Source organism: Bordetella tumbae (assembly GCF_054780995.1).
The window spans coordinates 1-115343 of sequence record NZ_BAAGVG010000004.1; the positions used below are offsets into that span (position 1 = coordinate 1).

Sequence of the window (115343 nt, forward strand, 5' to 3'; positions counted from 1 at the left end):
CGTATTTCCGGCACTGTCAGCCACCGTTGTGCCGGTAGCCGTGGTCGTCGTCACGTTGCCTGCACCGTCGTTGACCGCCAGACCGTCATTGTTCATCACGGTATTACCCGTGGTGACGCTGCCGGTATTGCCCAGGTCAATATTCTCGTTCAGGCTGACCGCCACCACACCGTTCTGATCCACACCAGTTTGCGCAACGCTGATGTTGCTGTCACCCTCGAATCGCACTTCACCGTTGGGACCGATGTTGGCGCTGTTGCCTGCCGCATCGGTCGCTTTCCAACCGGCGCTTGCAACATCATTGACCTGCTTCAGTTGGTCTTCCGTTGCAGCCTGGCCGCTGGTGTAGTTGCTCGGATCGAACGTCGTGTTGGTCAAACCACCGATCGTGCCAGTGTTGCCGCTGATCACAATCGGGTTGCTGCCACCGACCGAGATTTGATTGCCACCGATAGCCGTGCTGTTGCCAGCCGCGTCCACCACCGACACGGTACCTGCTCCCACCGTGGTCGTGGCACCGGCAGCATCGGTCACCGTCGTGCCAGCCACCGTCGTCGTCGTGCTATTTCCAGCACCATCATTGACGGCCAGACCGTCATTGTTCATCACGGTATTACCCGTGGTGACGCTGCCGGTATTGCCCAGGTCGATGTTCTGGTTCAGGCTGACCGAGATCACGCCGTTCTGATCTACACCCGTCTGAGCCACGCTCAGGTTGTCGTCGCCTTCGAATGTCACCACACCGTTCGGGCCGATGTTCGCGCTGTTACCCGCTGCATCGGTCGCCGTCCAACCGGCATTGGCCACATCACTGACCAACTTCAGTTGGTCTTCCGTCGCCGCTTGCCCGCTGGTGAAATTATCCGGATCGAATGTCGTGTTGGTCAGACCACCAATCGTGCCCGTGTTGCCATTGATCGCGATCGGATTGCTGCCGCCGACGTTGATCTGGTTGCTGCCGATCGTCGTCTGACCGCCACCGGGAGTGGCAACCGTAATCGAACCTGCGCCTACCGTGGTCACCTCGCCCACGGCGTTGACCACCGTCGTGCCCGCCGTCGAGGTCACCGTGCTATTGCCGCCATCGTTGACCACCAGACCGTCATCGTTCATGAGGGTCTTACCCGTGGTGACGCTGCCGGCTGCGCTCAGATCGATGTTGTTGGCCAGGTTGAAAGCCAGATCGGTGCCATTGCGGCTGATCACGACGTTGCCGTCGTCGTTGCTGAAGTCGACCGTCGCGCCCGGAGCAACGTTCGCACCGGTGCCTTCGCCGTTGGCCGCCACGTTCCAACCCTGTGCAGCGTAGCCAATGGCGTCATGGACAGTGTCTTCGCCAGTATTGCCAATATTGCTCGTGGTCACTTGGTGCGTAACCGGGTCATAAGCGGCATTCCCGCCCATAACCGTTGCCACGGATTGGCCAGCGGTGTCCAAATCGTTGCCGACTGCAGTCACAGCCACGTTCGTGCCGTACAACTGGCTGCCGTTGATAGCATCGGTACTGGTACTGCTGATACGACCCGCAGCAACGTTGGTGAGAGTGCGCTCTTGGCCCGCACTACCTACGCTGACAGTGGCTAACGGATTAGTACCAGCATAGTTGTATGTAACGTTGTCGATAACCGCATTGGACGTACCGACCGCGGCAGCCGTCACGGCACCGCTGCCAAGCGCGACCGCATTTGCGTTCGATGCCGCAGCACCACGGCCAAGCGCGAGCGCGCTTTCGCCAGATGCCGCAGAGCCAGTGCCAAGAGCGACCGCGTTTGCGCTCGATGACGCAGCATTGGTGCCCATCGCAATCGAATCTGTCGCGCCCGCCGCCGTAGACGCCCCTCTACCTATTGCGCTGGAGTTGGTCGCATTAGCCGTACTCTGGAAACCCATTGCAAGCGAAGCGCGTTGCAAAGCATTAGCACCGTAGCCGGCAGCCAATGAATAATCACCCGAAGACGTCGCACGACCACCCACAGTCATGCTGAATTCGCCCGAGGCCTCTGACTCTGTGCCAATACTAATAGAAGAGCCGCCCGAGGCATCAGAAACCATACCAATTGCGATACCGTTTTGGCCCGTAGAGTTCGAACTCACGCCGAGCGCGATGCCGTTATCGGACGTCGCGTTCGCCATGTAGCCAATGGCATAGCTCCCGTTGCCCGACGAGTTCGCATAAGGTCCGATTGCTCCGGCCTTCGGACCACTGGAGTGCGCGAACGACCCGATTGCGAGGCCATCGGATCCCTCTACGCCACTAGCCTCTACCGAGGGGTCAACTTGAGCCTGATAACCAATCGCGGTTGATCTCGAACCAAGCGCCTGAGCCTCTTGCCCCAGAGCGATGCTGCTATCCCGCTCGGCGATTGAAGATGTACCTATAGCTATCGAATCATGATTACTGTCTGCGAGTTCAACGTCAGGGTTAGCCTGGCCGGATCGCGCATTGGTTCCAAACGCAATACCGTTTAACGCAAAAGCATTTGCACCCGTACCACTTGCTTGCGAGTCCGATCCAGCGGCGCTTGCAGTAGTACCGAATGCCATGGCGTTCTCTGCTGTAGCAGTTGCGCCACTACCCTGGGCAATACCACGAGCCGCATTTACCACGGAATTCTTGCCGACAACAATACCCTCTACCGCTGTCGAACTGGATTCTGTGCCGATCACAATCGAGTTTTCAACGGACGGGCCGTTAGCCTGGCGATTGCTATACGAATCCCGACCGATAATGATGGAGTTCTCATCACGGCTGACAACGTTTGTACCGATGGCGATACCGCTCGCATCGCGGGCTTCCGATTGCGAATTGCCGATCGTGGTCGAATTCGAACCCAAGCCTTTGATGTTATGACCGAGCACGACCGCGGAATCACCCTCAGCACCAGCCAAGTGCCCGATCGCGATCGAGTCTTGGTTCTTGGTCGTTGCGTCCGGACCGATAGCAATCGAATCAATGGCTGTAGCACTGGCACCATTGTTGTTCTTGTTGCCCTTGTCTACCCCACCATCATTGATGCTGACATAGTGCATCATGTTCTGGTCAATCTGGGTTTGCAGATTGGCGATGACGCCACCGGCAAAATCAATATCGCTCAGATCAATGCCGGATACCGCTTGCTGCAACTGACGGACGTTCACCGCATCCGTATCATTCGCCCCGTCTTCGACATTGACGATGCGGCGCGTGAACTCGCTGCCTGCCTCGCTGCTGCCAACGGAAACTGCGCTGCCGGAGAACGCGCGGTTAGTGAACCGGCTATTACCCGAGACATCGCTCTGGACAGCGTTAGAATTCAGCCCCAATGCGACAAAACCGCTATCCGCATGAGCATTGGGCCCAATCGCCGTTCCTGTTCCCACTGCGCTGGTCTGACGGCCAATCGCCACACCCGTGTTGCCGGCGCTGGCGGCATAACCAATCGCAATGCCTTCCGTTTGCGCATCCGTATCTTCGCCAATGCTGACTGCGCGGTTCGCTGTGCCACCAGTATTCGCGTTCAAACCGATGCTGACATTAGAGTCACCCTCTAATCCACCGGAGTTACGCCCTAACGCAACGTTGTCGTCACCGTTTACGTTATTACCAACCCCTTCTCCCATCGCTACGTTGAACTGGCCTGCAACGTTCTGACCAGACGCCGTGCCGATGGCAATGTTATGTGAGCGATCGCCTGGCAGGTGCTGACCTGTGCCCTGACCAGCGCCGCTGCCTATCGAGATATTATTCTCGGCATCTGCTACCGCGCCGGTACCCAAGGCCAAACCGCTGGCGCCAGTCGCAGCAGCGCCAGTTCCCAACGCAACGGCGTTGCCACCCGAGGCGGTTGCTTCCAGGCCTATGGCCGTACTGGCTACACCACTGCTATCGCTGTCCTTGCCAATGGCGATCGCAGCAGTCGGATCACCGTTGTTCGCGGGCTTTGAAACTTGAGCGCCGTCACCCAAGGCAATTGCGCTTTCGCCATCAGCAATCGCTCCAACGCCTGCAGCGAAACTGTTGTCTTCGCGCGCCTCAGAGCTGGGACCGATCGCGATCGATTCTTGGCCAATGGCCTGCGAATCGGGTGCTGCCGAATTGGCGTGGAAATACCGAACGCCGGTCGCGCCCTGTTCAATGAAAAGGTTATGGATTTGCTTACCAGTGACAGCATCGGTACTGGTCGCATTGATCGTGCCATCAGCAAGATTAGTAATCTTGTTGCCGCCCATATCAACATCGGTCCCAATGGTGACCCCATTGCTGTCGGCAACGATAACGCCGTTGGCAACATTCAGACTATCAGTAGTGACGCTGGCGGTAGTAATGGAAGTCCCAATAGCACCAACTTGACTCTGCAGTGTTGCGATATTGCCCTCTGCGGAACTCACATCACTTTGCAGCGTGGTGATGTTGCCCTGCGCCGTGCTGACATCGCTCTGCAGCGTCGTGATGTTTCCTTGCGCCGTACTGACGTCACTTTGCAGTGTCGTGATATTGCCTTGTGCGGCAGTAATCGCTGTCTCGGCAGCACCAACGCGTTCGTTGGTTTGGAACAGCTGTCTGCCAGATACCGCCTCGGAACTGCCTGCGTTCAGACTAGCGTCGGTCAGACCCGTTACGGTACCGCCACCACTGAACTCGATACGACCGGTCCCATCGGAGAACACGATCTCATTGCCGTCCCAGCTGCTTGGCGCAGTACTGTCGTCAATCGTGACGGTCGCTTGAGCGGCTCCCATCGCACCGGCAATCGCTACTGCCAAGGCACCGCGTGCCAAAAGGCGAGCGCCAGAGCTTCGTTTGCCTCGCGCTTTCGTTGTCTCAGGGACCGCAACAAAAGTGCGGCTTTCTTCGTTCCAAATCGACCTGTAGAGATGATTCACTTCCCGCGCCCTTACGGCTTGTATGCCGTTGCTTTGTTCCGTTGATCTTTACTGGACACTACGGTCCATAACCAAGCGTAATTGTGGCAAGGGAATAGGTATAATTTTCTACAAAAGCACGTGATTCATTATCTTTTGACCGATATACATGACTAATGAAACAATCACGCAAACCAACGTAATACTTCACTTAGTTCGAGTGCTTTCATTTATCCGCGCATCATGCTTTGGCGGCCTGCATTTGCAGTACGAAAAGCTATTTCCAAGATTTCGAATACTCGCTGTCCTGAAATAGTTCAGGCAGTCCCGATACTTGTTTAAAGCGCAGTACTTCGTCTGCATCCATGCCTAGTCTTTGGGCGACTTCGCTTTCGTGCCATCCTTCTTTGAGCAATCGAACCACGATGTCAGTCATCGGCATCACGGCATGAACGCCACGTGCACGATTGTGCCGTATCGTAGCGACGATACGGTCTGCAATATTGCTTCGCTCCGATTGAATACAGACCAATGGCAGATAGCCATGCAGGCGTTGTCGGATGGGCCCATTCTTCTTTGCTATTCGCTGACGGTGAAACCCATCCACGACCACGTATTCATTTTCTTGGTGTTCGTGCGCCACGATTGGCTGCGTATAACCGTCTACACCGATAGACAACTCAAGCAGCTTCATTTCCGGCGGAGCAACAGTGTTGGGATTGTAGTCATTGCCTTCGACTTGGCTCACTGGCACCCATTGAACACAATCGACGGGTTCGTCAGCAAAAGGACTGTGATCGCGCAACGACCGGCGTATCCCGTTTATGGCCTCTATCCGTTGACGCAAAGGCAGACTATCCAGTTCATCAAACAACGCTGCAGCACGACTGATCAGCTGTTCTACTTTCAGCATATCGATTCCTCCTCAATGTGACCCACTGTCCTCTGACACTCTGGACTTCGAACCCATAGGGCTCCAGAAGAGACACGTTCGACTGCAGCGCCTGGACTCTAGCTGCAAGTCCCCGCTCGTCGATGTACGCCAGAACACGATTGCGGAGCTCACGAAACAGACCTTTGTCGCGCGCTTCAACACGTAGATATCCCTCTCGGATACGCACCTCGTCAGCTAGGTGCTCAATACTGATAAATCCGAGGACCCTCGGGTCATTCTCGTGACGGACGGTGAACCATCGATACCGCGGGCCATCGTTCAGCGGATAGCCGCCGCACTCTCGCCGTACCGTAGCGCTGGCAAAAAAGCGTCCCATCTTGGCGAAAAACGCCGTCTCATCATCAATGGAACGCCGCACTTCAAATACATACCGTCGTGACGAATTCATCCCCTCTTCCCCGTCACAGACAATTCCTTGGTGTCACGCTTGGCAAAGCCAAACGACAATGACCGCGCCATATCCTGCTTTAGCAATGACATAGCTATCCGGCGCCACGAAGGTTGAGTTCGTCTATTCTCTAGAGCTGGGGTGCCCGCGTCAGGCCAAGCCGCAAGCGGATAGTCACGAACCACCCACCAATCGATGAATGCCTTGATGCGGCGCATATATACCTGTCTCACCTCTTGCGGCAGACTGCGCAGCAAAAACTCGCTGTACTGTTTCCATGTAGAAAACGTCGGCGGCAGCCCGATTCCCCCGCGATAGCCCAAGAACTTTTGCCGCGAATAGCGTGCACCGCAATTCGCGCCGGCCACACGCGCTACGACGCGGAACCAAGTTTGCGGCTCGAGCTGATGAAACAGATCCAGCCCTTTGCGTTGATCATCTCCGTAGGGCTGGCATACCCTCATCTGTGAGAATAGAACGCCGGCACGATACATACGATCGTACAAACGGTTGTACGAATTGCCTTTATCCGCCGTATAACGCCACAGGTCGCTGAAACGCCAATCGTAGATAGGAAAAAAAGTGATTGCTTTACCATGGAGGTGATCCCGGGCGCTCCATGCGATAGGCTCTTTGCCTCCGGGAGCTGTCCAGGCGAACTTCTTGACACCGGCACGGCGCTTGATAGCCAGATACCGGTTGAGCGACTCATCGGAGCGAATGCCCACCAGAATGGCCGTGGATACGCCGTCGCGGCACATCCACTCGTTGAATGCCGGGAAAAACTCTTCGAACTCCATCCGGTAGCGATAAAAAGGGAAATAATCCTGATCCTTGATCACTCTGCAATGATCAGGCATCGGCCGGATCCAGTCCTGCTCACGTCCAGGCTCCCAGGCACACCAATAGGGCTCCTGAAGGCTGGAGGCGTTGCGCAGATTTATCGGTAAACATATCCACCAGCCGCGGACGTCGGGTCGGTCGAACATTTCCTTGACGTGCTCAATGGTCGACTCATACTGACCTTCGAGGTCGATAAACACGGCATGCACTTCTCCGCGGCCCAGTTCCCGGGAGACCTCCAGCGCCAAATGCAGCAGTACCGAGCTATCCTTGCCTCCAGAAAAGGCAACACAAACTCGTTGAAATTGCGTCAAGACCATACGTAGACGATCTTTTGCTGCTTCGTAGACATTTTGGTCTTGGTACTGCTTGGCCGTCATACGACGCCCCTCTCCTTGGTCAATAACGCCTGGCCCGAAGAGAAAAGCGATTCGATCAAGACAAACTTGGCGGGCTGCGTATGTAGTAAAAACTTACAACTAACACATTGAGTACTAATTATGCCCCAATATACATATACTTACGGTTCTACATATCAACTTTCAATGAAAATTGACAATCCTTGACTTATATCGATATCAACAGAAACTAAAGGTTGACGCCCTTCGACGACCTAGAATCCGACAGCATCACTCTTCTGTGCCAGCCACGACAGCAGCCTAGTAGCTGCGACGCACATCGCAGGGCCACCCGCCCGACAACAACACACAGCCTGGCCGTAAACCATTTGAGTTGACAACCCACGGTATTTAGCAAATACTTCACTACATGGTGAACTATTATCAAACCTTGGATCGGACGTTTGCGGCGCTGGGAGACCCGACCCGCCGCGCCATCCTGGCACGACTCGAGCAAGAAGGCAGTGCGACCGTCAGCCAGTTGGCGCAGCCTTTTTCCATCAAGCTGCCGGCCGTCATGAAGCATCTGGACGTCCTTGACGATGCCGGACTCATCGTCCGTACCAAGGCCGGACGCACCGTTACCGTTCGCCTCTCGCCTGCCCCCATGCAGGCCGCGATGGATTGGCTACGTCGCTACGAGCATTTCTGGACCCATAGCCTCAATCGCCTGGCTTCCTACGCGGAAAGCCAGGAAGCCCAACGGAGACCCGAAAAATGACCAGCCTGACTCTTGTAAGACGTATCGCGGCACAGCCCGCTACGGTATTCGACGCTTTGACCACATCTGACGGCATCGCGTGCTGGTGGGGCCCAGACGGCGGGCCAGTGCTCGTCGCCGAAACCGATGTCCGGGTCGGCGGCCGTTTCCGAGTGAGATTTCGCATGCTCGACGGCAGCGAACATGAAAGCAGCGGCGAATACCTGCGCGTCGATCCTCCACATCATCTGGCGATGAGTTGGCGCTGGTCCGATAACGAAGACGGCGGCGAGTCGCGCCTCGAGTTTGCATTGCGCGCCACTGACACCGGCACGGAACTCACGCTCACACACAGCGGCCTGCAAGACGAAGCCACGCGCACTAGTCACGAAGAAGGCTGGGGTGGCGCATTGGACAAACTTGTGCGGCATTTCGCGGGCTGAGCCCAAATCGCATCCCGTAGCTTTGCGGCTGCGCCCTTTTCCTGCTCGGCACGAACGCCGAAGTCGCTAGGAGCGACCCATGATTACTCTTTCCGCATTCCGTTGGGTGCCCCCTTTTGCGCAAGGCTTGGTGCGCGATCTACGCGTGCGCTGGGCGCTCGAAGAAGCCGGCATCCCGTACAAAGAAAAACTGATCGGTGTGAAAGACCAGGCCAGCGCGGAATACCGGACATTGCAGCCCTTTGGGCAGGTCCCCGCCATCGAAGACGGCGACCTCAAGCTATTCGAATCCGGAGCCATCTTGCTGGAGATCGCCGAACGCAGCGATACATTGCTGCCCGCCGACGCGCAAGGCCGCGCACGTGCGCGCGCATGGACACTGGCGGCGTTGAATACGGTGGAGCCCCCTATCACGCATCTTGGCGGGCTGATGATTTTCCATGTCAATGAGCCGTGGGCGGCGCCAGCCGTCCCGACTGCGGAGCAGGCCGTGTGCAAGCGCCTGGACGAATTGGCACAGTGGCTGGGCGAGCGCGACTATCTGGAAGACCGCTTTACCGTCGGGGACTTGATGATGACCACCGTATTGCGCATCTTGCGCAATACCTCGCTGGTCAGCGATCGACCCGCGCTACAGGCTTATCAGTCGCGCTGCGAAGCACGGCCAGCATTTCGCAAGGCGCTGGCCGATCACTTGCGGCCATTCGCCGAATACGAATCCGCACGCGCCAGCACTAGGCCCGCTGCTGGCTGATACGGGCCCGGAAACCAGCGGCGACGATACGGTACCGCTGTGGACGCCCGATACAGACCATGCATAGGCATCAAGCCACACACATAGTCTGCGTCGGACGACGCGGCATCACAAACCGAACATCAGCGAGCGATGTGCGGCAGCCCCCGCCATGGCACCGTCGCCCACCGCCAGCGCCACCGACCCCGCAGGACGGGCCAAGTCGCCGCAAGCAAATACGCCAGGTATCGTCGTCGCCCGTGTGAAATCGGCTTTCACATAGGGGCCTAGCGGCCCTTCTTCTAGTTCGCACCCGAGTTGAACCGCCAATGCGCCCGGACGCACGCGCGTGGCAACGAACAAGCCCGCCAACGAGAATACGCGGCCGTCTTGCATCACCACATCGACGGCCTCACCGTCCAGACGCGCCACCCTGCCCGGCTCTACTCGCACATTGCGAGCCGTCAAGTGTGCCAGCTGCTCGGCATCAGGCTCGAATACATCATTAAGGAACAAGGTCGTCTCACCCCAATCGGGCAACATCAATCCCTGATGCAGTGATATCGCCGACACGGCCAGCACACCGATATGCCCCTGCTGCAATTCATAGCCATGACAATAGGGGCAATGGAACACGTGTTTGCCCCAACGCTGTGCCAAACCGGGCAATTCCGGCAGTTCATCCTGCACCCCCGCGGCGAGGATGAGGCGGCTGGCGGTATGCGCGGAGCCCTGCTGCGCAACGATTCGAAACCCACCGTCAACAGGCTCGGCGACCTCTACCCAGTCGTCCAACCATTGCACGGTGGCATAGCGCATAAGCTGCGCTCGGCCTGCGGCGGCAATCTCCTCAGGAGGTCTGCCGTCTTGAGTGAGAAAGCCATGTGAATGGGTAGCGAAGCGATTACGACGCTGTCCAGCATCAATCACCAACACTTTACGGCGCGCACGCGCCAATTGCAGGCCGGCTGACATACCGGCATAACTGCCCCCAATGATGATCACGTCGTAGTCCATCGGAAACCTCATTCGTGCGAGTTTAATTTCACGTATCTTTTAATGATACATTAAAGCATGAACCTTGGCGATATACGTCTGTTCAATCAGGAATCGAACGAGGACTCAGGGCTGTGGCCGATGGCTCGATTTCGTTTTCGCATTCGAAGGCGCCGCACGGCACAATGCGTCGAACTGCCCCGCCAAGTCGGCTAGACTGACCGCCCCCAACCGCTGCACCAGCAGGATCTCGGCCTGATGCAAGGCGTCCGCAATTGCTGCGTTTACCACGCGCTCTACGGCACAGTCGGGATTGTCACGGTCGGCGCCAATCGCAAAGATACGCGGGCCGCCAACTGCTTGATGCACATCGAGCAGCGTAATACGGTCCAGCCCGCAAGCCAGGCGCCAGCCGCCATGGTGGCCCTTGTCAGATTGCACATAACCGGCCTTGCGCAGGCCCGCCATGGTGCGACGGACAACGGCGGCATTCGTGCCCAGCATGCGCGCGATCTGCTCTGATGTCATGGGCTCCTCGTTGGCACGTGCCATGTGCAGCAGTACGTGCAGCATGCGGGAAAGGCGGCTATCAGTTCTCATGGGTAGCGCATCTAGGCCGAAGCCAAGCTTATTGGTTACCCTGCATTATCGGCGATATCCGCGCGGCGTTTCAGTTCGCGTGTTGAAGGGCCTTTGCCAGTTCATGCCGGGACTGGTCCCAACCGGAGGCCGGGACCAGTTGACCGGCCTGCGCTTGCACCTGCGCGAGTTGTTCGCACAAAGCATCGACCGGGGTACCTGCGTCACCCAGGTGGACGCCATGCGTCATCGTGATGTGCGCGCATTCAAAGCTGCCCCCTCCCGCCAACAGAATCATGCGCGTCGGGGCGTCCTCGCCTATCAACGCAATCAGCCCCGGGCTGACCTTTTCCGGCGTAAAGATCTCTGCCGCCTGCGGATCCAGTAAACCCTCGGTCATCGCAGTCATGGCAGTAGGCGCCAGGCAGTTCACCCGTACGTTATGTTTGGCGCCTTCGAGAGCAAGCGTCTGCATCAGACCGACCAGCGCCATCTTGGCCGCGCCATAGTTTGATTGCCCGAAATTGCCATACAACCCCGACGACGAGGTCGTCATCACGATCCGTCCGTATGATTGCGCGCACATGTGGGGCCACACCGCCTTGGTGGCATTGACAGCGCCCATGACGTGCACGTCCAGCACCAGGCGAAAGTCGTCCAGATTCATCTTGGCAAAGCTGCGGTCTCGCAGGATGCCCGCATTGTTCACCAAGACGTCCACACGTCCGAAAGCCTCTATCGAGCGGGCAGCCATAGCCTCCATGTCGGCATATTGCGTCACGTCGCTCAACACCGCGATGGCCTGTCCACCAGCAGCGCAGATCTCATCAGCCACGTCTTGAGCGGCATTGCCGAGATCATTGACCACCACCTGCGCACCGTGCCGTGCCAGCTCAATGGCGTGGGCACGTCCCAGGCCGCCCCCCGCGCCAGTCACGATCGCCACCCTGCCCGTTAGTCGCTTCAACATACGTTGCTCCTGATAAACGTCATCATGTTGGTTCATGCGCCGACCGCTCAGTCCACGCGCTGAACTGGAGGGTAACGGAACTCGCCGTCCAGGTGAATCGATTGAGGCTGATATAGTCGCAGCGTGAGATAGAATCCGGCCCCCGCGGGTGCCGGAAGCCAGTTTTCCGTCGGCCCGGGGTCATCGGCCTGGATCGAGATGCTCAAACCACCGTCTTCGTCGTACCGCAGGCCCGGCGTGCGATCGCCGATGGAATGCCGCCCAATGGGATTTTCGACCAACAGACAGTCACTGCGACGATAGAGCGTGATCGACCAAAACGCGTCCACTCTGGGCCCGCCTTGCGGCGCGAAGCGAAGCACATAACGCTGTGCACCCGTCAATGGCTCACCATCGGCGTCTACCTCGGCCATGATATACATCGCCTCATCGACACCAAGCGTGCCTATCCAATTACGCGCCACACGAGCGCGCGTCAGAAAGTCGCTGCCGAAACTCGTGCGCACCGCCACCGCCGTGGTCCACCCCCCGCCCAGCGCAGAAGGCTGCGCCACATCGCGCAGCTCGCTATAGATCTCGGTCAAAGCCGTCTGCAGATCGGCGACCTCCGGCGGCCAACATGGCAGAGGCTCGGACGGCGGATTGCGTTCAAGCATGTTGTCCAACACACGCAGATATTCGTGTGCCTCGGGTATGCCGGTATCTCGGTTGTCGAGCAATACGTCCAGGCGCGATAACGCGGGCGTCCCATCGAGTCGACAAATGGCGAAACGATCTTGCAGCGCATGCACCTGCGCCAAGTCTGCCGGATCTGCATCCACCAGAATACGGCCGATGACCCACACATCGTCGCTAGGGGCACTGATCTGATGCATGCCCGCCGGTACTACGGTGCCTTGCCAGCCAGGGCCATGCACAAATAAACGTTGTGCGGCTCCACCGGTGGTGCGCCGCCCGGCATATGCCCAGGGATTTGTCCACGCATCCAAAAATCCCAGCACCCAGTAGCGTGACCCCATCTGTGGAACGTCGATGACCAATGGTCCCTCCGACAGATCCAACCACGCATTGGTGAACAGCGTGTCGTTGTTTGGCGTCACAACTTCTTTGTCGTCTGGACTGCGCAGTCTGCGAGTATGGGTGAACTGATTCACCCAACGCATCCTCGAACCAGGACTGTCGCCGGCAAAGCCGGCCACAGCATGCTTGCGTGCGGTATTTGAAGCACGCATGCGCGCCATCTCGAAGAGCGGCAAAGTGGCAATCACTGCCTGCCGGACAGCAGCCGACGCCGCGGTTGCGGCTCGCGTCAACACCACCGCATCCAACGCGCAGACTCCTTTGCCCTGCGGCAATACCACCAGCGGATTCAACTCCACCGAATCGAGCGCATCGCCCGCCGCCACGGCAAACTGCGAGAGCCGCACCATGCACTCGGCCAAGGCAGTCACATCCGCAGCGGGCGCACTGCGAAACCCGGCGAACAACGGGGCGATCTTTAGCTCGCGGATCATCTCGCGTGCCTGCTGGATGTCGATCGGCGCCAGCCGCAATGCCACGTCTCCCAACAACTCGACATTCACACCACCTGCCCCCAGCATCACGACAGGTCCCAAGACAGGGTCCCGGCGCACCCCCAGGATGCACTCAACACCGCCGCGCAACATCGGCGCGATCAGTACTCCCTGTACACGGGCGTGCGGGGCCGCACTTGCCACCGTCGACAGAATACGATCGAATGCGCCAGCAGCAGCCTGCGCATCACGGATATCCAGCACCACGCCGCCGATATCGCTCTTGTGCGTGATATCGGCAGACACGACCTTCATGACTACTGGAAATCCTAACGCGCATGCGTGGTCCACCGCACCTTCGCGAGAATGCGCATGACGTGCCGGCACGACGGGTATGCCGTTTTCGCTCAAGACTCGCATCGCGTCGGCTTCGCTATAAGCGCCAAGCCGCAGTGCGACCGATGGGATTGCAACGGCAGGCACGGGCTTGGGCCGCAACTGCTGTGCATGAAAGAACGCCATCGCGGCCAGCACACGGATCGCTCTGGCCGGATCGCCATAGCAAAGGCACCCTTGCTCTTCGAGCGCGCGCTGTTGCCCGGTATCGGCAAGTGCGCTGAACATCACCAGACGACCGGGGAATTCCCGCCGTAGATCCCGAGCCAACTGTTGTTGCCTGGCCTGCATGGCAGGAGTACTGCCGAACGCGGCTAGAAAAATCAGCAAGCTGCCGTAGTCGCCATGCTCCAGCATCGCACGAGCAGCGGTATCGAGCAGCGACGGATCTGCTGTGACCTGCCCCGTCAAATCGACCGGATTTTGCGTCGCGGCAAACGGCACGCGAACTCGGATGATCTCTTGCGCGGCTGCCGGCAGCTCGGCGACATCCAAACCCGCCTCGGCTGCGTCGTCCGCCATCATCACACCAACGCCACCCGACACTGTCAACAGGCCCACTCGGGCATTGGCCGGCAGACCAGAAACCGCGAGGCAATGCGCGATGTCGAAAAACTCCTCGATAGAACGCGCGCGCCAGGCGCCATGTTGGCGAAATAGCGCTTGATACACCGCATCGTCACCCGCCAATGCCGCGGTATGCGATGCAGCGGCTTGCGCTCCCAGTGCCGTGCGGCCGACTTTCACTACGATCACCGGCTTGCTCGCTGCGCGGGCCAAGTCCAGCGCTCGCCGCAGCTTTGCGCCGTCGCGGCAGCCTTCCAGATACGCCATGATCACTCGCGTCGCCAGATCGCGTGCCATCCACGCAATGCAATCAGCCACGTCAATGTCTGACTCATTGCCCGTGGTCACCCACGCGGAAAGTCCGACATCGCGCTCGCGCGCCATGGCGTAGGCGTATGCGCCAAACGCGCCACTCTGGCTGACCAAGCCGATATGGCCAGTCTTGACCAGACCGGTCGACACCACCGGAGAGAACGTGGCATACACAGACTGCGCTACATTCATGAACCCCAGGCAGTTGGGCCCCAGCACGCGAATTCCTGCCGCGCGCGCCCTATCGACAAACTGACGCTGCACCGCTGCACCTTGCGTTCCGAGCTCGGCAAAGCCGGCCGAGAACATGACGATGTTGCGCACCTCTGCGCCGATGGCATCGTCTAGTGCCGCGTCCGCGCCCGAGGCGGGAATGGCGAAAATCGCTAGATCGATCGGTTTGCCCACGGCGCGCAATGAGGGGTGAGTCCGACACCCTCCGATCCGCTGTGTCCCAGCATTGATCGGATACACCTCACCACGATATCCCTGTTCAAGCAGATATCGCAGCGCCACTGCGCCGACTTTGTTGGGATTGGTAGAAGCGCCCACGATAGCGATGGAACGCGGTGACAGGAAAGAATCTAGGTCGGGCAAATTCATAGGCGGCCGGATGAGAGTCTGGAAAAGCCTCTGCAAACTGCAAGCGGCATCCGCACGCTGCGAATTCCCGAGGCTGGCCGCCTAAGATACGCCCCCCGTTTTTATCGGACAAGACGAGATTTCTGAGGCTTTTATCAGATTATCTTATTTATCCCAGTCTACTCCGACTACGCGCGACCACCGGATGTCCAGTCGGCACGTGCGCCGCTTCATCGACCTGAGCAGCCTCCAACGTGTAGTCGAGAAAGCTCTCCACCGCAGGAGATAACGAGGCCCGAGCGCGGGCAAATAGGGCAATGCGCCAGCTCACAGCGGGCTGACACAATGGCACGAAAACCAGACCAAAGCCCTCGACCAACGATCGCGCCATAGACGGACAGATTACGTAGCCAGGCCTCACTCGCAGCAATGACAGCGCCGTGTTGACTCTATGCACCGGCACGATCTGCTCGGGATGCCGTCGTGACGGCACATTACTCAGCACGTTCAACGCCAGGTTGGGCATGTAGTTGATCAGTGGTCGCTCACGCAGGTCTTTCCAGCTGACCGGTTTTCCCGTCGCCAACGGATCGTCGGGACGCAGTGCGGCCCACAAGGGATCGATGCGAATCAGATGCGCTTGTATCGCATCGTCCGTCAGCACGCCCGCGGGGCCGAAACCGATATCCGAGCTGCCGTTATGCAAATTGGCGAGCACCTGTTCGATCGGCACGTCATCAAACCGAATTTCCACGCCCGGATGACGCTCGCCGTAGCCAGCCACAAGCTCCGGCAGTAACGTACACGACAGCGTCTCGGGCGCTGCCACTCGTACCAGGCCACGGCGCAGCGCTTTCAGATTACTCACGTTCTCCAGAGCCTCATCCAAGTCGGCTAACACTCGACGCACCATGGGTTCGAATGCCGTGCCGACCACCGAAGCGCTGACACTGCGCGTATTGCGATCCAGCAATCGCACGCCTAGCCGGCTTTCCAGTTCCTTGACCAGACCGCTCAAGGCCGCCTGCGATAAATGCATGGTATCGGCCGCTACAGAAAAACTGCCGCATTCTAATACCGTGATAAAGGCGCGCAACTGCCGCAACGTGACTTCGAATGTCATGGGATGCCCTTTGCTGCCGTCGAAAAGTGAAATTCGATTTATAACCTAAACCTTTAAGTAATCAATAATTTGAAAATTGTCCTGATAGAAACAGCCATCTATCATCGCCTCTCAGGGTCGCGAAGGCGCCGGCTTCTTGCGGATACCTAGGCGAACTCTCCTTCCTATTCGAATATTCAGGAGACAAACATGAAGATGAGCCGAAGGACGCTATTGAGCGCAGCGGCCGCGGCCGCCTGCACCGGCGTCATGCCACGTGCATTGGCCCAACAGGCGTGGCCCGCCCGCAGCGTGAAAATCGTGGCGCCCTACGGGGCCGGCGGTCCCAATGACCTGTCCGCACGGATGATCGGCGATTACCTGGCAAAACGCCTGAACCAGGCCGTCATCGTAGAAAACAAACCCGGCGCAGGTACTCGGGTAGGCAACGAATTTGTCGCCCACGCCGCGGCCGACGGCTATACCATTCTGTATGCCGCCGCGCCCTATTCCACCCTGCAGGCCCTGTACGGGCAACTGGGCTATGATCCCAAGAAAGACTTGCAACCCGTTGCCATGTCCGCCACGGTTCCATTATTCCTGATCGTCAACGCGCAATCCCCCGCAAAGACCGCGCAGGAACTGATCGCCTACGGAAAATCTCAGACTAATGGCCTGACATTCGGCTCACCGGGCAACGGCTCGCTGCCACATCTCGCGGCCGAGCTGTTTCTGCGCGACGCCCAGGTAAAAGGTTTAACCGTGCAGTATCGTGGCGACGTCACGGCGTACACGGACCTGCTGGCTGGGCGCTTGGACGCCACACTGACAGCCATTACCGCAGCGCTGCCGCATATCCAGAGCGGCAAGCTGCGCGTGCTGGGAGTGGCATCCGCTGAACCGAGCGAAATCTATCCGCAGGCACCTACTTTGCGTAGCCAGGGACTTCCGAATGTGGTGGCGTCGGGCTGGTATGGGTTTATGGCGCCGGCCGGAGTACCGGCCGCGATCGTCAAGCGCCTGGACACGGAAATCAACGATGCACTGGCCGATGCCGAGATCAGGAAACGCCTCCTGGCACAGGGCATGGAGCCGCGCCCAGACAATGCCGCCGCATTCGGCAAGTTCATCGACGCCGAGATGGCCAAGTGGACCGATGTGATCCAAAAGGCGGGCATCCGAGGTTCGTGATTCGAAACACGATCTGGGCTTTCGAAACAGCCGCCAGGTGCGCGTGAACTTCGGAAAGATGCCGATACGCGTGCGGTGCACATCATGTTCACCGTGCCGCTGCGCGACTCCTCGATGTGGGTTTCGTCGGCCCGCTTTTTTTCGAGGCATTTTGCTCTGCAACAGAGGCGGTAACCAGAGCATCGCTTACCCACTTGGCAATAGACTGTACTTCTTCGAGCTTACAGCCCCAAATATCCATTAGAACCACCATCGTTTCCGTACCATAAATAAGCGAAAGTGCCTTTGTCAGCCGGTCAAGCCGACGCTGGCTCAATGTGTCTTTCAGCGGGGCAACGGCCCTACCCACCAGCTTCTTTCGATTACCTCGGACATATCGGGGCTCGTCATTGCGGTCTGCTCGCGCGTCGGCCCATTGCTCCAGCGTGACCCGCAAGGCGGCGCGCAATGCTCCCTCGTGCATCACCATCTGAGGATAGGAAAAGTCAATCAACTCAGACATGCGCAACGCCGCGTCGGTCGACGAAGGTTCCCAATCGAGCACCGGTCCCAGGCTAGCATCAACCAGTTCTGAAATGAGCGAGGCCTGCGTGGGGAAATATCGATAGGCCGTGGCGCGAGAGACGTTCGCCGCAACTGCAAGCTCGGTAATAGATGGGAAAACACCTTTTTCGAGCTGTACGAGTGCCGTACTGACCAGCAGATCTTTGGTACGAGCTCGCGTCCTGGACATCGAATCACTGTCTTTTGGCGACATTACCGGCATATTCTTTTGACATTAACATTTGAGACGATAGTCTCAATATTGGGTAAAATTAAATTAGACTGCTGTCTCAATAATGTATTTTATTGGGAAGCTGCTCACAGCATACGAAAACCGATTGTCTCTTGCATGAAGCGAGCAGGAGGCTCAAAGCACCATATGAGGATTGAAACCCAGGAGACGTCATGACAACTACGGAAAAACGAGTTTATCTTGCCACAACAGTAGATACGAAGGGCGCTGAAGCCGTTTTCATGGCCAAAATCATCGAGGCTGCTGGCGTACCTGTCGTGATCGTTGATTTGTCGACGACCAGCGCGACTGACCGAGGAGCCGGGGTCAAGGCCAAAGCGGTCGCGCAATATCATCCAGAAGGCAGTGCAGCGGTATTCTGCGGCGACAGGGGAAAAGCCATTGAAGCCATGGCGGTGGCGTTCCAACGATATATCGCGGCCCAGGATGATATCGCGGCGCTCCTGGGAATCGGTGGCTCTGGCGGTACTGCTCTGATCACACCCGCAATGCAAAGCCTGCCGATAGGCACGCCCAAGCTGATGATATCGACCATGGCATCGGGAGACATCGCTCCATATATAGGCGCGAGTGATATCTCGATGATGTATTCGGTAACTGATGTAGCTGGCATCAATCGTATTTCGCGAAAAGTGCTGGCAAACGGCGCAAACATGATTGCCGGCGCGGTACGCTTTCAACGTGATATGCCCGATATCCTCAAACCCGCCATCGGACTGACGATGTTTGGCGTCACCACACCATGCATCCAGGGCGTAACCTCGGCACTGGAAAACGAATTTGATTGCCTGGTCTTTCATGCCACCGGAAGCGGCGGCAAAGCCATGGAAAAACTGGTCGACAGCCAATTGCTCGACGGTGTGCTTGACCTGACAACCACCGAGGTTTGTGATCATCTCTTTGGCGGAGTACTTGCATGTGATGAAGGCCGTCTGGATGCCATCGCACGCACCCAAATTCCCTATATCGGCTCATGCGGTGCGCTGGACATGGTGAATTTCCACCGCCCCGATACTGTGCCGGCTCACTACGCGGACCGGCTCTTCTATCACCACAACCCACAGGTCACACTGATGCGCACCACCGTCGAGGAAAACGCCGAGATGGGCCGCTGGATTGGGGAAAAACTGAATGCATGTGACGGTCCGGTGCGATTTCTCATCCCAGAAGGCGGCGTTTCCGTTCTTGACTCTCCCGATATGCCGTTCTGGGCGCCGGATGCTGATCATGCACTCTTCGAGGCCATCGAGAAAACAGTCCAACAGACGGACCGACGGAAAATCGTTCGGGTGCCATACAACATCAACGACGAGCGCTTTATTGCAATCGCAGTGAGCGAGTTCCAGGCCATCTACGCTCAAAAAAAAGCAACCGCCTGAGCCTGATCAGGATCTCACTATTGATACACACATACAGGTGAAAGATGAACAGACATACACGCGAAGACATTCTTAATCAGTTCCGCGACATGATCGCTCGTGGCGAACCCATTATTGGTGGGGGCGCAGGTACAGGGCTCTCGGCCAAATGTGAAGAAAGCGGAGGGATTGACCTCATTGTTATCTATAACTCAGGCCGTTATCGGATGGCTGGACGGGGGTCGCTGGCTGGCCTGCTCGCCTATGGCAATGCTAACGAGATTGTCGTCGATATGGCCAAGGAAGTGCTACCCGTTGTGAAATCGACGCCTGTCTTAGCCGGTGTGAATGGTACCGATCCGTTCTGCAATTTTGACGTCTTTCTGGATGACCTGAAGAGAATGGGTTTCGCAGGCGTGCAGAACTTTCCGACCGTGGGCCTCATAGACGGCAACTTCCGGGCCAATCTCGAAGAAACTGGGATGGGGTATGAGCTGGAAGTTGAGATGATTCGCTTGGCCAGCGAAAAGGGAATGCTGACGACACCGTACGTTTTCAATGACGACGATGCCATAGCGATGACAAAGGCGGGCGCAGACATCATCGTTGCGCACTTGGGCTTGACGACGGGCGGCTCGATTGGTGCCGACACGGCCGTCACGCTAGAAGCGTGCGTGCCACTCATCAACAGCTGGGCGGCCGCGGCTAGAAACGTCCGCGACGACATCATCGTGTTGTGCCACGGCGGGCCGATCGCAACGCCGGAAGACGCGGCATACATCCTCGACGCTTGCCCTGGCTGCCACGGCTTCTATGGCGCCAGCTCGATGGAGCGCCTGCCCACTGAGACAGCATTGACCGAAACGACGCAACGCTTCAAACAAATCAAGAGGCGTGGCTAAGGCCGATAAGAGTCGAAGATTCTTGCATAGATCTCCCGGATTACCCCCTGCTTTCTCAGATTGTATTCTTGCACCGTCTCGGCCCCATGTGCCGCACGGACCTTTGCATCGGCGTATAAATTCCGATCCCGTGGATGAGCAGAAAGCCAATCCCGGAACAAGATATGGCGAATATGCTCTGGGCAATTCGGCCCAAACACATGCAAGTTGACGCGGGGCGACTCGTGACGGAGCATTCGATGCTGATACCAGGATCGCTCCCGGATGATTAGCGTGTATCCGAGTTCGACCAATGCGGGAACGTACGCGTCTTCGTTCGTGGGATCATCCACGATCACGTCAATATCGATCACCGGCTTGGCTGACAAGCCAGGCACCGCGGTGGAACCCACATGCTCGATCGCCCGCGCCTTTCCGGCTAGAGCAATGTCAATCCGTTTTTTCAACGTCTCATACAGCATAGGCCAGCCAGCATCGTAAGGCCCCACTTCTATGTTCTCGACCGGTGCCTGGCCCAAAACCCAAGGATCCTCATGCGGGTCGCCTTCCTCAAAAATCGTGATCTCACTGGCACTCGTCCGGAGTGGAACCGTCTTCTCTGTGTTCATGGTCGAGCTCTATCGTTCTCCATCGACGTGCGAATTGCAACATACGTTCTGCAAATCATCATTCCGTGCATGTACATGCTATATTCTTTCGCAATTATCTCTGGATATTGACTAGACACCCATGGTTTCGTCTGCACGCCCTCTCTCACTCGCCTTGACCACGAGCATCGTGGCCGGCGGCGTGCGCGCTACGAACCCGCCGCCCTCACCTGTCGCGCCTCCGGCGAACATCGCAGTGGCTCCGCCACTCGCGATGACTCTGGGCTGATCCAGCCCGCTTCGCGGCCCCTACCCTGATGCCATTAAGGCTGCCCTGACACTGTAGTGTCGGCGGATGGCTGGGGCCTGTTCGTTGTTCGACAGGTGAATAAATAATGACTTCTAAATCTTCCACATGGACGGGTTTCGCCGCCATGTCCACGTTCGTGCTGCTGTGGGGCAGCGCGGCTATCTTCATCCGCTGGGGACTGGACCACGGTTCCGTACTTGCCATGCTGATCTTGCGCTTTAGCGTGGCGCTCGGTGCTCTCTTACTGATCGGGCTGCCGAGCCGACGGTGGCTGCCTCAGCCTGGGACACGCTGGCAGATTGCAGGAACAGGATTGCTACTGATTGGCGGCTATTCGGTCTGCTATTTTCAGGCGATGGCCAATGGCATCACGCCCGGGCTATTGGCAACGCTACTCGGTATACAGCCGATCCTGACGCTGCTGATGACGGAAAGGCGTTTCTCCACCTGGCGGCTACTCGGCCTCTCGCTCTCATTGGCAGGCCTGACGCTAGTGGTATATCAAAGTCTGGCCCTGACAAAATTGTCGGGGCTCGGCATGGGTTACGCGCTGGCTGCACTGTTATGTATGACCTTCGGTGCCATGCTGCAAAAACGCATTCAGCAAGCCCCCACCGAAGTGCTACCGTTGCAGTATGCCGTAACGTTGCTGTTGTGCCTCGGCCTCACCCCATTGCAGCCAGTTCATGTAGAACTCAACCTGGGATTTTGGATTCCCCTGTTGTGGTTGGGGCTGGGCATCTCGGTGGGAGCGCAGCTACTGCTCTACCGGATGATACGCAACGGCAACTTGGTCAACGTCACTAGTTTGTTCTATCTGGTGCCAGTGATCACGGTGCTTCTTGATTATCTGATTCTGGGTAACGCGATGCCTGCGCTGGCTATGGCGGGTATGGTGGCGATCTTGGCTGGTTTGGCCCTCGTGTTCAGAGCGCCCTCGTCGGTCGATCATTGAGAACGCAAGGTCTTCGCTACCACCGAGCAATCGACCAGGCACAGTGGCCCATTGAAGAGCCGCACCTCCTGCAAAATTATTATGGCTTGAGGTGATTGCCCTGGCCGCTGGCGGCTGACCGCTGCATGGCCGCCAGCGGCTCGCGCACTTGGTAGTCCGGCACCATGCGCAGGTTCGGCTCGCCGGGCACTTGCACATAACGGCTGAAGCCATCTGGCGCCAAATCGCCCACGTCCATCAGAGCCAGCGCATTGCCCTGCACGTCCCGCAACGCAATGCGCAGATGAGGCGGCGCCAGGCCATAGGGTTGTCCTGCAATAGGCGTCAATTGGCGTTCGCTACGCAGTTGTGAAAACAGCTTGACGAAGCCGGCCACGTCGAAATCCGTAGCCGAAGCACTGCGCCAGCCGTCTGGTTCGCGATCCATGGTGATCCGCGCTTGAGGGCTCGACAGTATTACCTGGGTTACATCGGCCACATTCCAATCGTACAGGCGCGCAGGCTTGCCGTGCTCATCATGCAGATGGGTGTGTCCGTCATGGTGCTCCGGTCCTTCGCGCAGCTCATTCCATTGCCATATCGACAGGGCCACGCCCGCCAACAGCACTGCCAGCCACGAACGCGCGGCCATCATCGGCGCCTCCACCACATCATCAAACCGATCAACAGCGCCAGCGCCGGCAAGGCCACGGTACTGGTCCAAAACACCGTTTGCATCTGGCGGTTGGTCAGTTCTACACGCCCCTGCTCATAGTGTCGAGGCCGGATATCCAGCAGTGGGTCCGCGCCGGCCAGCATCGTCACCGCATTGACGAACAGCGCTCCGTTACCCAGCGCAGCAAAGTGCTGGTTGGTGGCAAAGTCGCTGTCGCCTGCGACCAGCAGCATGGGCCGCCCGGCGCCCTCCTCTGGGCCGGCCTTGCCGGTAGCCAGGGCCATCAGCGTCAACCGTTGCGCTTCACGCCCAGGCAGCCGCGCCTCTGGCGATGTCTGCGCCAAAGGCGTAACGGCGACCCCCGGCGGCAGACTGTCTCCCGCCGGCTCGAGTGCGGCGGCACCGGGAAAAAAGCTCAAGGGCAAGCCGCGCGTCAGCTTGTGACGGGTGTAGTCGCTGACTGCGGGACTGCCTGGGTCATTGCGATAGTGACTGCCTGAATCGGTTATTCCTCCAGCGGCCTGCGCCACGCCAAAATCCGCCAGCAAATCGCCCAACCCGTGAGCGCTGTCGGGTTCCAGCAGCACCAGGCTCTTGCCGCCGCTTACGGTCCAGTCGCGCAACGCGCCCAGGTCCCCGGCGCCGAACGGTGCGCGTGGCCCTGCCACGACAACCACGGCGCAATGCGGCAGCGCTTGCGCCAAGCCGCCCGCGTTCACGCCCACGGTGGAAAAGCCCAAGGTGCGCAGGGCATTGCGCGCCAGTGCCAGACCATTGCGCTCATGCACTTCGACGCGTGCGACCAGGTTTTCGTCGTGATCGTGGTCTTCCAGGTCGTCGAGGGAACTCAAGCTGTCCAACGTGGCCTCGCCATGTCCCTGGGTAAAGCAGATCGTCTGCGACCCGCTCTGGCTGATACGGATCAAACCGTTGGTGAAGTCGGTTTCTGTTCCACCGTTTATCGTGGTGCGCCGCTCGCCGGACTCCAGCACCGCGCTGCCCGCGAACTGGATGTCGGCCGCGCGCGCTTGCGCTGGCCGCAGCGCGGGGTCCACACCAGTTACCTGGATCAATGGGTTGGCGCGCTCGTATTGGCGCAACAGATGCAGGGCATCCACCATACTCTTGTTGCGCAGATCATAGAACCACGTCACCGTTATCGGCTGACGAATGGCGCGCGCCGCCTCCAGGCTTTCCTCAGACAGGCTGTACACCCGTTGTGCGGTCAGGTCCAGCCGGCCCAGGCTGCGTGTGGCCCAGAGGTTCAGCGCCAGCAATACCGCGCCCGTCGCCATGACCGGCAGCCACAACAGCCAGCGCCGTCCAACGCGCCGCATGCCAGACGCGCTCATCGCAGCCTCCAGCGCTTCAGATTTACCGCGGCCACCATCAGGGCCAACAAGGCCAAGCTAAGCAGCATGACGGTCGCCGGTCCCGGCAATACCCCCCGGATGAAATCCACATGCTGGGCTGACAGTGACAAGGCCTGAAACAGCGGCGACAGCGCCGGCAACGCATCCAGCGCGGCGGGATAATCGATAAACCACAACAGCACCAGGATGCCCCACGTAGCGCTGGCCGCCACGATCTGGTTCGAGCAGGCGCTGGATACGGCGATGCCAATGGCCAGGAACAGCGCACCATACAGGAACACGCCGATATAGCCGCCCACGATAGGGCCATAGTCCGGTTGCCCGTACCAGGCCAGCGGCAATACGGCCACCATGGTGCCGGCCAGCATCAGCGCCAGCATCGTCAGCCCCGCTGCGAATTTGGCGGCAACCAGCGTCGCATCCGATAACGGCAAGGTCAGCAGCAATTCCAGCGTACCCTGGCGGGCTTCCTCGGCGAACGCCCGCATGCTGACCAGCGGCATGACCAGGATCAACAAGATCGTCATGTTGTGAAACGAGGTCACCATCTGACCCGTGCTCACAAAAAACAGATTGAAGCTGAACAGATAGCCCGCCAGCGCCCAGAACACCGCCACCACCGCCAGGGCAACCGGCGATCCGAAATCCGTGCGCAGTTCTTTCCAGTACAACGCGCCAAACCCGCTCATGCACGCCTCCGCATCTCGGTGTCGTTGGGCGCCAAAGCCGCCAGCAATCGCGTCTCCACCGCATCATGCGCGCCGAGCACTGCCCGCACCCGGGCCATGCCCAGCACCGTCCGCAGTACCGCGTCGCAGGCTCGCTCCCCGTCGGTTTCGTCCCAGGCGATCTGCCAATCGCTCAGCCCTTCGGCAAGCATGGTGACTTGCGCCCGCGGCGATCCGGGGCAGGCGGCCAAGGCCTGATGCAGCTCGGCGTGCCGGGCCTGCGGCAGATCCAGTCTCAGTTTGAGCAGCGGCTGCGTGCCGCCCAGCGGCGCATCCTCTACCAAGTGGCCATTGCGCAGAATCACCATGCGAGTGCACAGCGCCTCGACTTCCTGCATCAAGTGACTGCTGAACACCACTGCCCGCCCCTCGGCACAACGCCGGATCATGGCGCGCGCCTCGACGATCTGCAGCGGATCCAGGCCATTGGTGGCCTCGTCCAGCAACAGCACCGGCGGATCGTTCAACACAGCCTGCGCCAGGCCTACCCGCTGGCGCTGGCCCTTGGACAGGCGACCGATGGGCGTGCCCGCCAATCCCTGCAAATCGAAACCGTCAAGCGATCGTTCGATTGCCTGGCGGCGCCCGGTGCGGTCGCGAGGCATCTTTACGCCCGCCACGAACGACAGGTACTGGTTCACCGTCAGCGTGTCGTACAGCGGGACACGCTCAGGCAGATAGCCGATATCGGCATTGCCTCGCCCCGCAGCCGGCGTGCGGCCACAGACCGTCACGCGGCCGTTGTCGGGCGCATAATAGCCCGCCATCAGCCGCAATGTCGTGGTCTTGCCGCTGCCGTTCGGTCCCAGCAACCCGACGATCTCGCCCTTGCCTACGGCAAGCGAAATACCGTGCAGGACCTGCCGGGAGCCGAACGACTTGGTAACGCCCTCCAGCGCAACCGCCGCTGACATGCGCGCCTCAGTCAAAGACTTTGGTCTTGGCGTTCTGCGCATGCTGCTGCGCGTCGTGGCTATACCAAAGCTGGCCCTGATTGGCGTCGCGTATCTGTTTGAGCCGGTCGATGGCCCGCATCGAGTCGTTGGTATTCCAGGTAATTCCCGGAATCACACCCGCCTCGTTTTCACCGGTGTAGATGGCATCGGCAGCCAGCAGAACCATGCCGGTGTTCTTCAGTTTGACCTGCAGCGACTGGTGTCCCTGCGTATGCCCCTTGGTATCCAGCAACACGATGGAACCATCGCCAAACAAATCGAAATCGCCTTCAACCTGGATGAAGTCGTAGTCGCGCGTGGTGTCGAAGTCTTTCATGACATAGGCGGCGCGCTGGAATTTTTCGGGCCACCAGGCCGCTCGCAGCTCGGCCTTTTGAACCACGTGTTTGGCGTTGGGGAACATTTTGATATTGCCGGCGTGGTCCAGGTGGAAGTGTGAATACACCACGTATTTCACATCGCCCACATCAAAACCGGCAGCCTTGAGCTGGCGGTCGACGACTTCGTCGCGCCCCTGGATCGAATTGAACGCGCCGCACAGCCCCTGGCCCCAGTAATTGGCGCAATTGCCATCGGCGGTCGCCTGGTTCATGCCGGTATCGAACAACACCAAGCCGCGGGGATGCTGAATCACGTATGCCGGCACGGGAATCTTGATCTTGGTGCCGACATCGACCATGGCGGTCATGAAACCCTTGTCCAACTCGATCTTGCCGACGGACAACTGCATCAGCTTGATATCCGGAGCCTCTGCTGCATGCACAGCAGCGCCTGCCGAGATGGCCATCGCAGCCATCAGCTCTTTCCAACCCTTCCTCATCATCGTCTCCTCGTTGGTACTGCAAGAACGTTGGTTCTACTAGAGGCCAGGGTCCGAGTTCCGCGGCCATCAAAAACACTCCCGGTGTATCCCGGGTGAATCGGTAGGAACAAGCGTCGCAGACTTGTGATGAATGCAAGGGTTTCCCCTAGCGAGCGCTGCGGACAACGAACAAGCTAAAGATGAATCGCACTCTGCCCCAGCAGCAATCGAGCTGTCAAATTATGTTTGATTAAGTGCGACTTCGGCGGCGTGAAAGACCAACGTCGGTTTGCGGATCGAACTATCACTCTATTGCTCAATCGGGTCGTAGCAGGTGACGTCGATCTGTACCGAGGGGCATCAGTTCTCATGTCGTCGATTCGGCAAAACGCAATCCGATAATCCCGATGAACGCCAATCCCAGGAAGAAAGCTCGGGGCCAGTTCATCTCGTCCTGAAATGCCAACACGCCCACAAGAACGAGTCCAATAGTTCCGATACCTGTCCAGATAGCGTAAGCCATCCCGACAGGTAACGAACGCAAGGCCAATGCCAGCAAATAGATGCTGCCCAGCCCAGCTATGACCGCGATGGCGCTCGGCCCCAGCTTGGTCCAACCTGCATTCAATTTGAGACAGAGGCCCATCACAATCTCCAACGCTGCGGCAAGAAACAAATAAGTCCACGCCATGGCGTCAGCCCCCGGTAGCACACAGCCGATCGGTGGTGACTCGGGAAACAGCGTTAGTGGCCAATAGTCCCGCCTGCACCGCGGGCCGCGCGGCAATCTTATCGAGCCACTTCCGGACATGCGGGTACGGCGTGATGTCCAGCTTCAACTCCTGCCAGGTTCTCAACCAGGAGAACGCAGCAATATCGGCAATGCTGTAGCTATTTGAAGCGATGAAGGCAGACTCACTGAGACGTGTATCCGTAACTTGGTAAAGACGAAGCGATTGCTTCTGATACCGCTGTATTGCCTCAGCGTTGCCCGTTTTTGACGCATGCAAGAACCACCACAGCTGCCCGAGCATCGGCCCGATACCGCCAACCTGGAAATGCAGCCATTGCTGCACGGCAATACTCTCTGCCTCTGTCGTGGGCAGCAAGCAACCAGTCTTCGATGAAAGATAAGAAAGTATGGCGCCTGATTCAAAAACCGACAGACCAGCCTTTCGGTCAACGATGGCCGGAATTTTGCCGTTCGGGTTGATTTTCAGAAAATCAGGTTGATGTTGATCGCCGCGCTCAAGATCCAGGTCAAATTGCTCATAAGGAAGTCCGGCTTCCTTGAGAAAGATGCTGATCTTCTGCCCATTTGGGGTGTCGGCCGTATAGAACGCCAGATCGCAGGGATATGTCATGTCTGTCCTTTTTTGCGATTGCAATTACAATAATTGTATTTGCAATCGTAAAGCACGATATCTGGCCGCGCAAGAAGTCCCTCAACAAAGGCCTGCCCTCCCCGTCACCAGATATGAACGACACATTGCCAGTGAAATCGGCGGCTTTGTCTGCGCTCGCGGCACATTGAATTACTGACCGCGGGCCATGGCGGCAGCTCGGTCCAGACCTTTGGAGAACGTCGATTGCTCATCCGCGCTGAACTGATTCAGAAAAAGCTCTGCAACGGTGCTTTCGTACACCTTCCACATTTTCTTACGCAGCGCCCGCCCTTCCTTTGTGATGCTGGCATACGCGGCTCGGCCGTCCTCTGGCGAGCGCGTACGCGTGACCAATCCCTCTTGTTCCAGGCGATCTACTAGCCGTGTCAGGTTGTAGCGCTCTATCGCCAGTGCGTCGGCCAGCTCGTGCATCCGCCTCGTTCCTTGCGGCCCGCTTTCCAATCCCCACAGCACGTCGTACCAGGCATAAGCCGGCAGCTTGGACGCCGCCAGGCGGCTCTCTACCTCGCGGATCATCAAGCGATGGGTACGCACAAACGAAAACCACAGATCCGTTCCGTCCTTCGTCATAGCAGGTTCCTTTTTTTCAGTTGCATTTGCAATTGTAGCTGACTTAGAATCTCTCAAAATACGATTGCATTTGCAACTCATAGGTCATCAATCGATGTCTGCGCCACACCAGGCTGGCCAGCGCCGGCACCGCTTTAACACGTTGTTTTTTCTGGAGCCCCAATATGAATCCCGCCCCCGCCTTGGTCGACGTCGACCCGCTGGAAACTCAAGAATGGCTGCAAGCGCTGGAGGCTGTAGAGGCAGTCGAGGGCCGCTCCCGCACCCACTATCTGATCGACCAGCTCACTGAATTCGATGCATCCAGACATGGCGACCTGCATGAGCGTGTCACCAGCGCCTACGTCAATAGCATCCCGAAAGACCGGCAACTTGCCTATCCTGGCGATCTCGACATCGAACGCCAATTGAACGCCTACATCCGCTGGAACGCAATGGTCATGGTGCTGCGCGCCGGCAAGCATTCCAATGTCGGCGGACACATCGCCACGTACCAGTCAGCCGCCGTGCTCTATGACGTAGGCTTCAATCATTTTTTCCGGGGCCGCACCGAGACTTTCGGCGGCGATATGGTTTACATACAGGGACACTCCGCACCCGGCATTTATGCACGCGCCTATCTGGAAGGACGCATCACCGAAGAGCAACTGGATAATTTCCGTCGGGAGGCCGGGCGCGACGGCCTATCCTCGTATCCCCACCCGCGCCTGATGCCAGATTTCTGGCAATTCCCCACTGTGTCGATGGGATTGGGGCCGATGACGGCTGCCTACCAGGCGCGATTCATGCGGTATCTCGAATACCGCGGGCTGCTGGAGCATCAAGGCCGCAAAGTGTGGGCCTTTCTTGGCGACGGCGAGATGGATCAGCCCGAGTCGCTGGCAGCTATCTCGGTCGCCGGACGGGAGCGACTCGACAATCTGATCTTTGTCGTCAACTGCAATCTGCAACGTTTGGACGGCCCAGTACGAGGCAACAGCAAGATCGTTCAAGAACTCGAGGGCACCTTCCGGGCAGCGGGCTGGAACATCGTCAAGGTGTTGTGGGGCAGCGGTTGGGACGATCTGCTCAAGCGCGATACCAGCGGGTTGCTGCGTCAACGCATGATGGAATGCGTCGACGGTGAGTACCAGACGTTCAAATCGCAGAACGGCGCCTATGTGCGCGAGCATTTCTTCGGCAAGTACCCGCAGCTGCTGGAGTTGGTCGCGCATCTGTCGGACGATGAAATCTGGGCGTTGACACGTGGGGGCCATGATCCGGAGAAAGTACATGCCGCCTACGCACAGGCGGTCAGCACGAAAGGCCGTCCAACGGTCGTTCTGGCCAAAACGGTCAAGGGCTTCGGCATGGGCGAGGCCGGCGAAGGCCAGAACGTCAACCATCAGCTCAAGAAGATGAGCGCTGACGCCGTGCGCGCGTTCCGTGATCGATTCTCGCTGCCGGTGCCCGACGACCGGCTCGAGGATATGCCCTATCTGAAGCCTGCGCCCGACAGCGAGGAAGCACGCTATTTCGCGCGGCGCCGAGCCGCACTCGGCGGTCATGTGCCAGCCCGTATCAGCCGGATTACCCCGCTGCAGGTTCCGCCGCTCAGCGCTTTTGCCACACAATTGAAAGATAGCGGTGAACGCGGTGTTTCGACCACCATGTCGTTCGTCCGCATCCTGACCACGCTGCTCAAAGACCCTCATCTGGGCAAGCTCGTCGTTCCCATCGTGCCCGACGAATCGCGCACTTTCGGCATGGAAGGCCTGTTTCGCCAGATCGGCATCCATTCGTACGTAGGACAACTCTATACCCCACAGGACGCCGGCCAGCTAAGCTACTACAAAGAAGCCAAAGACGGTCAAATCCTGCAAGAAGGCATTAATGAATCCGGTGCGATTGCGTCATGGATCGCTGCGGGAACGGCCTATAGCAATCATGGCTTGGCGGCCATCCCGTTTTATATCTTCTATTCCATGTTCGGCCTGCAACGCGTGGGGGATTTGGCGTGGGCGGCGGGCGACGCACGCACGCGAGGGTTCCTGCTGGGCGCCACATCGGGCCGTACTACGCTCATGGGAGAAGGCTTGCAGCACGATGATGGCCATAGCCACGTACTCTCGTCGGTGATACCGAATTGCGTTTCCTATGACCCTACCTTTGCCTACGAACTGGCAGTCATCATCCAGGACGGCTTGCGCCGCATGTATGCAGAACAGGAGGATATCTACTACTACATCACCTTGCTCAACGAGAACTATCCGAACCCCGCCCTGCCACCGGAAAGCGAGGCCGGCATTCTCAGAGGGCTTTACCTATTGCGCGACGGCAAAAAGCAGGCCCCCGCGTCAGAGCCATCTGGCAAGCCGCATGTACAACTGATAGGTAGCGGCGCGATTCTGCGCGAAGTCATTGCTGCGGGTGAACTGCTGGAACAGGACTTCGGCATTTCCAGCGATGTCTGGAGCGCGACAAGCCTGACTGAGCTGCGCCGTGATGGCATGGCCGCTGAGCGTTGGAATATGCTGCATCCGGAAGACGAGCCGCGCATTCCGTATGTTCAGCAGTGTCTGCAAGGCCGTATCGGTCCTGTCGTGGTCGCAACCGACTATATGAAGATCGTCGGCGACCAGATCCGCCCCTTCGTCAAGGATCGCGGCTTTATCAGTCTCGGCACGGACGGTTTCGGCCGCTCGGATACCCGCGAGTCACTGCGTGCTTTCTTCGAGGTGGATCGAACGTTCATCGTCCTGGCCGCGATCAAGGCGTGCGTTGACGAGGGATGGCTGCCTCGTGCAAAGATCCGTGAGGCCATGCTACGGTATGCTATTGACTCTGAGAAAATTGCCCCCGCGGCCGTCTGATACCGAACGTTGATGGCCCATCTGCTGGCAACCATAGAGCCGTCGCCTGATCTGCGACGCCTCGATTGCCAGCGGCCTGATGCTTTGCCTCTTTGCTTGTCTCATTATGCGAGGCCACTATGTCAGATAGCAGCTATCCATCGCCTTCTGCGCGGCCGGTATCCCGACCCATCGCAGCGACCATCGCGGCCGTATTCCACGATGAAAAAATCCTGCTGGTGCGCCGGGCCAATCCACCCGACGCCGGTTGCTGGGGTTTCCCCGGCGGAAAAATTAAAATCGGCGAAACCATCAAAGCCGCCGCCGTTCGCGAACTGTTGGAAGAGACCGGTGTACGCGCCGAAGCGCACCGTGTCTTTACGGCTGTCGATGTCTTCGGCCGTGACGACAAAGGCGAGCTCCATCAGCATTTCGTGCTAATTGCAGTGCTCTGCAAGTGGCAATCCGGGGTACCGGTAGGCGGCGATGACGCGCTCGAGGCAAAGTGGTTCGCCTTGGAAGAGTTGAATGAATGCAAGCTGGCGATGAGCCTGAATGTGGCAGAAGTGGCGCAACAGGCAGCCGCTGTCTTTGCTCAGGAGATCGCGCAGGGGTAATTGCCGATGTTCTCACGATCCCGCTGGGCGGATCAGAAAGCCCCGCGCCAGCGTTCGGCCAACCAAGGTACGACGATAAGCAGTCCGGCGTTTTATCACCTGGATAACAATCGCGAGCGTGGCCGTGCTTATCCAGCCGGTCATGAGCGGGACAAGCGAGCCCGCCAGGATGAGGTGTAGCGTGATCCCCCACCCTATCAGGAATACCCATGCGCGATAGTGCAAACCGCCCCGTCCGAAGAGCGCATGTACCACCCATGCCGTCAGCGGCACGAACAGCAAAATCGCCATGGTGCATGTAGCTCAATCCGCCGTGAGCTACCAGATTGCGAGGCTCGAAGAAGAAGTCGACTTCGCCATTTAATAGCGTGACGGCCCGTCTGATATTGCGTTGATGTATTGCTGAATCCGAGCCGCCAACGCATCGAAATCTGGCTCATCAGCAACGAGCGCGAGCAACTGATCGAAGTCCTTCTGCGCATCGCATCATGAGCATGACTAATACTGAAATGAAATCATTTCATTTTTATTAGCTCAATGCACAGCATAAAATACGCGCTGCTCTTGATTGCAGAAAATATACAAACTGCTGAGTGATAAAGCCAGTAAATAAAACCGAAACGGTCTGGCAAAGAAATAAAGCCGAGGTCTCACCTCAGGATTCAGGACGCCAGATTGCGATGAATAAAGATTTTAAATTTACCATTAAGAGCATTTGTTTCGACGAAGATTATCATCCAGCAGATAACACACGCATCACGACCAACTTTGCCAATCTGGCCAGAGGGGATAGTCGCCAAGAGAACCTGCGCAACACCTTGAGGATGATTGACAATCGGTTCAATGCTTTGGCGCATTGGGATAATCCAAAAGGCGATCGCTATACAGTCGAGCTTGACATCATTTCCGTTGAAATGAGCATTGATGCGGCAAGCACTGACAGCGCCCTTCCCCTGATCGAGCTATTGAAAGCAAGCGTTGTTGATCGAAAGACCAACGAACGTATCGAGGGCATGGTAGGAAATAATTTTTCCTCTTACGTGCGAGATTATGACTTTAGCGTGCTGCTCCTGCAGCACAATGAGAATCAGCCGAAATTCAGCACGCCAGATAACTTTGGCGAGCTGCATGGCAAACTGTTCAAGGCCTTTGTCAATTCGAACACTTATAAAGAGAATTTCAATAAGCCGCCTGTCATATGCCTGAGTGTTTCGAGCAGCAAGACCTATATTCGGACTGAAAACCAGCATCCTGTGCTGGGCGTTGAATATCAGCAGGATGCGTATTCCCTGACGGATGACTATTTCAACAAGATGGGGCTGAAGGTTCGCTATTTCATGCCCCCAAATAGTGCTGCGCCTTTGGCTTTTTATTTTTCAGGCGATTTACTCAGTGATTACACCAATCTTGAGCTCATCAGCACCATCAGCACGATGGACACTTTCCAAAAGATTTATCGCCCTGAAATTTACAACGCGAATTCAGCCGCAGGAAAATCCTACCAGCCAAGCTTGAAGCATCAGGATTATTCACTGACTCGCATTGTTTACGATCGAGAAGAGCGCAGCCGGCTGGCTGTTGAGCAGGGGAAATTCGTTGATGAGCATTTCATCAAACCCTACGGAACCATTCTCGAGCAATGGTCCGCGGCTAATTACGCGCTTTGATTTGCCCTAATAAAAGGCTACCTATCATGAAAAAATTGCTCCCCACCTCCACTGCTGGCAGCTTGCCCAAACCGTCCTGGCTGGCTCAACCTGAGACACTCTGGTCACCGTGGAAACTGCACGACGAAGCGTTGATTGAGGGCAAGCAAGATGCTTTGCGTTTGTCATTGCACGAGCAAGAACACGCAGGGATCGATATCGTCAGCGATGGTGAGCAATCGCGCCAGCACTTCGTCACCACATTCATTGAGCACCTGAGCGGCGTTGATTTTGAGAAACGCGAGACCGTCAGAATTCGCGATCGCTATGATGCCAGCGTACCGACTGTTGTTGGCGCGGTTTCTCGTCAAAAGCCAGTCTTTGTCGAAGACGCCAAGTTTTTACGTCAGCAGACCAAGCAACCCATCAAGTGGGCGCTGCCAGGTCCTATGACCATGATTGATACGCTCTACGATAGCCACTACAAGAGCCGCGAAAAACTAGCTTGGGAATTCGCCAAGATTCTCAATCAAGAAGCCAAAGAGCTCGAAGCAGCCGGCGTCGACATCATCCAATTCGATGAGCCCGCATTCAATGTTTTCTTTGATGAGGTGAATGATTGGGGCGTTGCCACGTTAGAAAAAGCAATTGAAGGGCTTAAATGCGAAACGGCCGTACATATCTGCTACGGTTACGGGATCAAAGCCAATACCGATTGGAAAAAGACGCTGGGGTCAGAGTGGCTGCAGTATGAAGAGTCTTTCCCCAAGCTGCAAAAATCCGGTATCGATATCGTCTCGCTGGAATGCCAGAACTCGCATGTGCCCATGGATCTGATTGAGCTCATTCGAGGTAAAAAAGTGATGGTCGGAGCGATTGACGTCGCAACCAACACCATTGAAACCCCCGAGGAAGTCGCCAACACCCTGCGCAAAGCGCTTCAGTTTGTCGATGCCGACAAACTCTATCCTTCGACCAACTGCGGCATGGCCCCCTTGCCTCGTGGCGTCGCGAGAGGCAAGCTGCAGGCGTTAAGCGCAGGCGCGGAAATCGTCCGGAAAGAACTCTCGGCCTGAAGCAGCACAGTACGATCATCGATCCTGCACCTCATTCGCAGGATCGATCAGGACGCCATCGTCGATGGCCATGCATTCAGAATCCCAATCCATATGTCATTTGCTAGTACCGCTATCGAGCCATCGCGCTTTCGCGAAGCGCTCGGGCACTACGCATCCGGTATCACGGTGATTACATCGTACGTCGATGACGAGCCGGTTGGTTTCACTTGCCAGTCGTTCCATAGCGTGTCCATGAATCCACCGCTGGTGTCATTCAACGTCATGGCGAGTTCGTACAGCTATCCCAAGATTCGCCAAGCAGGTCGTTTCGTGGTCAATATCCTGTCAAATGCGCAGGTCAGGATTTCCAATCAGTTCGCTCAACGAGGCGCGGCGAAGTGGCACGATGTCGAATGGCGCCCATCGCCACTGGGCAATCCGATCATTGCCGGCTGCCTGCACTGGCTCGACTGCGAAATTCACGCCGAACATACCGCGGGCGATCACCTGATTGTGATTGGTGAAGTGAAAGCGTTAAACAGCCAAGAAGCCGTTGCCACGCAGCCGCTGCTGTATTTCAAAGGGCAATATTGCAACCTGGGCGTATCAGCCGGGTGAACACGGCCCCCTTCAATAAAGACGCGATAAAAAAATGCCATTGACCGTGCAAAATACACGATCAATGGCATTCGCTTAGCTGAATGAAATCAATTAGCTAGAAAGTGATCTCACTCCCACTCGATCGTCGCAGGCGGCTTGCTCGACACGTCGTACACGACTCGATTCAGCCCACGGACTTCATTAATGATCCGCGAGGAGACCTTGGCCAGCAATGCATGTGGCAGCGGTGCCCAGTCGGCAGTCATGAAGTCGAAGGTCTGTACTGCGCGCAGCGCGACAACGTATTCGTACGTGCGGCCATCGCCCATCACGCCTACCGATTTCACCGGCAGGAACACTGCGAAAGCTTGCGAGGTCAGGTCGTACCAGTTCTTGCCGCTCGTCTCATCGATCGTGCTGCGCAGTTCTTCGATAAAAATCGCGTCGGCACGACGCAGCAGGTCCGCGTATTCTTGCTTGACCTCACCCAGAATACGCACGCCCAGGCCAGGGCCAGGGAACGGGTGACGATAGACCATCTGCGGGGGCAGGCCCAGGGCCACGCCGAGTTCGCGGACTTCGTCCTTGAACAGTTCACGCAAGGGTTCCAACAACTGCAAATTCAGCGTGTCGGGTAGGCCACCAACGTTGTGGTGCGATTTGATCGAAGTGGCTTTGCCGGTCTTGGCGCCAGCGGATTCGATCACGTCAGGATAGATGGTGCCTTGGGCCAGCCATTTGGCGTTCTTGAGCTTGCCCGCTTCGGTCTGGAAAACCTCGACGAACTCGCGGCCGATGATTTTGCGTTTGGCTTCGGGGTCGGCTTGGCCGGCCAGTTTGCTCATGAACTGCTCGGTCGCGTCGATATGGACGATTTTCACGCCCATGTTTTCGGCAAAGGTCTTCATGACCTGTTTGCCCTCGTCCAGACGCAACAAGCCGTGATCGACGAATACGCAGGTCAGCTGGTCGCCGATGGCTTTGTGGATCAGGGCGGCGGCCACTGAGGAATCCACGCCACCCGACAGGCCCAGGATGACTTCGTCGCTGCCGACTTGTTCGCGAATGCGCGCGACAGCCTCTGCCACGTAGTCGGGCATATTCCAGTCACCCTGGCAACCGCAGATGTCGTTCACAAAGCGGGCCAACATGGCCTTGCCCTGGACGGTATGCGTGACTTCGGGGTGGAACTGCACGGCGTAGAACTTGCGGTCTTCGTCGGCCATGCCAGCGATCGGGCAGGACGGGGTCGAGGCCATCAGTTTGAAGCCCGGGGGCAGCTCGGTGACTTTGTCACCGTGGCTCATCCAGACCTTCAGCATGCCGTGGCCTTCGGGCGTGGTGAAATCGGCCAGGCCGTTCAACAGCTGGGTATGGCCATGGGCGCGAACCTCGGCATAGCCGAATTCGCGATGGTCGGAAAAGCTGACTTTACCGCCCAGTTGCATGGCCATGGACTGCATGCCGTAGCAAATGCCCAGCACCGGCAGGCCCAATTCGAAGACGGCCGGAGGAACGGTCAACGAACCTTCGTCGTAGGCCGAAGCGTGGCTGCCCGACAGGATGATGCCTTTCAGGCCCTGTGCAGCCTGCTCACGCACAAAGGCGTCGTCGACATCGCCGGGATGGATTTCGGAATAGACACCTGCCTCGCGAACGCGGCGGGCGATCAGTTGGGTGACTTGCGAACCGTAGTCAAGAATAAGGATGCGCTGGTGCATGGAGACTCTGCCGGTTGGAAATAAAAGCGCACCGGCCAGAACCGCGGGAGTTCTGCCGGTGCGCGATGCATTGCATTGTACTGACTCGATCAGTCGGCGCGGTAGTTGGGGGCCTCTTTGGTGATCTGCACGTCGTGGACGTGGGATTCACGTACCCCTGCCGAGGTGATCTCGACGAATTGCGTTTTGGTGCGCATGTCGTCGATAGTGGCGCAGCCGCAATAGCCCATCGAGGCACGGATACCACCCACCAATTGGTAGATGATGGCCAGGACACTGCCCTTGTAGGGGACGCGGCCTTCGATGCCTTCGGGGACGAGCTTGTCGGCGTTGTTGGCCGGATCCTGGAAATAGCGGTCGGCCGAACCATCGGACATGGCGCCAAGGCTGCCCATGCCACGGTATGACTTGTACGAACGGCCCTGGAACAGGACGACTTCGCCGGGGGCTTCTTCGGTGCCGGCGAACATGCCGCCCATCATGCAGGCGAATGCACCGGCGGACAGGGCCTTGGCGATGTCGCCCGAGTAACGGATACCACCGTCGGCGATCAACGGCACGCCAGTGCCCTCGAGGGCACTGGCCACATCGGCGATGGCCGTGATTTGTGGCACACCAACACCTGCGACGATACGTGTGGTGCAGATAGAGCCCGGGCCGATACCGACCTTGACACCGTCAGCGCCATGATCAACCAACGCGCGCGCAGCCGCGGCGGTGGCGATGTTGCCGCCGATGACTTCGACCTTGGGGAAGTTTTCTTTGACCCAGCGAACACGCTCCAGCACGCCACGCGAGTGACCGTGCGCGGTATCGACGATGATGACGTCAACGCCAGCAGCAGCAAGCTTTTCCACGCGCTCTTCGGTACCATCGCCCACGCCTACGGCAGCGCCCACACGCAATTGGCCCTGGCTGTCTTTGTTGGCAACGGGGTGTTCGGTGTTTTTGACGATGTCTTTGACGGTGGCCAGGCCACGCAGCTCAAAGGCGTCGTTGACGATCAGCACGCGTTCGAGGCGGTGCTTGTGCATCAGGGCCTGAGCCTCGTCCAGCGTGGCGCCCTCTTGCATGGTAACCAGGCGTTCCTGCGGCGTCATGATGTTACGCAGCGGCTGGTCCAGGCGGTCTTCGAAACGAAGGTCACGGTTGGTGACAATGCCTACCAACTTTTTGCCCTCGACGACCGGCAGACCCGAGATGCCATGCTGACGTTGCAGACTGATGGCGTCCCGGACTTTCATGTCGGAGGTGACGGTGACGGGGTCAATGACGATGCCGAATTCGTGGCGTTTGACGCGCGCGACCTCTTTGGCTTGTTCGTCAGCAGACAGGTTTTTGTGAATGATCCCGATGCCGCCCTCTTGGGCCATGGCAATCGCCAGGCGCGACTCAGTGACGGTGTCCATGGCAGCGGACACCAGCGGGATATTCAGTTTGATTTTGCGAGTAAGGCTGGTGATCAGAGAGGTGTCGCGCGGCAACACCTCGGAATACGCAGGCACCAACAACACATCGTCGAAGGTGAGCGCTTTTTGAACGAGACGCATGGGGAACTCCGGGCGCAAAGCAAGATTATACGCGCTAGACAGTTTTTTACTAGGGGGTTTCCCTAGTCGATAGCTAAATTTCTAGTTGCAATATTTAACCCGGGTAATATTGATTATTAATTTTACCCGGCTAATAATTAAGCCACTAGACGGAAGGAGAACGTATGAATACGGTAACCAACGTTGTGGCCAATACTGTGGCAACCTGCACCGCCTTTGATGGCCATCGACGCATTGCGTCTGGCCCCCTGCCCGAGGTCGCGGTCGCCGCTCGCCGCGCTCATGACGAGCAGGCCACCGGGCCGGTACTGATCTATAACGACGCGACGGGTCAGGTCGTGGACGTGGATCTACGCGGCAGTAACGGTGAAATCATGGCGCGGCTGGCCCCGCCCTCGCCCGCCACTGAATCTCATGCGCCTTCTCCCGCTGAAGCGGCAGCGGCGCGCGGACGTGGACGCCCCAAACTCGGGGTCGTATCGAGAGAGGTCACCTTGCTGCCACGTCATTGGGAATGGCTCGCACAGCAACCGGGCGGTGCGTCGGTAGCGCTGCGCAAACTGGTCGATCAGGCCCGCCACGCTGACGGGGGTGCGACACAGCAACGCCAACAACAAGAAGCCGCCTACCGTTTCATGTCGTCCATGGCTGGCAATCTGTCTGGCTTCGAAGAAGCCACACGGGCGTTGTTCGCCCATGACCAGGCCCAATTCACGCAGCACGCCTCTGCGTGGCCGAGCGACGTGCGGCAGTACGCCATGCAAATGGCGTTCGGCGCTAAAGCAGACGCAGACTGATATACCGCTGTCCGTGCATTACGGGCGCGGATGGTCCCGTCGATATAGCTCCCATTCTTCGATCGTTTTCCCATCCGGCAGCGTGCAGATACCAACCTGTCCGCCCTGCCGGTCTTCGATCGTCAGCTTGCCGCCGAGCTCAATGCAATAAGCAGAAGCCGGGTTCGGCATGCCTACGGGCGCTGCATCACGATCAGGGCTAGAACATCCGGCCGCAACTAGTGCGGCAACGGCGATTCCGATCTTTTTCATTTGGCCTCCTGGTCTGGACAATTGAGTGTAACCATTCAGAAGAGAGACGTTATATCTAGCGTTTGCCGCCTGCGAGCCTTACCCCAAAACCCAACGGTGGACGACAGGCCACATAGAAGAAGTGGCGCAAGCCCCTAATATAACGAGAAATTATTAACAAGCAGGAGAAAACCCGCATTAGGGAATTTGCTTATGCCATTTAATTATTTGTATGTCGCATACTGATGGCTTCAAAATTCTGTTTTGGCATAAAGCAAAACGATGGAATTACGGCAACTGGAGGCCTTTGCGGCCGTCATGTCTACCGGTAGCGTGACCGCTGCCGGGCGTCTGCTCGGCCGTTCGCAGCCGGTCATCACCCGTTCGATCCAGGAGCTGGAGGCCGAAGTCGGCTATGCGCTGTTTGCCCGCAATGGCCCGCGCGTAACCCCGACTGAACAGGGGTTCCTGCTTTATGACGATGTCGAACGTGCACTGGTCGGCTTGAAACAGATCCGCCAACGTGCCGAGGAAATCGCCCGCGGCGATGATCGCCCTCTCCGGTTGGCTGCCACCTCAGCGCTGGCGACAGGCCTATTGCCTGCCGCACTGAAATCCATCGAAGGCCGCATAGCCACCGCTCGCGTTCAACTGCGCAGCATGTCGCCCGAACGCGTGCTGCACGATGTGCTGACCGGCGCAGCGCAACTCGGCGCGACCAGTTTGCCATTGGAGCACCGGGGCCTGACCGTGCATTGGATTGGCCAGGCCCCCTGTATCGTCGCCCTGCCGGCGAACGATCCGCTGGCTGCGCAACCGTCTTTATCTATCGATGACCTGATTGGCCGACGCCTGATTACCATGGCCAACCCATACCGCTTGCGCCGGCGTCTGGATCAGGCTTTGGCAAACCAAGGGCGCAGGGCACCCGGCCTGATCGAAACCAACTCGTCCGTCAACGCGCTCGCCGCCGTACGCGCCGGCCTCGGTCTGGCGGTACTGGAGCCCATCACCGTCTACGGCCTGCCCGTCGATGGCGTGGCGATCCGGACGCTGGATATCGACATCCCGTTTTTCTTCGGCGTGATCACGCCGCAATCGCAGCCCTCCCTGCCCGCAGTGCAGGCAGTTGCCGATGCCTTGGCCGAAACCGCTGCGCAGCTATTGCCCGGTTTTGTGCGTCACGAGGCGAGCGAGCATGGCGCATTGCTGCATTCGATCTACGGCGAAACCACTCCTGTTATGGATTCTTCTGCATCATGACTCTCATGACTCTCTCTGTCGACAGCCCACAACTGGGCCTCGCCGCATTGGAGGCGCGCCTGCGCCAAGACCTGGCCTGGTTAGAGCTTCCTGCCAAACGGTGGATGCCTTCGCGCACTATCGACGGCCAATCCGTCTTGGATGTGGCGATCATCGGTGGCGGAATGGCGGGTATGGCTGCATCGGCGGCGTTGAATCATGTCGGAATCGACGCACCGATTTTTGATCGCGCCCCCGAAGGATACGAAGGCCCCTGGGCCACCACGGCGCGTATGGAAACGCTGCGTTCCCCCAAGCAACTCACCGGCCCCGCGCTCGGCTTGCCTGCCCTGACGTTCCGCGCCTGGTTCGAGGCTCAGTTCGGTGCCGAGGCCTGGGAGGCCCTGGACAAGATTCCCCGTCTGCAATGGATGGATTATCTGCGTTGGTACCGTCGCGTGCTGGGACTGGATATCCGCAATCAGCATCACGTGCAGGCTGTGCGTCCCCGCGCGGATGGCGTCGTGCAATTGGACATCGCCTCGCCTGCTGGACCGCAAACAGTACTGGCACGCCGTGTCGTGCTGGCCACTGGGCGTGATGGCCTGGGCGGCGCGTATGTGCCGGCCTTTGCTCACAAACTGCCACGCGACCGTTGGGCGCATTCATCGGATACGACTGACTACACCGCTCTCGCGGGCAAGCGCGTCGGCGTGATCGGCGCGGGCGCCTCGGCCATGGATAGCGCAGCGACTGCCCTGGAGGCCGGCGCGGCCAGCGTCGATCTGTTGATTCGCCGCGATGACATTCCGCGCGTGAACAAGGGCAAAGGTTCCGGCAATGCCGGCCTGGTCCACGGACACCTGAGTTTGCCCGACGAATGGAAATGGCGTATCCGCCACTACATCAATACGCAACAAGTGCCGCCGCCTCGCGGCAGCACACTGCGTGTCTCGCGTCATCCGAATGCCCGCTTCAATCTGAGCTGTCCGATTCTGGACGTCGCGATGGTCGGCGACGAGATCCATGTCACCACGCCCAAAGGCGTGTTCGTACTGGATTTCCTCGTGTGCTCGACGGGCTTTCGTATCGACTGGACCGTGCGTCCGGAATTCGCCGCACTGGCGCCGCACGTCCGTGCCTGGGGCGATCGTTACACCCCGGCAGCGGGACAAGAAGACCAGGAACTCACCGACTCCCCCGACTTGGGTGCGGCGTTCGAGTTGCAAGAAAAAACACCCGGCGGCTGTCCCGGCCTGGACCGCGTGCATTGTTTTTCGTATCCGGCTGCATTGACCCACGGTACCGTATCGGGCGATATCCCCGCGATCAGCGACGGCGCCAAACGGCTCGCACAAGGCATGGCGGGACTGTTTTATCGCGAAGACGTCGAAACGCATTACGCCAATATCCAGGCGTACGCCGAGCCTGAAGTCTTTGGCGACGAATGGGTGCCTGCCCCAGGCGTACAGGAGCCGGTTCAATGATTGTCTGGCTTTTTCGCCGCCTGGCCCAGGCGTTGGTGGTCGTGCTGTTGATGACGTTGATCGTCTTTGTCGGCCTGCATGCCATCGGCAACCCGATCGATATCCTGATTGGCCAGGATGTCGATCAGGTCGAGCGCGCACGCATCATTGCGCAGATGGGGCTGGATCAACCTCTCTGGCGTCAGTATCTGAGCTTTTTGAGTGGCGCCCTGCACGGCAATCTGGGCAATAGCTTTGTCTATAACATCCCGGCCATTGAATTGATTCTGGACCGTATGCCGGCGACCTTGGAGCTGGCATTTGCGGCGCTTTTTCTGGCCGTCGTGATCGGCGTGCCGCTCGGTTTGTTCGCGGGCCTGTATCCCGAAAACCCGATCTCGCGTTTTCTGATGGCAGGCAGCATCGTCGGTTTTTCCTTGCCGACCTTTTGGGTCGGCCTGATGTTGATCATGGCGTTCAGCGTTTCGCTGGGCTGGCTGCCGGCGAGCGGCCGCGGCAGTACGGTGGAATTTCTGGGCGCTCAATGGTCCTGGCTCACTGCCGACGGGCTGCGCCATCTGATTCTGCCCGCGGTCAATCTGTCGCTGTTCAAAATTTCCCTCGTCATTCGCCTGACTCGTGCCGGCGTACGCGAGGTGCTGCCGCTGGACCACGTAAAATTCGCCCGCGCCAAAGGCCTGTCACCGGTGCGCGTGGTCTGTGTGCACGTGCTGCGCAATACGCTCATCCCCTTGGTCACCGTGCTGGGCCTGGAGCTAGGGTCGACCATTGCATTCGCTGTCGTGACGGAAAGTATTTTCTCGTGGCCCGGCGCTGGAAAACTGATTCTGGACAGCATCAATGCATTGGACCGTCCCGTGATCGTGTCGTATCTGGTCGTGATTGTCTGCCTGTTTGTCACCCTGAATTTAATCGTCGATATTTTGTACAAGCTGTTGGATCCTCGAGTTCGCCTCGACGCGGAGGCTGCGCAATGAGCACGGCTATCGCCCCCTTGCGTCAAGAATCGCCATGGCGCCGCAATCTGGCAGAGTTTTTCTCGTCCAAGATCGCGGTATTCGGCCTGGTCGTTGCGACCCTGCTGATCCTGGCCGCGATCCTGGCCCCGTGGATTACGCCACAAAATCCCTACGACCTCCTGCAACTCGACGTGCTGGATGCGCGCCTGCCGCCCGGTTCGGAAAACGGCATGGGCACCTTTACCTATTTGCTGGGTACGGACGGCCAAGGCCGGGATTTGTATTCCGGCATTTTGTACGGGCTGCGCATCAGTCTGATGGTGGGCATAGGCTCGGCATTGATAGCGGGCATACTCGGCACCCTGCTTGGCCTGCTGGCTGCGTACGCAGGTGGACGCGTCGATACGCTGATCATGCGCGTCGTCGACCTGTTGCTGTCATTCCCCTCGATCCTGGTGGCCATGATGATCCTGGCCTACCTGGGTAAAGGCGTCAGCAACGTGGTGTTGACCCTGGTGATCTTGGAATGGGCCTACTATGCGCGCACCGCACGCGGACAGGCGCTGGTCGAGCGTCGCCGCGAATACGTCGAGGCTGCGCGCTGCCTGGACATCCCCAGTTGGCGCATCATGATCAAGCACATCCTGCCCAACTGTCTGCCGCCGCTGATTGTGATCGGCACTTTGCAAATTGCGCGCGCCATCACGCTGGAGGCCACACTCAGCTTTCTGGGCCTGGGCGTTCCCGTCACGGAGCCCTCGCTGGGCCTGCTGATTTCGACTGGTTTCCAATACATGCTGTCTGGTGACTATTGGATTAGTTTTTATCCTGGCATTGCCTTGCTGATCACTATCGTGGCCATCAATCTGGTCGGTGACCGCCTGCGCGATGTGTTGAATCCGAGGACCCACAAATGACGGCTGCGCACCACTCTGCTGGTGGCCCGGCCACCTTGGAAGTGCGTGATCTACGCACACATTTTTTCACCCGCGCGGGTGTCTTGCCTGCTGTCGATGGCGTCTCGTTCAAATTGGAACGTGGCCGCATCCTCGGCCTGGTTGGCGAATCCGGATCAGGCAAATCCGTCACGGGTTTCTCGATCATGGGGCTCGTGGACGCCCCGGGCCGCATCGTGGGCGGCGAGATTTTGTTCCAGGGACGTGATCTGACCCAGCTGTCGCCACGCGAGTTGCGCAAGCTGCAGGGCAATCGTATCGCGATGATTTTTCAAGATCCGATGATGACGCTCAACCCGGTCCTGCGGGTCGATGCACAAATGATCGAGGCGGTACGTGCCCACAACAACATGTCCAAGGCGCAAGCGCGCGAACTGGCGCGCGACACGCTGGGCATGATGGGAATTCCCAGCCCGGAAGACCGGCTGCGGGCCTATCCGCATCAATTGTCGGGCGGCATGCGCCAACGCGTCGCCATTGCGATTGCGCTGCTGCATCGTCCTGACCTGATCATCGCGGACGAGCCCACTACCGCGCTCGACGTCACCATTCAGGCCCAGATTCTGTCAGAGGTGCAAAAGCTCGCGCGCCTGCACGGCACGAGCCTGATCTGGATCACCCATGACCTGTCGGTGGTCGCCGGCCTGGCGGATGAGGTCGCAGTCATGTATGCCGGGCGCATTGTCGAACACGGACGTGTTGACGATGTGCTCGACGCCCCGCTGCATCCCTATACCGCCGGATTGATCGGCAGTTTGCCGGGCAACAATCTGCGTGGCCAGCGGCTGCGCCAGATCCCCGGCATGACGCCGAATCTGCTGGACCTGCCCGCCGGCTGTGCATTCGCGGCCCGCTGCCCGCGTGCGGGCTCGGCCTGTAGTGAACGCCCTGAATTGACTCAACCCGTTTCGGAACGCCTGGTGCGCTGTTTTTACCCAACCCTCACCGCTGCGGAGGTCGCATGAATACGGCCTCCTCCGCACAGACGCCGATGATTGAACTGCGCCAAGTCAGCAAACGCTTTGGCGAACGCAAGATCGGGAAAACCGAACGCGTACTGCAACAACTGCGTCTATCGCGCCCGCCGTCCATCACGCATGCCGTCGATGGTGTCGATCTGATCGTGCGTCCCGGCGAAGTCGTCGGCCTGGTTGGCGAGTCCGGCTGCGGTAAATCCACGCTGGGCCGCATGGCAGCTGGGCTGATGCCGCCGTCCGCCGGCGAGGTCTGGTTTGATGGTATGCCGCGTCATCAGATGAATGCCCAACAGGCCCACCGCGCGCGCCTGAAAGCTCAGCTGATTTTTCAGGATCCATATGCCAGCCTGAACCCGCGCCTGCGCGTAGACCAGATCGTCGGCGAAGCAGCCCTGATCCACGGACTGACCAGCCGCGCAGAGATGGATGACTATGTCAGTGCGCAAATGCAGCGTGCTGGACTGGACCCCGCGTTGCGTCAACGCTATCCGCACCAATTCAGCGGCGGTCAACGCCAACGCATCGGCATCGCACGCGCCCTCGCCGTGCAGCCCTCGATGCTGATCTGCGACGAAGCCGTCGCGGCGCTGGATGTCTCGATCCAGGCACAGATCCTGAACCTGTTCATGGATCTGCGTGAAGAACTCAACCTGACCTATCTGTTCATCAGCCACGATCTGGGCGTAGTAGAACATCTGTCCGATCGTGTCGTCATCATGTACCTGGGACGCGTCGTCGAAAGCGCGCCGGCCGAAGACGTCTTTCGCCGTGCGAACCATCCCTACACCCAGGCGCTGCTGGCCGAAATCCCGCGCATGAACGCGCGCCATAAAACCTTTACCGCCATCCAGGGCGAAATTCCCAGTCCGCTGAATCCGCCCTCCGGCTGTCATTTTCATCCGCGATGTCCGCATGCGATGCCTCGCTGCAAAACCGAAGTCCCGACGCTCAAAGGCATCGCCATTAACCATATGAGCGCCTGTCACTTGAACGACGGGAAATAATCATCCCGTCAGCCGTTGGCTCAACATTAATACACGGAACTGCAACCATGAAGCGTCTGATCCTGACCACGTTAACCTCTGCTCTGATGGGCCTGTCGGCCGGCGCGATGGCCGAAGACCTGAGCATCGGCTTTGCCGACCCCCTCTCCTCGCTCGATCCCCAGCTCAACAACCATGCGGGCGACCGCTCGGTAGCACTGCATTTTTGGGACCTGCTGGTCGAAAACAAGTGGAACAAACTGCAGCCAGGCCTGGCACTGAGCTGGAAACCGCTCGATGACAAAACCTGGGAATTCAAACTGCGTCCCAACGTGAAATGGCAAGACGGCCAGCCGTTTACCGCCGACGATCTGATTTACTCGTATACCCGCGCGCGCAACGTGCCGGGCAGCGTGGCAACCTATGCCGGCTACCTGCGCACCATCGAGTCGATGGAGGCTCCTGACCCCTTGACGTTCATCGTCAAGACGAAAGCGCCGAACCCCGATCTGCCGCTGAATCTGGCATCGATCCACGTCGTCAGTAAACACGTTGGTGAAAAATCCGCGACCGAGGACTACAACTCGGGCAAGGCCATGGTCGGCACCGGCCCCTACAAGTTCGTCTCATACACGCCTGGCGACCGCGTCATCATGGAACGCAACGACGGTTACTGGGGCGAGAAACAGCTCTGGGAAAAGGTCAACTACCGCTACATCAACAACGCCGCCTCGCGTACCGCTGCCCTGTTGGCTGGCGATGTGGACGTGATCGACAAAGTCTCGGTGTCGGACCTGGCGAAGTTGAAGCAAGCCCCCAACGTCAGCGTCTATCCGTATGACGGTCTGCGTGTCATGCTGCTGCAGCCCAGTTTCAACTCGGCGGCAAACCCGTACATCACCGACAACGCCGGTAAACCACTACCGAAGAACCCGTTGCTGGACCTCAAGGTTCGCGAGGCGCTGAATCTGGCGATCAACCGCAAGGCGATCGTAGACCGCATCCTGCAAGACGCGGCGACCGAGGCCAATCAATGGATGCCGAAGGACACCTTTGGCTATAACCCCGACGTCAAGGACATTCCGTACGACGCGAAGAAAGCCAAGGAACTGCTGGCCGAGGCGGGTTATCCGGACGGCTTCAACCTGACGATGCATGTACCGAACGACCGCTACCCGCAAGGTCCCGAGACGGCCCAGGCTGTCGCGCAGTTCTGGACCCGTATCGGCGTCAAGACCAAGGTTGAAGTCATGCCGTGGGCCGTATATTCGAGCCGCGCGCGCAAAAATGAATATGCCATGACCATGCTGGCATGGGGCAACGGCACCGGCGAAGCCAGCTACGCCCTGGTCAACATCCTGGCCAGCGTATCGCCCGAGAAAGGCCTGGGTGCCTCGAACTGGGGTTACTACAGCAATCCCAAAGTCGACGCGGACCTGGTCAAGGCCACCTCGGAATTTGATGTCGCCAAACGCGAAGCCATCCTGCGCGACTCGGTCAAGATCGTGTCCGAAGACGTGGGCATCATTCCGCTGTACCACTACAAGAACATCTGGGCCACGCGTAAAGGCCTGAAAGTCACGCCCATGACCAGCGATCGCACCGCTGCGCAAATGGTCACCAAGGTCGACGCGAAATGAGCCAAGCGACGCTTAGTATCTCTCCTGTCGATGACCTGATCGATGTGCCGCGTCAGATTCGTGTGGAAAAGCTGACGCCGGGACAAGTGGTCGAGATATCGACGCGCACCGTTCGCGACGCCGTAGCCTGGACCAGCCAGGCGCAGTTTCGTGCCGACGAAAACGGCATCGTCGATCTGACGCGTGACGCACCGGTGGCGGGTTCTGGCAGCTATGACGAGGTCAGCCCGATGGGACTGATCTGGTCCCAGGCCCCGGAGAGCGCCAGCCGTAATGTGTTCAATACGCCGGTAACCGAGCCCCTGGTGACGCAAATCAGTGTGCGCGGTACGGACGTCAGCCTAGGTGGTGAATTGGTGCAACGCCTGGCCGCCGACGGCGTGACTCGCCGCGAGGTGCGCGAGGACGGGCTGGTCGGCGTGCTGTATTTGCCGCCCGGTCCCGGACCTCACCCTGCCGTCATGATTCTGAATGGCTCTGGCGGCGGCTTCAACGAGCCGCGGGCCGCGCTGTATGCGTCGCGCGGCTACGCGGCGCTGTCGTTGGCGTATTTCAAAGCGCCTGGCTTGTCGGACTATATTTCGAACACGCCGCTCGAATATTTCCAGACTGGCATGGACTGGATACGCCGTGAGCTGAAACCCGCCCATGATTTTGTCGCCATCAGTGGACAATCCCGTGGCGGCGAACTCGTGCTGCTGTTGGGCGCCGCATTCCCCGAGGCCGTCTCGGCCGTGGTGGCTTATGTGCCCGGCGCCGTGGTGCACAGCGGCCAGAATGCCTGCGACCCGAAAATCGGCCGCGAAGGCCCCACCTGGCTGCTGGGCGGCAAACCCGTACCCCATGTCTGGGAAGGCAATCGCACTGCGACCTGGGCGCCTTTTGACGAAGGCCCCGCCCCCCATCGTCATGAAAAGGCCATACTGACCGCGCTGCAAGACCCGGAGGCCGTCGCACGCGCACGCATTCCGGTCGAGCGCATCCAAGGCCCTGTCATGCTGCTGTCGGGCACTGAAGACGGCTCTTGGCCATCGACGCTTTACTCGCGCATGGTGCGCGATTCGCTACGCGAGGCCAATCATCCTTATCCCGTGCAATGGCTGGACTACGAGGGCGGCGGTCACACGATCCTGTTCCCGTATGTTCCCACGACACAGCTGGTCTATGCGCACCCCGTCTCGGGCCGCATCAGCACCAGTGGCGGCAGCCCCAGCCCGAATGCGCGCGCCGATGCCGAATCATGGCCCGGTGTGCTGGCGTTCCTGCGCGACGCAGTCGCAGCCCGCGCCAGTGGTACCGCCGGCAAGGCTAGCGCCAAAGCCGCACCAGTGATCAAGGCCGCCAACGCAGTCGCCGCCGCCATCGACGACGCTACCGTTGCCGCGAAAAAGTAATTCCAGGAGGTCGACACATGGAAACACAAGCATCGAAAACCTACGATCCCGCCAATGACTTGGTAGATCGCCTGGCTGGCCTGACCCCGGGCAGCAAAACCTACGAAACCCGTCATCAACGGGCCAAGGTCGCCGCCGCGACTCAGGGTAGCTATGACACGTTGTTCGCCCCTGAATTACCGGGCCTGTCGCTGGTCGAGCGCCTCCTGGTCGCACTGTATGCCAGCCGTCTGACGCCCTCGGCCGAGCTCGCCGCACACTACCGCGAACAACTGCAGGCTGCAGGCGCCGAGAATTCGCTGATTGAGCTGGCCGAACAAGGCGAGCCCGGCAATGCGCCCACGCCGCGCCTGGCTGCCGTATTGACCTTTACCCGCAAGCTGATCGAAAAGCCCGTCGAAGGTGACCGCGACGCCCTGCTGACGCTGCCGCAAGCTGGCCTGTCAACGCCCGAAGTCGTCACGCTGTCGCAACTGATCGCCTTTCTGTCATATCAAGTGCGCCTGGTCGCCGGTCTGAAAGCCATGAAAGCCCTGGAGGAATCCGCATGAGCCGCATCATCAAATCGCATGGTTTCACCAACGAGACCCTGGGCTGGGATGCGTGGCTGGACATCGTCGACGTCGAGACCGCGACCCCCGAGCAAATCGCCGTCCTCGAGGAAAGCCATCCCCAGGCCAAGGTCTCTGACTACTACCTGTTCTTGATCCATCAACCAGAAATCCTGCGCCAACGCTCTGCGGCGTTCAATGCCATCATGTACGCCCCCGGCGGCATGCCACGCGCGGAACGCGAGCTGGGCGCCACCGTAGTCTCGCGCATCAATGGCTGCGTGTATTGCGCCTCGGTGCACGCCCAACGCTACACGCAACTGGCCAAACAAGACGCCGTCATCGAGCAAGTTTTCGACAACCCGCATACTGCTGGCACCACGCCGCGCGAGCAGGCTATCGCGAAGTTCTCGATCGACCTCACCGAGCGGCCCGGCGAGATTTCCGCTGCTGATATCAAGGCGCTGAAAGACGCGGGGCTGAACGATGCAGACGTGCTGGATCTGCTGCATTCGGATGCGATTTTTGCCTGGGCGAATCGGTTGATGCTGAATCTGGGGGAACCCGTATTCCCGGCGCAGTGACGCAGGCATTCCTCTGGTAAAGACAGAATGCGGCACATCGCGGTGTGCCGCATTTTCATTGAGGGCAGCCCCAATACTCAAACGCCCCTGCGGGCAATGACCGATTTTCAGTAAACTGACGTATTCCACGCCCTGTCAGCACGCCTTTTCCCGATGTCCCCTGCTCCCGAAATCCGCCCCGGTCAATCCGTCGAACTGCTCAAGGAACTGCATATCCTGACGCGCGACGGCAAGATGAACCAGGACAGCCGCCGCAAGCTAAAACAGGTCTATCACCTGTTCCAGTTCATCGAGCCGCTGCTGCAAGACGTCAAGAAAGAACGCGACGCAGTCACCCTGGTCGATCATGGCGCGGGCAAGTCCTATCTGGGTTTTATCCTGTACGACCTGTTTTTCAAGACATTACACGATCAATCGCACGTCTATGGCATCGAGACACGTGCAGAGCTGGTCGAGTCGTCCAAGGCGCTGGCCCAGCGATTGGGGTTCGGCGGAATGTCATTCCTGAATCTGTCGGTCGCAGATTCCATTACCTCGGATCAATTGCCCGAGAAAATAGATATCGTCACGGCGCTGCACGCCTGTAATACCGCGACCGATGACGCTATTCATTTTGCATTGGCCAAACAAGCCAAATACATCGTGGTCGTCCCCTGCTGCCAAGCCGAAGTCGCCGCCGCCCTACGCAAGAATAAAGCCCGCGCACTAGCGGATCCGCTGGCTGAAATCTGGCGCCATCCGCTGCATACTCGGGAGTTTGGCAGTCAAGTCACCAACGTGCTGCGTTGTCTGCAACTCGAAGCCCATGGGTATCAAGTCAGCGTCACGGAGCTCGTTGGGTGGGAACACTCGATGAAAAATGAACTGATCATCGCGCAATACAAGAACCTGCCGCGGCGCAAGCCTGCGGAGAGATTGCATGAAATTCTGGATCGAATTGGGTTGCCGGAGTTGAGGGAGAGGTTTTTTACTGAGGAGTTGGTTTGAGGTCCCTCCGGCCTAAGACGGCTAGGACCGCTCTCTTCGACTGCGCACGACACCTCACCAATATCACCTTTTGACAACTAGCTACCAGCAATTCCCCAACCCATACATTACTCCCACGGCTCGCCCGCTCGAGCACGGCATGCCGGGTGTGCACGGGATATTTCGTTGTCAAGACATCGACCAATATATTCGTACTTCTTCCGCAACATGCAACGCTGAATGCTGTAAAACTCCGCTTTCGATTCAGCATTAGACTGCTCCGATGTTCGACGCCTTCCGTTCGGCAACGGGACAAGTCCATACTGCCCGCCCGACGATCCCCCACACGCCATCCAGTCCTGGAGGCGGGCCTGCTCCGTTGTACCGCTGAGGCTCCAGTCGTCAATCATTTTTCCTGGGTTCGTTAATCGGTCATACGCCTCTTTATCGCAATAAGCGGCCGGCAGAGTCAGGCTGCAGATATTCCCCTTCGAATTGATATAGCAGCCTGCCAAAAACAACACGCTCGCTATAACGGATAAGTATCGAACAAGTTTTTTCATTTTTTCAAATTCAACAGAGTATCTATAACGTGCCAAGCTTCTGGAGAGAGGATTTCCGACAGAGCAAAGGGCGTCGCGGGCACCAACGCCACACCACTCCATATTTCATAGAGCGTCCTTTTTGTTGGTGTCATCCCACGTTGAGCGTTTCCTTCTGCGTCGTACAGACCACTTACCGTTCCACCGATAACATCATGTGTCCCGGCATAGGCCTCGTGAAACAAATCGAGAACTCCACCCTGACGATAAGACTTACCGCCAAGCGTTCCCTCTCCGCCTTGAATACCTCCTGTAAATCCAGACATATCTGCCCCCTCCGCAGTTAGAAGAAACTTGGCCAATGACATTTGAGCCTTTTCAGGATCAAACTGGACCATTCCACTCTCATGTAAATCGAGAATGGGAACTCCTCTTTCGTCCAGAATGTCATTTCTATTGGCATCTTTCTGAACCTTACATCGCTCATTAACCCTACCGCACAGGATGTCAAGGTCTAGACGTACTCCCGCCGCTTTGACCTCATCCTGTCGAATCCCCGCGCTTTTACCACTCTTGTTATCCAGCGTAGTTACGCCATCGGTAATCCCCGCAAACTTCCTCGAATCCGCGATGGTGTATTCCCGCATTCGATCTGCCGCCTCTGACAATCCCGCTTGAAGCGCCGCTACATCGGCAGAACCGGTTAATGCGCCTACGATGACGTTCAAGATGCGTTCTTGGGTGTTCAGCTCGCTGATCTGTTGCTGTAGTGCTTGTTTCTCCTGTTCATCGGTTTTCTCACTGATCTGCTGGCGCAGCGCTGCGCGTTTTTCGTCGGTGTAGGATCGGATGGTCTGGCTGGTCTGTTGGGTGAAGGCTGCAACGATTTCGGCTTCGGCGGAGACTTTGGCTCGCAGCTTTTCGGGGTCCCAGGTTTTGCTTAAGCCTCCAGCATCGTCGCCGGTTTTAATCTCTTGGTTTAGGGTGGCCAGCAGTTGCTGGGCAGTCTTTCCGGTCAGGGCGCGCTGTTTTTCATGGTCGGTGATCGTGACCGTCGCGCCGCTGATTCCGCTCTTTGTAGTGCTGCGCTCGTTGCCGCTGGTTTTACTGAAGCCTGGGGCTAGCGCTGACGTGTCACGACCTATATTTTGGGCAGCCCATGTGTAGCCGGCGCCTGCGACGGTTGTTGCTTTGCCAGTACTGGCGGAGGCTTTGATTCCGTCCGGGTTATTGCCGGCACCGATGGCATTTGCATCAGTGGCGCCGTCTGCCTTGCCGTTCGCTTTTCCATTGCCCTTGCCGGCCGATTCTTTATCGCTACCGCTAACGCTGAATCCGCCCGCCAAGGCTACACCACTCGCCTTGTAGTCGCTGTGATTCTCGATGTCGCTCACAGTCAGCGTACCGGTGCTGATACGATTTACCCCGGCCTGTACTGCCTCCGCGGTGCTGGCAATCACCGCGCCTTTCAGATTCGTGTTGCCTTTGACGTGCACATCAAAGCCCGCATCGCCTGCCTGGATGCCGCTTTGTTCGCGCACGCTGGCAAAATCGCCTTTGACCTTGTCTTGGGCATAGCTGGCACTGCCTGCAAAACCCGCTCCGACGACGACGCTGCCACCTATGTTTCGATGTTTGCTTTCAAAGGTGCTGGTGTCCTGCAGGCTTTCAATGCTCAGATTGCCTCCGACCTCGGCCACCACCTGTTTCCCACTGGCGACCGCGCCTTGCACGTTGGTGTCAGCGCCTGACTGCAGTGTCAGTTTCTGGCCTGCCGTGACCTTGGTATTCGTCATGGTCTTGTCTCGGCTATTGGCCTTGCCTTTCGCATTGGTGGCACCCGCTACTGCTCCTATGCTGGCCCCGTTCGAACCCAACGACACAGCTACGCCAATCGATGAGCTCGATCCGCGACTCTTGTGCTTGGTGTCTACGGTGTTCTCCGCCGCTTGCAAATTGATATTGCCTTCGGCGTTCAGCTGCGTGTTGCCACCGGCAGATAATCTGGAACCTTTCACGTTGATATCTGAGACCTCGCCTGCGCCTTCGGCCAGGATGGTCAGGTCCTTGCCTGCAGCGACTGTGGATCCGGCAGCAGTCGAAGCAGCACGCTCAGTCTTGCTGGATTGCTTATTCTTACCCACGTTAATGCCAATCTGGATACCGCCCAGTTTGTCCAGGTCTTTCGCGCCTTCGGTAGCTTCCTGCTTTTGCACAGCATCCAAAGCGCTGATGGCCTCCAGTCCGGCCGCCGCCACTGCCAGGCCTTTCATCAAGGGGTTGTCTGTTTTATCTGCAGTATCAGCCGCGCGCCCAATAGCCTGCATCCCGTTTACCAAGGGATTGTTCACGGTCACGCTCACCCCGGTCTGCTTGATTTCGAATGACTCTTGCTTGTGATGGGTGTCTTGCGCGGCACCTATGGTTACTTGCTGGCCGGCCAATGTGATGTTTCCCTCGGGCGCAATGATGGTGCTGGCCGTCACGTTCACGGCTTGGCCAGTGCGTATCGTGGTGTTTCCCTTGAGGCTGCCCAGGGTACTGGGTGTATTGCTTTGCGCCGACTCCTGTATCGAATGCGTCTGCTTGCGTCTGCCGACACTCATACCGCCAGTCGCGCCTACACCTGATTTCTTGACTTTCTCAACACGACTGGAGTCGGACTGCCTACGGCCTGGATCGATATTGACGTTGCCCGCCGCGGCAATATCCAGATGCTGCTGCGCGCCCACATTCGAGCCTTGCACGGTCACATCCCGGCCAGCAGAGATCTCGACGTTCTTTCCCGTCAGGGTCGAGGCATGGGGCTGCTTCCACTGGGTGGAGACGGTCGTGTCCTCTGTCTTGGATGACAGCAGGCTTTTTTTCTTTTCGCGGTATTGATCTTTTGCTGCACCGCTGTCTACTCCCGCCTGCAATATGACATCGCGCCCGGCATTGACGATCAGTTGCCGTTGGGCGTGGATCTCCGCAGCGCGCGCGCTGACGTCTTGCCCCGCCGCGATCGCCAGGTCTCCCTTGGCGCTCGCACCTGACCCGATCACCTTGTTAGTACTCAACTCGTGACGCTGGTGTGGCCCGCTCGAGATGGTTTCCCTGTGCTGCGCAACAAGTTCATCCAGCCGAATATCGCGTCCGGCTTGCAGACGCGCATTGCGCTCGACAGACACCTGCGCAGCCAACAGGTTGATATCGTTGCCCGCCTGCATCAACAGATCATTCGCACTCACGCTGGACACACCCGATAAATGGGTGCCCCGTGTAGCGCCGAAATCGTCGGATGTCTCGGCCGAAAGCAAATTGATATTCTGCCCGGCACGCAACGCGACCGTGTCGCCCTGAATCCGTGCGGCGAGGTTGCTCAGATTCTCGCGTGCGGCCAAATCGATGCGGCGCGCCTGGATCTGGCCGCCGGAATGGTTAATGATATTCAACGCATTGACCACCGTCGCATCGCGCGCACCAATAGTGCCGCTATTGATGAGGTCCCCTTGCGCCGTCAGATGCGTGTTGCGCCCGGCTATCAATGTGCCATACGTCTGAGATGCGTCTTGCCGCGCCGGCAACTGCACCTTGGGCGCCAGGGCTGTGCGCACTGCGCCTACGGGCAGATCGAACGGATCGCTTGCCACGATGGCCTTATAAGGCGCACGATGTGCTTTGCGATCACTGCTGCGTGCCTGGGTGAATGTCGCCTGGCCCTCTCGGGTGACGGTACGCCAACCCGTGGCGCCAATGTTGTGAATAGCAGGACCATCCACGGTCAGTTTGCCGCCAGCGGCGATCTGGCTTTTGTCGTTGGTGACTACCCCTTTGAGGTTAAGCGCGCCAGCCGCAAAAATACGACCCGGGTCGCTGCGAACCGTGCGGGTCTGCGTCAGGATCTCATTGACTTCGTAGAACGTAAAGTGTTTGACCAGTCGATTGAGAAAGTCCCGGTTGAATGCTTTGATACGCGAGTCCAACGCCAGATGGCGTGCCTTGTAATCTTTGTAGGCTGGGGTGGCTTCATAGGTTTTTCGCTGCTGCTCCAGCGACTGAGACTTACGTGAATTGGATTGCGGGCTGGGTTTCCAGGCCGGCAATTCGCCAGCAGGCGGCTCGACGCCGAATACCGACCAGATCTTTGCGTCACGGGAATAACGGAACCGCTCAGGCGTCGGACGGCACTCGCGGCCTATGCATTGGCGCCCCGCAGGAGTGTGAGTCAATGCGATGGGGCTGGATATCCCTGCTCTACCCCGTTCATTAGGAGCATAGTCAAAGGGAGGCCCATAGCGCGCCGCGGGATATTTTGCGGATGGTAGCAGCAGTCTGCGTTCCGGATCATCGTTGAGCCACTCGGGGCGCCGGCTACAACCGCGCGTCACCGTATCGCATAGCCAATGGCTGGCGGCGTCGTACATAGTCGTACTGCCTTCGGGCGTGAAGTACACCTTGGGCTTCGATGAAACCTGCACGGTCTCCGAAACGAAGTTCGCGTTCTGATTGTGAATCTGGCTCGCCGCAATCGTGATGGTGCGGCCAGCCTCTATTGTGGCCGAGATGTTCTGCACTTGATCTGCCTGCCCGGCGACTCGCTTGGCGGCATCGATCGCTCCGCCGACGCGCAGATGGTCCTTGGCATAGAGGACGGAATGATGGCGATTGGTCAAGGAACCAGCGCCCACATTGAGATTGCCACGCGAAGCAATGAGGGCCGAGCCCTTCGGTCCCGCATCATTGACCAATGTGCCAGCGCTGATCGACACGCCGTCGCCGTAAATGCGGCCGCGGTTATGCAGCTGCCCGGCGCTGATGCGTGTCACATGCGCATCAATCAGGCCTGCGTTTGTCATGGTCTGTGTGACGTCTATCGTACTGTGACGGCCCGCCAGCAGCTCGCCGGTCGCCGTGTTGTTCAGCGAGTCCGCTTTGATTCGTAGATCACGGCCAGCAGTCAGGCGAGTTTTGTTGACCAGGGCGCCACCCAGATCCAGACTAAAATCCCGCCCTGCGGTGAAATTGCCTTGTGGCGTCAGAGATCCGCTATGGGTAAAAGCCAAGTCGGTGCCCGATCGCAACCATCCCAGGCCGTCCAGGCCCTTGGCGTGCACAGTCAGTTGTTGGTCTGCAGCGATCGTGCCCTGTCTATTTCGCAGATCCTGCGTGTCAATACGCGTATTACGCTGCGCGGCAATCTGGCCAGACGGATTCTTGAGGTCTTCAGAAACGAGGACCAGGTCATTGCGGGCATGAATCGCACCCTTGGCGTTATTGACTTGAGCCACGCGTATATCGACGGTTTTAGCCGTGACACCTGTGGCGAGAGGTGTAGGCCGCGCAGCTCCGGACGACGCGGAAGCAGACTCAACAGATGCAGTCGCACCAGCTGAAGCCGTCGAAACCTGCGCCAACGCGGCCGTCTGATTCACGTCCAGCGTGTCGTCATTACTCAAGCTGACTGCCGACAAACGGAGCGTGTTATCCGCCAGCATCAACCCTTTGCGATTATCGATTCTTCCTTTGACCGCCGCCGTGAGACTGCCTCCAGCCAAGGTACCGCCATGATTGTTCAACTGGCCAGCCTCAAGCCGGTGATCACCTGCAGCGGCGATTAATCCGCCCGCATTGAGCAGTTCACCTTGAACCTGCAGTGTCGCGGGGCCCGCAGCGGTAATTCTGCCCTCTTGATTGCGCAACGTCTGGGCGGATATCTTGACGCTAGAGCCGTGTAGTACCGCCTTGCGCGTATCGAGTTGACCGGATACGTTCAGTGCCAAGGTTTTCTTTGCAGACAAGGTCGCATTCGGCACGATACGGACGTCGCCCGCGGCATTCAGACTCAGATCACCGGTGAGAGCCACGAGGTTCCCTGCGATGTTCACGCCCACGCCCGCCTCAGTACCGATGAGCCGTATACTGTTTGCATACATGCCCCCCAAGGCCGCCGTGTCTAACGCGAACTTGGGCACGGGGCCTTGGCCTGCGAGCGCACTGGCTTTTCCGCTATCGGCATCCACCCGCGCAGCTCCCGCGGCCACATTCAGGTGATCTGCCCATACTCCCGCATTGATCGCCAGCGCACGAGCAAACAGATCGACCTGGCGGACCTGCGTGCCGTCCAATCCCTGGCCCTCAATCGATATTTTTCCCGCTGCCACATCCAGCGCAATATTACCTTTAGGCCCAATCGCTGGACGGCCTGTGGTCAGTGTCGCGCGAGTGGCATTCAAAAAACCACAGCCATTGCAGGTAATTCCTGCTGGGTTCGCGACTATCACGTTGGCGTGATGGCCTGCTACCTCAAGCATTCCGCGCAATTGAGACGGATTGGGCGCGGTCACCTGATTCAAGATCGTAGTCGCGCGCTGATTACCCAGCATGGGATTGCCGGCAATCTGGCCGGCAATCTGCGTCTGGCTCGCACCACCGCTGTTGTTCAGCACCGCGCCAGAGGGGCCGACATTGAAATGTGTAAATCGGTTGAGCGATACACCAGCCGCCGAGGGCGGCACGATCTGAATAACAGGCACCCCATGACTGGTGCCCACGACGGGCTGAGCCCCGCCGACACTCTTGTCTACGGTAAGCGGCAACGTCTGCGCCACGACAGCTGTCCAGCAGGGCGCAGACAATACCCCCAACAGGATCCGGCGAATCTTTCTGTTCAACATCACACGTACTCTCTAAAACTCGAACATCAACGCTGCGGCGAATACGACGTTTGATGTGGGAAAGGCATCGGGTTTCTTCAGCGGCCAGCCCAGCGATACGTCGTAACTGGTATCGATATAAGGCACAGATATGCGGCCACGTAAACCGGCGACGGCACCGACCAAAGTCCGGCCTGATAAATACTGTGCAGAGGGACCACTCACACGCCCCGCGTCGACCCCCGCATAGAGCTGTTGGCCGAGGGTGCTTAAGTTCCAGGACAAGTCATTGCGCAGACTCCAACCGTCCTCGGCCGTCAAAGTCATTTGTCCGTCAAACCCGCGTACGGTGTAGCGATCACCTATCGTGAAATAATCCGCGGGCACGATGGGCGTCTTGGCGTGCTGGAATTGCCAATTGAATTGATATGCCATCTGCTGTTGAGCAAGCGTAAAAGGCATGTAGGCGCCCGCAGTGGCTGCCAGAATCGTGGTACGCCCATCCCAGCCGGGATCTCCATAGACATACCCAGGTTGCTTCGAATACCGCGGTACGGTACCTCGCATGCCTGCGCCTGCGTCCACCACCGTGCGGCCTACATAGTGGCGATGTTGATAACCCAATTCGTAACCCATGACGTCACGGCGCTGCACCTCGATATCGATGCCATTGAGCGTCCCGCCCACACGCTTGCGCAGCACTTTTGCCACGATGGTGCCTTTATTGTGGCTGCCGCGATACGGCACTACCAACACCCCAGCATCGACTTGCTGCGTCGTACCGCCATAGACAATAGGCTCTTCGAACCCTGAAACCGTCTGCCGATAGCGCGAACGGCCCGCGCTTGCGAACATCGTCCAGTATCCAAATGGAACGCTGTAATAGACCGACGCCGCCCTCGTGTTGTTGTCGTGATTACGCAGGCCAGCGTTACTGTTCCATGAGACGGAAAGCTGGTCATACAGAAATAACGGGGAATCCACCGTCAACCCTGCATTGAGTCTTTTGTTTCCCATCGTCTTCAGCCCCGCATTGTCGCCGCCGATATAAGCATGCCAACGCTTGCCTGATCCGGGTTGCAACAGAACATCGGAGGCGCCTAGTGCCGTTCCGGGCGCTATGTCGATACGTGCATCGGATTGTCCTTTCAGACGTTGGATGTTTTCCAATGCCTGATCCAGATCGCGCTGATTCAACTCATCGCCCGGACCACTGGGCAATACGGTGCGCCACCAGCCCGGAGCGCCCTCGCTGCGCACCTCCGAAATACGGCCTGCCCCATAGCGTAACGTGAGCGAGCCCTCGGCTAATGATTGCTCGGGTACCCGAACCCATGCCGTGATTAGCCCCAAGTCGACCAAACGCATAGTCAGATGCGCTTGCAAGACGTTCAATCCCTGTAGACCGACGCATCTGCCAATGGCTGATTGAGCGGTCGCCTGGATTGTGGCTGGTGGTGAATCACCCTGCCATAAGATCGCTGCAAGGGGAAAACATGGAGTCTCGTCGGGCAACGCCCATGCGTCCATATCAATCGAAGAAGACTCCGTCTCGGACAATACGTCTGGACGCTGTTCGGCACGGGCACGTTGCTGCTCGAGCTCCTGAGCCTGGCGACGTTGGATTTCATCGGCTTGAGCGGCAGCATCGAAACTCATTGTGTATGCCGGCGCGATCACGCCCGCCAACGCACCGGCTGTACTCATGGACAGCAGCAAACAACGGAGTTTCAGCTGACGCATCTGCGTCAGGCAACGATGAACCAAGTGCATTTATTTCTACTGTTCTTGTTTTGATCAAACTATGTAACGAATATCTATGGAATGTTCCACGAGCCAAAAAATGCGAATCTGCGAAAGCATCTCGGCATGCGGCCATACGCGTGCCCAGAAACCAAGCCCTGAGGCGATGCCCACGACTTTCGGAGAACTGCAAGAAAAAATAAGACAGGCCTGACGGTCTTCTCGCTATTTCAATGACGTATGGCTATCCAGGAACATTCGTAGAGCGATATTCAATCGCCGCCGATAGCGCAATGAAGAGTCCGTGGAGTTGGCCCTGAGTTCAATGACGGACGTCGCTCTCAAATACAGAGCGACACGTCCAGGACCGAGATCGCGGACGAGACGCTGAACCTTGCCATCGCGACCAATGAACGCGACGTCGATGGGATATCGCATACCAAAGGTGTGAACGGCCCAACAAGGCGAAATCCATAATCCGGTACGCCTCCCGAGTGGCCGCTCCCGACCTAGTAGTCCTCGCAGCCGAGCCCACACGCTGCGGGCTCGCACCAACCGGATCCGGCGAAGCGCTTGGCAACGATCCGTCATGGCGCGGCCTGCCACATCTGCATCACGATCGGGAATGCCAGCACGATAAAGGTGCAGGGAAAAATACAAGCTATCAACGGCAAGAGCATTTTCACAGGCGCCTCCAGCGCCAGTTTTTCTGCACGCTGAAACCGGTCTGTTCTACATTGCGAAGCGTGCTCACGCAGCAGCATCCCGATACTCATACCCAGACCATCTGCTTGTATCAAGGCGGCAATCCAGCGGTGAACGCTGGGACAATTGCAACGATCAGCCAGCGCCCTCAGCGCCGCCACGCGAGGCATGCCCGCGCGCATATCCGACAAGGCGTGAACGAGTTCCTCACGCAAGTATCCCGGGACCCCATGCCGTTCTGCCTGCTGCAATGCGCTATGCAACCCCAATCCCGATTCCACACATAAGGTCATCATGTCCAATACAAAAGGCAAATCGCGATCAATGCTTTTTCGGCGTCGTCGAACATCTGCGCGTAACCTGACAACCGATCCTAGGATCCAAGCGAGAAGCATTGCGCCCAGCCCCGCGAAAACAACAGCAAATACGACAAACATGACGACGATCACATATCAATGTTGGCGATGCGCCGAATCAGCAACATGCCGCCGGCCTCCAAGGTACACAAGACAGCGAGCACGCCCCACCCTGCTGGAGTGCTCCATAGCATCGCAATGACGTCGGGTTCCAGGTAACTCAAAACGCAAAGCAGCAGCACCGGCAGTACGCCGACGATCCACGCCTGCAGCCGTCCCTGCGACGTCAGGGTGCGCACCTTCTCCTGCCATTTCAGGCGCTCGCGCAGCGTGCTGGCAATTCCCTCGAGAATCTCGGCCAGATTGCCTCCTGTGTGAGACGCGACACGCAATGATGCAATGAACAAGGCACTGGCCTCGGATGGCACGCGAGTACCCAGATTCCCCAATGCCGTATCGAACGAGACGCCTAGCCGCTGCTCTCGCAGCAGCAATCCGAATTCTTGGGCCAATGGCGCCGCGCTATGATCGGCAATGTGGCGCAATGCGGCCGGCACGCCCACCCCTGCTCGCAATGCGCAGGCCAATGCCGACAAGGCCGAAGGCAGCTGCCGCTCGAACCGCGCCAATCTCCGGGCACGCATACGACCCACTAGATATCGCGGCAGCCTGGTGGCGGCCACTGCAGCGATGAAGGCCATCACTGGCGCGTCAGTCAAGACAAATGCCAGTCCTCCGATCAGGAGGGCCAGCATCACGATCCATGCCCATAACCGACTGGGACTAATGAACAGAAATAGCTGGTCTAGTTTGATGCTTGTCTCTCGGGTATAGAGCGAGCGATAGCGTGCAACCGCGGGGCCCAACCATGCCTGCATCTGCCAAGTCAGCAGCACAACACAGACCGTAGACATCGCTAAGGTGATCCAAATCATTCGCATTTTTGAGCCATTGCAGAAAACAGACCGATATCAAATTCAATACCGGCGGCATGCCACTCGTCGATGAAACTCGGCAGCAATCCACAGGCTTGAAAGCCATTTTCTGCTCGATAACAAAACAGCTCTTGCAGTTGAATCCGTCCACTCTCCATGCCTGTAATCTCCACGACTGATGTGGCGACACGGCGTCCATCCGACAGGCGTGTTTGTTGCACGATAATGTCGACACTAGCGCCAATGTGTTCACGTACCACAATCAAAGGGAGGTCCATGCCTGCCATCAAGACCATGGTCTCCAATCGGCTCAAGGCATCCCGCGGCGAGTTGGCATGCAAGGTGGTCAGCGAACCCTCATGGCCCGTATTCATCGCCGTCAACATGTCGAGTGCCTCGGCACCGCGGCACTCGCCCACCACGATGCGATCAGGCCGCATACGCAACGCGTTGCGTACAAGGTCTCGGATATCGACGCGGCCGCGATTTTCCTGATTCGGTGGACGCGCCTCCAGCACGACCAGATTATCGTGGTCGAGCCGCAGTTCTGCCGCATCCTCTATGGTGATGATCCGTTCACCCTCGGGAATAGCATTGGACAGAATATTCAATAGTGTGGTCTTGCCTGATCCTGTTCCGCCCGATACGACGATGTTCTTGCGAGTGCGGACGCACGACATCAGAAAGTGAGCTACGGCCGGATCTATAGCGCCGCTCTGCACCAAATCCAGCATTTGCGGCCGGACAATGGGGAATTTCCGTATCGTCAGGCTGGCACCTTTCAGGGCAATCGGTGGTATCACCGCGTTGACACGCGAACCATCAGGCAAACGCGCATCCACCATAGGGGCGCTTTCGTCAATACGACGGCCTATTGGCGTCACAATCCGCTCAATGATCCATCGCACGGATTGTTCGCTGTTGAATGTAGCCTGATGGCGATACAAACGCCCCTGCCGTTCCACATAGATCTCGTCATAGCGGTTAACCATGATTTCGCTGATTTCGGAGTCTGCAAGCAACGGTTCCAGCGGTCCCAATCCGACGGCCTCATCCAACACGTCACGGCACAATGCCATACGATCAATATGGTCGGGGATGCTCTCATCGTCTGCGGCGATCTGCTCCAGCAAGGGTTGCGCCTCTCTGCGCAACGACGCGTCGCTCATACCGTCCACATCTCGGCGCCGCAGGTTCAATGCTTGTAGAAGTCCGGCGTGCAATCGCCGCCGGTGGGGCAGGAGCTCGGAAATGCCGAGCGTCGGGCCGCCAGCATCCGGCTCTGCAACCGTAACACTGGAGACAGTATGGTCTGACAGCTCGTATGGGACTGCCGGTATCGTGTTCAGAAGCGGCATTGACGGCTGCGACGATATGTTTGATTCTCGCCCTTCGACAGCCTTGTACAGGGACCGTACGCGTAACCGGCACGGTCCAATCAGAATATCGTCCTCAGGGAGTACAGGCTGATGCACGACAATGCGGCGTCCATTGACCAATGTGCCCATGAACGACCCCGTATCCTCCAGCGCTAGAGACTGCGGCGATCCATGCAGATTCGCGTGATGTTTGGCTACGCGCCAGCTGGGAATACGCAGTCCGCAGTGCGCCGAGCGTCCTATTTTCAAGGGCGCCTGGAGCTGCACGGTGCGTTGTTCACCGTCTTCGAACGTCATAACAATCTCAATCATGCTTATCTCTGAGTGGGTTCGGAATGCATCGGGCTGGCCGTATGAGACGTGGGTGCCCATTGAGAACCCGGCCCGCGATAGACGCTCCAATCGGGGTCTCCCACTGCAGGTGTCGCCGTGCCCAATACCGGAGAATCCGGGAATGCCTCGGTAAGCACCCGCTGGCCACGGCGCACACGGTCGGCCAGCTCAGGATGATCTTGCGACACAATTCTCGGCGTCACGAATATCGCGAGCTCGGTCTCTTTATGCTGTTGGCGGTGCGAGGAAAACAGCGAACCCAGCACGGGAATGTCCTGCAGGACGGGCAGGCCACTATGTTCACTGGTGCGCTCGCGCGACAGGAATCCACCCAGCACCAGGGTTTGTCCCGATCTCACATTGAATTCAGTGGCCGCACGACGGGTACGCAACGCGGGGCCTCCGGAGACGCTGATAGACGTATCGACTGAGCTGGCCTCCACCTCGATACGCGACCTGATGGCTCCCGTGCGGTCAATGCGCGGCGTGATGTTCAGCGACACACCGTAGGGTTTGAATGCCGTATTGGTGTTGCCGCGCGCATCGACCGTGGTGTATGGCACCTCGCCTCCGGCCAGAAATGATGCCGTGGCGCCGCTGCGGGCCAGGAGCTGCGGTTGAGCGAGCATCACGGCCTCGCCACGCTGAGCCAGTGCTGTGATACGCGACGAAAGCAAGGCATTCAACCCGAAATACCCACCCGCACCCCTGCCCGCCATCGACAGCGGCTGTATGTCCGTCTGATCACTCGGCTGCACACTCGAACCGGGTTGCCAAACAATGCCCGCCTGTATTCCCCCTGTCGATACCGTATCCCATTGCACCCCGAATTCGCGCAAATGTGCACTGGGCAGCTCCACGACCTGAACGTCCAGCAAGACCATGCGATCCCAGCCGATTTGTCCGGTGAAATCCAGAATGCGAGGATAACGGCGCACCAAAGCCGATACACGCTCGCGATCATCGTCGGTCAGATCCTCTCCCTCAATAACGATGTTGTCGCCCACCAACGAGCTGCGTACGCTGGGGATGTGTGCGAGCAGCTTCTGCACTTCTTGTTGCATCTGCGCCCACCCTGCGGGGCGGACCTGGACCTCATAAGCGGCGCCTACGCCGTTCGGCGTCCAGACATGCACAGACGAGGCGCCCTCCTGTCGAGCAAAGAGGACCACGTCCTTGCCCTCGACAGAGACTGCGCTGATGACCTGCCCGTTTCCCACCGCGACACGTGTCACTGATTGATGATGAACGACTTTGGTCTGTCCTACCTCCAGGATTAATGCCGCGGGCTCGGTTGCCGGCCACACGGGTCTCGGCACGGCCATCATGATCGACATGGCAAGCAGAATTCTTTTCATCGTCCCTCCGAATATATGGCGAGCGATTTGGGTGGAGGTACATCTCGATCCGGTAAAGCCGGAAACGCCTGCTCGGGCGCGTTTGCATCTGATGACAGCGTCTCGGTGTCAACCCGATCACCGTATAGAACAGGAATCGGCGCTCGATCGGCCGTCGCCGGATGCGCCAGCCCCATCAAGGCAGCCAGATCCCCAGGGGCTGCGGACTCGGAGACCATCGCATCGCTGCGATGACGCAACATGGCAGTCAACGAACCCGTATGACGAGCCGCCACGAGTTTGATAGCGTCCTGTTCGGAGGCGTCGAACGTGATGGACACGGGCGAGTCGGCGCGGCCGCCGATCGCCAACACGCGTACGCCTTGTAGTAACGGCGCGGTCAGATGCTGACCCTGGTGCACGAACGACACATAAAGATCTATCAAATCATCCGGCTGCAAAAGCCCTGATACCGCATTGATCTCAGCCGCAGGCAACGTCACGGCACGCCTTCCGTGTAGTACCAAGTCTGAAAGCGATGACTCGACCTCTGCAGCGATGTGCATCGGGAGCAAAATATCGCCTTGCTTTAGATTGGTGGTGAGCACGCCGCCGAGCACTTGATCCACGGCATCTGCTTCAAACGAATGGCTCGGCACCCATGGCAACGGAATATCTCGGATTGCGAGATGATCCGTCTGCAGTCGAGTACCTGCGGCAAGGTCCGTGGCAACGACCAAGCGTGTACGAACCTCCACCGCTGCCTGACGTTCCAGTTCACGCTCGCGTGTCTGGATGTGTTCATGAGCGGCCCAAGCTGCAAGCAGGCCTGCAGCCAAAGCAAAACCACAAACTCCGATAGTGCGTATGCGTAATTGGAACGCCGTATATATAAGGCTCAAGATTCTGCTCCATCGTGTTGCAACAGGACGATTCCCGTACCGCCATCAATGGCGGTTATGGTGATCTGAAGCAGACTCCGCGCTCGCCGCCATCGGCTTGTCGTTGGCGTATCCGTCTCCGCTAGCCAGCGTTCATTCCGCAGACCTTGACGAATGACCGCCGAGACCGACTCCATAGACGAAGTAGACGTCCATACTTGAGTGCGGTTACGGCCGTCTGGCTCTTCTTGTTCGAGCTGCAATCGCAATCGCGCCCCCGTCAGCCGCCACGGGAGTGAACTCATCGTGTCGCCCTGGCGGACCGCCGCATGCTGTCGTGCGGTCAATTCACTGGAGAAATCCGTTTCGGTCAGTACTGAGAGGCTGCCACGCGTGGAACGAGGACCTTCAGATTCAAGGTTCATCACCCAGAACTGATTGACAACGTGCCCTGACAGCACCACGCGCCGGGGATAGAGTCCCATATCCGACAGCATGGGATAACGCTCGCCCAACGTGCGAGCGGCTTGTGCAATGGGCAAAGGAATACCAAAAACACGAATATCGATTGGCATCCCGAACAAATGCATCCGCCCACCAAATGAGGTTTGCGTGCTGCCCGGTGGCAGTGACAAATCCTCAAGCGCAGAGGCCTCCCCTGCCTGGACTGCGATGGCCATGATCATCGTCACGACGAACGCGGCTGACGATCGGCGCAACATGCAGAGCATTTTCCAACAGGCGTTCAATCCATACATCGTGTCAATGCTCCGTCAAACTGCTGCGTCCAGCGATGATGGCTCGTGTCGGCGCCAAGTCCTCCCATGCATTCAGCCAATCGGTCGACCACTCGTCCCGTCCCCACGGCGCGTCTACATGCCGCATACGACGCCGCAACGTGTCAGCAATACGGACTGAGCCTCGTGCCGCCTCCGCCCACCCTATTGAAGAACGTTGAATACGTTCGGACACTGCGGCATCATCGACACCATGCCCGGTGTCCGCCGCAACGACTGTATGTCGATGCACGGGCATCGAACCTGTATCACCGGCAATAAATGCCGGCGGCGTCACGGAATGATCAGTAGCATGTGCGCTACGCAACCCAGAATCGACATGAAGCCAATCGCGAGCCAGGATCTCGACCTGAGCATTTCCGATATCGCTTTTGCTCGGAACGAACCCATGATTTTCAGCATCGATGAACGCGGCAAGACGGCTAGACTGTGCCGCCTGCTGCCCACGCAGCAATACTGTCCCGACAGCAGCGACGCCGTGCATGAGTCCGCCTAGCAACACCAGAGCAAGCATCGCCTCGACCGCGGCTTGCCCCTGAGCAATGGAACGGTGCGACCGCCATTTCATGGCCGGCCCCTCGACACATCGTCAGGCAGCATGGGGCTCAATCGAGCTTGCCAATAGGGGCGAAATAAACTCGCGAGTTCGTTGTTGTCGTTACCGTGGGACGGTGGCTCGAAATAGGCCTGCGCTGCACTGTTGACCGTCACGAACTCGTCGGCGGCCAAGCCGTGATAGGCATACCGTGCAATCGGAGCCACTCGCGCATTCGCTGCCTGGGCCGTGATCAACGACGCGGCAGACTGACGCAACTGGACGGCAAACCGCAAGGGACGATACGCGATATCGTCATTCAGATCGTAATAGTCAGGGAGCCCACGACTGGCCCAATGCAATCCGCTGAACGAGGCGTAAGCCTTCGCCATAGGATTACTGCGGCCCGACAACAAGTCCCATGTTGTGTGCTCGTGTACCCAGCGCCAGAAATCCTGCTGAGCGAACCCATGCGGCGGCTGATCACTGATGTGTGGGTTCTTTTTCGATTGAGGACTATTGTCGCCCCACCCCATTGCGTATTCGCGGTAGTAGCAGCCTATCCAACGATTGGAACGCAAGGCATGAAACGACACGGTATCCCGTGCAGACCAACGTCCGTCTGCCTCTAGCCGGGTATTTCCCCGGCGCCGCAGTTCATGACGCTTGGCAGGACATTGGTCTTTCACGATCCAGTCATTACGACGAGTTTGATTGCGGCGCTGTAGAAAATCGTACCGTTGCGCCGCATGCTCGACCATGTTCCGCAGCGGGCCCTCTTGGCGCCCCGGATAGGATTGAACGTATCCCGGCAGGCCATCCGACAATAAAGCAAACTGCAACGGTCCATTCTCAAGCTCCCCTGCTCCGCTGCCATACTCTGGATAGTTCGCATGCAGAACGCGCCACATCGTCTGTTGGCGAGAATCCTTCATACTTTCCACGACGGAGACGGAGGCCTGCTGCAATATCTGATGCACCACGTCATCGTGCTGCTGAAATGCATGCGCTAATGCGGGCGCGATATCATCGGTCGCACGTGCCCGTGCGTACGCTTTCCCTACCGAGGCCCCAAAGAGCCTCGAGATCAACGTGGACGGAGGATTTCGCGAGGCTCGTTGTTGCGATTGTGTCTGCCCGTACTGAGCCCAGGAGGACAGGGTCACCAGGTGCGCCATCGCAACCTGATGCGCCACGTGAGCACGATTGATGTAGGCCAACATATTCAGGCTGCGCGCCTGCGCCACGGCGCCGCTATATGCCACGGCGTCTGCGGTATGCGTCAGACGTACGCGGGCACTCGCGGTCTGTCCTACGTTGTACAAGGCGATCCAGGCAATACTGCCCACGGAGACGAGCGCCAGGACCAGTGGCAATGCCTGGCCGCGTGCGCCCTTCATTTGGCGTGCCCCGTGAACGATTTCAACGTGCGCGTCTTGGTCTGTGTCGTGGACTTGTCCGCCGCCGACTGGGCTGTGCGCGACTCGGCAGTGCCGTCTTCGCCCGCGATTTCACGCACCATGGCTGCGGTTTGCGAGCGCACCACTTGACCAAATAACTGATAGACCGCAATGGCTGCCACCGCAACCAGCGCCACCACGATGATGTACTCAGTCATCCCCTGACCGCGCTGGCGGGAAATACGCTGGATCATGCCCGACCTCTCTTCAATCAACAGAGGCTGTAGTGTGAAACCTCGCAGAGATCCCGGCTATTCGTAGATGCCGAGGTGGGCAAAATCCTCACATCGCGTGGCACGCGCGATAAAACGAGCTGCTTGTTTTCGCTGCAACAACGACAACGGCCCCGGAGGGGCCGTTGTCGCAACAAGCATGAAGCTTTATTTTTCTGCAGCCGTGCTAATGGCTTGCCCGGCATCGGACATATCCTTGCCCATGCCTGCCATGGTGTTGCAGCCTTGCAGTACGACGCCAAATACGATCAGCGCCGTCAGCATGACTCGTCCGCGCATGATGAAACTCCGGAGAAAATACAGTCAGCACAAAGCCTCGAGCCAAGTCGTCCCGGCTTGGAGAGAATCAGCCCTAGGCGCCTGGCCGTGAAAGAGACTGACGATCAAGCAATACGCACGCGCAATTCGCCCAGACCCTCGACACCGCCCACGAGCTCATCGCCCTGAACGACAGCACCCACGCCCTCGGGGGTGCCGGTGAAGATCAGATCGCCGGCTTTCAACTCGAACAGGCTCGACAGATAAGCGATGCTCTCGGGAATGTTCCAGATCATCTGTGAAATGTCGCTGGACTGTTTGCGCTGGCCGTTGACGTCGAGCCAGATGGCGCCCTTTTCAAGGGTACCGACGACGCTGCGCGGATGGACGGGACCGATCGGCGCGGACAGGTCGTAGGCTTTGCCGACCTCCCAGGGGCGTCCTTGTTTTTTGGCTTCGCCCTGCAGATCGCGGCGGGTCATGTCCAGCCCTAAGGCGTAGCCCCACACGCATTCACCAGCCTGCTCGACGGAAATGTCTTTGCCGCCTTTGCCCAGCACGACGACCAGCTCCATTTCATAATGCAGGTTGCTGGTCTTGGGCGGATAAGGCGTGGCGCCGGTTTCACCGTCGGCGATCGACAGGATGGCGTCGTTGGGCTTGCTGAAGAAGAACGGGTCTTCGCGACCGGTGAAGCCCATTTCCTTGGCGTGCTCGGCGTAGTTACGGCCCACACAATAGATGCGGCGCACCGGAACCAACGCGCCGCTGCCGGCTACGGGCACGGCAACGGGCGGCGACGGAGGGAATACGTAGTCCATGTTCTCTTGACCTTCTTGAATGCGTGCCGGCATCGCCATCAGCCCTTGTTGTAGCGTTCGGCGCTGCGCACGATTTCTTCGCGAGCGGCGTCCACGCCTTTCCAGCCCTTGACTTTGACCCACTTGCCTTTTTCCAGGTCTTTGTAGTGTTCAAAGAAATGCTGGATACGGCTGATGTCCTCAGCCGGCAGGTCTTCGTATGACTTGATGTTGCGGTAAGGAGGATAGAGCTTGTCGACCGGCACGGCCAACAGTTTGGCGTCACCACCGCTCTCATCGTCCATTTCCAACACGCCCAACGCGCGGCAACGCACGACGGCGCCGACCTGAATCGGGAACGGGGTCAACACCAACACGTCGGCTGGGTCGCCATCCTCAGACAGGGTCTGAGGGATATAACCGTAGTTGCACGGATAGTGCATGGCGGTCAGCATGAAGCGATCCACGAATACGGCGCCGCTGTCTTTGTCGACCTCGTATTTGACCGGGTCGGCATTCATGGGGATTTCGATGATGACGTTAAAGTCTTCCGGCAGATTTTTGCCGGGAGAGACGCGATCGAGACTCATGGTTCAACCTTGTTTATCTGAAAGTGGAAGAGATTTTCCGTCATCCCGCTTATCCGATTTGCCTTGATCAGGCGAGGTGGATGGCGGGGTGTCGTAAGTAGGCTCCGGGGCATCGTACTCAGGCACGGGGATGGGTGCGCTGTCGAAGTAGTCTTCGATATCGATGTTGGACCGGGCAGGCGCGACAGCCGGAGGATCCGGCTCCAACGCGTTTGACGCCTCGCGCTCCAGGACGCGAGCATCAGGATCCAGCACATAGTCGGCCGGGACCGACAAGGGTGCGTCTTCGAGCTGAGACACAACTGGCACTGCGGCAACAGTTGCCTCCGGCGGATAGGTCGAGTATTCCCCCTCTGCATCCAGATGCAGAGGGTCGGCATCCGTATCGGCTGCAGGCAAGGCCGGATCGCCGGCCAGTACAGGCAATGCCATGGTCGCAACCGTCGCCAAGCGCCAATGGCGCACAGCGTCCGAGGGACGATCCAAACGGTCGTACAGGCTGCCGAGCAAGGCATGCGTGCGCGCATCGTTACGCAGCGCCAGGCTGCGCTGCAAATAGCGCTCGGCCTGCCCCCACAACTGGCCATTCAGGCACAACATTCCCAAGGCGCTCAACAGATCCGCATTGGTGGGACGCTTTTGCAGCCAACCCTCGGCTTTGGCAAGACGGCGAGGCACCTGGTCGGGCTCGCAACGCGCATAGGCATCCACCAAGGACGAGGTGAAGTGGACCGGGACGGCTGCCTCCAGGATGCGAGCAGCCTCGGCGGGCTCGCCCGCGGCCTCGAATGCCGTGGCGCCTGCCAGGGCAATTTCCGGCAAGACGCGCTCTTCGTTTTTGAGGTCTTTCCAGACGCTGCGCCAGGCTTCCGTACCGGAGGCCGCAGCAGCACGCAGTCGCGCTGCGCCCGATCGATCGATCAGGCCTTCGGCCTCGGTCTTGGACAGTGCATTGCGGCGCACCAGCCCACGTGCCAGCGTAAAGACACGGTCGTGATGATTCAGGGCCGCCTCGGCACGCAACAGCAGGCGCATCGTATGCAGATGACGGGCTCCGCCGTCCTGCAACGGCGTCAACACTGCCAAGGCGTCTTGCGCACGGCCTTGATCCAGCAGTTGATCTGCCGCAACGGTGGCGATAGCTTCTTGCAGGCCGGTATTGCCAGAGGCGTGCTCACGTGCGGAGTCCAGCAACTGGTCCCGGCGAGCAAACTCGCCCAGTCCATGTGCGGCGCGCGCCGCTGACAGCGCCGCCAACACTCGCCGGCTCTCGACACGAGTCTGCCCCAACAGCTTGGTCAGATTCTTCTCGGCATGAGAAAAGCGCCCTTCCAGGAGCTCTGTCCAGCCGCGTTCGAGCAGTACGTGATCACGAGCCTGGGCACGTTGACCGCGCCAGACACGCATACGATCCGGAATGGCCAACAACCAGGCCAGCAGGCGCAAGCCCACGTACAGCGCGACGAAAATACCCACCACCAGCAGCACGAACAGCGTCAACGACAGTTCAATGCGCCACGGCGACACCAGGAAAATAACGTTGCCGGTATGAGAGCGCAGCACCACCGCCAAAGCGACGGCGACGATAAGAAGCAGCAAAGTCCAGAACCAAGTACGCATGCGTTAGTCCTGTTTGGCTGGCGAATCAAACCCAGCGGCGCGCAAGGCGGCTACGCTGGCCAGACTGTCACCGACATCTGGCAAACGCACTGCGATATCGATGTTCTGCAGTTCATGCGTCAAACGCAACGCCGACTGAGTATCCACGGCACGGCCGTCGTAGTAAATGCTGAGCACGTTCTCGACGTTGGCGAGTTCGTTTTTCCAGACCTCGGGTTGACGCATCAGCATGGCCAATTGCGCCGTCATCAGGCGTTGACGCAAGGCGCCACGTACCTGTTCGGCTTGCTCGGAGGACAGCAACAATGCAGCCGGCTGATCGACGCGCTGCACGCTGATCAGGTCACCGAGCTCATGCGTCAAGGTGCTGCCGGCCCGGCCTGGCCAGGATGCGATCTCGGCACGCCAACGCTCCCACCACGCGGCATCTGCGGGCAATTGATGGCGAGGATCATCGGCCTGAGACTGGATCGGCGCGGTCGCCGGTTTGGGTTGCGTATCACTCGAGGCACCAGGGGCTGCGGCATCGGGGACTAGCAAAGGCGCCTTGGAAATCAGGCCCGCCAAACGATCGATGCGCGCGGTTTGCGCTGGAATATCGACGGTCGCAACGGCCCTGAGGCGATCGATATCGCCGTTGATGCTTTGTTGCAGACCGGCGAAAAGCGGACGAGCCGCCTGTGCCAGGCGTGTCTGCGCTGTTTCCAGCGCGACGATGGCGTTGTTGACATTGCCTGCCAAGCGCAATTGCTGATTCGCCAGCACCAAGAGGCGCTCGACGTCGTTGGCGAGGATCTCGTCTGTCGCACCGCCGCTGAAGGTTTCCCAGGCTTGCTGCAAATCGTTGTAGCGGGTCTTGGCTTCTTGGGCTTGTGCTTCCAGGCTGCGTACCTGGCCACTTTGCCCTTGAATGAGGGTCAAGGCTTCGCGCGCGTCTTTGCGGCCTTGCGCGACGGCGTCTTCCAATGTGGCCAAACGAGTCGCTATTTCACGGCCGGCCGCGTCGGCTTGCTTGCGCTGCAGCCATAGCGCCCACCCCAGGCCGACGGCCACTAGGAGCACGATAATCAGCGCCGCGCCCAATAAGCCTGCCCCACGGGACGACTTTTTAACCGGGGCGGATGCCGGTTTGGTGGGCGAAGCTGCGCCCGGAACTGCCGAATTGACGGCAGGTGCAGTGTCAGGTGTCTGGTCTGTCATGACGCGATTGTATTCGGTGAAATGCCAAAACTTCGATTCAAGCCGCAACAAAGGCCGCGAGGATCGCATCATCGGCCGGCAAGCAGATTTTTACCATTGCGTCCGTGACCTTGCCAGCGAGGCCTTGCTGCAGCCGCCGCGCCAGTGTGGGATGGGTCACGATAAAGTCGCAGGCGTACCACCAATCGGCGAGACCAGTCTCATCGATATGGGATTGGACGGCGGTCAGTCCTTCGCCGCTCGTCAGCAGCCACGTCGCTTTTTCCCTCTTTTGCGCCCATTTTCGCAGTTGCTCGACCGCAGACGACGGCCAGTTGGCCGGCTGGCGTTCATAAGCGGCATGCCGCCGTACCCGCGTCCCCATGGCCTCCAGTTGATCGGCCAGCCAATCCCGGCCCTGGGTGCCGCGTACCAATAACACCCTGTTGGGCAGGCGGTCTTGCGCACGCAAGACCTGCCACAGGGCTTCAGAATCATGGGTAGACGCATCGGGCGGCGGACAGAATACTGTTGTATTGGCGCAAAAACCTGGCGTTTCGCGCAACGCACGCGCGCTCGCCGGTCCCACCGTTGCGGCTGCGACGGCAGCGGGCCAGTCGGTCTGCCCCGCCAAGTCCCGCAGTTGCTTCAAATACGTCCGCGCCGCATGGCCGCTGACAAAGATGACTAGATCGAAGTCTTGCGGCAAAGGCAGATCTGTCGCGGTAACCGGCAAGGAGCGCAGTTCCAGGGCAGGCAGGTCCAGCGCCTGCCAACCGGCAGCGCCGAGCGCCTGCGCCAACGCGTCGTTACGGCCGGCAGGGCGAGTCAGAATGGCGATACGCGACATAGACACCCCTGTATGTATCCCGGAAGCTGGCTCCAGCAGCTATACGCTGCTGCCAAGCTCAGCCTTGAATCCGGACGTACCTCACAACAAACTGGCATGAGCCAGCCTCAGACGGCAGACGTGTCTTGCAAGGCAGCCAGAATGGCGGCCGCGCCCTTGGAGAGCAAGGCCTGAGCGACGGCTTCGCCGATCTGCTCGGCCTGCGCCACTGGCCCGGTCTGTTGGAAATGAATCACTTGTTTGCCATCGGGAGAGGCCACCAATGCTCGAAGCTCGACGTTATCGCCGTCGAGTACGGCATACGCCGCCAGAGGGACTTGGCATGAACCGCCCAGCGTCCGTGAGACAGCACGCTCGGCCAACACGCAAGCCGTGGTGCGCGCGCACACGAGAGGAGCCAGCCAGGCACGCAGATCATCACGATCGTCGCGGATTTCAATGCCTAGCGCGCCCTGCCCGGCTGCCGGCAGGCTGTCGACAGGATCCAGCAGGCTGCGGATGCGGTGACCCAGATCCAGGCGTTGCAGACCGGCCGCAGCCAGCACGATCGCGGCGTAATCGCCCTGATCGAGTTTGCCCAGGCGGGTATCCAGATTGCCACGCAACGGCTTGATCTGCAGATGAGGATAGCGTTGCCGGATCTGCGACTCCCGCCGCAGGCTGGAGGTGCCAACGACGGCCCCAGCCGGCAGGTCGGCCAAGGTCGCATAGTCATTGGAAACAAAAGCGTCGCGAGGGTCGGCTCGCTCGAGCACAGCGCACAATTCGAATGGCGCCTGCAAGTCGACCGGGACGTCTTTGAGTGAATGAACCGCCAAATCGGCCCGCCCATCGAGCAAGGCCGTTTCGAGCTCTTTGACAAAGAGCCCTTTGCCGCCGACTTTGGACAAGGTGCGATCCAGTATCTGGTCGCCCCGTGTGGTCAGCGTCAGCAATTCGACGGAACAATTGGGGTAGACAGCGCGCAACCGATCGCGCACATGCTCGGCTTGCCACAGGGCAAGCCGGCTGGCGCGGGTCGCGATAACGAGGCGTTGCGGTGCAGACACGGGCAGGTTAATTGCCCAGGCTGGAAAAGATCACCGTGGCGATCACCCCGATGATGGCCAGTATTGCCAGGCCTTGCAGCAGGCTCAGGCCGGATTCGGGGTTGTCGCTTTTACGCAGACTCATGAGTAGATTCCTTGGAGGCAGTTTTACGGCTAGCAAGCCACCGCCCAAGACCCACAACAATCAATGCGCCGATGACTTCTGCAGCGATTTTAACCGCAGTAGGCTGAGGGCCGAATTGATTTTCGACAACAACGTCGGTAACTACCATGCCGCCAGCGATCCAGCCCAGCAATGCGGCGCCCAATGTAATGACCAAAGGATAGCGGTCAATCAGCTTGAGCACGAGGGTGCTGCCCCAGATGATGATAGGCACACTGACGACCAGGCCAAATACCACCAGACCAATTTGGTGGCCTTCGTGCGCGTTCTGCGCGGCGCCGGCAATGGCGATGACGTTATCGAGGCTCATGACAAAGTCGGCCACGATGATGGTTTTCACGGCAGCGGCAATAGAGGTGCTGCCCTTGATGTTGTCGTGTCCGTCGTCCTCGGGAATGAGGAGTTTGACGCCGATCCAGACCAGAAGCAGACCGCCCACGACCTTGAGGAAGGGGATGGCCAGAAGCGTCAGGGCGAATGCGATGAGCACGACGCGCAGGATGATTGCACCGGCCGTACCCCACAAAATCCCCTGCATGCGTTGTTTGGGCGCCAGATTGCGGCAAGCCAGCGCAATCACGACGGCATTATCGCCACCCAACAGGATGTCGATAAGAATGATTTGGAATACTGCAGCCCAGCTTATTGTTTGTAGAAACTCTAACACTTGCGATCCCCCTCGGAATGACAATTTGGATGGCAACGGCTGATCATGAATCGGACGTTACCAGCCCCACGTCGACACCTTCCCCGATGCGCCTGCGGCTTGGTCCCTGTGCTTGGGACTCGTTGCCTGTGATGACTTGGCGGGAAAAAAGCCCCCACGCCGCACCTTCGGCTTGCTACCCCCCACGGGAGCATTTGCCTTGAAGCGGCCCGGCGGCAAAAAACTGCCGCGTCAAAACGCGGCAGTCGTCGTGCCAAAACGCGTATTGTAGTTCAGCTTTGTGTCAGTACCTGGCGTCGAGAAAGTAAAATTTTCCCAATCAGCAAAACCAGGGCTGCACCCACGACACCGGAGATCAATGCCAACTGATGCTCAGTCAGGCCCAAGGCGCTGTCAATACGGATCACGGAATCGTGCAAGGCAGGGTCGCCTACCAACAGCTCGCCAGCAATGAAGCCGAGCAGTGCCGCTCCGACCCAGACGATCAACGGGAAACGCTCAATCACCTTCAATAACAAGGTGCTACCAAAGATAACCAACGGGATGCTGATGGCCAACCCTACGACCAGCAGGGTGGTATCGCCCATTGCAGCGGCGGCAACCGCCACGACGTTGTCCAGGCTCATCACCAAGTCGGCAATCATGATGGTGCGAATCGCCGACAGCAAGGTGCCATGCTGCTTGCCATCACCGTCCTCGTCGCCCTCGGGCAACAGGAGTGTCACACCGATATAGACCAACAACAGTGCGCCGATGAGCTTGAGCCACGGCAGCAACAGGAGCTTGGCGGCAACCAGCGTCAACACGATACGCATGATGATCGCGGCCGCTGAACCGATCGTGATCGCCTTTTTTTGCTGCTCTGCGGGCAGTGAGCGCGCGGCGAGTGCAATCACTACGGCGTTATCGCCGGATAACAGGATGTTGACCCAAATAATCTGTAGTAGGGCAATCCAAAATGCTGCTGATGTAAGTTCCATTCCTCTCTTTCCTAGCGATCCCCTAGGTGTGAGTTGATGCTTTTGTTTGTTGCGTACGGGTCGCGGCCATCTTGGTAGTTGCGAGCTGGGGAGTGGCCGTTGCCGGATGCCGAGCGCTCTTGGCGCCTGACGATTTTTATAGGGGTGTACGCGTAATACCGGCTCGTTATTATATTTTGCAAAACGGGTGCGACAACACCATCGACGCCCCGACGGTAAAAAGCCCGCCAAACCAGGCGGGCTTTTTACACTGCGAAACGTCAGGCTGTTACAGCACGGACTTCAGCAGTTTGCCCATCTCGGAGGGGTTGCGCGTGGTACGGATACCGCATGCTTCCATGACTTCGAGTTTGGCATCCGCCGTGTCGGCACCGCCCGAGATCAACGCACCGGCGTGGCCCATGCGTTTTCCCGGAGGCGCCGTGACGCCGGCGATGAAGCCGACCACGGGTTTCTTCATGTTGTCTTTCGCCCATTGTGCGGCGTTGACTTCGTCCGGACCACCGATTTCACCGATCATGATGACGGCGTCGGTATCGGGATCGTCGTTGAACAGCTTGAGCACATCGACGTGCTTCAGGCCGTTGATGGGGTCGCCACCGATACCGACGGCGCTGGATTGGCCCAAGCCCAGTTCGGTGACTTGACCGACAGCTTCGTACGTCAGCGTGCCGGAGCGGCTGACGATACCGATGCGGCCCTTGCGGTGAATGTGACCGGGCATGATGCCGATCTTGATTTCATCGGGGGTGATCAGGCCGGGGCAGTTCGGGCCCAACAGCAGGGTCTTGCTGTTCATGGCCTTCATGCGGTTTTTGACTTCCAGCATGTCACGGACCGGGATGCCTTCGGTGATGCAGATGACCAGATCCAGTTCGGCCTCGACGGCTTCCCAGATGGCGGCGGCAGCGCCGGCGGGCGGCACGTAGATGACCGAAACGGTGGCGCCGGTTTCGCTCTTGGCGTCTTTCACGCTACCGAAAATGGGCACGCCTTCGAAGTCCTCGCCGGCACGCTTGGGGTTGACGCCGGCCACGAAGGCGGCTTTGCCATTGGCGTATTCACGGCACATACGGGTGTGGAACTGGCCCGTCTTGCCCGTGATGCCCTGGGTGATGACTTTGGTGTCCTTGTTGATCAGAATCGACATTTGTGAATCCTTGGCAATTTATTTAACGGCGGCTACGACGCGGGTGGCCGCTTCGGCCATGGTGTCGGCGCTGATGATGGGCAGCCCCGAGTCGGCCAGCATTTTCTTGCCCAGTTCTTCGTTGGTGCCCTTCATGCGGACGACCAGCGGTACGTTGAGGTTGACGGCCTTGCAAGCAGCGATCACGCCTTCGGCGATGACGTCGCAGCGCATGATACCGCCGAAGATGTTGACCAGAATGGCCTGCACGCCCTTGTTCTTGAGCATGATCTTGAAGGCTTCGGTGACCTTTTCAGCGGTCGCGCCGCCGCCAACGTCCAGGAAGTTGGCCGGCTCACCGCCAAACAGCTTGATGGTGTCCATGGTCGCCATGGCCAGGCCAGCACCATTGACCAGGCAGCCGATGTTGCCGTCGAGCTGGATGTAGGCCAGGTCGAACTTGCTGGCTTCGACTTCTGCGGGATCTTCTTCGTCCAGGTCGCGGTAGGCGACGATTTCCGGGTGACGGAACAAGGCGTTCGGGTCGAAGTTGAACTTGGCGTCCAGGGCGATGATGTTGCCCTTGCTGTCACGGTTCAACGGGTTGATTTCGACCAGCGACGCGTCGGTGTCCATGTAGCACTTGTAGAGCTTCTGGAACACGTCGGCGGCTTGGTCGGCCGAGCCGTCGGTCAAGCCGATGGCCTGGGCGACCTGCTTGGCTTGCTCGAGCGACAGACCGGTTTGCGGGTCGATGTATTCAGTAATGATTTTTTCGGGCGTCGAGTGAGCGACTTCCTCGATGTCCATGCCGCCTTCGCTGGAAGCGATGATGGCGACTTTCTGCGTGGCACGGTCAGTGACCAGCGACACGTAGTATTCCTTTTGAATGTCGGCGCCGTCTTCGATGTACAGGCGATTGACCTTTTGGCCTTCCGGACCGGTCTGGTGCGTGACCAATTGCATGCCCAGGATCTCGCCGGCCAGCTTGCGCACGTCGTCAATCGAACGGGCGAGCTTCACGCCGCCGCCCTTGCCACGGCCACCAGCATGGATCTGTGCCTTGACGACCCATACCGGTCCGCCCAGCTTTTCAGCGGCAGCCACAGCCTCGTCGACGGAAAATGCGGGGATCCCGCGCGGCACAGGCACGCCAAATTGCTTTAGCAGTTCCTTGCCTTGATACTCGTGGATTTTCATGTGTTACCTGTCAGGACGAATGAGAAAAAGAGGGAGAATCGGAATTTGCGCCCGCTGACGCCTCAGCGCTATCCCCGGTGTACCACTTGGGATAATGCTCAAGCACCACCGGGCCGTCAGTGCGCAAGGCATGACAGCCATCCAGCTGAAATGGGCGGATATCCGGATTGCTGTTCTGGCGCCGCCGGTTGGCCATGGATTGGACTGCCGCGGTGGGCAGCACCTGCGAAAGCTCGGTCATGTGCGTACAGCCTGCCGTACGACCAAAGCGCTCCTTGACCTGGCGCCGAAACCCTTTGAGCAGGTTCATGCCCACCAAGCCCGCATAGGCGGCGTCGATGTCCATGCAGTGCTGTTCGTAGGGTGCCGCGTCATAAGCCGCCTGGGCTGCCACTATGGTAAACGCGTCATCGATGGTGATGCGCAGATGCATGTGGTGAATATGGCGGCCTGCTTTGAAAAATTCCCCGTTGCTCTTGGGGAAATCATAGGACTTGAAGTCAATGAGCTCAGCTTCGATATCCCACAAACCATCCTCGCGCCCGTAGGACTGCACGCGTATGGAACGCGTGTGCAAAGGATGGCGAGGAACTGTCGACGGTGGCAAGGGCATTAAGGGGCCTGCACTTCAAAGTCTTTGACGCAAAGCAGCAAATCCAGGGAAGTATAACGCAGGGCTCGAGGAAACGCCGCTTCCCCTCTCCCCCGCCCACCACGCTCCCAGGGGCGGCCGGGCTACCGGCCTCCTGGGTGTAAAGCGGGACGGATCAGGCCGCACGCAGCGCGCGGGCCGCCTCAACCATTCCCACCAGCGCGGCCTCGGTTTCCGGCCATGCGCGGGTCTTCAGGCCGCAATCGGGATTGACCCAAAGGCGCTCGCTCGGCAGGCGCGACGCCGCCTTGCGCATCAGGCCGACCATCCAGTCCACGTCCGGCACGTTGGGCGAGTGAATGTCGTACACACCCGGGCCGATATCGTTCGGATAACGGAAATCCTCGAAGGCTTTCAGCAGCTCCATATTCGACCGCGAGGTCTCAATGGTGATGACGTCGGCATCCATCGCGGCGATGGATTCGATGATGTCATTGAACTCGGCATAGCACATGTGAGTGTGAATCTGCGTGTCCGCTGCCACGCCGGCAGTCGACAGGCGGAAGCAATCCACCGCCCAATCCAGATAGGCCTGCCAGTCGCCGCGACGCAGCGGTAGCCCCTCGCGGATGGCGGGTTCGTCGATCTGGATGACTCGCACGCCGGCCGCCTCGAGATCAACGACCTCGTCGCGCAGCGCCAGCGCCAACTGGCGGCAGGTCTGCTCACGAGGTTGGTCATCGCGCACAAACGACCATTGCAGAATCGTCACCGGGCCGGTCAGCATGCCCTTGACGGGTTTGTCGGTCAGCGACTGCGCGTACGAGGACCAGCCGACGGTCATCGGCGCAGGACGAGCGACGTCACCGAAAATGATCGGCGGCTTGACGCAACGCGAGCCATAGCTCTGCACCCAACCGTTGCGGGTAAAGGCAAACCCGGCCAGCAGCTCGCCAAAATATTCGACCATGTCGTTACGCTCAGGCTCGCCGTGCACCAGCACGTCCAGGCCGATTTTTTCCTGAAAGCGGATGACGGCCTCGATTTCCTTGCGGATCGCTGCCTCGTAGGCGGCATCGCTCAGCACGCCGGACTTCCAGTCACGACGCAAGGCGCGGATTTCGGCCGTCTGCGGGAACGAACCAATAGTGGTCGTCGGAAATGCGGGCAGTTTCAGCAACTGCTGTTGCTGTGCAATACGGTCTGCAAACGGCGCACGGTCACGGGTGACTTTGGTGGCGTCAGTCATGCGGCGAATGACAGCGGGATTGTGAATGCGGGGCGATTCACTGCGTGCCTTGAGCGCGGCGCGCTGGGTTGCCAAGGCCGAGCTGACTTCAGCCGTCTCGGCATGATCCAATGCCCGGCCGAGCAGACTCAGCTCGTCGAGCTTTTGCGCGGCAAAGGATAGCCAGCTTTTTAGTTCGGCATCCAGATCTGTTTCATTTGCCAAGTCCACCGGTACGTGCAGCAAAGAACACGACGGCGCCAGCCACAGGCGATCCCCCAATTGTTGGCGAACCGGCGCCAACGCGGCCAGCGCGGCATCCAAATCGGTGCGCCAGATGTTGCGGCCGTCGATCACGCCGGCAGACAGCACCTGGTCTGGACGCAGCGCGGCAGCGATGGACTGCAACTGATCAGGCGCGCGCACCAGATCGATATGCAAGCCGGCAACGGGCAACGCCAAAGCAGTTTCCTGATTGTCCTGCAGACCGCCAAAATAGGTCGCCAGCAACAGTTGGACAGGCGCCTGCGCCAGACGCGCATACACCGTGCGATAGGCGTCACGCCAGGCTTGCGGCAGATCCAGCACAAGAATCGGCTCGTCGATTTGCACCCATTGCACGCCCTGCTGTGCCAGGCGCGCCAATACCTCGGCATAGACCGGCAGCAGCGCGTCCAGCAATTGCAGTTTGGCAGCGTCTCCGGTCCCATCGGTAAACGCATCGCCCTTGCCCAGCCACAGCCAGGTCAATGGGCCCGGAATGACGGGCTTGACTTGATGGCCGAGGGCTTGAGCTTCCTTGACCTGATCGAATAGATACTCACGCGCGATGCGGAATGTCTGGCCGGGAACCAGTTCCGGCACGATGTAGTGATAGTTGGTATCGAACCATTTGGTCATTTCGCAGGCCGCGGTAGGCGTGCCCGATGGCGCGCGCCCGCGCCCCATGCGAAACAGCGTATCCAGCGTCACAGGCTGATCATCGGCCTGGCCAAAACGCGCCGGCACCGCGCCCAGCAGCGTGGTCCATTCCAGGACATGGTCATACCACGCGAAATCGCCTACCGGCACGAATTGAACGCCCGTCGACGCCTGGCGCTGCCAATGCGCGGCACGCAGCTCGCGGCCTGTTTGCGCTAGATCCCCTGCGGCCTGCTTGCCTGCCCAATAGGCCTCGACCGCGCGCTTGAGCTCACGCTGCGCGCCAATACGGGGAAAGCCCAAATTATGAATTATGGTCATATAAATATCCGATTCAACAAATTTCATTCAACTCTGATGCTATTCTGCCTTTAACTTAATTTGCGTCAAAATCAATCTCAACATACATTTATTGAAAATTTCTCATATAAATAAATTGAGTGTGATTCATGTTGGTCCATCCGCAACCTCGCTACGCTCATATTTTTTATCCACCCTCCCCTGATACGCCTGATCCATGCTCGAAATCCGTCATCTAGAAACCCTCTCGGCGATCCGCGACGGAGGCAGTCTGCAAGAAGCCGCCGATCGACTGCACCTGACGCAGTCGGCGCTATCTCATCAACTGCGGGATCTGGAAACCCGTCTGGGTACCCCTTTGCTCAATCGCCGTACCCGCCCGGCTCGCCTGACAACAGCGGGGCTGCGGGTGCTGGCGCTGGCCGATGAAGTCTTGCCGCAAATCCGAGCCACCGAACGGGAGTTGCAGCGGCTGGCGGCGGGCCGCACGGGGCGGCTGCATCTGGCGATCGATTGCCATTCATGTTTTCAATGGCTCATGCCGAGCATGGACGCATTTCGAGGCCAATGGCCGGATGTCGCGCTGGATCTGTCGGCCGCGTTTTCGTTTGCCCCCCTGCCCGCGCTGGTACGGGGGGATCTGGATCTGGTGATTACCTCGGATCCACAGCAACTCGAAGCGGTGGAATACCTGCCCTTATTCAAATACGAGCTGGTATTGGCTGTATCCGAGTCGCATCCTTTGGCTGCCAGCAAACATATCGCGCCCGAACAATTGGCTGATCAGATCCTCATCACTTATCCTGTGGATCGGCAACGGCTGGATGTCTTTACGACATTTCTGGATCCCGCCGACGTGGAGCCGGCCGCGGTACGCAAGGCAGAACTGACCCCCATCATTGTGCAACTCGTCGCCAGCAACCGCGGAGTGACTGCACTGCCTAATTGGGCACTGACAGAATATTTGCATCAAGGCTGGCTGCGGTTGTGCCACCTGGGTCCGCAAGGAGTATGGCGTACGTTGTACGCAGCCGTACGCACCGAGGACATCGACGCGCCTTACATTAATGATTTCCTGGCAATCGCACGAGAGACGTGCTTTAAAACCCTGGATGGGATACGGTCAGTGAAAGTCTGAATGGATCAAAAAATAATACCCCCACGCTGCGCCTTCGGCTTGCTGCCCCAAGGATTGGGGCGCGGTTGTCAACCAAACTGCACCAGTTCTAGCGAGGGCAGCGGCCCACCTGGGAACTGCGTCATGCGTCCACCCACGGCCAGCGTGCCAAGATCGATACCCGCGAAGCCCAACTGATCGATCAACGCACTGACCTGCGCCTTGGCATGGGCATCGTCGCCAGCAAAGAACAGAACGCGTCGCCCTCCGCGCTCCGCTGGATCGGCGAAGAGCAGTTGGGGACGTAGATGATTGAACGCCTTCACAACGCGCGCGCCCGGTACCAGATCGGCGAATGACTGGCTCGATGTGCGGCCATGAAGGTCGATGGGCTTGAACAGCGGTGCCTCGATCGGATTATTAGCATCGATAACAATGCGCCCCTCGAAATCCGGCAGCCCGGCCAGGGCACCTGGCAACTTCGACCAGTTCACCGCGACCAACACGATGGCCTGCGCGGCCGCTTCCTCTCGTGTGCCGGCGCGTATGCTGAGACCAATGCTCTGTACCAGCGCTTGCAGACTCTCCGGCCCGCGGCTGTTCGACAGGACGGCCGGGATACTGCAGCGTGCCAGCGCGCGCGCGAATGCCGCGCCGATATGACCCGCACCGATGATGCCGATGGAAGGAAGCGGCGTGTTCATGATGAATGTCCTCGACCGAAGATGAAGTTATGTCTGATGACGAAGATCGGCTTTGCAGTCGTGTGGAGCGGGCCAACGAGCCCACTCCAGAGACGCTCAAGACGTGAAACCGCCGTCGACCAGGATGTCGGCGCCCGTGACATAGGAGGCCTGTGGACTGGCGAGAAACGCCACGACGCTGGCGATTTCATTCGGCTTGCCGTAACGGCCCACCGCGATACCGGGGATGAGCAACTTGGCCCACTCGCTATCGACCGGATTCATGTCCGTGTCTACGGGCCCGGGGTGCACGGTGTTGACGGTGATGCCACGCGAACCCAGGTCGTATGCCAAGCTGCGGTTGAAGCCAGTGATGGCTCCCTTTGTCAGTCCATACACCGAGAGACCGGGCACGCCGGCATACTTCGTCGCCGAACTTCCGATGTGCACGATTCGGCCACCTTCCTTCATGTGGCGTATGGCTTCCTGCGTGGCAACGAAAACGCCCGTGACGTTGACCGCGAGCATCGACTGATAGTCCTCGAATGTAATCTGGTCGATCGGGCTCGCCGACGCGATTCCGGCGTTGTTCACCAGAATGTCCAGGCCACCAAATGTCTCGACCGTCTTGGTGATAGCCGCGCGCACGGCGTCCGGATCCGCAGCATCGGCTACGATGGCCAGCGCGCGGCCGCCGGCCGACTCGATGTCCGCGATTGTTTGCTTGGCCGCGTCAGGCGAGCCGCGGTAGGTGAAGGCGACTTGGGCGCCGTCGGCAGCGAGTTGCTTAGCGATGGCCGCTCCGATTGAGCGAGAACCACCGGTGACGAAGGCCGTCTTGCCGACCAGCGGAAGCGATTGGGTAGAAGTTATGTCGTTCATGGGTCACTCCGTTTAAATGCCGAGGATTCGGTGGAGTGACTTTCGCGCTTTTATTGCTTGTTGATTAGTATCAAATGACTTGGATCATCTTCAAGCAATGATTTAATGCCTGGCCTACGTGATCAGAACCGGCAGCCCGGTCAAGCGTCGACTGTCCATGTCGTCGTGTGCACGCGTAATCTCATCGAACCGATAGCGAGCGGTTTTGAGGTCGTCGAAAATGCCGGAACGCACTGCGGCCCATAGCTCGTTGGTCGCAATGCCGACCGCCTGGCCACGCACATATTGAGGGGAACCGCCACTTCGAACTGCGATGGCTCGTCGAGCGAAATCTGGTCGGTTTGTCGATGCTTGGCCCGACGCATAGCCGATAGCTGCTATGACACCGCCATCGCGGACGCTTGCAGCGCCCAAATCAAACATCGCCTGCCCTACGAAATCGTAAACCACATCCACCCCATCCGGCGCGATCGCGCGGATATTCGCCGCGATGTCGGGATCTTGCGAGTGGAACGCGTAGGTGCTGCCAGCGGTTACCTTGGAGAGCTTGTTCGGAGACCCAGCTATACCAATGACCGTCGCGCCGAGCGATTTTGCCCAACGGGAAAGAATTGAGCCCACGCTTCCTGATGCGCCGAGCACCAGCGCCACATCAGTCGATTTGAGATCATAGAGGCCACGAAGCCCCATCCAGGCCGTTCCGCCCTTGGCCAAAAAAGTCGCTGCGACCTCATTGGTGATGTCGCTAGGCAGGTGGACCAACGGTGCCGTTGAAATCACCCTCTCGGTAGCGTATGCCCCCTCGGCGAAGAAGTAGGCGACACGGTCGCCGACCGACATCCCACTCACGTCGGGTCCTATCGCGGTGACTGTCCCCGCTGCTTCGAAACCAGGGACCGCCGGCATCGTCATTGGATACTGCCCCCTCCGTATCATGGTATCGACAAAATTGAGACCAATCGCGTCTTGGGTGATCTGAACCTCCCCAGCACGTAGCGCCCGCAGATCACTGGGGATGATCTGCAGGACGGCCGGACCGCCGGGGGACTGCATCTGAATAATTTTCGGCACGGCATCTTCTCCTGTTCCAAGAGCGGCGCAGAACGCTCTTTACCCTAGACCCTACAAGTAGGGCCACTTTCGCCCACTTATTTCCTCTTGATTAGTGCTATATAGCTTGAATCATCTTCAAGCATTAGTTTAATATCCACGAATGGAAACCTTGGCCAACTTGGAGTCATTCGTGCGCAGTGCCGAGAGCGGTAGCTTTTCGGCTGCGGCGCGGCGGTTGGCGCTAACTCCGGCAGCAGTAAGCCGGAACGTGGCCATGCTGGAGCGCAACCTAAAAGTACGGCTATTCCATCGTTCAACCCGCAAACTGACGCTGACCGAGGCGGGTGAGGCGTTCCTGAGCGCGATCGGCGGCAATCTGGAGTCTTTGCAAAACGCCATTGCCTCAGTATCGGCAGACGACGGACAGCCTGCGGGTGTGCTCAAGATCAGCCTGCCGCCAACCATCGGGATGAGCCACATTTTGCCGCTACTGCCGGACTTCTTGCAGCGCTACCCTCGTATCAAGCCCGAGTGGCATTTCGAGAACCGCGCGGTGGACCTGATCGCCGAAGGCTACGACGCCGCTATTGGTGGTGGCTTCGAGCTCGCGCCCGGCATGGTCGCCCGGACATTGGCACCAGCGCATATCATCGCCGTCGCATCTCCTGCCTATCTGGCCCGGCGCACAGCACCGGTTGACCCATCCGGGCTGATTGAGCTGGATGGAATCGTCATGCGTTCACTTAAGTCGGGCCGCATCCGTACCTGGAACATGCGCGACGCGCAAGGTGATCAGGTTGCCGCATTGATGCGCGAAACTTTAGTGGTCAACGACCCTGCCGCGCTGAGGGAGTCGGTGCAGCTAGGCTTGGGGGTCGCCATGCTGGCCGTCCCTGATGTTCTAGCAGGATTGGAGTCGGGGGAGCTTGTGCGAGTTTTGCCGCGCTGGTGGGCCGATGCGGGCGCAATCTCGCTCTACTATGCGAGTCGCGACCTGCTCCCGAGCAAGACGCGAGTCTTCATCGACTTCGTGATCGAGGCATTCAAACGTGAAGACTACGCACGGCGTTTTGCCGGTAGCTTGGGATAAGAACGTATGAATGCCTCACCGATTTTTGGGGCCTTAGGTCAAGAAAAACTGAGCCGCTCTTGATCAATCATCGTCACGCTCGTCGCCCAATAGACGCCGAATCACATCATGAGCGAACCCTCGGCCAGCCAGAAAGCGGGCCTGTTTGGCGTACTCGTTACGATCGACGGGTTTGGCGGAAAAACGCTTGCGCCAAACCTCGAGCGCACGCTGATATTCGGTGGCGCGCAGGTCATCGCGCAGTTGCGCGACCTGATCCTCGGCTACGCCGTGCTGACGCAATTCCTGCACAATGCGTGCCGTGCCCTGCCGCCCGGCACGACGATGCACCAGGCTCTGCGCAAATCGCTCGGTAGATAACCAGCCCTCTTTTTCCAGTGCATCGAGCACCGGCTCGATGTCGGAAGCGTCTTCGGCATAAGGCTGGAGCTTGCGCGCCAACTCATTGCGCGCGTATTCGCGACGCGACAGATAACCCACCGCGCGGGCCTTTAGGCTAGGTCCACGCGGTTTGGGCTTGCTCAATGTCTCGAAATCATTATCCCGAGCCGGGAGTTTGCCTTGGGTTTCGAAATCGTCTTCTTGTGCAGACAGCACTCGGCGATTTTCGCCACCGCTGTCCGCACGAGAGCGGTTCATCGTCTCAAATCCTCCGTCGTCAGGCTCGCGTGAAGACGAGCCGCGACGTGGCCACGAAGAACCCCGCTGACGAATCATTCTGCGTCGGTAGTCTCGGCCTCACTAGCCGGGAATGTCGCAGCACGGCTGACGATGCCTTGGTTTTCACGCACCTTGTTCTCGATCTCGATGGCGAGTTGGGGACGCTCTTTCAGGTATTCACGGACATTGTCCTTGCCCTGACCAATGCGGGTGCCGTTGTAGCTGTACCAGGCGCCGGATTTGTCGACCACGCCCGCTTGCACGCCCAGGTCGATGATTTCGCCCTCGCGCGAGATGCCGGCGCCATACATGATGTCGAACTCGGCCTGCTTGAATGGAGGCGAGACCTTGTTTTTAACGACTTTGACGCGCGTTTCGTTACCGACGACTTCTTCGGCTTTTTTGATGGAGCCGATGCGGCGGATGTCCAGGCGCACAGAGGAATAGAACTTGAGGGCGTTACCGCCGGTAGTCGTTTCCGGGTTGCCGAACATGACGCCGATCTTCATCCGGATCTGGTTGATGAAGATGACCATGCAGTTGGTGCGCTTGATGGTAGCGGTCAGCTTGCGCAGCGCCTGGCTCATCAGGCGAGCCTGCAGACCGGGCAGCGAATCGCCCATTTCACCTTCGATTTCGGCCTTGGGCACCAACGCGGCGACCGAGTCGATCACGATCAGATCCACCGAACCCGAACGCACCAGCGCGTCTGTGATTTCCAGGGCCTGCTCGCCGGTATCGGGCTGCGAAATCAGCAGATCGGTGAGGTTGACGCCCAGTTTCGAGGCGTACTGCACGTCGAGTGCGTGTTCTGCGTCGACGAATGCGCAGGTGCCGCCGATTTTTTGCATTTCTGCGATGACCTGCAGCGTGAGCGTGGTCTTGCCCGACGATTCAGGGCCGTAGATCTCGATCACGCGCCCACGCGGCAAGCCACCCACGCCCAACGCGATATCAAGCCCCAGCGAGCCCGTCGACACGACCTGGATGTCGTGTTCGACTTCGTTATCGCCGTAACGCATGATCGAGCCCTTGCCAAACTGCTTTTCGATTTGCGAAAGCGCGGCGGCCAGCGCCTTGGCCTTTTCCGAGGCGGCTGCTTTGCTGGTTTTGTCGTCCATGTGGTTTCCCGTGGCTAAATGATGTTGACGCTGTGAGGTTTAACGTGCGGCAAAGCGCTGCACGTCGAAGCGGCGATTATTGCATTCGATTGTACTGTATATAAATCCAGTGTGCCATATTTTTCCAGGGATTCCCAGGATGGGCAATCAGCCGATGCTGTGCCAGAATGCCTGCGCACGAACACCACCCGGTGTCGCGCGCCCTTAACGGCTTTTGCCCCGCTTTCACTGCATGCGCATCCTTATCGCCGAAGACGACAGCATCCTGGCCGATGGCCTGTCCCGCTCATTGCGCCACAATGGTTACGCCGTTGACGCCGTCAGTGACGGCGCCGCCGCCGACTCCGCCCTCGCCGCCCAGCCTTTTGACCTGCTCATTTTAGACCTGGGACTCCCTCAACTCACCGGACTCGAGGTCCTGCGCAGGTTGCGTGCGCGCAACTCGGCGATGCCGGTCCTGATCCTGACAGCGGCCGATAGTGTCGAGCAACGCGTCAAAGGGCTGGATCTGGGCGCTGACGATTACATGGCCAAACCGTTCGCCCTATCCGAGCTGGAGGCCCGTGTGCGCGCCCTGACACGGCGCGGTGCTGGCGGCGGAGCCACATTATTGCGCCATGGCCGCCTGGTGTTTGACCAGACGGGGCGTGTCGCACTGGTCGATGAGCAGACATTGGATTTATCCGCACGCGAAGTCAGCCTGCTGGAGATCTTGCTGACCCGCAGTGGCCGCATGGTCAGCAAAACCCAGCTCGTCGACCACCTGTGCGAATGGGGCGAAGAGGTCAGCACCAACGCCATCGAGGTCTATGTGCATCGGCTGCGTAAAAAACTCGAGCCTAGCGGAGTCAAAATCATCACGGTACGCGGCCTGGGTTATTGCCTTGAACGGGACCAAGGTGCCGCCAGCCACCTCACCCACTGAGCCAGCTGCGCACGAGTCGCTGAACCAAGAAGCCCTGGACGCCATGCGCGGCGGGGCGAAAGGCCCCAGCTTTGCGCCCCCCCAGCGATCGTTGCTGGGAGAAATCCTCGACTGGATGCTGGCTCCCCTGTTCCTGCTGTGGCCAATGAGCGTGGCCATCACCTACGTGGTGGCGCAGAACATCGCCAACGTCCCTTACGATCGAGCGCTGGCGCAGAACCTGCATATTCTGTCGCGCCATGTACATGCGCAGGGCGGACGCGCCGTCCTGCAAATCAATGATTCTGTGCGCGACGTGCTGCATCCCGGTGAGACCGACAGCGTATTCTGGCTGGCCCAGGGCAGTCACGGCGAGGTGCTGGGCGGGGATAAAGGCCTGCCGTTGCCCCCCGATCTCGGACCGCCACAGCCCGGCACTGTCCTATATGCCGAAGACACGTTGCGCGGGTTCGGCGTACGGCTGGCCTACACCTGGGTCGACCTGCACATCCCGCAAACTCAGCCCGTGCTGCTCGTGGTCGCCGAAACCATGGAAAAGCGGACCGAATTAACCAATGACATCATCAAAGGCGTCATCATTCCGCAATTCATCGTGCTGCCCGTCGCGGTGCTGCTGGTGTGGTTCGGCCTGTCACGAGGCGTCGCTCCTCTCAACGCCCTGCAACAGCGCCTGAGAGCTCGCCGCCCCGACGATCTGTCGCCCATCGACGAGGGCGCTGCCCCGTCGGAAATCGCACCTCTGGTCGGCGCCATGAATGAATTGCTGGATCGTCTGTCCTCGAACGTACAGGCGCAACGACGTTTTGTCGCTGACGCCGCGCATCAGTTAAAGACGCCCTTGGCGGGCCTGCGTACTCAGGCCGAGTTAGCCCTGCGAGACGCCAGCCCCGACGAAATGCAGGCGAGTCTGCGTCAACTGATCATGGGCTCGGAACGCGCCACTCGCCTCGTGAATCAGCTGCTATTACTGGCGCGCGCCGAAAACCCCCATTCAGTCGAATTGGTACCCGCCGACCTGAATGCCATCGCGCATGAGCAGACCTTGCAATGGGTGCACCAAGCGCTCTCGCTCAATACCGATTTAGGATTTGAAGGCACAGACACGCCAGTCATGATCGACGGCAACGATATCTTGCTCGCCGAGCTGCTCAATAATCTGGTGGACAACGCGCTGCGCTATACCCCATCGGGCGGGCATATCACCGTCCGTGTCAGCAGCAGCACCACACATGCCATCCTGGAAGTCGAGGACTCCGGTCCAGGCATCCCCCCCGAAGAACGCGAACGCGTCTTTGACCGTTTTTATCGCGTGCTGGGGACCCAAGCTGAAGGCAGCGGCCTCGGGCTGGCCATTGTGCGTGAGATTTCTCAAAAACATCACGCACAAGTGCAAATCCTTGAGGGCACCGCTCACTCGGATCTGCCCGGCGCATGCATCCGTGTGTTGTTTCCCTTACACGGTAGGCAGGAAAACGCTGATTTTCCGGTCTAGGGATATCCCTGATGAACAGACCCGGATCGGGTAAAAACGCTGGGAAAAACACCAAAAAAACACGTTTTGTTTCAAAATTAAGATTCAAGTAAGTATCCCGTCAGAACCCCGTCAGCCTCGTTTTCTACCTTCTTACTAGCCCGAATACCGGAACATACCGGACACGAGCCGGCACGGTGGATCACCACCGATCCAAAACGAGGAGACATCATGAGCACAGCATCGATGGCCAGCCCAGGCCCATCCACGGGCCCGCGCCCGATGACCAAAGACGAACGGCGCGTGATCTTCGCGTCGTCGCTAGGCACGGTATTCGAGTGGTACGACTTTTATCTGTATGGGTCGCTTGCGGCCATCATTGCGGGCCACTTCTTCTCAGGGGTAAATCCCACAGCGGCGTTCATCTTCGCCTTGCTGGCTTTTGCGGCAGGCTTTGCGGTACGGCCCTTTGGCGCCCTGGTCTTTGGCCGTCTGGGCGACCTGGTCGGCCGTAAGTACACCTTTCTAGTCACCATCGTCATCATGGGCCTGTCCACGTTCCTCGTGGGTGTGCTCCCCAGCTATGCCAGCATCGGCATCACCGCCCCCGCAATTCTGATCGTGCTGCGGCTGCTGCAAGGCTTGGCGTTGGGCGGCGAATACGGCGGCGCAGCTACCTACGTGGCCGAACACGCCCCCCAAGGCCGTCGCGGCGCCTACACCGCCTGGATCCAGACGACGGCCACGCTGGGCTTGTTCCTGTCCCTGCTGGTCATCATGGGCGTGCGCGGCATCATGGACGAAGAGTCCTTCAAAGCCTGGGGCTGGCGCATTCCGTTCCTGATCTCTGTGGTGCTGCTGGGCATATCGGTGTGGATCCGGATGCAGCTCAATGAGTCACCGACCTTCAAACGCATGAAAGAAGAAGGCCGCGGCTCCAAAGCGCCTCTGACCGAGTCTTTCGGCCAATGGAAAAACCTGAAAGTCGTGATCATCGCACTGCTGGGCCTGACTGCCGGTCAAGCCGTGGTGTGGTACACCGGCCAGTTCTATGCCTTGTTCTTCTTGACCAAGACGCTGCAGGTCGACGCCAACACCGCCAACATCCTGATCGCCCTGGCCCTGTTGATCGGCACGCCGTTCTTCCTGATCTTCGGCTCGCTGTCTGACCGCATCGGCCGCAAGCCCATCATCATGGCGGGCTGCTTGATCGCTGCCGTGACCTATTTCCCGATCTTTCAGGGCCTGACGCACTTTGCCAACCCAGCGCTCGAAAAAGCTCAGGCATCGGCACCGGTCACCGTGATTGCAGACCCGGCCACTTGCTCATTCCAGTTCAATCCGGTGGGCACCTCGTCATTCACGAGTTCATGCGACGTGGTCAAGTCGTTCCTGGCGGGCAACTCAGTGAACTACGCTAACCAGGCAGCCCCTGCCGGCACCGTAGCCAAGGTCAAAATCGGCAATGACGAGTTTCCTTCCTTCGAAGGCAAGAACATGTCTGCGGATGAGTTCAAGGCCAAGTCTGCCGAGCTGAAAACCGCCCTGACCAACGCGATCCGCAGCCACGGCTACCCAGCCAAGGCGGACCCGGCACAAATCAACAAGGTCATGGTGGTAGTCCTGCTGACCATTCTGGTGATCTTCGTGACCATGGTGTACGGGCCGATTGCCGCCATGCTGGTCGAAATGTTCCCCACCCGCATCCGCTACACCTCGATGAGCTTGCCGTATCACATCGGTAATGGCTGGTTCGGCGGCTTCTTGCCCCCGGTTGCTTTTGCGATCGTGGCTGCGACAGGCAACATCTACGACGGCTTGTGGTATCCGATCATCATCGCCGTCATGACGCTGGTCATCGGCACCTTGTTTGTTCGCGAAACCAAAGACGTGGACATCAACGACTAAGACTCCCTTTTCCCCCGCCAGGCAGGACTGCTGCGCCTGTCTGGCTCTTCCAAGCTCCTTCGGGAGCTTTTTTTTGTCTCGCCGGGCCGTCCCAAGATAAAAACGCCCCCTTGGGGGGCAGCAAGCCAAAGGGGCAGCGTGGGGGCATTTTTTATCGCTGTTGGTGTTGTGGGCGTTTGCTGTTCGTGATTGTCTCTATGGAGGCGTCCCTGTCGCGTGCCTGGGCGTGGTGCCGGGCCTATCGCACGGACTCGGCCCATGACCAGGGGCCTCGGTCCGCTGCGCGGACTAAATCCGTGCTCAACGGCCCGGCACCACGCCCAGGCACGCGACAGGGACTCATGATGAGGGAATGCAACGAGGGTTGATGGCCATCAGCTGCTTTTTAAAGCTGTCTTTGCCAATGCGATAGGCAGGTTCATGTCATGTGGCCAAACTGGACGCAAATCAACAGAGTTGATGCAGCAAAGCGCATGACATCCGTCAATGGCAGACATTGCGAGCAGGAGGTCGGCGTGTAAAAGCCCCGCCGGGCCGTTGAGCCGCGATTTAGCCCGCGAAGCGGGCCGAGGCCCCTGCTCATGGGCCGAGTCGCGGCGATAGGCCCGGCGGGGCTTTTACACGCCGACCTCCTGCGCCAAAAGAACTCCACTCTACGCATGCCACAGACAACAACCGTAGCGGAGAAAAATACCCCCACGAGGGGCAGCAAGCCGTTGGCGCAACCAAAAGAACCGAGATTCAGGACGATGTCAGACCGGCGAGATTAGACTGGAAGCTCAGAACACGGTCTTGCTCCACATTGCCGGACGTTTGATCCCCAGTCCGACGATTGCAGGGCCAGTTCTCTGACACCAATGCCGCGCCCCCCGCGAGCCTTTAACGGCGCGGCATTGTGTGACCCTGCCCGGCCCGGCTTTTTCAAGCCGGGCCTTTTTTTGCCTGGATCAACGGCGGCGGCCGAAACCGATCACCAGCACGCCGGCCACAATCGCAGCAATGCCAGCCCAAGTCGGAATCGAGATCGATTTTTCCGTTTCCGCCGTCGCCTTGACCGAACCGATCTGCAACACGGTTTCTTCGCTGGTGTAGTTGAAACCCTTGTACACCAATGCCGCCGCACCCAATGCGATCAGAACCGCACCCACAAGCGTCGCCAGTTTCATCGTTATCATCCTTTATTCATCAATGACGATGCGGCGGACGATACCAGAAGGCCCGTACTCTGTCAGTGACAGAACGCATCGCAGTACGCCACCAGTGAAAACCGCTACGGACCCGTTGTGCGACACAGAGCCCGCTCACTCATACAACGTCGCCCCTTTGCGCCGCGTAAACTGCGCTAACGAACGCAACGCCAACGCATGCATCGCCGCAACCGAAGGCAATAGCGTCTCGTCCTGACGCGTCAACACACCGACGATACGCTCGACGACAGGCTCGACCAACGGCACGAACGCCAGACCCGTGCTCGCGGGAGGTCGAGCCAGCACAGGCAACGCGGTCACCCCGAGTCCCCCCGCCACACTAGCCAGCAACGAAGCTCGATTCGAAATATCCATCGCTGGATCATCCACGCCGGCGCCAAGCTGGCGGCCCTTGAGCGTCGCAAACGTCGCATTTGCAATCAATCGCTCGCCGGTCAACTCAGACCACGCAATACTGCGGCGCCGCGCCAAGGGATGCGTCTTGCGGCAAACCAGACCAAAACTATCACGCGCAACGGGGCTGAACGCCAACTCGTCCGTACGCGGCAATTGACCCGCCACGCCCACCTGCACATCTCCCGACAACACCAGACGATGCACATTGGGAGACGACTCATCCACGGCCCGGATTCGAACATCAGGATGCCGCTGGGCATAACGCGCCACCAATCGCGGCAGCCACTCGTCTGCCAACGAAGGCATCACCGCCAATGACACTGGCCCCTGATACCCCATCGCATAAAGCCGCGCCCCATCCTGCACGCGATCATGCGTCGCCAGCAGCTCTCGAAATGACGGCAGCAACGTCTGCCCCAACGGCGTCAAGCGAGCGCGCTTGCCAGGCTCGAACAACGGTGCGCCAATCTGTTGTTCCAGGTCTTGCATCGCTGCCGAAACAGCCGCTTGTGAGCGAAAAGTGCCCTGGGCCGCATCGCGGAAACTGCCCAGATCCGCCGCCAGTACGAACTGACGCAGATGCTGAATTTTCAAAGGAGCAGACATGGTGCAGCCATTATCTAATTCGGATTTTCCGAAATTAACATGAATTAATTTAGATTGCTAAAACCGGACTGCAGCGCCAACAATGCTCCCATCGTTCAACCGGGAGCCCAGCATGTCTGTGCAAGTTCGCAAAGTCGTTAGCTACGTAGAAAAGACCTTGATCGAAGGCGGCAAAGCCGCTGAAAAACCGTTGGTGATGATCGTGGCTGCAGCAGTAATCCGTAACCCTTGGGCCGACAAACCGTTTCAGGAAAATCTGCGCCCGGAAATCCTGGCCGCCGCACCGCCATTGGGTGAATTACTGGTCGGCGAAATCCTGCGCCATGCAGGGTCGGCCGATGCGATCGAGGCTTACGGTAAAGCGGCTATCGTCGGCACCTCGGGCGAAGTCGAACATGCGTCCGCCCTGATCCATACCTTGCGTTTTGGCAATGCCTATCGCAACGCGGTAGAAGGCACCAGCTACCTGAGTTTCACCAACACGCGGGGCGGTCCGGGTTGCGTCATCTCCATTCCGATGATGCACAAACAAGACGAAGGCTTACGCTCGCATTATCTGACCGTACAGACCTGCATCTACGACGCACCGGCCCCCGATGAAATCGTGATTGCCTTGGGCGCTGCCACCGCTGGCCGCCCACATCACCGCATCGGCAATCGCTATTCCGACTTGAAAGAACTGGAACAAGAGGCGCAAGCAAAATGAACGCTGCGGTGCGTCGATCAGGCCAGGGCGCGCCCTTGGTCCTGCTGCATGGTGTGGGTCTGGATCATCGCCTGTGGGATGACCTCGCTCCCTGCCTGGAATCGGATTTTGAGGTCTTGCGGTACGACCTCCTCGGTCACGGACAGGCGGCTCCATTACGAGCTGCCGTCACACCGGAAGACTTTGCCAAACAACTGGACCGCGTACTGGACCAAGCCGGCTGGAACGATGCTCATTTGTTGGGCTATTCCATGGGAGGCCTGATTGCAGCCCACTACGCCGCGACAAGAGCCTCACGCGTCCAGCGACTGACACTGCTGAGTACGGTTTATCAACGCACCGAAGCCGAAGCCACAGCGGTTCGCGCGCGGCTCGACGCGTCAACAACTCAGGATGCTCAAGCCTCGACGGCCGTATCCCTGGCGCGATGGTTCACTCCCGCGTATCGCGAAACCCACGAAACGCGTGTCCAGGAAATCGGACAACGCTTACTCGCCAATGACCGCGACAGCTTTCTGCATGCGTATCGCATGTTCGTCACGGGCGATCGCCTGATCGATACACACGCGATCCGTTGCCCGGTACTCGTCATGACAGGCAGCGACGACGTGGGCTCCACACCGCGCATGAGCGAAACCCTGGCCGCCGATTTGCCGCGGGCGCAATTGCAGATCGTCGCAGGACAGCGCCACATGCTGCCCGTGGAGGCGCCTGCCACCGTCGCTCAGGCGTTGCGAGGTTTTTTCTTGCCGGCCTCTACATAACGCACTATTCCCGCACAGGGAGGAGACAAACCATGAATCGCAGAACCCTACTCAAATATGCCGCCGCCCTAGGCGCCGCAGAACTGGTTCAACCCGCCTGGGCGCGCGAGGCGCCGTTGCGCGTCGTCGTGCCTTTTCCCCCAGGCGGCGGCACCGACGTCCTGGGACGCGTGATTGCGGCCTCACTAGAGCCTGCGCTGAACCGTCCCGTCATCGTCGAAAACAAGCCTGGGGCCAGCGGCATGCTGGGCGCGGACTACACCGCCAACGGCGCGAAAGACGGCGGCATTCTGCTATTCGCAGGTCTGGTTCCGTCCGTACGCTACTACGCCAGGCCACCTGAAGACGTTCTCAAGCAATTGGCGCCCGTATGCCCTATCGCGCGCTCGCCGTACATGGTGGCAGTGAACGCCGATGTGCCAGCCAAGACCATGAAAGAACTAGTCGAACAGGCCAAGGCTCGCCCCCAGGATCTGACCTTTGGCACGCCTGGCAACGCGACTCCCCAACATATCGCTACCGAACTCATGCAAGCCGCCTGCGGCATCGACATGCTGCACGTGCCCTACCGAGGCACCGGGCCGATGATGACGGACTTGCTGGGCGGACAAATCCAGTTGGTCGTTGCCACAGTCGCTGCCGTCGAGCCCTACCTGAAAAGCGGCCGGCTGCGCGTATTGGCCGTTACCAGCGCAGAACGCTTACCTAAATATCCGGACATCCCCACTATCGCGGAAAGCGGTTACCAGGGATTTTCCGCACAAATCCAGTTCGGCACGTATTGCGCCGCGGGGACGCCAACGGACATCATCGCCGCGCTGAATCAGGGCGTGAACCGCGCACTGCAAACGGAAGATGTTCGGCGCAAACTGGGCGAGCAAGGCTTCACGCCGACAGGAGGCCCGCCCGAGGCATTGCAAGCGGCCTTGCTGTCCGAAATTCGCGAGGTCGCGGCCCTGGTGAAATCCGGCAAAGTCAAAGTCGATCTCTAGCGATAAAACCCAGCCCGGCAGACAGAACATCATCCGGCCTGCGCCTGAAGGAGCCGGACACTGAGCGTCGGCCCGATGTCGTCTCGAGATACACAAGAAAAGCACTGACCTGCCGGCGAACCGGGCAAGGGTCGTATAGAATCAACCCTTTTGCCCGACGCCATGTGGTTCAAGAATCTCAAGATCTACCGACTATCCGCACCGTGGACGCTGACCGGCGAACAGCTCGAAGAAAGCTTGGCTCGGCATGCCTACCAATCCGGTAACAACCTCGAAATGCAGAGCGTGGGCTGGATTTCGCCTCGCGAAAACGCCGCGCTTTCACACACCGTCAATCAACAGATTTTGCTCAGCCTGCGTGCCGAGAAAAAGCTGCTGCCGACCACGGTCGTCAACCAGGTCGCTCGTGCCCGCGCTCAGGAAATCGAAGAGCAACAAGGGTACAAGCCTGGCCGCAAGCAAATGAAGGAAATCAAAGAGCGCGTCACTGACGAGCTCTTGCCCAAGGCCTTCAGTGTCTATCGTGACACGCGTGTCTGGATCGACCCGGTCAACCATTGGCTGGTCATCGATGCCGCCGCCTCGGCCAAGGCCGATGAAGTCATCGGCTTGCTGGTCAAGACCATCGATCCGCTGCCACTGGAAAACCTGTACGTCGCGCAATCGCCCGCTGCCGCCATGACCGGCTGGCTGGCCGCCGACGAGGCCCCCGCGAATTTCAGCATCGACCAGGACACCGAACTGCGCGCCTCGGGCGAAAGCCGCGCCGCCATTCGTTACGTCAAGCATTCCATCGACGTCGACGACGTGCGCCGCCACATTCAGTCAGGTAAACAATGCACGCGCCTGGCGTTGACCTGGGCCGACCGCGTGTCCTTCGTGCTGACCGAAGCCCTCGACGTGAAACGTGTTGCGCCACTGGACGTCCTCAAGGAAGGCAACGACACCGTCATGCAAAATGACGATGAAAAGTTCGATTCCGACATGGCATTGATGACGGGCGAACTGGCGAAATTGCTGGCCGATCTCACCGAGGCTTTAGGCGGCGAAAAGCGTATTTAAAAAAAGCCCCACAGACTGGGTTCAATCCAGTCCGTGGGGCATCATTGCTTTTATCGCCGGGCCATCTCAGGATAAACACATTGCCTGAGAACCAAGCCCGGCGGCCATACATGCCCGCCGGTAAAGACCATCAATCCAGCCCGTGGAAAATCGAATCGTCCGGGCCGATATGCGACGGATGTTTCCACGTCACATCGCGCATCGAATGCTGCACCAGACCTTCCACCCCTAGCAGCACCGCGAAAATCGCCATCCGGATCGGAATACCGTTATCCGTCTGACGGAAAATCGCCAGACGCGGATCGTCATTCAGATCGACGCTCAGATCGTTGGCACCGGGCCGGCTATCGCGAGGCAGCGGATGCATGACGATCGTATCGGGTCCGCAATGCGTGTCGATCGTCGCGCGGCTGATCTGAAACTCGGGCGTGTAGCCTTCGCTTTCCTCGTTGGCGAAACGCTCCTTCTGCACACGCGTCGCATAAATTACGTCTGCGCCCGCCAAGCCCTCTGCCAGGCTGCTTTTTTGCTCGATCACATTATCGTTACGGCTAGCCTGTTCGATGATGTAGTCGGGCATTTCCAGCCCTGGTGGGGAAATCAAGGTGAACTTGATGCCCTTGTACAAGGCCAACAGCTTGATCAACGAATGCACTGTACGGCCGTATTTCAGGTCGCCGACCATGGCAATATGGGCGCCATCGAGCAGCTTACCCAGCCGCGAGAACTCGGTCAGAATCGTGTACAGGTCCAACAGTGCCTGGCTGGGATGCTCGCCCGGACCGTCGCCGCCATTGACGACGGGGATATTCGTAGCCTGCGCAAACTCGGCGACCGAGCCTTTATCGGGATGACGAATCACCATGGCATCGACGTAACCGCTCATGACGCGACTGGTGTCGTAAATCGACTCGCCTTTGGCCATCGAGGAAAAGGTAAAGCCGGTGGTATCGCACACCGAACCGCCCAGGCGGCAAAAAGCCGAACCGAAACTCACGCGCGTACGCGTACTGGCCTCAAAAAACAGGTTCCCCAGCACCGCCCCTTCCAGGACGCGAGATACTTTTTGCCGACGGGCGACAGGCTGCATCAGGTCGGCTACGCGGAACAGATCCTCGACCGACTCGCGGGTAAATTGATCCACAGACAGTAATTGGTGTTTGCCATTCACTGCGATCCGCTCTCGCAACGGGCCGGCCTGTGCGCTCTGCGTATACTTTTCCAGCAAGGCGCTGTTTTGTACGATTTCACTGACAAAACGCTCGACCACCTCGGGCATCGCACGGAATTCTTGCGATCCTTCTGGCAGGAGCCATGTGTCTAGGGCACGTCGCTTCACGCCGATACGGGTGGCGAAGACATCGCGAGTCAGATTGAGGCGACGCATGGCGTCGCGTAGAAAGGCTTGCTGGGAAATGGACATGGCGGCCCCTGGGTTGCTAATGTACGCAATGCGTATATTAAACCCAGGATTTCGTGCGCCGCAAGCGATTTTCTATCGCGACTCGAGGAGCGTTATTGGCGGTCCAACGGACGGCATACCGGCGTCGCGCTCTGGATCGAGGCTTTGGCTGCCTCGATCTCCGCCTGATCCCACTGTCCTTGACCCAGCACCATGACGGTGACGTTCGACGCACTGGCGCCGTCCGATTGGGCTCGAATGATTTCCAGGATTTTGGCGGGCTCGGTCTGCTTGAAAATCCGAATCTCATTGGGCGCGCCCTTTTCCCCCAAGGTCTGATGCGTTTGATACACCACACCATAAGGATGGGTGCGTTGCTCATGGCAAACACGCACATACTCGCCCGCGCGGCGATGCGCCGCCTGGACATCTGCCTGTACCGAAAAAGTTTCTGTTGCTCCTGGAGGATCGCCGGACAACAACCCTTTGCTGGCGCAGCCGCTCAATACAACGGCAATGGTCAACCCTGCCAGACCCAAAATGCGCATAGTCATTCCCACTAGATAGTGCTAATGGTGGCATTATGCATCACTAGCCGCACGTCGCGCGGCGTGCCGCTCACGCAAACCGAGTGAGTGAGCGGCGGGCGCCAACCTTAATCAGCCGCGCGCTGAATGCTTTCACCGCCCTTTTCGATATCCTTGCCGGCCCCCGCAATCGTATTGCACCCCGCCGAGATGGCGGACACAGCAAGCAGAACGACGAGCAAAATGCGATTTTTCATGAGTTCTCCTGTGACGACTTATCATCAGGGCCAGACCTACTGACCCTGCAGCCGGACTTCAGATCCCCGGCTCGGTAATCATGCACCGTTTTTTAACAAATCGCCAAACAAATCAATATGCCAACAGTGCACACTGTGTCATACACGCCAAAGCTCTCATAAGGTAGGATGACGGTATGCGACATTCTTCTTCTACGCCCGGCGATGCGGACCAAGGCTGGGGCTGGCAACAGCCCGGTCACGGCCAAGCCGCATTGGCATTATTCATTGATGATCTGCACCATGTATTGCAGGCCCATGCCGCGCGACGGCTAGCCAGTGCAGCCCCCTTGAGCGTCGCACAGGAACAGGTCGACGCCCTGCTCGCCCGCTATGTAGAGAAGCGCAAAGCGCCGGAAATTTTCGAGGGGCAATCGGTCACCTTGAAAGAAGGCACCGACCGGGATGGCGTATCGCACACCGTGCCGATCTTTTCGCCACATCTGAAGCAGGCCTTGGTGGCCATGCTGGGTCAACCGGGCAAGCAGACCCAGTAATTAACAGTACTGCGGCGGCGCCACGTACCGATTCATACGAACCACAGGGCCGCCCACGCACAGGCAGGCCCTATCCATCATAGCGTGCGCTACTGTTTGGCTGCTGCCTGCATCGGGCCCGACCACGGCTCCGTTTCCAACACCAGGCGCGTTTCTTGAAAGCCCCCTAGCCCGCTCTTTAGTAACCCCGTATTCAACGCCTGGCCGATAGCGCGCCGGCACAGCGTTTCAAAATCGTCAGATAGCGATTGGAATGCTCCATCGGGAATACGCAGCCGCAAGCTCGCATCCGCCGAATCCGCCGTAGCGGCGGCATCCCCTATATGAACATGTGCGGGATAACCATGCGGGCACCAAACGCCCACATAGTACTGTCCCTGCGGGCCGATATCTGCGATATAGCCGGGATGATCATACTTGGCTGTACCCATGTAACACGTCTCCTGAGAAGAGAAAGCTGATAATCCGCCTGGGCATGGTATCCCATGCCCGGCGCGGCTGCTACAGTGGGATTTACCCCAAGACAAACCATGCTTCAGCCTCAGAACGTCCTGAGAATCTGCTGCACTTTGCCCTCGAGACTGTGAACGTCGTCTTCCATCGCAGCTCGCTTGTCGCTCAGCCCGCGGATTTCGTTTTCGCTGCTCTCCAGCTGCTTCAGATAACGCGTGCTCAAATCGCTGCTCCCCGGCACCGCGCCGAGATTCTGCCGAATGCGCTCCTGCTCACCCACCAAGCGCTCGCGCGCGTCGTCCAGATCCTGTAGAGCGGCCTGCGCCTCGACCTGTTTTTTGCGTGCCTCGGCCAACTGAACCAGCTTGGCCGCCAAGGCCTTGTCGGGACTGGATGCCGACCACGCCAATAACATGTCGGGTGCCGTATCAACCACCGCATAAGCGTTGCGCTGCAACTGCTCATCCACGGCTTCCAACGTCTTTTCCTGGCCCGCCGCCACAGTGGCCTTTAACCGATGATGGGTAGCGGTTTTGCCATCGCTTTCAGGTGATGAGAAGGTCCACCCAGATCGAACGGGATGCTCAATCACGACAACACGCTCACCGTCCAGGGCACCCGAGACGGTGTACCGCGTCACGATACGGGACTTTTGCGTCAAGCGCAGCAGCCCGTCCACCACCTTGATCTCGACGACTTCATCGACCGGTTTTTGATCCTCGGCAATACTCACCTTTCGGTCTGTGGCAAAGCTGGCCAAACGCGTGTCCTCATTGGGCAACCCTACCAACTGTGCATCACCGACATAACCCGACTGAGCGTCATAAATCGTGAGAATGCCGCCCGGCAGACTGACACCCGTCGTGTTCTTTAGCATCAACGCAGCCACAGGATGCGGTGACGATGCGCCCGCCTGATACACGGACACCATCGTGGCCGGCACCTCAGCATCAACAATAGGCGTGGACAAGGTGTCGCCATTGCCCAGATCGTAAGTACCTGGCAGCGCAAATGTGGCGGAAATATCGCTTTCACTGGCCGCGGCGCTGTCCTCGGCGGAGGCCGTTGCCCCGCCATACTGATCCGCCATGGCAACGGGTGCCGGCGCTGCCTCCAACATTGGCGCGGCAGGTGCGGGCCGAATCGCCCTCATCCTGGCCGCCCCCGTCGAGGCAGCAGCTCCTGCCGCTTGCTCACGATTCGCCAGATTTCCCGTATCCGCCCTGGGCACATTGGTCGAGGCCGTATTCACCGGCAGCTCGTATCGATTCTTCCAATACAACTGGTGCAGACGCTGCCTGAGCGTTACGGGATCCGCAGACGTCAACACGATTTTGACGTGCTTCCAGTCTTCGCCACTGGCATTTTCCAGTACTGTCCAGGCCTGCAATCGGGCTTTGCCATCGTCCTGCGCCACGACCTTATATGCTGTCTTCCATATGGGTGCGGCGATTACGTACGAGACATCGACATTGCTGTTCGATGCGCCTGTCAGATTAATATTTATCACGCGCGACCGGTCGTTCTTGGCCCGCCCGATCGCGTCGGCGGCCTCGGCGAGCTTGTCCCTCAGCGCGGCGTCATCGACACTGATAGAGGCGTCTTGCGACAACTCCAGCGTCGCGACCGCGCCCGAGGATGTCAGCGCAGACAACAGGAAAAACTGGGTGCCATCGGCGCCTTTGCGCGGCTCGACTCCCAGCACCTTGCCCTGCACCGTTTTGCCATTACTCGTCACGGTAACGGCTGCGCCCTGCAAAGCGGTCAATAGCGCAGGCACCGAAGCCAGCGCCTGAGGCGGAAACGGCAGACCCTTGAAACTTTCCTCGAGCGGCCTGGGCCCGACCAACGAAAAGCCCGACACAGAGGCTGCCGAGCTATTGAGCACCAGGCTTTTCAAAATATCATCGACCTGATCGAGCGGCACCTCCAGACGAACAGAGCCGTCGTTCACCGGCGCAGCCCTGACAATCTCGGCCAAGCCCCCCGATGACAGCCTGACTTCGCGTATCGAGCCATTATCTGACGCCCAAACACTCATCGGCGCCAACACCGCGATGCACAAGCTGACGACGGTACGATCGAACATGACTCCTCCTGCGCGCCCTATGCGCTGATTCTCAGGTCGTACTATAGCTATAGCCGAGCGTCATGCGCGCATAAGGGCGGCGCAAAAATTCAACACGGGTGTTCGCAGAGGTGCACTACAAGCATGGCGATGACGGGCCAGCTCTGACAACGACTTGATCCGGTCTTGGAAAGACGGCGTCCACAGCCGAAAAAACAAAACGCCCCCGGCGAAATTCGCACGGGAGCGCTTGAAATTTGGTTGCGGGGGCAGGATTTGAACCTACGACCTTCGGGTTATGAGCCCGACGAGCTGCCAGACTGCTCCACCCCGCGTCTGATGTTTGTAATCATAGCATAATATTCGATGCGCTGCATCAACTGCTTCGCCCATACACGCCAAACCGGGCGTGGCCGTATACATAACAGATGCGTCAGCCCCTCTGCCCTGAGCAGGATCGAGTGAGTGTCTTCGAATACATAAGACTCGCCCTGCCGCAACGGCGACTGGGCGATGTACGGCATGGCGTCACCGTCACGGGGAATGGATTGATGCTGGATGACACCGCCTGTCAGACAGATCAGTACCGTGCCACGAACGCCGTACACAGTCTGTGTAGAGCCAGGGGGCAAGACGATTTCTTCCGTCAAGCTGGATGTGCTGGTGCCGGGTGCGCTGCTGCTGGTCATGATGGCGTTCCTGTCGAGAATAGCTCGGGCCGGACAATGGCCAATCCCGAGTTTGTCTAGATCGGGCGATCTCGAAAAACCGCCCAAAACCGTCCAGTCAGATTACGCGCCCGCCCTTCATCGCAACAGACACACAGGCTTGTTTTCTGTGCCGTAACAGACAGCATTTTGGGGATCTGTTATGGTCGTCTTTCCCGCAAACTGTGTATTACGGTTTGGCCCGATCGGGCTCATGATGTTGAGATGGATGTGCCTATGACCTCCCCTCAAGTTCAGCCGACTCACGATCAGCCTCTGTATCAACGGCTGGCTGATCACTATCGCCGAGCCATTGATAACGGCGTATTGGCGCCCGCAGAGCGCATGCCTTCGGTACGCAATCTGGTCCGCACCCATCGCGTCAGCCTGTCAACGGCGCTGCAAGCCTGCCGGCAACTCGAAGACGATGGCCTGATCGAAGCCCGCCCACGCTCCGGATATTTTGTCCGCGCCAAGCATCGCACGGTCATGCTGCCGGCATCCGAGCCGGATCCCGGGGTACTGCCCGGCCCGGCAAATTATGTGGGGATCCACGATCGTGTCTCGGAATTCATCGCGCAATGCGAGCGGCACACCACCAGCATCAACCTGGCCCTCGCCGCTGCCGCCCCCGAGCAGTATCCGGCCGAGGCGCTCAAGCAGGCCATGATTCGCGCAGTGCGCCAACATCCCTCGATGCTGGTCGATCGCGTACCGCCCCACGGCCATCCAGAATTGCGTACGGTCCTGGCCAGGCGCGCCCTGGAGCTGGGAATGAGCTTGGGGCCGGACGATATCGTGGTCACGCACGGCTGCATCGAGGCCGTCAACCTGGCGCTGCGGGCGGTTGCCCGACCGGGAGATACCGTTGCCGTGGAATCACCGGTGTACTTTGGCCTGCTGCAGATCCTGGAAAGCCTGGGCATGCGTGCGCTCGAGATCCCGACCAGCCCGCAACACGGCCTGTCTGTGGACGCGCTGGAATTAGCACTGCAGACCCACCCTCACCTGCGCGCCGTGGTCGTGGTGCCTAATTTTCAAAATCCGTTGGGCTGCATCATGCCGGATACTGAAAAGGCGCGGCTGGTGACACTGTGCGAACGCCATCAGATTGCTCTCATCGAAGACGATACCTATGGGTTGCTCTGCGATGACAATGAATTGCGGCCGGCTATCAAATCCTGGGATCACACGGGCAACGTGATTTATTGCGCCTCGATGCACAAGACCCTGGCGCCCGGCATGCGATTGGGCTGGATGACGGGTGGCCGCTGGGCCGCGCGCGTGGCCATGCTGAAATTTGCGCAAAGCCGATCGAATGAGCCCCTGGCTCAGGTCGCCGTCGCCGAATACATGGCGTCCAAAGCCTATGATCGACATCTGATCCGTCTGCGCCGCCAATTGAAGAGCCAGCGCGAGCATATTGCCGAAGACGTGGCTCGATATTTCCCGCCCGGCACTCGCCTGAGCATGCCCGAAGGCAGCATGCTGCTATGGGTGGAAATGCCCGGCCAACGATCCAGTACAAAGGTCTTTGAACAAGCCTTGGCGCATGGGATACGCATCGCCCCCGGCACCATGTTTTCCAATTCGGACCGCTATAACCATTTCCTGCGACTGAGCTGCGGCTCGCCGTATACGCCCCAGATGGCTCAGGCCATGCGCACGCTCAGCAATATCGTGGCCGAGACAGACTAGCGTCGATCGCCCCTCCTTTGGCCCGATTCTTGCGCATTGATGTCAGGATTTAACCGCCAGGGGTAAACCCTTGCCCCACAAGGACGTTTTCTTTCTTTGCCCGAGCTATCCCAAGGGTTGTCCACAGAAGCTGTGGGTAAGTCGAGCGGCCTGAACAGTGAAATTATTTGATAGCGGCCAATACACTGTCACGTACGCTTTCAAAACCCGCCACATACTGCGGATTCTCAGAGCGTGCCAACAAGCTGGAATAGTTCTGCTCCAATTGCGCCTCGATCGCCTCGCGCAGACCGGGCGACGATTTGGCCAGGTGCAGCATCGACGACAGGACCGAGTTCAACGCATCAATGCGCCCGCCCTGGTGCGAAATCGTGTGCACAATAACAGCGATTTGTTCTTGAATATCCATGAAAACCTCGTGAAGAATGATGCTTGGCGGGCATGCTAGCATGCCCGCCAATGATAGCTATTGCGCTTGCACAGAGCATCCCTGTGCTTTGTAATAGCACAGATCTTATTCGTGGAATCCTCATGCTGCTTCGCCCGCTCACTTATGCTTTGACGTTTTCGCTGCTCGCTGCCTGCACCAGCATGAGCCAAACCACGCCCACGGGGCCCGATACGTATCGAGTGACGTATAACGCAGGCGCCAAATGGCAGACGTGGGTAGAAGTCAAACACATTGCGCGCGAGCAGGCCGAGGCTCATTGTGCGTCGATGAACAAGCGCATGACGCAACCCAAAGTGACATCCAATCACGCTACGGGATTGATGCCCAAAGAGGCGACCATTGATTTCACGTGCGAGGCGTTACCGGCACCCGCACCGTCAGAACAAAAATCTGGCTCGTAAACAAAGCCACGTAGTGCAATCACCCTGGTTGAGTCTTGCAAGCAAGAATCAAGAGGCTCCCCCTACTGGGGGGGGTTCTGTGCCCTGGCCGGCGATTTCGGCCAATTCCCAGTCGCCGAGATTCGTCGCGTAATCCCGCTCGAGTGGGCGTCTGCCTCCAAACGGCTCCCGCGCCTCGACCTGAATATTGTCTGGACCCGACACGCGATACGTCACATGCCCCCATCGCACACGGGCTGCCCAATGCGCCGCGGCAATCACACTCAGGTGAAAGACATCCACAATCGGCTGCAGACAGCCCAATACGATTTGAACGAGCCGCACAGACCCGGAATCAGGCATGTCCATCTGGCGAGACACTTCGCTGATCCCATATTGCTTGAATACGCCCAGGGTCATCAGCGATGCCAGCACCCACATGGCAGTGCCTTCCATCACGGCAAACCACATGGCAGCCCCCCATCCGGACAAGCGCAGCCCGACAACGCACAACCCCAGCCGCCACAATGCGGGCCGATAGATACGGCACATCTGATACTGCCGGCGAGCGAAATGCCACGCCGATACAAACGATTGCCGGTTGGGCGACGGCACTAACAAGGATTTATGCGTCCCGACGCGCAGTCCCAGTTCAGCAGCACGGCGAGCCAAGGCCAAATCATCGGAAAGCACACGATCCAATAGCGACCGCAGATCCAGGCGCTGCGCGACCAGCGTCGTCATGGCGATGCTGCCTCCCCATGTCACGCAAGCACAGTCCAACTCTATGCGTGGCAACAAGGTAATCGCACGATCAGCGGCCGTGACAAAATGCGCGCCGATGCGGTGTTTGGCGACTTGCTGCCAGCGATGGCCGCTAATGATGTCGTATTGCCCCGAAACGATAGGCCAAACCAAGCCGCCCAACCATTCTGAGTCGGGCACGATATCGCCATCCATCAAGACGAGGACTTTGATCTCGGGATCCAGCTGATCCAGTGCGGCTTGTTGATTGCGGCATTTTTGTGCCTGATGGGTGGCGGGACCCGCGACGACCAGTTTGATCGGGAAGCTTGCGTTGTGAGCTTCGGCCTGAACCCTGGCATAGGCGGGATCCAGCTCGGATTCGACGGTGACAAGCAGACAGGCCGGACGCAGCGTCTGCTTATTGAGTGCCTCGAGCAGCGCTCCGAACGATCGGGCCTCGCCCGTCAGCGGCAGAATGACTGACACTGGCACGCAGCCGGTCGGGCGGTATTCGCGCAGCGAAATCAAACGCAGGATCACGCTCAGCAAAGAGATGACACTGATGCCAATCGCAGCGACATAGAGAGCGTAGACCAGAAACACGGATACCGACCATCAAAGTGAGCCTGCTTTGTCTGCAGCCCTGTCCCCGGGGCTGTGCCGATACACGAGCCAAAGTGAACGATTTCGTGACAGCCCAGAAAATCTCACACCTTGATGTATTTGGACAATACTATCACGGAAAAAGTCTAAATATCACGGGTTGATACCTCCCCATTAAATACAAAAAATGGCCGCCAGTCTTGCCAGACTGGCGGCCATTTCGCGACGAAAAACGATCTGAAGCAGGTAAAGACGAGCGCCCGAAAGACGCTCTCGTCTCCTATCAGAGGTCTAATTTGGCAATTTTTGCGCCTTCGAGTGAAACACCTGCCATCAGCCCACCGTTGTTGAGAACAAAACCAACAATGGGTTGCTGAGCAGTATTGGTATCAATGCTGCCGTTCGCCCCTACATTGGCAACAGCCACCGTCGCATCCGCGCCTACCGTCCACCCATTACTGTTGCGGAATTTTTGCAAGGCTTCATCCGTCATGAACAGCAGAATGACCGCCTTGGACTGCGCACCCGCCTGGAACCCTACCGAACCCGCCGTGGTGCTGTAGTACCCGGAATCCACGCCGCCCACCCGCAGTACGCCCTTGCCATGCTGCGCACCTACGATAAAGCTCGCACTCAACACAGACGGAAACACCAGCACACCCTTGGCACGCTCGACCAGAGCCTTGGCCTGTGGCGACGTCTCGTACAACTTGCTCAGCGTGGCGTCCGTTCCGCTGTTGATTTCCTGCCTCTGTTCAGCGGCGCTGGCTGAAGCTTTGTCCGAGGTCGTGGTGCAGCCGGAAAATACGAGCCCAGCCACTGCAACCGTCATCGCCGCCATCGCAGCGCGACGCATCGTCGGGAATGTATTAAGCATGAGACGCTCCAGTTGTTATTGAGGAGCCTTTCACTCTACTCGCCTGTTGATAGCCAAATTGCGTGAGCCTGCAAGACATCCCTGCCAATCGCAACAAGGCAATTCGTAATCAGGGGAATTGTGGCTCAGGGTAATTAACTGTTACTTACGTGCCTGATACCATACCCCTCATCCCGAAGCCCCCCTGGAGCGGCGCGTGCGCCCGAATAAGCAGCAACAAGCAGCATTACCGTTCTTTGACAGCATGTTGCTTGGTATCGCCCAAATATTGATCTGGGGCGGCTCTTTCTTTTTGCTCGCCGTGCTGGCCGAGCCCATTCATCGTGATACCGGATGGTCCATGACCTGGATCTATGGTTCGCTGACGATCGGCGTCCTGGTATCGGCGCTGCTATCACCGCGGGCCAATATCTATATTGCGCGTCGTCACGGCCGCAAGGTGCTCATTGGATCGAGCTGGATTGTGGCGGCCGGCCTATGTGTAATCGGCCTCGCCCCCAACATCCCCGTATTCGTAATCGGATGGACGCTGATCGGCGTGGGTATGGCGGGAGGCCTATATGACCCATTGTTCACAACACTGGGGATCATGTATGGACAACGGGCTCGAGCCGTCATTAATGCGATCACTCTCATCGCAGGTTTTGCGACGACCATCGTCTGGCCCGTACTGGCCTGGATGGTCGAACCGCTCGGATGGCGCGTGACCTGCTGGGTTTACGCAGGCGTGCTGGCGGCCACGATGGCCCCGCTCTACTTGAAAGCCCTCCCGCAGGACACAGAGGCTGATGCGGCCTCGCCCGTTCAGAAGAAAAACATTCAAGCTGCAGTCCCATCAGGCAATGTCTCACGCGGCACCTATTGGCTGCTCTCGAGCGTGTTTTCAATTGCCGCCATCTTGATGACGGCAGTATCCGTACAGATCATTGCGCTCTTGCAAGGCGCCGGGCATAGCCTTGCCTCGGCCATCGCGCTCAGCGCACTGATCGGGCCCAGCATGGTGGCCATGCGCGTGATCACATTCAGCATCAAAAGCCTGCATCCGATCTGGATGGGGTTGCTCTCTGCGGGCTTTGTCGCAGCGGGATTGCTATTGATTTTGATCAGCCCCCAGATCGCGGCACTCGGCATGGTGTGCTACGGCATAGGAAACGGACTGCGCGCGCTGGTGCGCGGCACCTTGCCGTTGGCACTGCTGCCGTCGACCATGCTGGCCCCCGTGATGGGCAAACTGGCTCGATCCTCGCTCCTGTGCCAGGCGTTCACCCCGTTAGTATGCGGCGTGCTTATCACTCATATAGGCGCGATGGGCACACTGTCTGTTCTGACCGCGCTGGCCATCATGAATCTAGGGTTGACGTTCTGGCTGCAAAAACGCGTCGCGCTAGTGCAGCCCGCCTGATCCGCTTCGCTTTCCGTTTAAACCACGGGTTAATACCTATAAAGCGCACTTTTAGGTCGGTAGCGCTCGCCCTATAATGTCCATATTATAACCATATATTCTATATTATGGACAAAGGAGCGATGTGATGCCCGTTGATAACAAAGAAGCCAACCCGATGATGCCCTATCAATACCCTAACCCGGTAGAGGCATTACCCGAAATTGTGGTGGAGAGTGCTATCCCCAAGGACGAGCGGCTGTGGGTCCCGCAGGCAGAAAACGTGTGGTTCCGCCCACTCTGTCTGAACGCCAGCCAGGGCTACTGGATGAATCTGCTGAAGGTGCGCAAGTCCGGAGTATTGAGCCGGCATCGCCACCCGCAAGCCGTGCATGGCTTCGTCCTCAAAGGCAAATGGAAATATCTGGAGCATGACTGGTGGGCACAAGAAGGCTCCTACGTGTTCGAACCGCCGGGTGAAACCCACACCCTCTATGTCCCCGAAGACTGCGAGGAAATGATCACCTATTTCCAAGTCAACGGCGTGATGTACTACACCGACCCCTGGGGCAAAGGCAACGGATACGAAGACGTATTCACCAAGATCGATATGTGTAAACGACATTTCGAGGCCGTGGGATTAGGGGCGGACTATGTCAAGCAATTCATCCGCTGATCATGGCCGAACCAAGACGCAGGCAAGGAGGGCACCCTCAACGCACCGGCCTACCGGCCTCACAACACAGCAAAAAAGGAACGCGAGATGACGTTCACCAGTAATTTGTACGCAGGTAGAACCGCGCTGGTGACTGGCGCTACGCAAGGCATCGGCGCAGGCGTCGCCAATGCACTGGCACGGCTCGGCGCAAAGGTGATAGCTGTTGGCCTGGGCCGCGGGGACGGATCTCTGGATGACAATGTACAAGTCATCGAAGCCGACGTAACCAAACCGGACCAGGTCAATGCCATATTCGCGCAGATCGAGGCATTGGATATGCTCGTGAACTGCGCGGGGATCATCAAACGCGGCGAAGAGCTGGATCCCGATGTGTTTGATCAGGTCGTAGCCGTCAACCTGAGTGGCACCATGCGCATGTGCGCCGCTGCGCGCGAGCTGCTCAAAACCAGCAACGGCTGCATCGTCAATATGGCGTCGATGCTGAGCTTTTTTGGGGGCGGCCTGGTGCCCGGCTATGCAGCCAGTAAAGGCGGCGTGGCGCAGTTGACGAAATCCTTGGCCATTGCCTATGCCAAGGATGGAATTCGCGTCAATGCGATCGCACCGGGGTGGATCGCCACGGCATTGACGCAGGCGCTGCAGGACGATCCCCAGCGGGCACAGCCCATTCTGGCTCGTACGCCGCTGGGGCGCTGGGGTACGCCGCAGGACGTTGCCAATGGTGTGGCATTCTTGTGCTCGCCTGCGGCATCGTTCATGACGGGTGTGGTGATGCCGGTCGATGGGGGATACCTGGTCGTCTGAGATCAGTAGGCGCGCCGGGCATCGGCACGGGGTTGCGCCAGGAATGCGATGAACTCCGCGGCAGGCAACGGTTTCGAGAAATACCATCCCTGGGCAAACTCGATTCCCTTGCCGGTCAGATACTCAAGTTGAACCTCAGTTTCCACGCCTTCTGCAATACACCGCAGATTCAGCGTTTTAGCCATATCGATGATATGAGGCAAGACGGGGCTCTTTGCTGTCACCTGGCCGATCGTGGCGACGAAGGATCTGTCAATTTTTATCATGTCAATCGGTAGAGCCTCCAGGTAGGTGAGACTCGAGTACCCCGTCCCAAAGTCGTCCAGCGCAACAGAATGACCGGCCGTATGTGCGCGCTGGATAGACTGGCGTGCCGATTCGACATCCATCAAACCGCGTTCTGTTGCCTCGAGCCAAATTTGTTCACTGGGAATGCTGGCCTCAGCCAACAGCCGTCGCAATACGCTCAACACCCGACCTGATGACATGTCCGCGGCGCTGACGTTAATGGAGATATGCAAATCCTTTTCTGCACGCAGCGCCTCCGCCATATCGCGGACCACCGTCTCGATGACCTGATCCGTGATCGAAAAGATGAGCGCGTTCTTTTCCGCCTGGGGAATAAAGATATCTGGCGCAATGTACTCGCCATTCGGCTGCGGCCATCGCGCCAGCGCCTCTGCCCCGACACACGCGCCGGTACGGATGTCGATTATCGGTTGATAATGAACCGTGAACGCATGCTCCTTGACCGCGGTGGCTAGCCTGCCTTCAATCGAGGCGCGCTTTCTGATCACGCCCAGTCCCAAAAAGATAAAGAGGACAGATATCACGAGCGCAATCGGCAGCATGACGAAGAGCAGCTTGCGAAACTCCGTATGAACCACTCGGATAGGGCTCATGGCGATGGCGGTCCATGGTCCTTCTTTGGCGACAGAATAGACATGCGAGTCTTGTGAGCCCGGCGCCGGCTTTCTCTGCAAGAGACGCACCAACTCTCGATCTGGATGGTTTTTTTCGATGACCAAACCGGCTTGATCCAGCGTCACGGCCAGCTGCTCGTCCTCAGTGCTCACGATGTCCGTGAGATTACGAGGGTCTACGAGCACCTCATTGCTGCCGACATAGAGCAGAACACGCGGCTCACTACCCGCCATCTGCGTCGCCAGGCGGGGAATCATATGCAAGCCGTTGTCCATCACATAGGGTATCGCCTCGCTGCGAGGCATGGCGACCTTCGGCGGGCCGTAATCACTGCACTTCAGTAGACCATTCTCGCCGCGATAACCCATCCCCACAATAGACCGATTATTCGCGACCAGGCGTCGCATCTCAGTGATATGTTCCTCCGAACACGGGATGCTGGCATAGCGCTTTATTTCATCAAGAGCTGCCTTGGCCTCGTCGAGCGTCGCCTGCGTACGAGAGAGCATGCTCTCGCTCAAGTAAGTCAATTGACGCTGATAGGAATGGAGAGCCAGGTTCCAGGAGATCAGGACAACGCCAACGATGGGGATACAAAGACTAGCAATAACAAGCAATACCACGAGCGATCTCGAACGAGCCACTCCCATAATAAATAGCCCTTCTCACTGGAGAGAGCCAATGTTATAGCACTACAGGCGCGGCTGAGATAGCAGTATGTTCTACCTACGGCAGGGGCGTCGATCTCAGGCGCGACGTGGCAATTCTTTGCATGGAATTACATCACGCGGTAGAGATGTTTGTGCGAGGAACAGTGACCTATCTAACTTCAACACCGAGATCAACCTTGCAGAACCGATACTTATTATCGGGACAGATGACTTTCTTTGGGCGTCACGATTCCGTAGGATTGAACGAAATGTTTAAAACCTGAGGCGCCGAGAACCCCTACATGCGGGCTCCTGAGCGTCAGCATCGTTCCTGATTGCCGCAAGAAAATACCATGCCCGTATATCTGTCTATAGATGATGCTTCTCTGGCGCATCGCACTAAAGAGTATCTTGGTCAATTTGGCTACTCGTCCGTCCAGATCGAGAGTAGCCACCCAG

General features: G+C 58.6%; 100 protein-coding genes, 1 tRNA gene and 2 pseudogenes (1 of these 103 running past the window's edge). 39 read left to right on the top strand and 64 right to left on the bottom strand.

Going from position 1 to position 115343, the window contains the following annotated elements:
• From ACYVI2_RS03350 to ACYVI2_RS03360, 3 genes are all read right to left on the bottom strand, one after another.
• On the bottom strand, positions 1-4863 hold a 4863-nt coding region (locus ACYVI2_RS03350), incomplete at its 3' end, for an ESPR-type extended signal peptide-containing protein (RefSeq protein ID WP_460490263.1).
• 256 nt (positions 4864-5119) lie between these two features.
• Positions 5120-5755, bottom strand: a complete 636-nt coding sequence (locus ACYVI2_RS03355; RefSeq protein ID WP_415817918.1) for an IbrB-like domain-containing protein — start codon at positions 5753-5755, stop codon at positions 5120-5122.
• A 426-nt stretch (positions 5756-6181) separates the two neighbouring features.
• Complete coding sequence (locus ACYVI2_RS03360; RefSeq protein ID WP_415817915.1) at positions 6182-7408, bottom strand: DUF3440 domain-containing protein; 1227 nt, start codon at positions 7406-7408, stop codon at positions 6182-6184.
• Between the two features lie 388 nt (positions 7409-7796).
• Between ACYVI2_RS03360 and ACYVI2_RS03365 the strand changes: the two genes are divergently transcribed.
• The 3 genes from ACYVI2_RS03365 (at position 7797) to ACYVI2_RS03375 (ending at position 9323) form a co-directional block, all read left to right on the top strand.
• Complete coding sequence (locus tag ACYVI2_RS03365) at positions 7797-8147, top strand: ArsR/SmtB family transcription factor (protein WP_415817912.1); 351 nt, start codon at positions 7797-7799, stop codon at positions 8145-8147.
• Positions 8144-8569 (top strand): SRPBCC family protein, encoded by a 426-nt coding sequence (locus ACYVI2_RS03370; protein ID WP_415817910.1) that lies wholly within the window; start codon positions 8144-8146, stop codon positions 8567-8569. The genes ACYVI2_RS03365 and ACYVI2_RS03370 overlap by 4 nt, the downstream gene beginning before the upstream one ends.
• A 79-nt stretch (positions 8570-8648) precedes the next feature.
• Positions 8649-9323 carry a glutathione S-transferase family protein gene (locus ACYVI2_RS03375; protein WP_415817907.1) on the top strand — a complete coding sequence of 225 codons (675 nt, stop codon included), beginning with the start codon at positions 8649-8651 and terminating at the stop codon, positions 9321-9323.
• A gap of 108 nt (positions 9324-9431) precedes the next feature.
• Here ACYVI2_RS03375 and ACYVI2_RS03380 read toward each other — a convergent pair whose 3' ends face one another.
• From ACYVI2_RS03380 to ACYVI2_RS03400, 5 genes are all read right to left on the bottom strand, one after another.
• Positions 9432-10319 (bottom strand): NAD(P)/FAD-dependent oxidoreductase, encoded by an 888-nt coding sequence (locus tag ACYVI2_RS03380; protein ID WP_415817905.1) that lies wholly within the window; start codon positions 10317-10319, stop codon positions 9432-9434.
• 105 nt (positions 10320-10424) lie between these two features.
• A complete protein-coding gene (locus ACYVI2_RS03385) occupies positions 10425-10898 on the bottom strand; it encodes an Rrf2 family transcriptional regulator (RefSeq protein WP_415817903.1) in 474 nt (157 codons plus the stop codon).
• A 70-nt stretch (positions 10899-10968) separates the two neighbouring features.
• Positions 10969-11847: an SDR family NAD(P)-dependent oxidoreductase gene (locus ACYVI2_RS03390; protein WP_415817902.1), complete on the bottom strand. Its 879-nt coding sequence runs from the start codon at positions 11845-11847 to the stop codon at positions 10969-10971.
• Between the two features lie 47 nt (positions 11848-11894).
• Entirely contained in the window at positions 11895-15239 is a 3345-nt protein-coding gene (locus ACYVI2_RS03395) for an acetate--CoA ligase family protein (RefSeq protein ID WP_415817900.1), read from the bottom strand.
• A 148-nt stretch (positions 15240-15387) separates the two neighbouring features.
• A complete protein-coding gene (locus ACYVI2_RS03400) occupies positions 15388-16341 on the bottom strand; it encodes a LysR family transcriptional regulator (protein ID WP_415817897.1) in 954 nt (317 codons plus the stop codon).
• Between the two features lie 189 nt (positions 16342-16530).
• Here ACYVI2_RS03400 and ACYVI2_RS03405 point away from each other — a divergent pair, with 189 nt between their 5' ends.
• The gene (locus tag ACYVI2_RS03405; protein WP_415817896.1) at positions 16531-17511 is read left to right on the top strand and encodes a Bug family tripartite tricarboxylate transporter substrate binding protein; all 981 of its coding nucleotides are present in this window, start codon (positions 16531-16533) and stop codon (positions 17509-17511) included.
• 88 nt (positions 17512-17599) lie between these two features.
• On the opposite strand, the gene ACYVI2_RS03410 is transcribed toward ACYVI2_RS03405, so the two are convergent.
• Positions 17600-18268 (bottom strand): TetR/AcrR family transcriptional regulator, encoded by a 669-nt coding sequence (locus ACYVI2_RS03410; protein WP_415817894.1) that lies wholly within the window; start codon positions 18266-18268, stop codon positions 17600-17602.
• Positions 18269-18459: 191 nt separating this feature from the next.
• Here ACYVI2_RS03410 and ACYVI2_RS03415 point away from each other — a divergent pair, with 191 nt between their 5' ends.
• Positions 18460-19686: a Tm-1-like ATP-binding domain-containing protein gene (locus ACYVI2_RS03415; protein WP_415817893.1), complete on the top strand. Its 1227-nt coding sequence runs from the start codon at positions 18460-18462 to the stop codon at positions 19684-19686.
• 44 nt (positions 19687-19730) lie between these two features.
• Positions 19731-20567, top strand: a complete 837-nt coding sequence (locus ACYVI2_RS03420) for a phosphoenolpyruvate hydrolase family protein (RefSeq protein WP_415817891.1) — start codon at positions 19731-19733, stop codon at positions 20565-20567.
• On the opposite strand, the gene ACYVI2_RS03425 is transcribed toward ACYVI2_RS03420, so the two are convergent.
• The gene (locus tag ACYVI2_RS03425) at positions 20564-21175 is read right to left on the bottom strand and encodes a GrpB family protein (RefSeq protein WP_415817889.1); all 612 of its coding nucleotides are present in this window, start codon (positions 21173-21175) and stop codon (positions 20564-20566) included. The two genes, ACYVI2_RS03420 and ACYVI2_RS03425, sit on opposite strands and share 4 nt — an antisense overlap.
• A gap of 374 nt (positions 21176-21549) precedes the next feature.
• Here ACYVI2_RS03425 and ACYVI2_RS03430 point away from each other — a divergent pair, with 374 nt between their 5' ends.
• On the top strand, positions 21550-22419 hold the full coding sequence (locus ACYVI2_RS03430) for a DMT family transporter (RefSeq protein WP_415817888.1): 870 nt from the start codon (positions 21550-21552) through the stop codon (positions 22417-22419).
• Between the two features lie 79 nt (positions 22420-22498).
• Here the strand turns inward: ACYVI2_RS03430 and ACYVI2_RS03435 are convergent, their stop codons facing one another.
• The 8 genes from ACYVI2_RS03435 to ACYVI2_RS03470 form a co-directional block, all read right to left on the bottom strand.
• Entirely contained in the window at positions 22499-23053 is a 555-nt protein-coding gene (locus ACYVI2_RS03435) for an electron transporter SenC (RefSeq protein ID WP_415817886.1), read from the bottom strand.
• Positions 23050-24426 (bottom strand): GldG family protein, encoded by a 1377-nt coding sequence (locus ACYVI2_RS03440; protein ID WP_415817884.1) that lies wholly within the window; start codon positions 24424-24426, stop codon positions 23050-23052. Before ACYVI2_RS03440 ends, ACYVI2_RS03435 begins: the two co-directional genes overlap by 4 nt.
• The gene (locus ACYVI2_RS03445; RefSeq protein ID WP_415817882.1) at positions 24423-25136 is read right to left on the bottom strand and encodes an ABC transporter permease; all 714 of its coding nucleotides are present in this window, start codon (positions 25134-25136) and stop codon (positions 24423-24425) included. The genes ACYVI2_RS03440 and ACYVI2_RS03445 overlap by 4 nt, the downstream gene beginning before the upstream one ends.
• Positions 25133-26089 carry an ABC transporter ATP-binding protein gene (locus ACYVI2_RS03450; RefSeq protein ID WP_415817880.1) on the bottom strand — a complete coding sequence of 319 codons (957 nt, stop codon included), beginning with the start codon at positions 26087-26089 and terminating at the stop codon, positions 25133-25135. Before ACYVI2_RS03450 ends, ACYVI2_RS03445 begins: the two co-directional genes overlap by 4 nt.
• A 7-nt stretch (positions 26090-26096) precedes the next feature.
• Entirely contained in the window at positions 26097-26954 is an 858-nt protein-coding gene (locus tag ACYVI2_RS03455) for an N-acyl homoserine lactonase family protein (protein WP_415817878.1), read from the bottom strand.
• 346 nt (positions 26955-27300) lie between these two features.
• Positions 27301-27624 carry a DMT family transporter gene (locus ACYVI2_RS03460; protein ID WP_415817876.1) on the bottom strand — a complete coding sequence of 108 codons (324 nt, stop codon included), beginning with the start codon at positions 27622-27624 and terminating at the stop codon, positions 27301-27303.
• A gap of 4 nt (positions 27625-27628) precedes the next feature.
• Positions 27629-28297: a glutathione S-transferase family protein gene (locus tag ACYVI2_RS03465; RefSeq protein ID WP_415817874.1), complete on the bottom strand. Its 669-nt coding sequence runs from the start codon at positions 28295-28297 to the stop codon at positions 27629-27631.
• A gap of 171 nt (positions 28298-28468) precedes the next feature.
• Positions 28469-28909, bottom strand: a complete 441-nt coding sequence (locus ACYVI2_RS03470; protein ID WP_415817873.1) for a MarR family winged helix-turn-helix transcriptional regulator — start codon at positions 28907-28909, stop codon at positions 28469-28471.
• Positions 28910-29073: 164 nt separating this feature from the next.
• Between ACYVI2_RS03470 and aceE the strand changes: the two genes are divergently transcribed.
• Positions 29074-31761: a pyruvate dehydrogenase (acetyl-transferring), homodimeric type gene (gene aceE, locus ACYVI2_RS03475; protein ID WP_415817871.1), complete on the top strand. Its 2688-nt coding sequence runs from the start codon at positions 29074-29076 to the stop codon at positions 31759-31761.
• 119 nt (positions 31762-31880) lie between these two features.
• Complete coding sequence (locus ACYVI2_RS03480) at positions 31881-32357, top strand: NUDIX hydrolase (RefSeq protein WP_415817869.1); 477 nt, start codon at positions 31881-31883, stop codon at positions 32355-32357.
• 12 nt (positions 32358-32369) lie between these two features.
• Here ACYVI2_RS03480 and ACYVI2_RS03485 read toward each other — a convergent pair whose 3' ends face one another.
• Positions 32370-32648 carry a hypothetical protein gene (locus ACYVI2_RS03485; protein ID WP_415817867.1) on the bottom strand — a complete coding sequence of 93 codons (279 nt, stop codon included), beginning with the start codon at positions 32646-32648 and terminating at the stop codon, positions 32370-32372.
• Positions 32649-33037: 389 nt separating this feature from the next.
• Here ACYVI2_RS03485 and ACYVI2_RS03490 point away from each other — a divergent pair, with 389 nt between their 5' ends.
• From ACYVI2_RS03490 to ACYVI2_RS03500, 3 genes are all read left to right on the top strand, one after another.
• Complete coding sequence (locus ACYVI2_RS03490; RefSeq protein WP_415818204.1) at positions 33038-34024, top strand: DUF1852 domain-containing protein; 987 nt, start codon at positions 33038-33040, stop codon at positions 34022-34024.
• Between the two features lie 26 nt (positions 34025-34050).
• Positions 34051-35079, top strand: coding sequence for a methionine synthase (locus ACYVI2_RS03495; RefSeq protein WP_415817865.1), 1029 nt, complete (start codon positions 34051-34053; stop codon positions 35077-35079).
• A 93-nt stretch (positions 35080-35172) separates the two neighbouring features.
• Complete coding sequence (locus ACYVI2_RS03500; RefSeq protein WP_415817862.1) at positions 35173-35679, top strand: flavin reductase family protein; 507 nt, start codon at positions 35173-35175, stop codon at positions 35677-35679.
• 110 nt (positions 35680-35789) lie between these two features.
• Here ACYVI2_RS03500 and guaA read toward each other — a convergent pair whose 3' ends face one another.
• Together guaA and guaB are read right to left on the bottom strand one after the other, a co-directional pair.
• Positions 35790-37382, bottom strand: a complete 1593-nt coding sequence (gene guaA / locus ACYVI2_RS03505) for a glutamine-hydrolyzing GMP synthase (protein WP_415817860.1) — start codon at positions 37380-37382, stop codon at positions 35790-35792.
• 89 nt (positions 37383-37471) lie between these two features.
• Positions 37472-38932 (bottom strand): IMP dehydrogenase, encoded by a 1461-nt coding sequence (guaB, locus tag ACYVI2_RS03510; protein ID WP_415817857.1) that lies wholly within the window; start codon positions 38930-38932, stop codon positions 37472-37474.
• 164 nt (positions 38933-39096) lie between these two features.
• Between guaB and ACYVI2_RS03515 the strand changes: the two genes are divergently transcribed.
• On the top strand, positions 39097-39729 hold the full coding sequence (locus ACYVI2_RS03515) for a DUF2239 family protein (protein ID WP_415817855.1): 633 nt from the start codon (positions 39097-39099) through the stop codon (positions 39727-39729).
• Between the two features lie 18 nt (positions 39730-39747).
• Here ACYVI2_RS03515 and ACYVI2_RS03520 read toward each other — a convergent pair whose 3' ends face one another.
• Positions 39748-39981 carry a putative hemolysin gene (locus ACYVI2_RS03520; protein ID WP_415817853.1) on the bottom strand — a complete coding sequence of 78 codons (234 nt, stop codon included), beginning with the start codon at positions 39979-39981 and terminating at the stop codon, positions 39748-39750.
• A 261-nt stretch (positions 39982-40242) separates the two neighbouring features.
• Here ACYVI2_RS03520 and ACYVI2_RS03525 point away from each other — a divergent pair, with 261 nt between their 5' ends.
• From ACYVI2_RS03525 to ACYVI2_RS03570, 10 genes and pseudogenes are all read left to right on the top strand, one after another.
• Positions 40243-41223: a LysR family transcriptional regulator gene (locus ACYVI2_RS03525; RefSeq protein ID WP_415817851.1), complete on the top strand. Its 981-nt coding sequence runs from the start codon at positions 40243-40245 to the stop codon at positions 41221-41223.
• Positions 41220-42689, top strand: coding sequence for an NAD(P)-binding domain-containing protein (locus ACYVI2_RS03530; RefSeq protein ID WP_415817849.1), 1470 nt, complete (start codon positions 41220-41222; stop codon positions 42687-42689). The genes ACYVI2_RS03525 and ACYVI2_RS03530 overlap by 4 nt, the downstream gene beginning before the upstream one ends.
• Positions 42686-43666, top strand: coding sequence for an ABC transporter permease (locus ACYVI2_RS03535; RefSeq protein ID WP_415817847.1), 981 nt, complete (start codon positions 42686-42688; stop codon positions 43664-43666). The genes ACYVI2_RS03530 and ACYVI2_RS03535 overlap by 4 nt, the downstream gene beginning before the upstream one ends.
• Positions 43663-44565 carry an ABC transporter permease gene (locus tag ACYVI2_RS03540; RefSeq protein ID WP_415817845.1) on the top strand — a complete coding sequence of 301 codons (903 nt, stop codon included), beginning with the start codon at positions 43663-43665 and terminating at the stop codon, positions 44563-44565. The genes ACYVI2_RS03535 and ACYVI2_RS03540 overlap by 4 nt, the downstream gene beginning before the upstream one ends.
• The gene (locus ACYVI2_RS03545; RefSeq protein ID WP_415817843.1) at positions 44562-45569 is read left to right on the top strand and encodes an ABC transporter ATP-binding protein; all 1008 of its coding nucleotides are present in this window, start codon (positions 44562-44564) and stop codon (positions 45567-45569) included. Before ACYVI2_RS03540 ends, ACYVI2_RS03545 begins: the two co-directional genes overlap by 4 nt.
• Positions 45566-46585, top strand: a complete 1020-nt coding sequence (locus tag ACYVI2_RS03550; protein WP_415817841.1) for an ABC transporter ATP-binding protein — start codon at positions 45566-45568, stop codon at positions 46583-46585. Before ACYVI2_RS03545 ends, ACYVI2_RS03550 begins: the two co-directional genes overlap by 4 nt.
• A gap of 47 nt (positions 46586-46632) precedes the next feature.
• Positions 46633-48204, top strand: a complete 1572-nt coding sequence (locus tag ACYVI2_RS03555) for an ABC transporter substrate-binding protein (protein WP_415817839.1) — start codon at positions 46633-46635, stop codon at positions 48202-48204.
• Complete coding sequence (locus ACYVI2_RS03560) at positions 48201-49598, top strand: acyl-CoA thioester hydrolase/BAAT C-terminal domain-containing protein (RefSeq protein WP_415817837.1); 1398 nt, start codon at positions 48201-48203, stop codon at positions 49596-49598. The genes ACYVI2_RS03555 and ACYVI2_RS03560 overlap by 4 nt, the downstream gene beginning before the upstream one ends.
• Positions 49599-49615: 17 nt before the next feature.
• Positions 49616-50733: pseudogene (locus tag ACYVI2_RS03565) on the top strand (CMD domain protein).
• 153 nt (positions 50734-50886) lie between these two features.
• The gene (locus tag ACYVI2_RS03570) at positions 50887-51720 is read left to right on the top strand and encodes a class I SAM-dependent methyltransferase (protein ID WP_415817835.1); all 834 of its coding nucleotides are present in this window, start codon (positions 50887-50889) and stop codon (positions 51718-51720) included.
• Between the two features lie 538 nt (positions 51721-52258).
• On the opposite strand, the gene ACYVI2_RS03575 is transcribed toward ACYVI2_RS03570, so the two are convergent.
• From ACYVI2_RS03575 to metE, 25 genes and pseudogenes are all read right to left on the bottom strand, one after another.
• Positions 52259-58897: a two-partner secretion domain-containing protein gene (locus ACYVI2_RS03575; protein WP_415817833.1), complete on the bottom strand. Its 6639-nt coding sequence runs from the start codon at positions 58895-58897 to the stop codon at positions 52259-52261.
• 12 nt (positions 58898-58909) lie between these two features.
• Entirely contained in the window at positions 58910-60649 is a 1740-nt protein-coding gene (locus ACYVI2_RS03580) for a ShlB/FhaC/HecB family hemolysin secretion/activation protein (protein ID WP_415817831.1), read from the bottom strand.
• Between the two features lie 195 nt (positions 60650-60844).
• Complete coding sequence (locus tag ACYVI2_RS03585; protein ID WP_415817829.1) at positions 60845-61210, bottom strand: DUF192 domain-containing protein; 366 nt, start codon at positions 61208-61210, stop codon at positions 60845-60847.
• Positions 61207-61683 (bottom strand): annotated as a pseudogene (locus ACYVI2_RS03590) (type II secretion system F family protein); the annotation flags it as partial. The gene ACYVI2_RS03585 and the pseudogene ACYVI2_RS03590, both read right to left, overlap by 4 nt.
• Before the next feature lie 86 nt (positions 61684-61769).
• The gene (locus tag ACYVI2_RS03595) at positions 61770-62615 is read right to left on the bottom strand and encodes a type II secretion system F family protein (RefSeq protein WP_415817827.1); all 846 of its coding nucleotides are present in this window, start codon (positions 62613-62615) and stop codon (positions 61770-61772) included.
• A complete protein-coding gene (locus ACYVI2_RS03600; RefSeq protein WP_460490264.1) occupies positions 62612-64306 on the bottom strand; it encodes an ATPase, T2SS/T4P/T4SS family in 1695 nt (564 codons plus the stop codon). Before ACYVI2_RS03600 ends, ACYVI2_RS03595 begins: the two co-directional genes overlap by 4 nt.
• Before the next feature lie 2 nt (positions 64307-64308).
• Positions 64309-65685 (bottom strand): type II and III secretion system protein family protein, encoded by a 1377-nt coding sequence (locus tag ACYVI2_RS03605; RefSeq protein WP_415817823.1) that lies wholly within the window; start codon positions 65683-65685, stop codon positions 64309-64311.
• Entirely contained in the window at positions 65682-66566 is an 885-nt protein-coding gene (gene cpaB, locus ACYVI2_RS03610) for a Flp pilus assembly protein CpaB (protein ID WP_415817821.1), read from the bottom strand. Before cpaB ends, ACYVI2_RS03605 begins: the two co-directional genes overlap by 4 nt.
• Positions 66563-67267 (bottom strand): hypothetical protein, encoded by a 705-nt coding sequence (locus ACYVI2_RS03615; protein ID WP_415817819.1) that lies wholly within the window; start codon positions 67265-67267, stop codon positions 66563-66565. The genes cpaB and ACYVI2_RS03615 overlap by 4 nt, the downstream gene beginning before the upstream one ends.
• Positions 67268-67307: 40 nt before the next feature.
• Positions 67308-67910, bottom strand: coding sequence for a hypothetical protein (locus ACYVI2_RS03620; protein WP_415817817.1), 603 nt, complete (start codon positions 67908-67910; stop codon positions 67308-67310).
• Positions 67907-69277, bottom strand: coding sequence for a hypothetical protein (locus tag ACYVI2_RS03625; protein WP_415817816.1), 1371 nt, complete (start codon positions 69275-69277; stop codon positions 67907-67909). Before ACYVI2_RS03625 ends, ACYVI2_RS03620 begins: the two co-directional genes overlap by 4 nt.
• Positions 69274-69531: a hypothetical protein gene (locus tag ACYVI2_RS03630; protein WP_415817814.1), complete on the bottom strand. Its 258-nt coding sequence runs from the start codon at positions 69529-69531 to the stop codon at positions 69274-69276. Before ACYVI2_RS03630 ends, ACYVI2_RS03625 begins: the two co-directional genes overlap by 4 nt.
• A 186-nt stretch (positions 69532-69717) precedes the next feature.
• Complete coding sequence (locus tag ACYVI2_RS03635; protein WP_415817812.1) at positions 69718-69849, bottom strand: entericidin A/B family lipoprotein; 132 nt, start codon at positions 69847-69849, stop codon at positions 69718-69720.
• A gap of 104 nt (positions 69850-69953) precedes the next feature.
• On the bottom strand, positions 69954-70649 hold the full coding sequence (locus ACYVI2_RS03640; protein ID WP_415817810.1) for a fumarylacetoacetate hydrolase family protein: 696 nt from the start codon (positions 70647-70649) through the stop codon (positions 69954-69956).
• A gap of 38 nt (positions 70650-70687) precedes the next feature.
• Entirely contained in the window at positions 70688-71218 is a 531-nt protein-coding gene (ppa, locus tag ACYVI2_RS03645; protein WP_415806543.1) for an inorganic diphosphatase, read from the bottom strand.
• Between the two features lie 3 nt (positions 71219-71221).
• Complete coding sequence (locus ACYVI2_RS03650) at positions 71222-72838, bottom strand: heme biosynthesis HemY N-terminal domain-containing protein (protein ID WP_460490265.1); 1617 nt, start codon at positions 72836-72838, stop codon at positions 71222-71224.
• Positions 72839-72841: 3 nt separating this feature from the next.
• Positions 72842-74038, bottom strand: coding sequence for a uroporphyrinogen-III C-methyltransferase (locus ACYVI2_RS03655; protein WP_415817806.1), 1197 nt, complete (start codon positions 74036-74038; stop codon positions 72842-72844).
• A 37-nt stretch (positions 74039-74075) separates the two neighbouring features.
• Positions 74076-74867, bottom strand: a complete 792-nt coding sequence (locus ACYVI2_RS03660; protein WP_415817804.1) for a uroporphyrinogen-III synthase — start codon at positions 74865-74867, stop codon at positions 74076-74078.
• Between the two features lie 107 nt (positions 74868-74974).
• Positions 74975-75916: a hydroxymethylbilane synthase gene (gene hemC / locus ACYVI2_RS03665; protein WP_415817802.1), complete on the bottom strand. Its 942-nt coding sequence runs from the start codon at positions 75914-75916 to the stop codon at positions 74975-74977.
• Positions 75917-76026: 110 nt separating this feature from the next.
• Positions 76027-76746: a TerC family protein gene (locus tag ACYVI2_RS03670; RefSeq protein ID WP_415817800.1), complete on the bottom strand. Its 720-nt coding sequence runs from the start codon at positions 76744-76746 to the stop codon at positions 76027-76029.
• A 272-nt stretch (positions 76747-77018) separates the two neighbouring features.
• On the bottom strand, positions 77019-77726 hold the full coding sequence (locus ACYVI2_RS03675; RefSeq protein WP_415817798.1) for a TerC family protein: 708 nt from the start codon (positions 77724-77726) through the stop codon (positions 77019-77021).
• Positions 77727-77994: 268 nt separating this feature from the next.
• Entirely contained in the window at positions 77995-78876 is an 882-nt protein-coding gene (gene sucD / locus ACYVI2_RS03680) for a succinate--CoA ligase subunit alpha (RefSeq protein WP_415806536.1), read from the bottom strand.
• Positions 78877-78894: 18 nt separating this feature from the next.
• The gene (gene sucC, locus ACYVI2_RS03685; protein WP_415817796.1) at positions 78895-80055 is read right to left on the bottom strand and encodes an ADP-forming succinate--CoA ligase subunit beta; all 1161 of its coding nucleotides are present in this window, start codon (positions 80053-80055) and stop codon (positions 78895-78897) included.
• Positions 80056-80065: 10 nt separating this feature from the next.
• On the bottom strand, positions 80066-80668 hold the full coding sequence (locus ACYVI2_RS03690) for a DUF2889 domain-containing protein (protein ID WP_415817794.1): 603 nt from the start codon (positions 80666-80668) through the stop codon (positions 80066-80068).
• 154 nt (positions 80669-80822) lie between these two features.
• Positions 80823-83117, bottom strand: a complete 2295-nt coding sequence (metE, locus tag ACYVI2_RS03695) for a 5-methyltetrahydropteroyltriglutamate--homocysteine S-methyltransferase (protein ID WP_415817792.1) — start codon at positions 83115-83117, stop codon at positions 80823-80825.
• Between the two features lie 196 nt (positions 83118-83313).
• Here metE and ACYVI2_RS03700 point away from each other — a divergent pair, with 196 nt between their 5' ends.
• Positions 83314-84234 (top strand): LysR family transcriptional regulator, encoded by a 921-nt coding sequence (locus ACYVI2_RS03700; protein WP_415817790.1) that lies wholly within the window; start codon positions 83314-83316, stop codon positions 84232-84234.
• A gap of 68 nt (positions 84235-84302) precedes the next feature.
• Here ACYVI2_RS03700 and ACYVI2_RS03705 read toward each other — a convergent pair whose 3' ends face one another.
• From ACYVI2_RS03705 to ACYVI2_RS03715, 3 genes are all read right to left on the bottom strand, one after another.
• Positions 84303-84917: an NADPH-dependent F420 reductase gene (locus ACYVI2_RS03705; RefSeq protein WP_415817788.1), complete on the bottom strand. Its 615-nt coding sequence runs from the start codon at positions 84915-84917 to the stop codon at positions 84303-84305.
• Between the two features lie 96 nt (positions 84918-85013).
• Positions 85014-85778 (bottom strand): 3-oxoacyl-ACP reductase family protein, encoded by a 765-nt coding sequence (locus ACYVI2_RS03710; protein ID WP_415817786.1) that lies wholly within the window; start codon positions 85776-85778, stop codon positions 85014-85016.
• A 114-nt stretch (positions 85779-85892) separates the two neighbouring features.
• The gene (locus ACYVI2_RS03715; RefSeq protein WP_415817784.1) at positions 85893-86849 is read right to left on the bottom strand and encodes a zinc-binding dehydrogenase; all 957 of its coding nucleotides are present in this window, start codon (positions 86847-86849) and stop codon (positions 85893-85895) included.
• A 142-nt stretch (positions 86850-86991) separates the two neighbouring features.
• Between ACYVI2_RS03715 and ACYVI2_RS03720 the strand changes: the two genes are divergently transcribed.
• On the top strand, positions 86992-87921 hold the full coding sequence (locus ACYVI2_RS03720; protein ID WP_415817782.1) for a LysR family transcriptional regulator: 930 nt from the start codon (positions 86992-86994) through the stop codon (positions 87919-87921).
• 63 nt (positions 87922-87984) lie between these two features.
• Here ACYVI2_RS03720 and recX read toward each other — a convergent pair whose 3' ends face one another.
• Both recX and recA read right to left on the bottom strand, forming a co-directional pair.
• On the bottom strand, positions 87985-88560 hold the full coding sequence (gene recX / locus ACYVI2_RS03725) for a recombination regulator RecX (protein ID WP_415817780.1): 576 nt from the start codon (positions 88558-88560) through the stop codon (positions 87985-87987).
• 74 nt (positions 88561-88634) lie between these two features.
• The gene (recA, locus tag ACYVI2_RS03730) at positions 88635-89702 is read right to left on the bottom strand and encodes a recombinase RecA (RefSeq protein ID WP_415817778.1); all 1068 of its coding nucleotides are present in this window, start codon (positions 89700-89702) and stop codon (positions 88635-88637) included.
• A gap of 232 nt (positions 89703-89934) precedes the next feature.
• Between recA and ACYVI2_RS03735 the strand changes: the two genes are divergently transcribed.
• The 3 genes from ACYVI2_RS03735 (at position 89935) to ACYVI2_RS03745 (ending at position 94006) form a co-directional block, all read left to right on the top strand.
• Positions 89935-90627 (top strand): response regulator, encoded by a 693-nt coding sequence (locus ACYVI2_RS03735; RefSeq protein ID WP_415817776.1) that lies wholly within the window; start codon positions 89935-89937, stop codon positions 90625-90627.
• Between the two features lie 115 nt (positions 90628-90742).
• The gene (locus tag ACYVI2_RS03740) at positions 90743-92119 is read left to right on the top strand and encodes a sensor histidine kinase (RefSeq protein ID WP_415818202.1); all 1377 of its coding nucleotides are present in this window, start codon (positions 90743-90745) and stop codon (positions 92117-92119) included.
• Positions 92120-92329: 210 nt separating this feature from the next.
• Positions 92330-94006, top strand: coding sequence for an MFS transporter (locus ACYVI2_RS03745; protein WP_415817774.1), 1677 nt, complete (start codon positions 92330-92332; stop codon positions 94004-94006).
• Between the two features lie 947 nt (positions 94007-94953).
• On the opposite strand, the gene ACYVI2_RS03750 is transcribed toward ACYVI2_RS03745, so the two are convergent.
• Both ACYVI2_RS03750 and ACYVI2_RS03755 read right to left on the bottom strand, forming a co-directional pair.
• The gene (locus ACYVI2_RS03750) at positions 94954-95172 is read right to left on the bottom strand and encodes a hypothetical protein (RefSeq protein ID WP_415821212.1); all 219 of its coding nucleotides are present in this window, start codon (positions 95170-95172) and stop codon (positions 94954-94956) included.
• 135 nt (positions 95173-95307) lie between these two features.
• Positions 95308-96216, bottom strand: coding sequence for a LysR substrate-binding domain-containing protein (locus tag ACYVI2_RS03755; RefSeq protein ID WP_415821214.1), 909 nt, complete (start codon positions 96214-96216; stop codon positions 95308-95310).
• 112 nt (positions 96217-96328) lie between these two features.
• Here ACYVI2_RS03755 and ACYVI2_RS03760 point away from each other — a divergent pair, with 112 nt between their 5' ends.
• The 4 genes from ACYVI2_RS03760 (at position 96329) to ACYVI2_RS03775 (ending at position 99740) form a co-directional block, all read left to right on the top strand.
• Entirely contained in the window at positions 96329-96922 is a 594-nt protein-coding gene (locus ACYVI2_RS03760; RefSeq protein ID WP_415821215.1) for an amino acid synthesis family protein, read from the top strand.
• A complete protein-coding gene (locus tag ACYVI2_RS03765; protein WP_415821216.1) occupies positions 96919-97686 on the top strand; it encodes an alpha/beta fold hydrolase in 768 nt (255 codons plus the stop codon). Before ACYVI2_RS03760 ends, ACYVI2_RS03765 begins: the two co-directional genes overlap by 4 nt.
• Before the next feature lie 32 nt (positions 97687-97718).
• The gene (locus ACYVI2_RS03770) at positions 97719-98678 is read left to right on the top strand and encodes a Bug family tripartite tricarboxylate transporter substrate binding protein (RefSeq protein WP_415821217.1); all 960 of its coding nucleotides are present in this window, start codon (positions 97719-97721) and stop codon (positions 98676-98678) included.
• Between the two features lie 162 nt (positions 98679-98840).
• Positions 98841-99740 carry a recombination-associated protein RdgC gene (locus tag ACYVI2_RS03775; RefSeq protein ID WP_415821276.1) on the top strand — a complete coding sequence of 300 codons (900 nt, stop codon included), beginning with the start codon at positions 98841-98843 and terminating at the stop codon, positions 99738-99740.
• A gap of 130 nt (positions 99741-99870) precedes the next feature.
• Here the strand turns inward: ACYVI2_RS03775 and ACYVI2_RS03780 are convergent, their stop codons facing one another.
• From ACYVI2_RS03780 to ACYVI2_RS03790, 3 genes are all read right to left on the bottom strand, one after another.
• Positions 99871-101163 (bottom strand): aspartate carbamoyltransferase, encoded by a 1293-nt coding sequence (locus ACYVI2_RS03780; RefSeq protein ID WP_415821218.1) that lies wholly within the window; start codon positions 101161-101163, stop codon positions 99871-99873.
• Between the two features lie 92 nt (positions 101164-101255).
• Positions 101256-101690, bottom strand: coding sequence for a BPTD_2524 family lipoprotein (locus ACYVI2_RS03785; protein ID WP_415821219.1), 435 nt, complete (start codon positions 101688-101690; stop codon positions 101256-101258).
• A gap of 107 nt (positions 101691-101797) precedes the next feature.
• Positions 101798-101926 (bottom strand): entericidin A/B family lipoprotein, encoded by a 129-nt coding sequence (locus ACYVI2_RS03790; RefSeq protein ID WP_094820556.1) that lies wholly within the window; start codon positions 101924-101926, stop codon positions 101798-101800.
• Positions 101927-102102: 176 nt separating this feature from the next.
• On the opposite strand from ACYVI2_RS03790, the gene ACYVI2_RS03795 reads away from it, so the two are divergent.
• A complete protein-coding gene (locus ACYVI2_RS03795) occupies positions 102103-102462 on the top strand; it encodes a hypothetical protein (protein ID WP_415821220.1) in 360 nt (119 codons plus the stop codon).
• A gap of 89 nt (positions 102463-102551) precedes the next feature.
• Here the strand turns inward: ACYVI2_RS03795 and ACYVI2_RS03800 are convergent, their stop codons facing one another.
• From ACYVI2_RS03800 to ACYVI2_RS03810, 3 genes are all read right to left on the bottom strand, one after another.
• Complete coding sequence (locus ACYVI2_RS03800; RefSeq protein ID WP_415821221.1) at positions 102552-102893, bottom strand: hypothetical protein; 342 nt, start codon at positions 102891-102893, stop codon at positions 102552-102554.
• A 110-nt stretch (positions 102894-103003) separates the two neighbouring features.
• Positions 103004-105004 carry a DUF4139 domain-containing protein gene (locus ACYVI2_RS03805; protein WP_415821222.1) on the bottom strand — a complete coding sequence of 667 codons (2001 nt, stop codon included), beginning with the start codon at positions 105002-105004 and terminating at the stop codon, positions 103004-103006.
• A gap of 237 nt (positions 105005-105241) precedes the next feature.
• Positions 105242-105318: transfer RNA gene (locus tag ACYVI2_RS03810), tRNA-Met, on the bottom strand.
• A gap of 609 nt (positions 105319-105927) precedes the next feature.
• Between ACYVI2_RS03810 and ACYVI2_RS03815 the strand changes: the two genes are divergently transcribed.
• A complete protein-coding gene (locus ACYVI2_RS03815; protein WP_415821223.1) occupies positions 105928-107388 on the top strand; it encodes an aminotransferase-like domain-containing protein in 1461 nt (486 codons plus the stop codon).
• A gap of 163 nt (positions 107389-107551) precedes the next feature.
• On the opposite strand, the gene ACYVI2_RS03820 is transcribed toward ACYVI2_RS03815, so the two are convergent.
• Complete coding sequence (locus ACYVI2_RS03820) at positions 107552-107797, bottom strand: hypothetical protein (protein WP_415821224.1); 246 nt, start codon at positions 107795-107797, stop codon at positions 107552-107554.
• Between the two features lie 122 nt (positions 107798-107919).
• Here ACYVI2_RS03820 and ACYVI2_RS03825 point away from each other — a divergent pair, with 122 nt between their 5' ends.
• On the top strand, positions 107920-108240 hold the full coding sequence (locus ACYVI2_RS03825) for a hypothetical protein (RefSeq protein ID WP_415821225.1): 321 nt from the start codon (positions 107920-107922) through the stop codon (positions 108238-108240).
• A 48-nt stretch (positions 108241-108288) separates the two neighbouring features.
• On the opposite strand, the gene ACYVI2_RS03830 is transcribed toward ACYVI2_RS03825, so the two are convergent.
• Both ACYVI2_RS03830 and ACYVI2_RS03835 read right to left on the bottom strand, forming a co-directional pair.
• Positions 108289-109569, bottom strand: a complete 1281-nt coding sequence (locus tag ACYVI2_RS03830; RefSeq protein WP_415821226.1) for a glycosyltransferase family 2 protein — start codon at positions 109567-109569, stop codon at positions 108289-108291.
• Positions 109570-109852: 283 nt separating this feature from the next.
• On the bottom strand, positions 109853-110446 hold the full coding sequence (locus ACYVI2_RS03835; protein WP_415821227.1) for a BPSL1445 family SYLF domain-containing lipoprotein: 594 nt from the start codon (positions 110444-110446) through the stop codon (positions 109853-109855).
• Positions 110447-110642: 196 nt separating this feature from the next.
• On the opposite strand from ACYVI2_RS03835, the gene ACYVI2_RS03840 reads away from it, so the two are divergent.
• From ACYVI2_RS03840 to ACYVI2_RS03850, 3 genes are all read left to right on the top strand, one after another.
• Positions 110643-111848 (top strand): MFS transporter, encoded by a 1206-nt coding sequence (locus ACYVI2_RS03840; RefSeq protein WP_415821228.1) that lies wholly within the window; start codon positions 110643-110645, stop codon positions 111846-111848.
• A gap of 127 nt (positions 111849-111975) precedes the next feature.
• Positions 111976-112503, top strand: coding sequence for a 2,4'-dihydroxyacetophenone dioxygenase family protein (locus ACYVI2_RS03845; RefSeq protein ID WP_415821229.1), 528 nt, complete (start codon positions 111976-111978; stop codon positions 112501-112503).
• A gap of 87 nt (positions 112504-112590) precedes the next feature.
• Positions 112591-113310 (top strand): SDR family NAD(P)-dependent oxidoreductase, encoded by a 720-nt coding sequence (locus tag ACYVI2_RS03850; RefSeq protein WP_415821230.1) that lies wholly within the window; start codon positions 112591-112593, stop codon positions 113308-113310.
• A 2-nt stretch (positions 113311-113312) separates the two neighbouring features.
• Here the strand turns inward: ACYVI2_RS03850 and ACYVI2_RS03855 are convergent, their stop codons facing one another.
• Positions 113313-114857 (bottom strand): EAL domain-containing protein, encoded by a 1545-nt coding sequence (locus ACYVI2_RS03855; protein WP_415821231.1) that lies wholly within the window; start codon positions 114855-114857, stop codon positions 113313-113315.
• A 380-nt stretch (positions 114858-115237) separates the two neighbouring features.
• Here ACYVI2_RS03855 and ACYVI2_RS03860 point away from each other — a divergent pair, with 380 nt between their 5' ends.
• Positions 115238-115343: the 5' end (the start) of a helix-turn-helix domain-containing protein gene (locus ACYVI2_RS03860; RefSeq protein WP_415821232.1), read on the top strand. 683 nt of this gene lie beyond the right edge of the window; 106 of the gene's 789 nt are visible here — the first part of the coding sequence; its start codon is at positions 115238-115240; its stop codon lies off the right edge, out of view.

Bases quoted from the DNA above. Each gene is read 5' to 3' on its own strand.
- ACYVI2_RS03420 (WP_415817891.1), top strand. From the start codon at position 19,731: ATGAACAGACATACACGCGAAGACATTCTTAATCAGTTCCGCGACATG.
- ACYVI2_RS03835 (WP_415821227.1), bottom strand. From the start codon at position 110,446: ATGCTTAATACATTCCCGACGATGCGTCGCGCTGCGATGGCGGCGATG.
- ACYVI2_RS03630 (WP_415817814.1), bottom strand. From the start codon at position 69,531: ATGATCCAGCGTATTTCCCGCCAGCGCGGTCAGGGGATGACTGAGTAC.
- recX (WP_415817780.1), bottom strand. From the start codon at position 88,560: ATGAACCGCTCTCGTGCGGACAGCGGTGGCGAAAATCGCCGAGTGCTG.
- ACYVI2_RS03415 (WP_415817893.1), top strand. From the start codon at position 18,460: ATGACAACTACGGAAAAACGAGTTTATCTTGCCACAACAGTAGATACG.
- ACYVI2_RS03850 (WP_415821230.1), top strand. From the start codon at position 112,591: ATGACGTTCACCAGTAATTTGTACGCAGGTAGAACCGCGCTGGTGACT.
- ACYVI2_RS03375 (WP_415817907.1), top strand. From the start codon at position 8,649: ATGATTACTCTTTCCGCATTCCGTTGGGTGCCCCCTTTTGCGCAAGGC.
- ACYVI2_RS03805 (WP_415821222.1), bottom strand. From the start codon at position 105,004: ATGTTCGATCGTACCGTCGTCAGCTTGTGCATCGCGGTGTTGGCGCCG.
- ACYVI2_RS03620 (WP_415817817.1), bottom strand. From the start codon at position 67,910: ATGAAATGGCGGTCGCACCGTTCCATTGCTCAGGGGCAAGCCGCGGTC.
- ACYVI2_RS03530 (WP_415817849.1), top strand. From the start codon at position 41,220: ATGACTCTCATGACTCTCTCTGTCGACAGCCCACAACTGGGCCTCGCC.
- ACYVI2_RS03640 (WP_415817810.1), bottom strand. From the start codon at position 70,649: ATGGACTACGTATTCCCTCCGTCGCCGCCCGTTGCCGTGCCCGTAGCC.
- ACYVI2_RS03750 (WP_415821212.1), bottom strand. From the start codon at position 95,172: ATGAAACTGGCGACGCTTGTGGGTGCGGTTCTGATCGCATTGGGTGCG.
- ppa (WP_415806543.1), bottom strand. From the start codon at position 71,218: ATGAGTCTCGATCGCGTCTCTCCCGGCAAAAATCTGCCGGAAGACTTT.
- ACYVI2_RS03605 (WP_415817823.1), bottom strand. From the start codon at position 65,685: ATGAAAAGAATTCTGCTTGCCATGTCGATCATGATGGCCGTGCCGAGA.
- ACYVI2_RS03520 (WP_415817853.1), bottom strand. From the start codon at position 39,981: ATGAAAAAGATCGGAATCGCCGTTGCCGCACTAGTTGCGGCCGGATGT.
- ACYVI2_RS03635 (WP_415817812.1), bottom strand. From the start codon at position 69,849: ATGCGCGGACGAGTCATGCTGACGGCGCTGATCGTATTTGGCGTCGTA.
- ACYVI2_RS03745 (WP_415817774.1), top strand. From the start codon at position 92,330: ATGAGCACAGCATCGATGGCCAGCCCAGGCCCATCCACGGGCCCGCGC.
- ACYVI2_RS03660 (WP_415817804.1), bottom strand. From the start codon at position 74,867: ATGTCGCGTATCGCCATTCTGACTCGCCCTGCCGGCCGTAACGACGCG.
- ACYVI2_RS03400 (WP_415817897.1), bottom strand. From the start codon at position 16,341: ATGACATTCGAAGTCACGTTGCGGCAGTTGCGCGCCTTTATCACGGTA.
- ACYVI2_RS03625 (WP_415817816.1), bottom strand. From the start codon at position 69,277: ATGAAGGGCGCACGCGGCCAGGCATTGCCACTGGTCCTGGCGCTCGTC.
- ACYVI2_RS03355 (WP_415817918.1), bottom strand. From the start codon at position 5,755: ATGCTGAAAGTAGAACAGCTGATCAGTCGTGCTGCAGCGTTGTTTGAT.
- aceE (WP_415817871.1), top strand. From the start codon at position 29,074: ATGAATCCCGCCCCCGCCTTGGTCGACGTCGACCCGCTGGAAACTCAA.
- ACYVI2_RS03500 (WP_415817862.1), top strand. From the start codon at position 35,173: ATGTCATTTGCTAGTACCGCTATCGAGCCATCGCGCTTTCGCGAAGCG.
- sucC (WP_415817796.1), bottom strand. From the start codon at position 80,055: ATGAAAATCCACGAGTATCAAGGCAAGGAACTGCTAAAGCAATTTGGC.
- ACYVI2_RS03580 (WP_415817831.1), bottom strand. From the start codon at position 60,649: ATGCACTTGGTTCATCGTTGCCTGACGCAGATGCGTCAGCTGAAACTC.
- ACYVI2_RS03775 (WP_415821276.1), top strand. From the start codon at position 98,841: ATGTGGTTCAAGAATCTCAAGATCTACCGACTATCCGCACCGTGGACG.
- ACYVI2_RS03820 (WP_415821224.1), bottom strand. From the start codon at position 107,797: ATGGATATTCAAGAACAAATCGCTGTTATTGTGCACACGATTTCGCAC.
- ACYVI2_RS03545 (WP_415817843.1), top strand. From the start codon at position 44,562: ATGACGGCTGCGCACCACTCTGCTGGTGGCCCGGCCACCTTGGAAGTG.
- ACYVI2_RS03650 (WP_460490265.1), bottom strand. From the start codon at position 72,838: ATGCGTACTTGGTTCTGGACTTTGCTGCTTCTTATCGTCGCCGTCGCT.
- ACYVI2_RS03515 (WP_415817855.1), top strand. From the start codon at position 39,097: ATGAATACGGTAACCAACGTTGTGGCCAATACTGTGGCAACCTGCACC.
- ACYVI2_RS03740 (WP_415818202.1), top strand. From the start codon at position 90,743: ATGCTGGCTCCCCTGTTCCTGCTGTGGCCAATGAGCGTGGCCATCACC.
- ACYVI2_RS03675 (WP_415817798.1), bottom strand. From the start codon at position 77,726: ATGGAACTTACATCAGCAGCATTTTGGATTGCCCTACTACAGATTATT.
- ACYVI2_RS03655 (WP_415817806.1), bottom strand. From the start codon at position 74,038: ATGACAGACCAGACACCTGACACTGCACCTGCCGTCAATTCGGCAGTT.
- ACYVI2_RS03710 (WP_415817786.1), bottom strand. From the start codon at position 85,778: ATGAACGACATAACTTCTACCCAATCGCTTCCGCTGGTCGGCAAGACG.
- ACYVI2_RS03540 (WP_415817845.1), top strand. From the start codon at position 43,663: ATGAGCACGGCTATCGCCCCCTTGCGTCAAGAATCGCCATGGCGCCGC.
- ACYVI2_RS03425 (WP_415817889.1), bottom strand. From the start codon at position 21,175: ATGAACACAGAGAAGACGGTTCCACTCCGGACGAGTGCCAGTGAGATC.
- guaA (WP_415817860.1), bottom strand. From the start codon at position 37,382: ATGCACCAGCGCATCCTTATTCTTGACTACGGTTCGCAAGTCACCCAA.
- ACYVI2_RS03535 (WP_415817847.1), top strand. From the start codon at position 42,686: ATGATTGTCTGGCTTTTTCGCCGCCTGGCCCAGGCGTTGGTGGTCGTG.
- ACYVI2_RS03550 (WP_415817841.1), top strand. From the start codon at position 45,566: ATGAATACGGCCTCCTCCGCACAGACGCCGATGATTGAACTGCGCCAA.
- ACYVI2_RS03430 (WP_415817888.1), top strand. From the start codon at position 21,550: ATGACTTCTAAATCTTCCACATGGACGGGTTTCGCCGCCATGTCCACG.
- metE (WP_415817792.1), bottom strand. From the start codon at position 83,117: ATGACCATAATTCATAATTTGGGCTTTCCCCGTATTGGCGCGCAGCGT.
- ACYVI2_RS03575 (WP_415817833.1), bottom strand. From the start codon at position 58,897: ATGTTGAACAGAAAGATTCGCCGGATCCTGTTGGGGGTATTGTCTGCG.
- ACYVI2_RS03735 (WP_415817776.1), top strand. From the start codon at position 89,935: ATGCGCATCCTTATCGCCGAAGACGACAGCATCCTGGCCGATGGCCTG.
- ACYVI2_RS03790 (WP_094820556.1), bottom strand. From the start codon at position 101,926: ATGAAAAATCGCATTTTGCTCGTCGTTCTGCTTGCTGTGTCCGCCATC.
- ACYVI2_RS03405 (WP_415817896.1), top strand. From the start codon at position 16,531: ATGAAGATGAGCCGAAGGACGCTATTGAGCGCAGCGGCCGCGGCCGCC.
- ACYVI2_RS03370 (WP_415817910.1), top strand. From the start codon at position 8,144: ATGACCAGCCTGACTCTTGTAAGACGTATCGCGGCACAGCCCGCTACG.
- ACYVI2_RS03555 (WP_415817839.1), top strand. From the start codon at position 46,633: ATGAAGCGTCTGATCCTGACCACGTTAACCTCTGCTCTGATGGGCCTG.
- ACYVI2_RS03495 (WP_415817865.1), top strand. From the start codon at position 34,051: ATGAAAAAATTGCTCCCCACCTCCACTGCTGGCAGCTTGCCCAAACCG.
- ACYVI2_RS03770 (WP_415821217.1), top strand. From the start codon at position 97,719: ATGAATCGCAGAACCCTACTCAAATATGCCGCCGCCCTAGGCGCCGCA.
- ACYVI2_RS03815 (WP_415821223.1), top strand. From the start codon at position 105,928: ATGACCTCCCCTCAAGTTCAGCCGACTCACGATCAGCCTCTGTATCAA.
- ACYVI2_RS03480 (WP_415817869.1), top strand. From the start codon at position 31,881: ATGTCAGATAGCAGCTATCCATCGCCTTCTGCGCGGCCGGTATCCCGA.
- ACYVI2_RS03785 (WP_415821219.1), bottom strand. From the start codon at position 101,690: ATGCGCATTTTGGGTCTGGCAGGGTTGACCATTGCCGTTGTATTGAGC.
- ACYVI2_RS03460 (WP_415817876.1), bottom strand. From the start codon at position 27,624: ATGGCGTGGACTTATTTGTTTCTTGCCGCAGCGTTGGAGATTGTGATG.
- ACYVI2_RS03570 (WP_415817835.1), top strand. From the start codon at position 50,887: ATGTCCCCTGCTCCCGAAATCCGCCCCGGTCAATCCGTCGAACTGCTC.
- ACYVI2_RS03365 (WP_415817912.1), top strand. From the start codon at position 7,797: ATGGTGAACTATTATCAAACCTTGGATCGGACGTTTGCGGCGCTGGGA.
- ACYVI2_RS03615 (WP_415817819.1), bottom strand. From the start codon at position 67,267: ATGTTGCGCCGATCGTCAGCCGCGTTCGTCGTGACGATGATCATGGCC.
- ACYVI2_RS03705 (WP_415817788.1), bottom strand. From the start codon at position 84,917: ATGAACACGCCGCTTCCTTCCATCGGCATCATCGGTGCGGGTCATATC.
- ACYVI2_RS03410 (WP_415817894.1), bottom strand. From the start codon at position 18,268: ATGTCGCCAAAAGACAGTGATTCGATGTCCAGGACGCGAGCTCGTACC.
- ACYVI2_RS03755 (WP_415821214.1), bottom strand. From the start codon at position 96,216: ATGTCTGCTCCTTTGAAAATTCAGCATCTGCGTCAGTTCGTACTGGCG.
- ACYVI2_RS03845 (WP_415821229.1), top strand. From the start codon at position 111,976: ATGCCCGTTGATAACAAAGAAGCCAACCCGATGATGCCCTATCAATAC.
- ACYVI2_RS03690 (WP_415817794.1), bottom strand. From the start codon at position 80,668: ATGCCCTTGCCACCGTCGACAGTTCCTCGCCATCCTTTGCACACGCGT.
- ACYVI2_RS03395 (WP_415817900.1), bottom strand. From the start codon at position 15,239: ATGAATTTGCCCGACCTAGATTCTTTCCTGTCACCGCGTTCCATCGCT.
- ACYVI2_RS03765 (WP_415821216.1), top strand. From the start codon at position 96,919: ATGAACGCTGCGGTGCGTCGATCAGGCCAGGGCGCGCCCTTGGTCCTG.
- sucD (WP_415806536.1), bottom strand. From the start codon at position 78,876: ATGTCGATTCTGATCAACAAGGACACCAAAGTCATCACCCAGGGCATC.
- ACYVI2_RS03825 (WP_415821225.1), top strand. From the start codon at position 107,920: ATGCTGCTTCGCCCGCTCACTTATGCTTTGACGTTTTCGCTGCTCGCT.
- ACYVI2_RS03435 (WP_415817886.1), bottom strand. From the start codon at position 23,053: ATGATGGCCGCGCGTTCGTGGCTGGCAGTGCTGTTGGCGGGCGTGGCC.
- ACYVI2_RS03585 (WP_415817829.1), bottom strand. From the start codon at position 61,210: ATGACGGATCGTTGCCAAGCGCTTCGCCGGATCCGGTTGGTGCGAGCC.
- ACYVI2_RS03525 (WP_415817851.1), top strand. From the start codon at position 40,243: ATGGAATTACGGCAACTGGAGGCCTTTGCGGCCGTCATGTCTACCGGT.
- ACYVI2_RS03595 (WP_415817827.1), bottom strand. From the start codon at position 62,615: ATGATTTGGATCACCTTAGCGATGTCTACGGTCTGTGTTGTGCTGCTG.
- ACYVI2_RS03445 (WP_415817882.1), bottom strand. From the start codon at position 25,136: ATGAGCGGGTTTGGCGCGTTGTACTGGAAAGAACTGCGCACGGATTTC.
- ACYVI2_RS03720 (WP_415817782.1), top strand. From the start codon at position 86,992: ATGGAAACCTTGGCCAACTTGGAGTCATTCGTGCGCAGTGCCGAGAGC.
- ACYVI2_RS03360 (WP_415817915.1), bottom strand. From the start codon at position 7,408: ATGACGGCCAAGCAGTACCAAGACCAAAATGTCTACGAAGCAGCAAAA.
- ACYVI2_RS03560 (WP_415817837.1), top strand. From the start codon at position 48,201: ATGAGCCAAGCGACGCTTAGTATCTCTCCTGTCGATGACCTGATCGAT.
- ACYVI2_RS03440 (WP_415817884.1), bottom strand. From the start codon at position 24,426: ATGAGCGCGTCTGGCATGCGGCGCGTTGGACGGCGCTGGCTGTTGTGG.
- ACYVI2_RS03380 (WP_415817905.1), bottom strand. From the start codon at position 10,319: ATGGACTACGACGTGATCATCATTGGGGGCAGTTATGCCGGTATGTCA.
- ACYVI2_RS03455 (WP_415817878.1), bottom strand. From the start codon at position 26,954: ATGATGAGGAAGGGTTGGAAAGAGCTGATGGCTGCGATGGCCATCTCG.
- ACYVI2_RS03700 (WP_415817790.1), top strand. From the start codon at position 83,314: ATGCTCGAAATCCGTCATCTAGAAACCCTCTCGGCGATCCGCGACGGA.
- ACYVI2_RS03470 (WP_415817873.1), bottom strand. From the start codon at position 28,909: ATGACGAAGGACGGAACGGATCTGTGGTTTTCGTTTGTGCGTACCCAT.
- ACYVI2_RS03385 (WP_415817903.1), bottom strand. From the start codon at position 10,898: ATGAGAACTGATAGCCGCCTTTCCCGCATGCTGCACGTACTGCTGCAC.
- ACYVI2_RS03450 (WP_415817880.1), bottom strand. From the start codon at position 26,089: ATGTCAGCGGCGGTTGCGCTGGAGGGCGTTACCAAGTCGTTCGGCTCC.
- ACYVI2_RS03600 (WP_460490264.1), bottom strand. From the start codon at position 64,306: ATGATTGAGATTGTTATGACGTTCGAAGACGGTGAACAACGCACCGTG.
- ACYVI2_RS03465 (WP_415817874.1), bottom strand. From the start codon at position 28,297: ATGACATATCCCTGCGATCTGGCGTTCTATACGGCCGACACCCCAAAT.
- ACYVI2_RS03760 (WP_415821215.1), top strand. From the start codon at position 96,329: ATGTCTGTGCAAGTTCGCAAAGTCGTTAGCTACGTAGAAAAGACCTTG.
- ACYVI2_RS03485 (WP_415817867.1), bottom strand. From the start codon at position 32,648: ATGGCGATTTTGCTGTTCGTGCCGCTGACGGCATGGGTGGTACATGCG.
- guaB (WP_415817857.1), bottom strand. From the start codon at position 38,932: ATGCGTCTCGTTCAAAAAGCGCTCACCTTCGACGATGTGTTGTTGGTG.
- ACYVI2_RS03800 (WP_415821221.1), bottom strand. From the start codon at position 102,893: ATGGGTACAGCCAAGTATGATCATCCCGGCTATATCGCAGATATCGGC.
- recA (WP_415817778.1), bottom strand. From the start codon at position 89,702: ATGGACGACAAAACCAGCAAAGCAGCCGCCTCGGAAAAGGCCAAGGCG.
- ACYVI2_RS03795 (WP_415821220.1), top strand. From the start codon at position 102,103: ATGCGACATTCTTCTTCTACGCCCGGCGATGCGGACCAAGGCTGGGGC.
- ACYVI2_RS03780 (WP_415821218.1), bottom strand. From the start codon at position 101,163: ATGTCCATTTCCCAGCAAGCCTTTCTACGCGACGCCATGCGTCGCCTC.
- ACYVI2_RS03390 (WP_415817902.1), bottom strand. From the start codon at position 11,847: ATGTTGAAGCGACTAACGGGCAGGGTGGCGATCGTGACTGGCGCGGGG.
- ACYVI2_RS03490 (WP_415818204.1), top strand. From the start codon at position 33,038: ATGAATAAAGATTTTAAATTTACCATTAAGAGCATTTGTTTCGACGAA.